This window comes from Nocardia pneumoniae NBRC 100136 (assembly GCF_000308755.1).
GTDB lineage: Bacteria > Actinomycetota > Actinomycetes > Mycobacteriales > Mycobacteriaceae > Nocardia > Nocardia pneumoniae.
This window is the reverse complement of the sequence record NZ_BAGF01000150.1, coordinates 1-110435: the sequence shown is the minus strand read 5'-3', so window position 1 is coordinate 110435 and position 110435 is coordinate 1. Positions and strand designations below refer to the sequence as shown.

Below are 110435 nucleotides of genomic sequence, written 5' to 3'. Positions count from 1 at the left end.
CTCGATGCCAGAGCCGCCGCCAGAACAGACAGTCAGCGCCACGTAGCCGACGCGCCAGGGTCTGAGGAACCCGCCACCCGGGCCAATTCCGCAGCACGGCCGCAGCCGAACAAGCCCGGGTTACACCGCGGCTGAAACCCGCCAAGATCCCGGATTCCCGCGACGACGAGCAAGCCTCCGGCCCCACTTGAACGGCCGAGCGGCTTGACGCCAGTCGCCGCGCCCGCGATCGGGCCGACCATCGGCGGCGTCATGCTGGCGAATCTGGGCTGGGAGTGGTTGTTCCTTATCAATATCCCCTTCGGTCTGGTCGCCTTCGTCCTGGGGCGCGCCCGGATCTGTTGCCGTTTCTCCTACGATCAAGGGCCGATCGACTCTCTCGCGCGGCTGGCTGAAGCCGGACACTGAAGCACGACTGGATGGAAGCCCTGTCCAGGCGCGTGACGGGAGGAAGCACAATGAAGGTCGAAGACGTTCTCGCGTCGGCCAAGGATGCCATGGCGGTGCAACGGGTGTATGCCGAGCCGGTCGAACGGGACGGCACCACGCTGATCGCGGCGGCCGCTGTATCAGGCGGTGGCGGCGGTGGTGGAGGCAGCGACAAAGACGGACAGGAAGGATCTGGCGTCGGATTCGGCTTGGGCGCCAAGCCCGTGGGGGTCTACGTGCTGCGGGACGGGCGAGTGAGCTGGCAGCCGGCGATCGACGTCAATCGACTGATCACTGTGGTCGGCGTTGTTGCCGTGACGGCACTCCTCGTCGGTGCGCGTATTGCGAAGCGGATCGTCAGGTAGTCCATTCGCGAGATCTGTTCGCCCGAAGTTCTCACAGTGCCGGTTGCTGGCTTGCCGCGTCTCGGGACTATCGGCCCTGTCAGCGGCGGACCGCACATGTTGAGCTGGATCCAGGAGAAAGACACCTGACGGGAGGCACGACATGGGATGGACCCTTCCCCTGTTGGCGACGGGCGTCGGGGCCTTGGCGCTGCGGCATCGGATGTTGCACTGGGGCGCCACCCCGGCAGAGGTGGCGGGAGAGTATCCCGGTGACATGCTGGTGCCTGCTCCTACGGGCTGCTCGACCATGGCCACGACGCTCGAGGCGCCCCCGGAGGAGGTCTGGCGCTGGCTGGTCCAGATGGGCGCCGACCGCGCCGGCTGGTACAGCTGGGACCGTCTGGACAACGGCGGTCGGCCGAGTTCGACGCGGATCGTACCGGAATGGCAGGAGTTGCGTGAAGGTGACCGGGTCAATGCGACCGTCGACGGGCGCATGTATTTCACGGTGGCGATCGCCGATCGCCCGACGACCTTGGTGCTGCGCAGCGATCTCGCACTGCCCAGTGGCCGCCCCTTCGACCCACGCGGACCCCTTCCGCGGATGTTCACCCAAGGCGTATGGGGTTTCCACCTGACCGAGTTGCCCGGCGGACGCACTCGCCTGGTCGTGCGCACCATCGGACGCGATGCGCCTCGCCCTTTGATGTCGGTCGCCGATTTTCTGTTAGGCCAGCCCGCTCACTTGATCATGCAGGCCCGGCAGTTCGCCAATCTACGCCGCCGCATCCGCGCCGACGAGAACGCTCGAATCGATACTTCTGTAGCCGATTCCACCCCGTGAGTCCGACCGCTGTCCGGAGCCCATCCGCTCATTTCGAGCGCGAAACATGTGCTGGCCGAACGGCAGGCACGCGGTGACTTCGACGAGAACAGCTATCTGGCCGGATGCGCTCCCCGCGTGCTCGGCATCGTCGACTTCGCCCTGCGCCGAGGACACACCACGGCACGTCCCTGATCGAGGTCCATACGCGGTGCCCGGGTCGACACGGTGACCGATCGCGCCGCCGAACCATGTCCAGCTGGCCGCGCAGCGCACGGACCGGCCACGTCGATTCGCCGCGGTCATGTGTCACCTACGCGGCCGCCAACTCGAGAAATGGATGACCGCCGTCGAAACCGACGACATCCGCTGCAGAAGAGAGCTTTTGCGACGGGTGGACATCCACCCAGAGCTTCGCTGCGCGGTGGCGATGGGTTCTCCGCCGAAGCCGCTCGGGTCATCTGGCCATCCGACTGTGTTCCGATCGATGCCAGTGAGGATTTCGTTGGGCAGTTGTTGCCACCATCCACCGCGAGCCGATCCGTGAACAGGGATGCTCGGTCTCGCAGCGCCCGAAGAGCGGTAGTGAGGCCGCGACAGCGGCCCCCGAGCGAACGTCAGTCGGTCGGCTGTGGCTCCTCGGACAGGGTAGGGGAGCAGCGTTGGGCGAGGTGACGCAGGCGGAGATGCTCGAGCCGGAGCAGTGTCACGCTGGCGACGAAGCACACCGTCGTGGCTGTGGCGCCGAGGGCGATCCAGTCGGTGAATCCGTATCCGGCCGCGGTGAGTGTGGATGCCAGGCCCACTACTCCGGCGAGGAACAGCACGATGCCGGGGATGTTGTACGGGTCGGCGAGGCTGTCGCCCGGCTTGGCGTGGTAGGGCTGGCCGGATGCCATGTCGCTCACGTGTTCCTCCGATGTCGGTTCGAGCGGCCGCGGCTGGACGGATGCCGCGGCCCGGTGACCACCGTGCCTGCTGGGCGAACCTGTGAGCAGAGTCCTTCGTCCCCTGCAAGTCGGACCAAGGTCGACGGAGCCGAGGGAGACGCCGTCGGCTGGCGGCTCGGCGCGGTCTTTCGGCCGGTACGTACCCGAAGGCAATCCAATCGTGGGACTTTCGGCCCTGGTTGCCGCGGGGATCGCGCTGTTGACATTGCTGGGTGAGAGTGGGCGAATCGCGTTTGGGAGAGAGGTTGTCGTCTTGTGAGTTCGTCGGAGTTCTTCCGGACTGGGCGCGATCCGCAGGTGCGGGTGAGTACTCGCGGTGGAGTTCGGCCCATGGAGGTGACTCGATCGGCTCGCGCGATCAGCCACGCACGTGGTCGCCAGCACATCGGTGCGCTGGTGCGCGATGCCGATGGGTCAGGGCTGGCGCAGATCACTATCGAGTTGCGGAATGTGGTTGCGGGGGTCGAGGTTTCCCGTCCCGCCGCATGCGGCGCGAATTGCTGTCCTGCGCTGTGGCGGAGGCGATTCGGGTGAGGGACGCGAAGGATTATGACGCGCAACTGCTCATTGATGCCGACATCGGTGAGGACGCGATTGTCTGTTGGACTGGCCTGTTCCAGGTGCGGGTGGCTCGCCACCACCGTATGCAGCCACCGGATTCGCCACCGCCGGTACCGCTGACGGTCAATCCACATCTCGTGGGCCGAGTCGAACTCAGACGTTGCGGGGGTGCTGCGGAGTGATCGAGCAGCCGTTGAACGGTGTTGGGGATCGCGATGTCGTCGAGCTCGATCGCGCCGAGGCGATGTGGCTGCTGGAAAGCGCGCCGCTGGGGCGGGTGGTGTTCACCCGTGATGCGTTGCCTGCGATCCGTCCGGTGAATCATCTGGTGGAGGACGGTGGGGTCATCATTGTGCGTACGCAGTTGATCTCTCGGCTTTCTTCGGCCGTGCGCGGCAATTCTCCGGTGGTGGTTGCCTATGAAGCCGACGACATCGACCCGATACGCCGTGTCGGTTGGTCGGTCGTGGTGACGGGCTTGGCGCACACGATCACCGATCCCGACCGCATCGCCCGATATGAGCAGCTGCTGCATCCCTGGGTCGACAAGGTCATGGACACCGTGATCGCGATCGAACCAACCATCGTCGCCGGTATCAGACTTATCGAGAAGAGAAGGTAGCCAACCATCGGCTCGCGCTTCGCCCCTGGGGGAAACTGCCGAACTGGCTCATAGATCAGCGAGCAGGGTCCTTCGACCCTGGCGCCGGGCCGAGAGGGTTGCGCATGCTGAGCCGGTGACCGACGCAGCCATCCTCACCACCCATCGCAGCGACGCCGCCGAACACCGTTGGATCGAGGTGACCGTCGACCGGCTCTGCCTCGAGTTCGGCGATGAGGTTGCCCGGCCCTGGGTCGGGCGGGTGGTGCGGCGGTGTGTACAGGACTTGGCCGGAAGCCCGGTTGGCGGTCTGCCCGAGCTCAGCGAACGGCTGGCGCGTCAACGTTTACTCGATGGCGGCGACCGTGTGCCGCTGCAGACGTGAGCGCGGTTGTCGGCGAGCGGCAGAGCGCGCCGCATGGGATTCGACCGGGGAACGCAGGTGACGATCGGCCCTCGAGAAGCGACACAATGCCCATCCTCAACAGGCGATAGACGGCGCGACACTGGAATCATGACCGACAGCAACGCGCATCCTGCACCATCCGCGCCGGATCAGTCCACTGTGGTGGCGGCGGTCGAGTTGGCCAGCCGCGCCCCTTCGGTGCACAACACCCAGCCGTGGCGCTGGGAGTTCGACGGCGCCGAGCTTCGCCTGTACCGCGACAACGATCGGCTGCTGGTCTCCGCCGACCCGCAAGGCCGGCAACTGGTCATCAGCTGCGGAGCGGTGCTGCATCACCTGCGCACCGTGCTGGCCGCCCGCGGCTGGCACACCGACACCCAGCGCGTCCCCGACTTGGTCGGCCGCCCCGAGCTGCTGGCCAGCATCAGGTTCCGGGCTTGGCCCGACCCGCCCGAGGGTGTGCTGACCCGCGCGGCGGCCATCGAGCGCCGCCGCACCGACCGGCTGCCGATGAACCCGCCACACCGGTTCGGTGAGCTCGTGCACTCTGCACGGATGTTGACCGGTCCGCACGATGTCGAACTCGACGTCCTCGACGACAGCGCCCGCCCTCTACTTGCCGCGGCCTCCGAACAAGCCGCCGCCACTCGCCACTACGACATGGACTACCAAACCGAATTACATTGGTGGACAGGGCATTCGTTCATCACCGAAGGAGTGCCGCGCACAGCGCTGGTATCCGACGCCGAGGCTGCCCGGGTACCCATCGCCCGCACCTTCCCATCCGCCCCGCACTCCCAGCGGCGCGGCGAGATCGACGACCAGGCGCGGCTGCTGGTGCTCAGCTCGACCGGCGATACCGTCGCGGACTGGCTGCACACCGGTGAAGCGCTCTCGGCGGTACTGCTGGAATGCACCGCTGATGGGTTGGCGACCTGCGCGCTGACCCACATCACCGAACTGCCCGCCGCCCGCAAGGCAATCGACAGCGTGCTGACCAGTGCCGGTGTGCCGCAGGTCATCATCCGCGTCGGCGTCGCACCCACCGAGCCCGAACCCGGCCCACCGACACCACGGCGCCCGGTCAGCGAGATCCTCGCCATCCGCCGCGATCCTGCCGCGCCCCGGAACGACTGATCTGATCCGATAACCGCATCCCAAGCCGCTGGCCACTCCTGCTGCGCGAGCGCAGGAACAGCGACAGCGCGCGCAGCGTGGCTGGTGCGCGGATTCGAGGTGGGCAGGCCCACCTAGGGGCCAGACCGCCTGCGCACCAGCGGGAATCGTTTCGGCGAGAAGCAAGTCGGGAGTAGCCGATGAGATCGACCCAGCATTGGTGGCCGGAGCGGTGGACCGCTATGCCGGTGTGCGGACGAATACCGATTGGGGCGTAGGGCAGGATTCCAAGACAACGCTGCCGTGGTGTCAGTTTGCCCAGCGCGTCGAGAGCCTCTCGGTCGCACAGGGCGCTCAGGAAAGCTGGGCGTGCGGCTGGGCGCGCAGCACCCACACCAGGTATGTGCCGGTGACAGCGGCCATGACGGAAGCCATGAGTAATCCGCCGCCGATGCCGATCGCCGCGGTGAGGGGCCGCGGCTGCTCGGGTTGCCACAACGGGGTGGTGAAGAGCGTGAAGACCCCCGACGCGGCGACCCAGTCCAGGGGTCGCCGCGACCCTGGCGGCGGTGCTGGGCCGGGGAGCGGCCGTCGTGCCCGGCGCCAGTTGCGTGTGGGTGACGGGAGGGTGAGGTCCGAAGGTCATTTCGGCTGGGTTTCCCTGCTCTGAGCCGAGGCAGGGTGAATGGGTCACGCCCGGGGCGGCCGGTCGCACCGTCCACTGTCCGGCGGAGCACTCAACGCCGGAGCCGGTGGCGTGCACCGGTATTCGCTTCTGCAGCAGGGGCTGTGATGGATGACGACGCGCTCGAGCTGGCGCACCTGCGCGGCGGTGACGGCGACCACGTTGAAGCCGGAGTGCCCAGCCTGACGGGGTGGCCTCAGGTCTTGCGGGAGGCGAGCACTTCGGCGAGTGATCGGCGGGGCGTCATCGGCGGCGGGTCAGCGCTGCTGGGGGGCTGCCCGACCCGCAGGATGACTTGGGGGTGGGCGGTGTCGTCGAGGATGTCGTGTCGCAGCCGAGTGCGTAGTTCGGCGTTCTCGAGCGGGCCGGAGACCGGGCAGGTGGCCAGTCCGACATTGGTGGCGGTCAGCAGGACCGCGCTCATCGCCTCCCCTGCGCGGAGCCGCGCAAGCCGGTCATCGGTGATGGTGGCCAGGAGCAGAAGGTCGGAATGGTCGGGTTCTGTTGTCGCATCGGTAAGGACCGCGGCGGCCATCGTGGCCTCGGAGATGTCGGCTGCCTGGATGTGGCATGCTGCCGCCTCCTCGATGCCGCTGCAGTCTCGGATGCCGATTGCCGGATCGCTGGCTGGGGCTCGGGCCGCGGGCTGCGTCGCGACGCACAGTCGGTCATCGGCGCGTTCGCGAATCGGGCGAATCAGTGCACCCAGGGCCGCGGCGCGCTCGGTGAGTAGCCCGAGGTAGCCGGGCGGGATGATCCAGCTGCGGTAGTGTCTACGGTCGCTGCGCCGCTGGGTGATCGCGGCGCTCATGGCGATGTCCTGGCTGGTTGGCCGATGTGCCACTGTCGTCACCGCGGCCAGATGGTCCGGATCATCCGGATTCGGCATCCGGCGTACGATCGTCGCCCATCCCAGTGCGGCGAAGGCCACCGACAAGTGGTGCAACGCGGCCCCACAGCTGAGGAGCAGATCTCGCTGATGGACCTCGGTCCTGGGCAGCGCTCGCGTCCGATCCAGATAGAGGTGCACGCTGCCTCGGTCGATCTGCCAGCGCCACGGTTGGATGTTGTGTCTCGATGGCGCGCGCAGGGCCAGTGCCAACGCGGTTTCGACGATGCTGTCGTCCGGCAGTGCGCGGTCCATGGGTGTCGTTGCCCTTCGTGGTCGAGTGATTCCCCTTCACGATCCCTCGCCGCCGGGTAGCTGGGCAGAGCATGAGGACCCCTGATGAGCGGACTTCCGTTGCCGTCGTGGCTGGGACCTCGGCGCGCACCCGGCGATCTGATGACCCGGTTCGGCGAGGACTTTCGACCATCACCGGCGATGCGTGCTCGCCCCGTCCCATCTGCACAGGATGGGCAGGGCGAGCATCGGCTGCTGATCGGTGGATGTCGCCGCTTCCGGCTGGGTCCAGGCTTCGGCGCGGTGGTGGGAACCAGGGGTTATCGGACTTGTTCCCAGCCGCGTCGTGGTGCTCGGGAACCGAGTTGAGGATCGCGGCTGCGGTAGACGATGTAGGGCCGGGTGAGGTAGCCCAGTGGCAGCGAGAAGACGTGGACGAGCCGGCTGAACGGCCAGAACGCGAACAATGCCCACGCGGCCAGCACGTGCAGTTGGAAGCCCAGCGGGGCCGCGGCCATCAGTTCCGGTTCAGGTCGCAGCGAGAAGATCGACCGGAACCACGGGGAGACCGTCTCGCGATAGTCGTGGGGGTGGTCGGTGAGGTTGCCGAGCACGGTTGTCCCCAGCCCGAGCACGATGGTGCCGATCAGCAACACGTACATGATCTTGTCGTTGCGGGTGGTTGCGGAGAACACCGGCCCGACAGTGCGACGCCGGTAGATCAGGATGGCCGCCCCGCTGAGTGTGGCGGCGCCGGCTATCACTCCTAGCCCGACCGCGACGAGGTGATAGGTGTGCTCGCTGATCCCGACGGCCTCCGTCCAGGATTTCGGGATCAGCAGTCCGCCGATGTGGCCGAGGACGACCAGCAGGATGCCGTAGTGGAACAGCGGGCTTCCCAAGCGGAGCAGCCGGTTCTCGTAGAGCTGGGTGGAGCGGGTGGTCCAGCCGAACTTGTCGTAGCGGTAGCGCCACACGTGGCCGACGCAGAAGCAGGCGATCGAGGCGTAGGGGATGGCGACCCACAGCAGGATGTCCAGGGTGCTGGGGGGTTGGGTGGTCATCGGACTCCTCCCTGCGGCATGTAGTCGGAGGGGGCGAAGGGCGAGAGACCCACTTCTTCCTCCGGCGGGCCTTGCGCGGCCAACCGTGCGACCGCATCGCGTTCGTTTCGTCCCAGCGCCGGCAGGGTCGCCGACACCGAGGCCAGCACCGGCGCCCACGCCGATCCGGCTTCCCGCAGACCCAGACGCAGCAACTCCACTCCCGCGCGGTGCTCGAGGAGCAGTCGCGCGCCTGCCTTGACGTCGGCGGTCGCCGCGAATTCCAGAACCACGGCCAGATGGTCGGGCAGTTCGTCGTCGTGCAGGACCAGCCCGGCGGCACGATAGGTGTGTTTGAACCGCAGCAGCGCCACGCCGCGTTTGCGTGTGTCGCCATAGCTGAAGTAAGTCAGATACGGGCTGAATCGCTTGTGGTGGTCGAAGGTGGCGACGTAGTCGGCGGCCAGATCCACCGGATCGGTGGTTTCGGCGTGGTCGAGGAAAGCCTGCAGTGGGGCGCCGAGCAGACTCGGCAACGCCGCGCTGACCCGCCGCAGCAGCGGCAGCTGCTCGGTGAGGTGCTGGCCGGGATAGCTCATCAGCAGTGACTGTGCCTGCCAGGCGAGGATGCGGTGGGCGTCGGTGATGGTCATGGCTTCGACTCCGGTTGCGGGCCGCGAGGGGTTTGCTCTGGTGTGAGTGGTGGCCCGAAAAGACCTGGCGGACGCCCTTTTCCGTCCCAGTTGAGCAGGTTGACGCGGTGGCCCTTGTCGACTGGTGCGGCGATGGTGTCGGTGGTTTGCCGGTCACGCAACATGCGAAAGTTCTCCACCGCGATGGGGGAGGGTTCGCCTGAGCTTTCCCCGAACGGGCCCGAGCCGCCCATACCGGGGCCGCCCTCGTAGTCGAGGCTGCATTCGGTGGCCAGTTCCTCGAGCCCGTGGGCCTGTTCGGTGTGGGCGGGTGGGATCACGTAGCGCTCGTCGTATTTGGCCAGCGCCAGCAGCCGGTACATGTCATAGATCTGCTCGCCGGTCATCCCGACCTTCGCCGCGATCGCTTCCCGGGGTTCGCGGCCGAGGTTGATATCGCGCATGTAGCTGCGCATCGCGGCCAAGCGCCGCAGCACCGCCTCGACCGGTCGGGCGTCTCCGGCGGTGAACAGGCGGGCGAGGTAATCGACCGGGATTCGCAGCGCGGCGATGGCTGCGAAGAGGTTGCCGTAGTCCTCGGCGTCGTGGCCGGTGTCGCGCACGATGTCCACGACCGGCGACAGCGGTGGGATGTACCAGACCATCGGCATGGTTCGGTATTCCGGGTGCAGCGGTAGCGCCACCTGGAAGGTGTTGATCAGCGTGTAGATCGGTGAGCGCTGTGCGGCTGTGATCCAGTCGGCGGGGATGCCTGCTTGCTCGGCGGCGGCGATCACGGTGGGGTCGTTCGGGTCGAGCAGGATCGAGCGTTGGGCGTCGTACAGATCGATGTCGGCGGGCGTGGACGCCGCCTCCAGAACCCGGTCGGCGTCGTAGAGGATCAGTCCGATGTAGCGCAGCCGCCCCACACAGGTCTCCGCGCATACCGTCGGCATACCGACTTCCACGCGGGGGAAGCAGAAGGTGCATTTCTCAGCTTTGCCGGTGCGGTGATTGAAGTACACCTTCTTGTACGGGCAGCCGGAGACGCACATGCGCCAGCCGCGGCAGCGGTCCTGGTCGACGAGCACGATGCCGTCCTCGCTGCGCTTGTAGATCGCCCCGGACGGGCAGGAGGCCGCGCACGACGGGTTGAGGCAATGCTCGCAGATGCGAGGCAGATAGAACATGAACGTCTGCTCGAATTCGAAGCGGACCTTGTCCTCGATGCCCTTGCGCACCGGGTCGCGATCACCGTGGTCGGGGGCGCCGCCCAGGTTGTCGTCCCAGTTGGCCGACCAGGTGATCTTGGTGGGTTCGCCGGTGATCAGCGAACGCGGCCGCGCGACGGGGGTATGGGTCTGCGGACCTGCGGTGAGCAGGTTGGCGTAGTCGTAGGTCCACGGCTCGTAGTAGTCGGCCAGGCGTGGAAGTTTGGGATTGGAGAAGATAGTGGCCAGCTTGCGCAGCTTGCCGCCGCCAGCCAGCCGCAGCCGCCCGCGCTTGCCGAGCCGCCAGCCGCCGCGCCAGCGCTGTTGGTCTTCGTAGGTGCGTGGATACCCTTGTCCGGGACGGGTTTCGACGTTGTTGAACCAGACGTATTCCACGCCGGAGCGGTTTGTCCATGCCTGTTTGCAGGTCACCGAGCAGGTGTGGCATCCGATGCATTTGTCGAGGTTCATCACCATCGCCATCTGCGCCATGACACGCATCAGTAGCTCACCTCCTGGCTGCGGCGGCGGATCACGGTGACCTCGTCGCGTTGGTTGCCGGTGGGGCCGAGGTAGTTGAACGCGAACGACAGCTGCGCGTAGCCGCCGATGAGGTGACTGGGTTTGATCAGCAGGCGGGTCAGCGAGTTGTGGATTCCGCCGCGTTTACCGGAGGCCTCTGCGCGGGGGACGTCGATCAGTCGGTCTTGGGCGTGATGCATGTAGACAGTGCCTTCTGGCATCCGATGCGACACGACCGCGCGTGCGACCACGACGCCGTTGCGATTGACCGCCTCGATCCAATCATTATCGGCTATACCGATTTTCGTCGCGTCCCGGTCCGACATCCAGATCGTCGGACCACCGCGGGACAAGCTGAGCATGAACAAGTTGTCCTGGTATTCCGAATGTATCGACCACTTGCTGTGCGGGGTCAGATAGCGGACGGTGATGCCGAGTTCGCCGTGGTCACCGATATGCGGCTCGTCGAAGAGGGCGGTCATGTTCAGCGGCGGCCGGAAGACCGGCAGCTGTTCGCCGAGTTCGATCATCCAGTCGTGGTCGAGGAAGAAGTGCTGGCGGCCGGTAAGGGTGTGCCATGGTTTGAGGCGCTCGACGTTGATGGTGAACGGGGAGTATCGGCGGCCGCCGGTCTCGCTGCCGGACCACTCCGGGGAAGTGATGACCGGAACCGGTGCGGCTTGGGTGTCGGCGAAGGTGATCTGTTTGCCCTCGTGCTCGGCGGCCAAGTCCGCCAGCACCGTGCCCGTGCGCAGCTCGAGGGTGCGGAATCCTTGGGTGGCGAGATGCCCGTTGGTGGTGCCGGACAACGCGAGAATCGCCTCGCAGGCATGCAGATCCTTCGCCAGCGACGGGCGACCGTCAGCGGGACCGCCGCGCACGGCGCTGTTCTTCTGACGCAGGTACTCCACTTCGCGGTCGAGGCGATAGGTGATGCCCTTGGTAGTGGCGCCCAACGTCTCGGCCAGCGGTCCCAACGCCGCCATCTTCGCCGCGATCGCGGTGTAATCGCGCTCCACCACGGTCAGCCGAGGCATGGTGACACCCGGCATGGGTTCGCACTCATCGGCTTTCCAGTCCCGCACCCGCCCATGGGGGGTCGCCAGCTCATCGGGAGTGTCGTGCAGCAGCGGTGTGGCGACCACATCCTGGCGCACTCCGAGGTGGTCCGCGGCCAGCGTGCTGAACGCTTCGGCGATGGTGTGGAATGCAGCCCAGTCGGTGCGGGTCTGCCAGGGTGGGGCGATGGCGGGGTTGAACGAGTGGATGAACGGGTGCATGTCGGTGGTGCTGAGATCATGCTTCTCATACCACGTGGCCGCGGGCAGCACGACATCGGAGAACATCGTCGTGCTGGTCATCCGGAAGTCCAGCGACAGTAGCAGATCCAGCTTCCCGACCGGCGCCTGCTCATGCCACACGACATCCTTCGGCCGGGCGTGCGGCGGCGCCGGTTCGGCCCGCAACGAGGAGTCGGTGCCGAGCAGATGCTTCAGGAAGTACTCATTCCCTTTGGCCGAGGAGCCGAGCAGGTTGGCCCGCCACACGCTGAGCACGCGGGGGAAGTTGGCCGGGGAATCCGGGTCCTCGCACGCGAAGCGCAGTCGCTCGGCTTTCAACTCGGCCACGACATGGTCGGCGGCCGGGATGCCCGCGGCGGCGGCTTCGTCGGCGAGGTCGAGGGGGTTGCGATCGAAGGTGGGGTAGGACGGCATCCAGCCCAGGCGTGCGGCGTGGGCGATGACATCGGCTGTGGTCTTGCCCGCCAACTGCCCGCCCGCGCCTGCCGCGGCGAGGGTGTCGGCACTGAAGTGGTCGTAGCGGAACTGGTCGGTGTGCAGATACCAGAAGGCGGTTTGGATCATCTGCCGCGGCGGACGCGACCAGTCCAGGCCGAAGGCCAGCTGCGACCAACCAGTGACCGGGCGGCATTTCTCCTGCCCGACGTAGTGCGCCCATCCGCCGCCGTTGACCCCCTGGCAGCCGGTGAGGGTGGTCAGAGTGAGGAATGCGCGGTAGATGGTGTCGGAGTGGAACCAATGATTGGTGCCCGCGCCCATGATGATCATCGACCGGCCGCGTGATTCCTCGGCATTGGCGGCGAATTCCCGGGCGATCCGCGCGACGGCGGGTGCGGGAACGCCGGTGATCGTCTCCTGCCAGGCGGGGGTGTAGGGCTCGGTCGCGTCGTCGTAGCCGGAGGGCCAATGCCCGGGCAGGCCGTCGCGGCGCACACCGTATTGCGCCAGCAGCAGGTCGAACACGGTGGTCACCAGATGCCCGCCGATCCGACGCACCGGCACCCCACGCCGGAGGCTGCTTCGCTCGGGCAGGTCGAACCTGGGCAAGTCGAGGTTCGCGACCTCGCTGCCATAGACCGACAAAACCGGTTCGACCGGCCCGAGATCGAGATTCCAGCGGCCCGCGCCCTGTTCGCCGTAGCGGAAACCCAGCGACCCGCCGGGCACGACGGGCTCGCCGGTGGCTGCGTCGAGCAGGACGGGTTTGAACTCGGCGTGCTCACTGTCGCGGTGAGCGTCGAGGTCGGCGGCGGTCAGGAACTTGCCCGGTACATAGGAATCGCCGTGCGGCTGCAGTCGGATCAGGAACGGCAGGTCGGTGTATCGCTTGACGTAGTCGAGGAAGTACGGTGCCTGCCGTCGCACGAAGAACTCACGCAACACCACATGCCCCATCGCCATAGCGAGCGCCCCGTCGGTTCCCGGCGCCGCGGCCAGCCATTCGTCGGCGAACTTGACGTTGTCGGCGTAGTCCGGGGAGACCGCCACCACCTTCTGGCCGCGGTAGCGGGCTTCGGCCATCCAATGCGCATCCGGGGTGCGGGTCACCGGCAGGTTCGAACCCCACATGATCAGATACCCGGCGTCCCACCAGTCCCCGGATTCCGGCACATCGGTTTGATCCCCGAACACCTGCGGCGAGGCCACCGGCAGGTCGGCATACCAGTCGTAGAACGACAGCATCGTCCCACCCAGCAACGACACGAACCGCGCGCCGGAGGCATGAGAGACCATCGACATCGCCGGGATCGGCGAGAAACCCGCCACCCGGTCGGGGCCGTAATTTTTGATCGTGTGCACGTGCGCGGCAGCGACCAACTCGGCGGCCTCTTCCCAGGACGCCCGCACCAGTCCACCTTTGCCGCGAGCCGCTTTGTAGGCGCGCGCCCGCAAGGGGTCTTCGACAATGCGCGCCCACGCGGTCACTGGATCGCCGGTGGTAGCTTTGGCTTCCCGGTACATCTGCAGCAGCACCGCCCGGACATACGGGTAGCGCACCCGCGTCGGGGAGTAGGTGTACCACGAGAACGCCGCACCACGCGGGCAGCCGCGCGGCTCGTACTCTGGGCGGTCCGGCCCCACCGAGGGGTAGTCGGTTTGCTGGGTTTCCCAGGTGATGATCCCGTCTTTGACGTAGATCTTCCAGGAGCACGACCCGGTGCAGTTCACTCCGTGCGTCGAGCGCACCACCTTGTCGTGGCTCCAGCGGTCCCGGTAGAACTCGTCCGCGCCTCTGCCGCCGATCTGATACAGCGCCCGGTTGTCGTCGGAGATCTCGGCGCGGGTGAAGAACCTGCGGGTCGCCACCAGCGCGTCGGTCAATTCGGTGTCCAACCCCGCACGGCGGCGGAAGTGTGCTTCGGCCTCGGTACTCACCGGGTCATTCCTCCTGAGAATCGTGCTCGATAGGACTGCGCGTAGCTCATGGCTGGGTGTGGGTGCGCACCGCACGGCGCACGCTGGTCAGGGTGAGCCCGAGGGTGGCCGCGGCCACGACCGCCAACGCGGCCAACCCGAGCGCGTAGGACCCCAGCGCGCCGTAGAGGGCGCCCATCACCAGCGGTGGCACGAATCCGCCGAGGCCTCCGGCGGCGCCGACCACACCGGTCACCGAACCGACCTTGTCCGCAGGGGCCAACAGCGCGACCACGGCGAACACCGCGCCGCTGCCAGCGCCCAGCGCGGCAGCCATGAACAAGAACGCCACCGTGCTCACCGGCATCAAAGCCGGAGTGAACGCCTGCACGACGGCGGCGACGGTCACCATCGAGAACCCCGCCGCGAGCACCCGCACCGGGCCGACATGGTCTGACAGCCAGCCGCCAACCGGGCGCATCAACACTGCCAGCAGCACGAATCCGGCCATCCGGTTGGCCGCGTCGGCCTGGGTCAGCCCGTAAACGGACTTCAGGTAGGCAGGCAGATACACCGAGAACGCCACGTACCCACCGAAGGCCACCGCATACAACGCCGAGGCCTGCCACGTAACCGGCAGCCGGGCAGTGTCGGCCAGCCGCCTCCCCACCGATTCCGCCGGCACCGACCGCTCGGGAGCGTCCCGCAACCACACGGCCGCTACCACGGCGTAGACCGCCAGCACCGCCGCGGTCACCAGAAACGGAGTCGCCGTGGACCCCGCATCGACCAGCCGCACCGTGGTCAGCGCACTGATCGCCGTGCCGCCCATCCCGGCACCGAATACCCCGATCGCCAAGCCACGCCTATCCGGCGGAAACCACGCGTTGACGAAGGGCACCCCCACCGCGAACGCGGTGCCGCCGATACCAAGGAAGAAGCCGCCGACCAGCAGCGCTACCAACGAGCCGTGCCCGATCAGGCCGATGAACAACACCGGCACGACCGTGATCACCGAGATCACCGGGAACATCACCCGGCCGCCGAACCGATCCGTCAACGCACCCACCGGAATCCGGCCCACCGCGCCGACCACCACCGGCACCGCGACCAGCAATGCCTGCTCGAAGGCGCTCAACGCCAGCGAATCCTGGAACAGCGGCCCCAAGGGGCTCAGCAGCGCCCACGCCCAGAAATTGACTGCGAACCCGATCGTCGCCAGCGCCACCATCACCCCCCGCTGCCAGCTCACCGATGCCACATCGATTGCAGTGCGACGCGGCGCGGTGCCCGCCGCGAATTCGGACTGTGCTGTGTAAGGGCTAGAAGTCATGGTGTTGCCGGACCCTGTCACTCGTATCATCCCAGGCCCGTCCGCGTGGCGGTCGAGCGTCCTGAGCGTGCGTCAGCCACCGGCCGACCGGCTAGGGCCCACCGGCTCGCAACAAGAGGCCGGATTGCCCTAACAAGGTCGACAGTGGATAACGTTCCTCACACGCACCGAGCTGCTGCCTTTGCCCGAGGTGGCTCTCGGTTCGGTGGCGATCTTGTGCACAGTGTGGGTCTCATGCTGTTGATTCGGTCCGCGGATGCCAGAATGTCGGGTATGCAAGGTCCATCGGCCGACTTCGGCCTAGACGGCAGGCCGCCGGTGATCGGGACGCTGGCCCCGTCCCGCCTGCGCGAGCTGCTGGCCGAGGTGCAAGATCGCATCGCGGAGATCGTCGGCGTGCGTGATCAGATGGATCGGCTCATCGAGGCGATGCTGGTGGTCACCGCCGGTCTCGATTTGGACAACACGCTGCGGACGATCGTCCATACCGCGATCGAGCTGGTCGATGCCGGCTACGGTGCGCTCGGCGTCCGGGAAACCGACAAGAGCTCCAAGCAGCTGGCCGAGTTCGTGTATGAGGGCATCGATGACCGCACCCGGGTACTGATCGGTGATCTGCCGCGCGGGCACGGCGTGCTCGGGCTTCTGTTCGAGCAACCGAAACCGATTCGCCTGGCTGATCTTTCCGCGCACCCGTCGTCGGTCGGTTTTCCCGCTAATCATCCACCGATGAAGACCTTTCTCGGGGTGCCTGTTCAGGTCCGCGACGAGATCTTCGGCAATCTGTACTTGACCGAGAAGGCCGGCGGTCAGGAGTTCACCGAGGACGACGAAGTTGTCGTGCAGGCGTTGGCGGCCGCGGCGGGTATCGCCATCGCCAATGCCCGACTCTACGAGGAATCCCGGATCCGCCAGCAGTGGCTGGAAGCCACACAGGATGTGGCGACGGTCGTGCTGGCCGGTGGGGAACCTTCCGAAGTGCTCGAACTGATCACCGAACGCGCGCTGGCGGCGACACAGTCGGTGTGCGCCTATCTCGCCTTGCCCGAGGACCCTGAGATGCCGTCGGAGGAGGTCAGCGAACTCGTCGTGGTCTCAGCGGCCGGAACCGACGCCCGAAAGATAGTCGGAGAACGGATTCCAGTGCACGGTTCGGATACCGGCGCGGCGTTCCGCGACGACGAAGGCACCTCGGCCGACGAACCGAGCGTCGCCCTGAGGCTGGATTCGCCCGCAGCGTTCGGTCCAGCACTGACTTTGCCGTTGCGGGCGGGCCAGTCGGTCATCGGCGTACTGAGCGTCATGCGCTCGGCCGAGATGCCGGCCTTGGACGCCGCGGGCCGAACGATGATGACGGCCTTCGCCAACCAAGCCGCGCTGGCCTTGCAGCTGGCGAACAGTCAGCGCAGAATGCGCGAACTCGATGTCGTCTCCGAACGTGACCGCATTGCCCGCGACCTCCACGACCACGTCATCCAGCGGCTGTTCGCCGTCGGGCTGTCGCTGCAAGGGACGGCGCAGCGCGCCCGCGCCCCCGAGATCAAGTCCCGGCTCGGCGAGACCATCAACGACGTGCAAACCATCGTGCAGGACATCCGGCACTCGATCTTCGATCTGCATTCCAGCACGTCCGCGGAAGCGCCGGTCCTGCGCAAACGCTTGCACGCCGTGGTGGCCGAGATGACCGCGGAAACCGAGCTGCGCACCTCGATCCGCCTGGCCGGGCCGGTGTCGGTGCTGAGTTCCACCATGTTCGATCACGTCGAAGCGGTGCTGCGAGAAGCGCTCAGCAACGTGGTCCGGCACGCGCATGCCAGCGCGGTCTCGATCAAACTCACCATCGGCGACGACGTCGTCCTCGAGATCGCCGATAACGGCGTCGGCCTACCCGAGGACCTCTCCCGTCGCAGCGGGCTGGCCAACATGGCCGCTCGCACCGAAGAGTCCGGAGGCAGCTTCAGCGCAGGAAAAGGCCCCACCGGCGGCACGGTTGTCCGCTGGTCGGTTCCCCTGCCACAGAGGTCGGCGGGCTGAGTCCAAGCCATCCTCGAGCGAAGCTGGACACGAGCGTCAATCGTTGCACGTGTGATGAAGTGCGGGTGCGGCGTGTTGCCATTCGATGCCGTCAGCGCCCGATCCGGCCCGAGACCAGCAGCGTTTCGCCGCGTCGCAGCAGATCCACTGCACTGCCGGTCTCGGTTCGACAGCTCATCAGCTGGGCGACTCGATGACGACCGGCACGAATCCGCGGGCGTGCGCGATGGCGTCCGGGGTGTGGGCGAAGATGTGCTCCTGACCGCCCGCGGGTAGTGCGCCGATCGCGGCCAGGTGTCGGTGATGGTCGTCGCGCAGTCCGGACATGAGCACCGTGATGCCCCTGTGTTCGAGTTTGCCGATGGCGTCTTTGAGCACGAGGGCGCCGGTGGTATCGAGGGCGGTGATGTGGGACATGCGCAGAATGACCACATGCACGTCGGACACCTCGGTCAGTTCTAGGAGGAAGCGGTGTGCGGCGGCGAAGAAGAGCGGGCCGTCGATGCGGTAGGCGACGATGTGATCGTGCAGTAGGTCGTGTTCCTCTGCGAGATGATCGGTGTCGTCGGCCTGGAGGCCGAGCGGGATCTGCTGCAGCCGCGCTTCTTTGGCGACCGACCGCAAGGCGAGCACGATCGCGATGCCGACGCCGACGGCGACGGCGGTGACCAGGTCCAGGGCGACCGTCACAAAGAAGGTGGCGACCATGGTCGCCGCGTCCGCTGTGGAGGCGCGGGCGATCGCGGCCAGTGACGCGGTTTCCACCATGCGCACGGTGGTTGCCAGCAGTACTCCGGCCAGTGCCGCCAGGGGGATGCCCGCGACCAGCGGCGCGGCGAGATAGATGAGGGCGGCCAGCACCACGGCGTGCGTGACAGCGGCGAGCCGGGTGCGCGCGCCAGAGCGAACATTGACCGCCGTCCGAGCGATCGCGCCGGTGGCCGGGACACCGCCGAACAGGGGTGCGGCGATGTTGGCCAGGCCCTGCCCGAGCAGTTCACGGTCGGGATTGTGGCGGGATCCGACGGCCATGGCGTCGGCGGCAGTGGCCGACAGCAGTGACTCCAAGGCCGCCAGGGCGGCGACAGCCAGTGCGGGAGCGATCAGGGCGGCCAACTGGTCTGGGTGTAGGAATCCCGCAGTGGGGACCTGCAATCCGGATGGGATCGTCCCGATGGGGGTGAGGGTCAGGTCGAATATCTGCGCCATCGCGGTGGCGGCGGCAACGGCGATCAGCGCGAATGGCAGTTTCGGCAGGTATCGGCCGCCGACCAGCACGACCGCGGCCACCGCCAGCGCGGTGGCGAGTGCCACATGGTGGGGGTGTGCAACGAATTCGCGTACCGCGTGGAAGGCGGTCTGCCATACCTTTTCGCCTTCGGTGTCGGCGATGCCGAGGGCGGCTGGAAACTGTTGCAGCGCGATGACGACCGCGATGCCGGCGGTGAATCCCTCGATCACCGGAGCCGGCATGTATCGCACAGCCCGCCCGACCCCGGCGACCGCGAGCACCACCAGCACGAGACCAGCCATCAGCCCCACGGCCAGCACCCCGCTGCCTCCGTGCTGATGGAAGATCGGTACCAGCACCACCGTCATGGCGCCGGTCGGGCCCGACACCTGGAACCGCGATCCACCGAACACTGCCGCCACCACGCCGGCCACGACCGCCGTCGCCAGGCCTGCCGCGGCGCCGAGTCCGGAACTGATCCCGAATCCGAGTGCCAGCGGCAACGCGACGAGCGCGACGATCAACCCCGACAGCAGGTCCGCACCGGGGGCGTGCACCGCGGGCTTCCAATCCGACCAGGTCGGGAGTAATGCGCGCACGCTCACCGCGTAGCTGCCAGACGAGTCTTCAACGCCGCCAGCTGCTCTCGCAGCTGTTCGGGCAGTCGATTGCCGCCGATGGTCGCGTACCACTCATCGATCGACGCAACCTCGGCCACCCACTCGTCGGCGTCAACGGCCAGGGCAGCCTCGGCCCGAGCACGCCCTGCCTCATCGAAGCCGGTGAGGTCCAGCGCGTCGGCGGTCGGCACATACCCGATCGGGGTCTCGACCGCTTCCGCGGCGGCGTCCAATCGCTCGAGAGCCCATTTCAGCACGCGGACGTTGTCACCGAAGCCGGGCCACAGGAACGTGCCGTCGGCACTGCGGCGGAACCAGTTGACCTGGAAGATCTTCGGTAACTTGGCGGGGTCCGCGGCAGCGCCCAGCTTCAGCCAGTGCGCGAAGTAGTCCCCGACGTGGTAGCCCAGGAACGGCAGCATCGCCATCGGATCGCGACGCACCACGCCCACCGCGCCGGTCGCGGCGGCAGTGGTCTCCGACGACAGCACCGACGCGGTGAACACGCCCTGCTCCCAGTCGAAGGACTCGGTGATCAGGGGGATGGTGGTGGCGCGACGGCCGCCGAAGAAGATCGCCGAGATCGGCACACCGGTCGGGTCGTTCCACTCCGGCGCCACCGACGGGCACTGCTCGATCGGCGTGCAATATCGCGAATTCGGATGCGCGGCAGGGTCTCCCGCCTCCGGGGTCCAATCGTTGCCGCGCCAGTCGATCAGATGGCCCGGCGGCTGATCGGTCAGCCCCTCCCACCAGATGTCGCCGTCGTCGGTGCGGGCGGTATTGGTGAAGACCGAGTTGCCCACGTTGATGGTCGCGATCGCGTTCGGGTTCGTCTTCGCACCGGTCCCCGGCGCGACGCCGAAGAACCCGGCTTCAGGGTTCACCGCATACAACCGGCCGTCGGCGCCGAACCGCATCCAGGCGATGTCGTCACCGATCGTTTCAGCCCTCCAGCCGGGCAGTGCGGGTTCGAGCATGGCAAGGTTGGTCTTGCCACACGAGGACGGGAACGCCGCCGCGATGTAATGCGTCTTGCCCTGCGGGGAGGTGAGTTTCAGGATCAGCATGTGCTCGGCGAGCCACCCCTCGTCGCGGCCGAGCACCGACGCGATGCGCAACGCGAAACATTTCTTGCCCAGCAGGGCATTGCCGCCGTACCCGGAGCCGTAGCTCCAGATCGTGCGTGCTTCGGGGAAGTGCGAGATGTACTTGGTGTGGTCACACGGCCACGGCACGTCCTGCTGCCCGTCGGCGAGCGGCGAGCCCACCGAATGCAGGCACCGCACGAACTCCGTTTCGCCGGTGAGCTTTTCCCACACCGGCGCCCCCGAGCGGGTCATGATCTGCATCGACACCGCCACATACGCCGAATCGGTGATCTGCACACCGAACTTCGGATCCGCGGCATCGAGCGGCCCCATGCAGAACGCGATGACATACATCGTGCGCCCGGCCATGGCACCGCGATAGTGCTCGGTCATCACCGTGCGCATGTCCAGCGGATCCACCCAGTTGTTGGTTGGGCCCGCGTCATCTGTGTTCTCTGAGCAGATGAACGTGCGATCTTCCACCCGCGCCACATCGTCCGGATCGGAGACGCACCAGAAGGAGTTCGGCTTCGCCGTCAGCGGCACGAAGGTGCCTTTATCGACCAGCAGACCGGTCAGCCGATCCCACTCGGCGCGGGAACCGTCACAGAAAACGATCCGATCCGGAGCGGTCAGCTCTGCGACCTCGGCCACCCAGGCCAGGATGGCCTCATTATCGGTCGGCGCCTGCACGGTTCCGGTGGCGGTAGTCGAGTGTTCGGTCACGACCAGTCTCTCCTTCACAAACAACTAGCTAGTTAGTTTAGAAACTCTGCAACTTATGTGCGGCTCTCGGCATACCTGGTGGAGCGTGAGGTCTATCCGGTTTGCTGCTCCAATGCTTCGGCCTGTCCGGCAACCACCCCGGTGAGGATGGCGCGCGCCGTGGCGAGGAGTTGGGCGACCTGCGGCGAGGTGAGCGCATAGGTCACCGACAGTCCCTCCCGCCGGGCGGTGACCAGACCGGCGCGGCGGAGGATGGCCAGTTGCTGCGACAGATTCGCCGCCTCGACCTCGATCTCGTTCAGCAACTCCGACACCGCGTGCTCGCGCTCGCTGAGCAGCTCGAGCACGCGGATCCGCACGGGATGACCGAGTGTCTTGAAGAAATCGGCCTTCATTTGATAGAGCGGCCTCCGCAGTCCAGGCATCAGTGCCCGCTCCTTCCGCTGACCGTCGACACCGGCAACACCTCGCTGATTGCAGAGTTTAGCAAACAGGAAATACATCCGCCGGACGGGCCGCGGTCATTGGCTTCCGGCCCTCCGGGTGACCGTCGAGGGCGCGGCATCGGTGCTGGGCTTGGTCCCGGGTCCGATCCACGCGCCGATGACCGCGGAGATGGACGAATCCGTCGCCGCGGCCACACCACCTGTCCGCTCTTCCACGGGGGCTTTCGTCACTTTCATGCGGGCGAGAGTCGGCAACCTGAAGTGCCCGATGCCCTACCCGGCCACCGGAGAAATCCGTGAAATCGAGTGTGCCAGGACTACACCGTTCTTCGAGGAGTGCATAATGCGGGCATACGACAACTACTTGCGCTGGTTGTATCGCAGCGGTCGACCGAATCCGTTCGCCCGGATTCAAAATCGGTTTTCGGCATGGCTTTTCGCGGCGGGCATCGCGCCGCGGTTGGTCGCCGCGCTGGGGATCCGCGGGCGGCGCAGCGGGCGTGTGATCTGGTTCCCGGTGGTGCTCACGGAGCTCGGCGGCGCACGCTACGTGGTGTCGATGCTGGGGAAGAACACGAACTGGGTGCGCAACGTGGCCGCCGCCGATGGCCACGCCCTGCTGCGCCACGGCGACAGTGAGAAGGTCTACCTGACAGAAGTCGCGCCAGGCCAGCGGGCGGCGATTCTGCGCCAGTACGTGCGCGTGGCACCCGGAGCCCGCCCGCACATCCCGGTCGGCCCGAACGCCCCGCTCGCCGACTATGAGCGGATCGCCTCGGATTACCCGGTATTCCGGATCGAACCCGAGCCGGTCGGCTGAACGGGGAACCTGCTTCCGGTTGCCGGGCAGCGCGCAGACGACAGCGCCACAGTCCAGTGATCGGTAGCAGACCGGCCACCGCGCGGGTCCTTGCGGCACCAGGCAGGCCGCCACGGTCGGATCGGCGACTGTGGCGTCGCACAGCCCCGAGGGACGGCAGCAGCGGAACTGCGACCCGTTGGACGCAATGTCACAAGGGGCGCACCACGTCCTCCAGCGCGCGACGCGGGGTCAGCGGAACTTGCGCGGCGCTGGTGGCCGCCCAGCCGATTCTGACTATGAGCTGCGGAAAACCAGTGCCGGAGAGCAGATCGTCTCGGATGAGATCGCGAGTGCTCGGCAACTCCAGCGGCTCGGTCAACGGGCAGGTCGCCAACCCGATCTCGGTGGCGGCCAACAGAACCGCACTGGTCGCCTCCCCGGCGCGCAGCCGCGATAGCGGGTCGTCGGAGGTGGTGTGTACCAGCAAGAGGCCGCCACGAACGTCGAGGTCGTGCAGCACCGCCTCGGTCAGGGAGGGATTGCGGAATTCGCGGGTCAACGGATCGGCGGCGGTGACCGTGCTGCGGGCGGGTACGCCTTCTTCGGCGGCATGGCGTCCGCTCCAAGCGGCCAGCTCGGCCTGATACGCAGGGTCGGCGTGATGCTGCCGCGCGGCGTCCTGGAAGGCCCGCACGAGCCGGATCCGGGTAGGGCCACCGGGGATTTCGCTGATCAGCGCCCCCTCGGCAGTGCCGGCAGCGATGACCTCGGCGAGCAGCGCCTCGGGAATCTCCCACGAGGTGACCCGCCGCCGATCGGTGCGGCGCTGGCTGATGGCGCGCGCCGCCGCGACGACGTCGGCGGTCGGGGTGGTCGCGGAGAACTCGATCGCCGCGAGATGCTGCGGCTCGGCCGGATTCGGGAACCTGTGCACCACGGTGTCCCACCCGAACGACCGCGCCGCCACCCGGAAGTGATGCAGCGCCGCGCCGCAACTGATCAGCAGATCGCGGCGATCCGGGTCCGCGTGCGCCAGCCGACGGCTGTCGTCGGCGTACAGGTGCACGGTGGTGTCACCGACGCGCCACTGCCACGGCTGGGTGTTGTGCACCGACGGCGCGCGCACGGCCAGCGCCAACGCGGCCCGCACGCTGTCGGCATCGGGGTGCCTTTTGGCCATTGCTCCTACCTCGTTCTCGACGACGGTGTCTTATCGCCAGCGTCGCATTCGCTGGCAGTGCCGACGAAGGGCCCAATGGCCCACAAGTCGGGGGTCCAGCGACCCCTTGGCGGACCCGGCGGATCAGGACGCCGATCGGTCTCCGGCCACCGGACTGCTCCCACCACGTGGACGTGGTGGCTCGGCGCGCGGGCGCGTCACATGCGGAGCGACGTCATGCCGGAGGACGTTCGTGGTCTCGCACGACGATCATCGGGCACTGCGCCGAATGCAGCAGCGTGTTGCTGGTCGAGCCGAGCAGCATGCTGGCGAACCCGCCGCGGCCGTGGCTGCCGACCACCAGCAGCTGCGCGTTCTCGGATTCGTCGAGCAGCGCGCGAGCCGGTCGGTCGACCTTGACGATCCGCCGGACCGGAACATCCGGGTAGCGCTCGCCATAGCCGGCCAGCTGTTCGGCGAGCAATGCCTCCTCCGACTCCAGCGCCGCATCCCAGCCCGGTACCGGGAAATCGAGTCCGGTGACATCGCTCCAGGTATGCACCGCGCTCAACCCGACCTTACGCAGCGCCGCCTCCTCGAAAGCCAGCTCGATGGCGGGGACGCTGTTGGCGCTGCCGTCGACACCGACCACAACCGGCTTGTCCGCCCATTCCGGGTCGATCCCGGTGACGTCGTGGATGACCGCGACCGGGCAATGCGCGTGCCGCGTCACCGCCGTGCTGACCGAGCCGAGCATCCCGCGCCGGAACGCACCGATGCCCCGGCTGCCGACCACCAGCATCGTCAACTGGCGCGAACGGTCGATCAGCGTGGGAATGAGGAAGTCGAAGGACACCTCGGTGGTGAGCACGAGTTCCTCACCGGGCACGGCCTCCCGCGCGATCCGGCTGGCTTCGGTGACGATCCGTTCGCCATCGCGACGCATCCACTCGATGTCCGCGTCGCTCAGGGTCATGCCGGGACCGAAACCGCCGGGCAGCGCCATCGAGGTGAGAATGTGCAGTTGCCTGCGGTGCAGGACAGCCTCGACCGCTGCCCAGGCCACCGCGTGATAGGAGATCGCCGACCCGTCGACAGCAGCGATCATCTGCGGGACGGACTGCGAGGCAGTCGAATCGGCCATGGCTTTGCCTTTCGTTGTCATCGGATTCTCCATCGAGCATCTCTGCCGCGTCTCATGCGTGGCAGAGACGAAAGTCCCTCGATGAGCAGGCGGCGGACCTCGATTACCCGCCGCACCAAACCCGCCGTCGGCTACCGCCCGCGGCGTCATGCGCCAAGTAGCGCACATCCGTCATGTCGGATTGCCCGAATCTTCTCGCCGAATCGGCGCCCGTCCGGGCCGGTTGCTACAGCGGTGCATGCGGCGGGCTGGTTGCTGCGTGTCAGCGGCCTTGTGCATCGGGGCGGGGGACGCACTCTTCGGCTCGGTGTCCGCTGTCGCCGCCGATCAGGACCAGCAACAGGAGCGGGCAGGCCAGGACGACCTGGAGCAGCAGGAGGGTGACAGCTGGCAGGCCGGTCAAGACCAGTGCGGTGACCAGGACGGCCAGCGCGAGCACATACAGCGGTGCGTGACGGATATTCATGATGGTTCCTTCGAGGATCGAACTGCTACCGCCGCGTCGGCGGTGTGATCAGGCCGTAGTCGCCGTCGTAGCGGTGGTAGAGCACGCTGCCCCGTTTCGACGCCTTGTCATGGAAGAAGACGAACGGCAGGCCGGTCAGCTCGAGCCGCGTGATGGCGTCCTGGACATCCAGTACCGGCGCCGGGGTCGGGCTCATGGTGAATGACACGGCGCCGCGGGTGACGGCTTCGGGGCGCGGACCCACTTGCGCGAGACGGTAACCGGTGTCGCCGACACGATAGAGCACACTGTCGACGTCGGTGCCGGATTCGGTGAACAGGTGGAAGTCGTAGTCCATGGTCTCCATGTCGAAGACCGCCTCGTCGCACGTTTCGCCTACGAGCCCATACGATTTGCGCCGGACGATCCGCCGCTGCTCGGCCGCTTCGAGAGCGTGAGGTAACGAGGCACGCGCGCCGTCGCCGTGGCGCCAGTGCTGTGGACGCAGACCGGGCCGTCCACCGCGCACCGCTTGCCAGTGCCGCGCCAACCGCTCCAGGCGCGTCTTCAACCGGGCGGCGAGCAGGTCGATCGCCTCCCTGGTGGTCGCGGCGGCGACTTGGACCCGCACCGCACGGCCGTTCACGTTCACGTTCGCCTGCGCGACGACAGGCCGAGCCACCGCCGGGTCGGCGTGCCCCGTGACCCGGACCCGCGCCCCGAGCAGCGGCTCTGACGCGTGATCCAAAGCGGGGCCGACCTTCTGCCGCACATAGTCGGCCGCCGCGGCGGAGACATGGTGCCCGATCGATATCTGTAGTGCCGAATCCGTCATCCGCAGTGTCGGATCCGTCGCGGTGCCTTTACTCATGCGATCGACTCTCGCACCGCCCGCGACGGTGCCGAGAGGGTCGAAAGTCCTGTCGCCCCCCGCAATGGACCACTGCGGCGCATCCGATAGCAGGCCCGTCTGCGTACGCCGACGCCGTTGTCGGCCTGCGGTTTTGGGAGACAGATCGCCGGGAGGTAGGAGCAGGACCATTGCCCGCGGCTCGATGCGGTAGCTGTGACCGGACACCGCATCGCTGAATGGGAAGCGTCTCGGGTGCGAGCGGCCCTCTCGATGGGGGCGAGGCTCCCGTCAGCGAGCCGCCGGTCGAGGGCATGCCGAGCGTGAGCTCCGAAATCGTCGACAGGCTCAGCTGTTCAGAGGCGGTTCGGCCGACCGAACGGGGGCCGGTCGGCTCGTCGGCAGGAGACCTTTGTCTCTGCTGCTCGACTCGCGCACACGGGATTCTCGACACAACGAATCGAACGCACTTCGAGCCGAAGAGTGGGCGCCGTCCGGAAGAGGGTGATCAAGGTGTCCGAATTTCCATTATTGCCCGTCCGATTGTGGCGTCTGTGTCCGTGGCACACCAACCCGCTGATCCGTGCGTCGGATCGGATCCAGGCGCTGGCCGGGATGTTCGCGATCGCGGTGGCGCTGCTCGCGGTGCCGCTCGCGGGAGCGGCGGGTACCGCGGCTTACACGGACGCCATCGCCCGCATCCGCGTCGAGAACGCGGCCAAGGCAGAGGCGATGGCGACGGTCACGGCGAAGCCGGAACGGACGGTGATCGCCACCCGCCAGCACGGGCTGACCACTGAGCGATACGAAGCGGCGGTCCGGTGGAATCACGACGGGAAATCCGGAGCCGCGGTCGTCGAGGTTCCGAGCGGATCGGCGCTCGGCGCGGAGGTGCCGATCTGGCTCGGACCGGACGGTCAGCCGACCACGGCGCCGAAGCGTTCCGATGCCGCGGTCGGCGAGGGGGTCAGCGCCGGTCTTGCCCTGCTCGCCGGAGCATGGGGAGGCGCACTGCTGCTGGCCTGGGGTGTCGGCAGGATGCTCGATGCCCGCCGCGCCGCGTCCTGGGATCGGGAATGGCGTCAAGTCGGTCGCCCGCTCGGGCAGGAGTGGTAACCGGGTGTGTTCGTCCAGTCGTTCGACGCAACCCGTTGCCTGATAACGCCGATGGTGTCGAGCAACGTGATGCCGCGCGGTATACCGACGTCACAGGATGTGATGACGCTGGAGGGCGCGGAAGGAGAAGAAGCCGACGGCGGCGGGAAGCCAGAACGTCGCCAGCCGGTAGGCGAGCACCCCTGCGACGGCGGGTGTGCTGGGTACGCCGCCGACCATGAGCCCCGCAACCAGGGATGCCTCGACGACGCCCAGACCCGCGGGGGTCGGGCTCGCCGCCCCGAGAGCTTGGCCGCCGAGGAATACCGCGGCGACCAGGGCCGCTGATGCAGTCGCTCCGAAGGCGTGTACCGAAAAGCCCAGCGCCGCGATGTAGGCGATGTTGGCGCCCACTTGGCCGCCGAGCAACAGCGCCGCGCGTTTCGGCGTGCGGAGGATATCTGTCATCGAGCGGGCGGTGTCGCGGACCTCGGTGAGCCAGTCCGGGCGGCGCAGCAGTACGGCGATGGCGATGCCGAGCGCGGTCATCACGGCGACGAATCCGATGAGCAGACTCCAGCGGCTGGGCAGTGCCGAGGACAGCAACAACCGAGAGCTGCCGAGCCACACTCCGACACCCGCCAGTTCGAGGACATGCAGCACCGCACCCGAGGTCACCGTCAGCGCGATGACGGCGATCGCGGTGGTCCGCGGCAGTCCGCAGCGCTCCAGGTAGCGTTCGTTGACGGCGGTTCCGCCGAGGCCATAGGGCGCCAACCGGTTTGCGAACGAGGTCGCCAGCTGAACATTCATGGTGCGGCCGAAGGCCAGGGCGCGGGGGCTGGCGCCCATCAGCGTCAGCGCCGCCGCCGCATAGGTCGCCGCCGACATCGCGAGTGCGCCCGCGAGCCACTGCCACCGGGCGTCGTCCAAGGTGGTGACCAGTTGGCCGAGCTGACCGATCTGTGGCAGCAGCACATAGGTCGCGAACACGGTGGCCGCGATCCAGCCCAGTGTGCGCCACCGAAACCTCAGTAGTACCTCCGGACGGGCGGGTTCGGCGTCGATGGCGTCGCCGACCATAGCGCGCAGCTCGGCGAGCAGGCCGCGGCGATGCCGGGCGGCGCTGCGGGTCGCCGATGCCAACGCGAGCGGTTGCAGCAGCGGCGCAGCACCTTTCAACGCCTCGGGGCCGAGAATCCGGTGCGCGGTCGCTACCGCACGCTGGGTGCCGACCTTCAGGCTCATCGACACCAGCATCTCGGCGACATCGGCGTCGAGCCGGTGGTCGGAAGCGGCGGATTCGCCGAAACCGAAGTCGACGATCCATGGCGTCGCGTGCTCGTCGAGCAGGATATTGGCCAGGCGCAGATCGCGATGCGCGATGCGAGCGACCCGCAGCCGCGCGATCTGGGTCCAGACTTCGCACAACACCTCGTCCGAGACGGGTTCCGGCCAGCGAGCGAGATCACGCCCCGGAATACGCGTTTCGGCGAGCCAGGCGTCACCGTTGTCGGCTACACCGACCGAGACCACGGTCGGTGTGCGCACACCAGCCCGCTGAGCCAGCAGGGCGATGAACGCCTCGTGCTCGGCCTCTTGTTTCGGCGTCCCGAACGGAGACTCGTCTTCTACTTCGCGAAAGACGAGGTGGCGAAAAAGCTTGAACAACAGATCGGAATTCCGTTCGTGGTACCCGATCACTTTCACGAACAGCTCGGTGCGCTGTCCGGAGATATCCGCAGTGACCAGGAACGGCCGCGAACCCCGTGCGTCCAGCACAGCGGGCTCCACTTGGATCGGGGTCCATCCGGCCGCCGCGAGCGCCGCGCGGAGCGCGGGAGCTTCGGCGCGATGTACCGGGGCACCCCAGATCAGGTGCAGCGCGGCGGCAATCGTCCAGCCCAGAGCCGCGCCGCCGACGACATCGAGCACCAGATGCGCCCCGACGAAGACCCGGGACGCGGCTACCAACCCCGCGGTCGTCCAGGCGATTCGCCGCCACGGACGCGGCAACCATGGAGCGGCGGCCGCCGCCATCGCCGCGGCGACTGCCGCGTGTCCGGAGACGAAGCCGAGCCCGCCTTGATGGGTCCGCAGAATCAGCTCGTTCAGCAGTACATCCGGGCGTGCCCGTCCCACCAGAGATTTCACCACGATGGCCAGCAGGTAGGCGAGTACGCCCGCCGCCGCGACGTCGCGGGCCAGCCCGAAGCGCCCGGTGACCAGCGCGAGACCGGCGACGACGCCGACAGCGCCGATGGTGCCGAGCTGCATCACCACCAGCACGACCGGCGCGACCCAGGACGGCAGGTCGTTGATCACCCGGAACAGGTCCACCTCCAACCGGGGAACCTCGGTACGGCGGGCCAATAGGGCCGAAACCCCAAGAGCCACAAGCCCCAGCACGAGCCGAACCACATCACCGGCATGTCGCGCGAGCACGAACGGATAGGTCTGTTCACCGGCAGTGCCGGTTGCGGGTGCCGAATCCCGGACTGCCTCGGTGGTCATCGCCCTCTTCTTTCGTGCTGCGGTCTCCTTGCCGGAGAATCCGTGCGCAAACCGTGTCAGGCAGCCTTGCCCGAAAGGGAGGGGACATCGGCCCCAGTTCGGGGACGAAGTGCCCGCGATGATCTGACAGCGCCTCGGTCACCGCGGACTACCCACACCCACAATCAGATTGAGCAGTGCACCGACGGCGATACCGGCGGCGGCACCGCCGACCACGTCCAGCGGGGTATGGGCACCGAGATAGATTCGTGCCACGGCGGCCAGGATCGCGATCGCCAGGGTCACAGCCCGCTGGCCGCGGCTCGAATACGGGAGCAACAGCGTCGCCATCCCGAATAGCAGCAGCGCGTGACCGGACGGGAACGCCAGGCCCGCGGTCGGCACATCGCGCAGGACCGCCTCCGGCATGATGGCGCCGGGCCGGCCATGCACGACGAGCGACTTCAGGATGTCGCGCTCGACCACCAGTTTCGCCGGAATCAACAACAGCAGCCCTGCCGCAAGACGAAATCTCCTCGCCAGCAGCGCGATCGCCGCGACGACGGCCGGAGCGCCGAGCACTCCGGTCAGCTGGATCAGCCACAGCGGCCGAAAGAGTCCGTCAGGCAGTGTGTTGATCATCCGGAACAGTCGGTGATCGGCACGCTCGACGAACCCGGAGCCGCACGCCCACGCGGTAGCCGCGGACACCACGACACCGGAGACCGCGAGCTGGAGGTCCGCAACGCGTCGCCGCACCGGGCTTGCCACGGTCGTAGCCGCGCGGGATTCCGGTCGGTCGAACTGGAACCGCGAACCGGTCGAACCACGCCGATGGCCGGTACGGAATGAATAGCGCATGATCGACTCCGGCTGTCATCTGACTGGTTGTCTCGAAGTGCCAACCGTCACCGTGGGGCGATATGGGCGATAGGGCCATTGGGTCCTGATGCCAAGGCCCTCGGTCGGGTGTACGCGCCAACGGCTTTCTACTCGGCGACGATCGGACCGTCCGCCGGTTGACGACCGGCCTGGTCACCGAGGTCGGGTACCGGCCAAAGGTCCTGGATGCGCGGCCCTTTCGGCCCTCCGCGCGGGCTTCGGGGTGATTCATCCTGAATTCCAGGACGTGACTGGATTTCGTCGCATCAGGCGGCGTTGCGAGGCACTGTGTCCAGGCGAGGAGCACCCATGAATCCCGAAAATACATCCGTCTATCCAGTGAGCTTGCGCGGTGACCTGGATGAACCGCTGTCGCGCTGGTTGTGGCTGGTGAAATGGATACTCGCGATACCGCACTACGTTGTCCTGTTCTTTCTGTGGATCGCGTTCGCCGTTCTCACCGTGGCCGCTGGATTCGCGATCCTGTTCACCGGCCGCTATCCGCGAGCGATCTTCGACTTCAACGTCGGTGTGATCAGGTGGTCGTGGCGGGTGCAGTTCTATTCGTTCGCGGCGCTGGGCACCGACCGGTATCCGCCGTTCACCCTGGGCCCCACGGACTATCCTGCCGATTTCCAGGTCGACTACCCGGACCGCCTATCCCGTGGGCTGGTGCTGGTGAAATGGTGGCTGCTGGCCATCCCGCACTACCTGGTGGTTTCCGCGATGTCCAGCGGCGCTGTCGTCCTCGGTGGCAACGACGACAGCGGTGGCGACGCCATCACCTCGGTGCCGCTGCTAGGTGTGCTCGTCCTCATCGCCGCGGTCGCGTTGCTGTTCACCGCTCGCTACCCGCGCCGTCTGTTCGACTTCATTCTCGGCATCAACCGCTGGATCTATCGCGTCCTTGCCTACGCGGCGCTGATGCGCGACGAGTACCCGCCATTTCGCCTCGACCAAGGCCCACGTGAGCCCGCCACGGAGCCGCGGCCATGACAACGAGATCGACCTCTTTCCAGCGGCATTCGGCAATTGCGCAGCACACCCCGATGCCGCCGCAGCCCTACCAGTTCGATTACCAGCCGCTGTGGCCGTACGCCACGGCGGAAGAGGCCGCTGCCGCCCAGCGGGCTCTGCGCGAGGGACATCAGCCGTGGCGGCTGGACGCAGGCGCGGTCGCGCAGATGTTCACCAGGGATTACCTCGGCTTCCGGGACGTCGACCAGGTCGTGGCCGTCGTCACGCAGGGCGAGCACGCCCGAGTGAGTGTGGGTTTCGGCCATCCCGCAGGCGCGCCGGCCACCGCCGCGGTGGTGCATCTGGTGCGTTTCGGCGTCGGTGACGATGCGCCGTGGGAGGTGGTCGGCACCGACGACAGCACCCTCACACTGACCGCCCCGAGCTACGGGTCGGCAGTGCGATCACCGCTGCTTGCGGGCGGTCGGATCTCGGGAGTCGACGAAAGCCTGCGCGTCCAAGTCCGGCAGATCGCTCGGACGCGGCCGGTGGGCGAGGCCTTGCCCATACCGGCGGGCGGCGCAGATACACCCTGGACGGCGACCGTACCCTTCACCGCCGATTGCCCCGGCACGCTCACCGTCGTGGTTTCCACCGGTGGGCACGTCGCGGACGTGGAGCGTTTCGCGATCACCGGGGTGCACTGCTAGATCATCTGCGTATCAGGCAGGCCCCGTGCCCGGGCGTATTCCATTGAATCCGTTGCAGTCGCCGGAAGCGGCAGGCCGATCGTCGGCCGGTCGGGTACAACGCCGTATTCGCCGGAAGGTCAAGGGACTTTGGTCACCAGTCAGGTGTCCAACTCCGGCCTGCACCGCCAAACGCGGCCGTACGCTGAGGGTATGTGTGACGGAGGTGCATCGACATGACCAAGGTGTTCCTGGTGGACGACCACCACATCGTGCGGCGCGGCGTGGCCGACCTGATCGACGCCGAGAACGACATGGAAGTCATCGGTGAAGCGGGCAGCGTATCCCAGGCGCTGGCGCGTATCCCCGCGCTGCGACCCGACGTCGCGGTGCTGGATGTGCGGCTGCCCGACGGCAACGGCATCGAACTGTGCCGGGAGCTGCTGAATCAGCAGCTCGGATTGCGGTGCCTGATCCTCACCTCGTTCACCGACGAGCAGGCCATGTTGGACGCGATTCTGGCCGGTGCCAGCGGCTATGTGGTCAAGGACATCGGAACGACCGACCTCGTCGACGCTATCCGTGACGTCGGCTCGGGCAAATCACTGCTGGACAATCGGGCCGCCGCGGCCTTGATGGCGAAGTTGCGCGACGAGGCCGAGGCCAAGACGGGACCGCTGGCCGCGCTCACCGACCAGGAACGCGTTCTGCTGGGGCTGCTCGGTGAGGGGCTGACGAACCGGCAAATCGCACAGCGGATGTTCTTGGCGGAGAAGACGGTGAAGAACTACGTGTCCCGGCTGCTGACGAAGCTCGGTGTGGAACGGCGTACCCAAGCCGCGGTGCTGGCGTCCAAACTCAACCCGTCCACGAACAGGGATTGAGCCCAGCGGGCCTAAGGGCCTGGCGGCGCCCAGTGGTGCGCCGAGGCAGGATTGTTCGCCCTGGTGCCCCGCTTCTGCGGCCACACCCGTGACTCGCGGGTGGCCGAGGCGGCCCGGCCACCGATGGGTACGGTCCCGGCGATGACCTGACAGGGTCCAGCCTGGACGGACCGCACGACTGCGCCTGTCCGCACCACGGTTGTGAGCGAAATACTATGAGACGAAGGTGCTTTGGGCCCGCTGGTTCGGGACCAACGACCGGCGCGGGCAGGAGGCCGGGATTCCTACCCTACGGATAGCCGAAAATCACCGGACCCGAAGGGACGCGCTCATGTCTGCCCAGCCCACCGTCAATTCCCATCAGCTGGCCTCGGCTCCCGTCGTGGTCGGTGTCGATGGATCCGAAAACTCCGACTTGGCCGTCTACTGGGCTGCCGAGACCGCTGCGCGCCGGGGCCGCACGTTGCGCATCGTGCACGGCCTTGATCTCGCTGCGGCACAGGCGATTTTCGGCATGTACGACCTGATGGTGCCCGCCGTCGCCCAGACGTTGCGGGAAGAAGGGGCCGACCGGCTGGCAACCGCCGCTCGGCTGGCCCGCCGGATCGCCCCTGAGCTGCGCGTGGAAACCGAGCTGTCGCCGTGCCATCCGGCGAGGCTGCTCATCGAGCGATCGCAGTCCGCGCATCTGATGGTGCTGGGTGCCGGCCGGGGCGGCGAAATCGCCCACATCGGGTCGACACTGCTCGCGGTGACCGCACACGGTCACGGCGACATCGTGGTCGTCCGCGACACGGGCAGCGAGCAGCGAACCCGGAGCACTGGCCCTGTCGTGGTCGGCGTCGATGGTAGCCGTGTCAGCGAGGTCGCGGTCGCCGCGGCATTCAACGAAGCAAGCGTCCGCGACACAACGCTTGTCGCGATACACGCCGCCACTGACATCCACCCGTATGCCGGGGTGACGAGCCTGCTTCCGGCCCGGGAGCTCGAAACGGCGGCACAGCAGCTGCTCGCCGAGCAATTGGCCGGGTGGCAGGAGAAGTTCCCTGACGTACAGGTGACCCGCACGGTGTGTGTGGCGTCGCCGCGCACGATGCTCACCGCGTGGTCGAGGTCCGCGCAGCTGCTCGTGGTCGGCAGCCGCGGCCGCGGCGGATTCCGTGGCCTGGTGCTCGGTTCCACCAGCAATTTCCTTGTCCAGTATGCCCATTGCCCGGTCATGGTCGCCCACGAGAACTAGCTGTCGCGGGTCATGAGGTCGAGTCCCTCGGTCGCGAGTCCGGTGCTGCTGTATCAGCGCGACGATGCCCGCCCACCTGGGCTGATCGTGGTCGGAGGGCCCCGCATTCGGTGACCTTCGGCCGTCATCTATGCCGCTGGATCGCGCCATGCTGAATCACGAAATGAACGGCCTGAGCCGGCTGAAAGGTGATCATCATGTCTGAACTCGAAGGCAGAAGCGCGGTTGTCACCGGCGGGGCGCGCGGTATCGGCGCCGCCGTAGTAGCCGCCTTGGCGAAGGAGCACATCTCCGTCGTCATCGGCGATCTGCTCGAACCCGAGGGCACCGCACTGGCCGATTCGCTCGGGGCAGGCGCGCTCTTCCGTCGGCTCGATGTGACCGACGAGGCCGGATGGCGCGCGGTGCTCGACGACGCCGAGGCGGGGTTCGGGCCGCTGGCGGTGTTGATCAACAATGCGGGCATCGTCGACTTCGGTGGCATCGAGTCCGAATCGCCGGCGATGTTCCGGCATGTCATCGACGTCAACCTCTACGGCGCCTGGCTCGGCATGCACCTGGCGGCGCCGCGGTTGCGGGCAGCGGGCGGCGGGGTGATCGTCAACATCTCCTCGACCGCGGGACTGATCGGCTACGCGGGTGTCGGTGGTTACGTGGCGAGCAAATGGGGTCTGCGCGGCCTGACGAAGGCCGCCGCCCTGGAACTCGGGCCCGCGAACGTGCGGGTGTGTTCGATTCACCCCGGCCCCATCCACACCCCGATGACCGAGCAGATGGACGAATCCGTCGCCGCGGCCCAACCGCTGGCCCGCTTCGGTGAACCCGAAGAGGTAGCGGCGATGGTGCGGTTTCTAGTGACCGAGGCCACCTACTCGACAGGCTCGGAATTCGTGCTCGACGGCGGCGCCACCGCCGGCCAGGTCCTCGGCCTGCCGAGTGAAACCCCATAACAAGCGACCGATGTCTCTGGGGCCGCCCACCGGCTGGCTGCGCACCGGCTGGCTGCTCGCGGCCCGGATTCATAGCGCTGCCTGGGAACCCGAGTACGGCGGATGAGCAGGCTGATCGGCAAGGGCACGGAGTGACAGATATGGAACCGAGGAGAACGCGATGACCGAGAACGCGACCGCATCGAGCGGGCAGGCCGATGGGCCCATCGTGGCCGCCGCCGACGGTTCGGCCACCTCATACCACGCGGTGGCGTGGGCGGCCGTGGACGCGGCTGTGCACCGTTGCCGACTGCACATCGTCACCTCCGTCGCCATTCGCACCGGCGTCGGCCCCGGTCCCACGCTGACCGAGCAGGATGTGGCGTGGATGCGCACGGGAGGGGAGCGGGTGCTCACCGAGGCCGCCCGAGTGGCCCGGACGGCGGCGGCGGGCGAGGCGTTGGCCATCAGCACCGAATTGATCGTCGAGCCGGTCATTCCGTATCTGATCGACCGCTCCCGGCAGGCCAGAATGCTGGTCGTCGGCAGTCGGGGGCTCGGAGCGTTTCGCCGCGAGCTGCTCGGCTCGGTGAGCACGGCAGTCACCCGGCACGCGCACTGCCCGGTCGCGGTCGTGCACTCCACTTCGGCGACCGACGCCTTTTCCTCGAGTAAGCCGGTCCTGGTCGGGGTCGACGGTACGGCAAACAGCGTGCCCGCCATCGAACTCGCCTACGAGGAGGCTTCGCGGCGCAAAGTCGGACTGACCGCGCTGCACGCGTGGAGCGATACCAGCAGCGTCGACCTTCAGCTCGACTGGGATACCGTGCGGGAGCAGGAAGACGAGTTGCTCGCGGAACGGCTGGCCGGATTCGGAGAACGCTATCCCGACGTGCCGGTACGGCGTGTCCTGATGCGCGACAGACCCGTTCGCTCTCTGCTCGATGAATCCGAGGACGCCCAGCTGCTCGTGGTGGGCAGCCATGGGCGCGGCGGGTTCACCGGCATGCTGCTCGGTTCCACCAGCTCCGCGCTGTTGCATGCGGTGGAGTGCCCGATGATCGTCGTGCGGGAGCGTTGAGCGCTCTCGGCGCCACGTGACCCGGCCGGAGTGGCCTCGCGCGGGAGCCGGTGTCGCCGACGGTCAGCGTCGTTACGGCTCCCGCACCCGTCCGACTCCGGGCGCCACGTCTCAGCGTGGCCGCTTCCGGCTTCAGGGGGCGCGGTTTCCGGAGTTCAGCGCCTGCTCGAGCAGCACTCGCCGCTCGGCCGCCGCTATCGCACGGCGCGCGGCGGGCACGGCGTCGGGTGTCACGGAGATCGAAGTGATTCCCATCCGTACCAGGTGTTCGGCGAATTCGGGCCGTGTGGAGGGCGCCTGTCCGCAGAGTGACGATGTGATCCGGAGCCGACGCGCTGTCGCGACGATCTGTCCAATGGCATCCAGTACGGCGGCGTCGGATTCGTCGAACAGCTCCGCGCAGGTCTCGGAGTCGCGGTCGACGCCGAGCATCAGCTGGGTCAGGTCATTGCTGCCGATGGAGACACCATCGATGCCCAACCCCACATATTCGGGTAGCCAGTGCACCACCGAGGGCACCTCGGCCATTACCCAGCGGTGCAGTCCGCGCTGGGAGCCCAGTGGGCTCATGTCGACGTACTCCAGGCAGGCCTCCAGCTCCCACCGGGTGCGGACGAACGGAATCATCAAGTGCAGGTTCGGGGTTCGCTCCCGCACGAGCGCCAGCGCGGTCAGTTCCAAGTCGAACACCTCGGGCTCGCGGATGTAGCGGTAGCAGCCGCGGTAACCGATCATCGGGTTGCGTTCGTCCGGTTCGTAGCGCGCCCCTCCGACCAGGTCGCGGAATTCGTTGCTGCGCAGGTCGGTTGCCCGATAGACGACCGGCCGCGGCGCGAACGCGGCGGTGATGCGGTGCAGCGACTTGGTCATCCGCTCGACGAAGAGGTCTTGTTCCCCACGGGCGATCAGGTCCCGTGGGTGGCGGCCGTCGAGCGCCTGCGTGATCAGTGTCTCCGCCCGCAGCAGTCCGACTCCGTCGACATCGGTGGCCGCGACACGTTCCGCCACCTCCGGCAGCGCCAGATTGACGTATATGCGTGTCGCGGTCGTTTCCGGGGCGGTGACCGGGGCTGCGGGCCGCGGCGCGGTGTGCACCGACTCCGATCGGCCGGCGCGGACTTGGCCTGCGGAGCCGTCGACGGTGACCACCGCGCCTTCGGTGAGGGTGGTGGTCGCGGTACGCGTGCCGACCACACAGGGGATGCCGAGTTCGCGGGCGACGATCGCGGCATGGCAGGTCATGCCGCCGCTGTCGGTGACCACGGCCGACGCGCGCGAGAGGGTAGGCAGCCAGTCGGGATTGGTCATCGCGGCGACCAGCACCTCACCGACGCGCAACGCGGAGCCCTCCGCTGGTGCGTGCAGGATGCGTGCCGGGCCGCTGGCCTGGCCGGGGGCGGCCGCCAGCCCGCGCAGCAGCACCTGTGCTGGTGCTGGCTCCGGCGCAGGGTGTTTTGCGTCGGCATGACCGGCGAGCGTGGTGATCGGCCGGGCCTGCACCAGCCACAAGCGCTCGTCGTCGAACGCCCACTCGATATCCTGCGGCCGACCGCCATGCAACTGCTGGACCCGCAGCGCCGTCTGTGCCACCGCGATGGCCTCGTCCTCGCTGAGCACCTCCGTGGCGGCCTCGTCAGCGGTGAGCTCCACCCGCTGATCGCCGTCGGGCCCGGCCACGATGGCGAAGCTCTGCTGTCCGGGCCGAACGGCGATAAGCGCGGGGCCCTTGGCGTCGAGCATGTAGGTGTCGGGCTCGGTCGCGCCGGACACCACGACCTCTCCTTGGCCGCGGGCCGCCTCGATCACCACCCGATCCCGGCGGCCGCTGGCTGGATCGGCGGTGAACGCCACCCCCGACCTCCGGGCCGCCACCATGCGCTGCACGACCACCGCGATGTCGGGCCGGTCGTGCATTCCGCGGCGGGCGCGGTAGGTGAGTACCCGGGGCGTGAACAGGGACGCCCAGCAGTCCACCACGGCATCCATCAGCCGCTCGTCGCCGCGGATATTGGTGCGCGTCAGGTTCATTCCCGCAAAGGACGCGGTCGCGCTGTCTTCCCCGACCGCGGAGGAGCGGACCGCGACCGGAACCGTATCGCCCAGCCGGTGATAGGCGGCCACCACGGCGTCGCGTACCCCGGCAGCGATCGGGGATTGGTGCACGAGTTTGCGCATAAGGGCGCACAGTTCGTCCAGTCGCTGCTCGTCCGAGCGGGCGCCGCCGGAGGCTACCCTCAGCGCCTCGCTGTGCAGCGCGTCGAGTTCCGCGCCGTGCGGACCATGGATGACCACGTCCTCATAGGAGGATTTGAGGATCACGTACCCGGGCGGCACCGGCAGGCGTGCCGCCACCAACTCACCGAGATTCGCCCCCTTGCCCCCGGCCCGGTCGGCATCGGCCAGGCGGAGCTCACCGAGGTCGGCCACGTAGTCACCCATAACGGCTCCGATCCGTCGCACATCGAACATCGCGTGCTGTCAGCCTCGCCCCGCGGGAAGGCCGGCCACCACGGCCGAAGGTCCCAACGTTGGCCGCGTAGGACCCCTGGCAGCGCTCGCGGTCGAGCTCGCCGGCTCGACCGCGCCAAGCCAGCGCCATGTCGGCGACTTCGCGCGGAATCCGCTCGACATGTCGCCGAGCACCGCGGCAGTCTCGGCGACCGCTGTGTGACGACAGTCATGCGAAGCGGTTACCTTCGCATCTCACGGTGCCGGGCCGCGATGGGCACGATGGGATCCGTGGCAGTGTCAGCTCCCCAGCCGACAGCGGAACTACGGCCCCTTGATTCGGGCTTCATCGAACTGGAGGACGCCGATCGGCATATCAGTCTCGGCATCGCCGCGGTGGCGCTCCTTTCCGGTGTGCCTCCGAGCCGAGATGAGATCGCCCACGCGCTGACCAGGGGACTGCTGCGCAACGCAAGGCTCCGCCAGAAGGTGCGGCGGGCACCGCTCGACCTGACCACACCGGTCTGGGAGAACGACCCGCATTTCGACCTCGCCCACCACATACGGTGGACCGCGCTGCCGGAGCCGTGCGATGAGCGGGCGCTGTGCGAGCTGGTCGCGACCGAGCTGGGGGAGCGGCTCGACCGCGACCACCCGCTGTGGCAGTGCATCGTCGTCGAACATCTCGCGGGCGACCGCTGGGCGCTGATCGTCAAAGCGCATCACAGCCTGGTCGACGGCGTATCGGGGATTTCGCTGTTCGAGCATCTCTGCGATCCGGTTTCAGAGGAGGAGGAGCCCCGTGCCACGCCCGAGCCAAGAGGCTGGACCCCGGCACGGTTGATCGGGTTGGCTCGCGCGGGAGTGCGAATGCCCTTCGTTGTGCCGCGGTTCGTGATCGGCGCGGTGCGCGGTCTGGCTCCGGTGGCCGTTGCCGCGATCATGCCGACCGCGGGCTCCTCGCTCAACGGCCCGATCGGACGGCAGCGCCGCTACGTCGTCGCTCGGGTCCCGCTGTCGGATGTCCGCGATATCTGTGCGGCATTCGGGGTCACCGTCAACGATGTCGTACTGAGCGCTGTCGCCGCCGCCTACCGCGACCTGCTGGTCGGTCGGCAGGAGCGGCTCACCGCCGACAAGCTGCGGATTCTCGTTCCGGTATCGATGCGGACCACGGAGGCGAAATACACTCTCGACAATCGTGTTTCGGCGATGCTGCCGTTCCTGCCGATCGACGTGGCCGATCCTGTCGAGCGGCTGAGCACAATCCACGAGCGTATGGCGAAACACAAGTCCAGAGGCGAAGCGCGAGCAGAGAGTTCGGTACTCGCGCTGGCGGGACGGCTGCCTTTCGCACCCGTGGCGTGGACCCTTCGGCTCGCGGCGCGATTTCCCCAGCGCAGCGTCAGCGCGCTCGCCACGAACGTGCCCGGGCCACGCCATGAATTAAGGGTGTGCGGCCGCAAGGTCGTCGAGCTTCTGCCTGCCGTCCCGATCGCCATGCGGTTGCGCACCGCGATCGCGATCCTCAGCTACACCGACCACCTGGCGTTCGGTATCACCGGCGACTACGACACCGCACCGGATGTCGGCGTGATCGCCGACGGAATACAGCAGGAGATCCAACGCCTGCACGAGCACGCGAGAATTCGGTACTTGCCGCGACCGGATGTCGCCGGACAGTAAGCCCTACAGCCGTGTGGGGGTACGTCACCGGTGTGGCTCCAGAGATCCAGCGACGCCCGGGCCGCTGTGGCCATTTCCCAGACTCACGCTCGCCATCGCCGGCCGCGGGAACGTTGTGCTGGCGCGTCGGCGCGGGTGGTGTCGTGTCCGGGGCACCATTGGTGTGGCGCGGTAGCGGCGCGGACGGCGTCGATGTGGGCGCCACAGCCGGCCCAGGTAATTTTGCCGCAGCCGCGGCACGGTACGGGATAGCACATCAGCGATCGTCCTCGGGAGCCGTGAAGACGGGTGGGCCCTGGTAGGGGCGGTGCAGGCCGGCGAATCCGGGGGTGGCCGCGGCGGTGACCAGCGCGTGCAGCAGGTCGGCCGCGCGGCTCGGGTGCGGTGGTGCGGTGAGCACGGGACCGGAGAAGCCGCGGCCGTCGACGGCGATGATCGGGCTGCCTCCGCGCCCGCCGAGCGCGGTCTGACTGGCGCGGTGGGCGATAGCGACCGCAGCGTCGTAGTCTGCGTCGTCGAGCGCGGCAGTGAGAGCTGGGTCTAGGCCGGTCGCGGAGACCGCGGCCGCGACGGCCGCGTCGTCGTCGGTGTGCGGCCCGCGTGGGTGCAGTCGGGTGCCCAGTGCCAGGTAGAGCGGCGTGAACGCGTCGCGCCCGTGGCGCTTGCCAGTGGCGGCGAACACACGCCCGATGCGTCGTGAGCGCGTGATCATCGGTTCATGGTCGGCGTCGACGGTCTGACCGTCGTTGAGTACTGCCAGGCTCATCTGCCTGAGAGTGATGGTGTGCTGTTCGCCCGCGCTGTCGAGCAGCCATCGCGCGCTCACCCACGCGAACGGACATATCGGATCCACGTACAGATCAATCTCGGCCACCGGTGTTCCTCCTTCATAGCGTTCGTCCGCAGCGCCAATCCGCCGGGCTCGGGGAGGGGTACGTGTGGCGGACCACCGTGCGCCGGCCACATACCCCCGGGGGTATAGTCATAAATGATACCCCCTGGGGTATGGAAGGAGGTGGTGTGGAGTCGACCACAACCCTGGCCAACTTCGTCCACCACTAACCTCAGCACTAATACCCCCAGGGGTATATTGGGAAGGGATTCACGACACGAGGAGACACACCATGGTCGGCGACGACACCGCGATCACCGAAGTACTCAACAGACTGCGCCGCGCTCACGGTCAGCTCGCCGGCGTCATCGCCATGATCGAACAAGGACGCGACTGCAAAGACGTCGTCACCCAACTGGCGGCGGTCTCGCGCGCACTCGACCGCGCCGGATTCAAGATCGTCGCTACCGGACTGCGCGAATGCCTCACCGGCGACACCGCCGACGGCGCCAACCCGATGACCGTGGATGAACTGGAAAGACTATTCCTCGCCCTGGCCTGAACGACCGAACGGCCAGCGGGACAATCCCACGAACGGAGCCTCCTATGACCCAGCCCGTGCGAGACCGCGAATGGACCATCGCCCGACTGGTCCCACTGCTGGCCGGGACGCTGGTGTTGCTGAGCACCGCACTCACGCTGACGGTGTCGCCATGGTGGTCGACCGTCACCGCGCTGGTCGGCGCCAACCTGCTGCTCTACAGCGCAGTCGGCTGGTGCCCGGCCAGCCTGCTGATGGCCCGACTGGGTATACCGGCGGGCGCCATCGCCTGCGCCCCTGCGCAGTCCTGACCGACAACCACCCCGCGCACAGAAAGGCATGACCACACCATGAACCTGGGCCTGTCCACCACACTGCACACCAGCTTCGACGAAGCAGTCACCCGCACCCGAAACGCGCTGTCTCAGCAAGGATTCGGAGTTCTCACCGAAATCGACATGCGCGCCACCCTCAAAGCCAAACTCGGCGAGGACATGGAGGACTACCTCATCCTCGGCGCCTGCAACCCACCCCTGGCCCACCAAGCCGTCGGCGTCGACCGCCAGATCGGGCTGCTGCTGCCCTGCAACGTCATCGTGCGCCGCGATCCCACCTCCGACACCACCATCATCGTCGAGGCGATGAACCCGCAACTGATCGTCCAGGTCACCGACAACCCGGCACTGCAACCCATCGCCGCCCAAGCCGGTGCCAAACTCCATGCCGCCATCGACTCGCTCGACCACATCCCGGCTCCGCAGTGATCCGGCGCCGCTCCACACCGAACGTCAGCGCCGGGCCGGTCGGGCTCTTGGAGTCGCGAACACCGACCATGCGGCCATCGAGGAACACAAACTCCACGCATTCCGCATTCGCCCCGCTGCGGCTCAACTTCCCGCGAAGTTTCATTCAGGCACTCTGGGTGGTCGTGCTTCCCCTTTGCGATCAGCTGGGACCCGGGCACTCCGAAAACTTGCGCCGACCTAGGGAATTTCGGCACGCCCTCGGATAACTTGTCGGCGCGCACCGTTAGTCTGCCGACATGGTCAGACCCGAGTCGGCACTGCGCCGCCTGCTACGCGAGACAGGGAAGCTGCTGGAGGCGTACGGGTTTCACGGCTCCGATCCGACCTGGGTGCGAGTCGAGCCGGGCGGTGTGGCATCCGTCGGCCGCACCCGGACATTCCGCACCTGGACGCGCGGACAGCAGGTGCTCACGCTCGGCCTCAGTCTGAGCGCCACTCCGACCGCTTGGTGGGAGTTCCTCAACTGGCGCAACGCGCAGTTGGGTCTCCCGCTCACGCCGCTCGAGCGAGCCACCGGGCCCGGTCTGATCGCCGACCACGGCATGCCGGACGACCTGACCGCCTTGTGGTCGCTACGGCTCGACCCGGCGCAACCGGGACAGCACGCGCTGCGGACGGACGTCGACGCCATCCGCGCGGAGCTGCCCCGACGTGTGCACGCGTACGCGCGCCGGGCGCTACGGCTGCTGGAACCGGGCCGTTATCTCGATGAGCTGCGGGCAGATCCGGACCCGCGGATCGAGACATGGGAGGCGATCGTCGTCCTGCTCGCCGACCGCGGGCCGGGACCGGAACTGGACGACGCCGTCGACCACCTGCGGACCTGCTTCGCGAAACGACATGCGTCTGCTTACGCGGAGGACGTCATCGCATACGCGCAAGCCCGAGCCGCCCTGGTGTGACACGTCTACGACGACCTGGCGCCCGGCGATGGACATGCCCGCCAGTGGTTGAGCCGGATGGTGGAACGATCCGGAAGCGTTCGGCACCGCCGCTCGCCATGGCAATGGCACTCGCGGCAGCCGAAGGGCATCTTCGACGGGTCCCTACAGCCCCGTGGGGTAGGTCTCCGGCGTGGCTGTGGAGGTCCAGTGGCTACCCGGGTTCAGCGGTGCGAGGGTGGTGTTGTCGATGTGGATGACGGCGTCGTACCGGTCGGCGAGGCGGGTATGGAATTAGTGGCTCTGGCGTTCGGTGCGAGGCTGGTAGATGACGCCGATGGCGCGCTCGAGGCGCGGATGACGAAGGATCTCCACGTCGTCGCCGGGCAAGTCGGTGCACTCGAAGATGTCGCAAAGTGCGGCCAACACGGGCAGCGAAAGCCGTTCCGGGGTCTGGGTGTCGGCATCCCGGAACGCGGGGAGCCAGCCCTTGCGACTGGCGGCGCGGATGCGCACCACCTGCTCATCAGCGTGGTCGAACAGGGCGACCAACTCCTTCCGAGTGAATGCTCGCTTGCCGAATCGGATTCGGCGTCGTCGATGTGCTCGGCGGTGTTCCACTCGTGGACCATCTGGATCGGGTGAATGCCGAACCGCTGCTCACAGATCGTCGACCACGGGTAAGCGGGGTCGATCAGGTAGGCGCAGAACCTCTGAACCGCTTCCTGATGATTGCGCAGCGTCGAGCGCTTCGCGTTGCGCACCGCCCGCAGGTCACCGAGCCAAGGGGCCGCAGGAGTTGCCTGCTGTCGCGGTGGCATTCGCGGGGTCATAGCGGTCTCCAGGCGCGGGAAGGCGTTAAAACTGAGTTCACAACGAGATTCGCGACAGATAGGGATCCAGAACGTGACCTCGACAAGCAAGCTGGCGGTGATTCTTGTGGCTGCTGCTGTCTCAGTGGCGGCGTTCGCCGGCTCCGCGCAAGGCGGGCAGGAAACTGCGGTGGACAGGCATGAAGGCGTGGCAGAGTGCATCCAGTGGTGGTGGACCGACAGTGGCACGTCGACGACGACCATCCATTGGCGCAATCTTTGTCCGAGCAGGCAGAATCTGATGGTCTCGTGGCAGAACAATCGGACGAATCAGAATCCAGATGACGTGATGTATGGGATTCCGGGCGGTGACGAGGGCTCCGACACGTGGGAGGGCATTCCGATCGCCTTCAGACAATTATGAGGACGCATCCAACCGCCCGCCCATCGTCCATCGGGACATCAGCGGTATGGCTGGTCGTAGGGGCCCAGTTGTCCGGGCCCTCGCGGCCGAGGCGGTGATCATGGTTTCGCTGTAGCATTTCGGCGGGGCAGGTGCTCGGGCAGTTGGCGCAGGTCCCCGATGTCATTTCATATCACCGGGAGCCACTTGTGCCCCGCTGGATGGGCGGTTGTGTCGACCTCGCTGGTCGTTTATAGGATCCGGTTATCGGTCTGGCGAGCTGAGTTGTCCTGTGCAGCAGCTGGTTCGGTCTCAGCATGAGGGATCTCGCGTGGCGAACCGGCCGCCTCCGGCAGGCCGGACTCGATGATCTGGGAAGCATCGCCATCAGTGGCCGTGGCAACGGCTTTTTCGTTCACCGGCAGTGTGCGCAGCTGAGCTTGGACACGTCGTTGATGGTTCGGATCGACCATGATGTGGCGGCGTATGAGCCAGTGGTAGAGCCCGTCGTAGGGTTCGGTGGAATGGCTGTAGCCGATGCTGAGTGCGGTGTTGACGGTGCGAGTGAATTCGTTCATGGCGGCGATAGTGGTGCCGGGGCGGGTAGCGCCAGCGGAAATCTGCGAGAATGTGGGCCGGTTCAACGGTTTCGGGGTAGGTGACGACCGCGGTGCTCGAATGAGGATCGAACCGCTGTCGGTGCCGCGCATCGGCGAGGTCATCGACCTCATGGGCACCGGCGCCCCCTACATCACGCCGCGCACCAGCTCGGACTACTGGCTGTATGCCACCCTGTTCTCTAGCACCTGCCCCCTCGCCGTCGTCGACGACGCAATCGTCGGCGCGGTGATCGCTTTCCGCAGCCAGGACGACCCCGATGACATCTACTTCCAGGACGTCATCACTCACCCTGGTCACCGGCGGCAAGGGACCACCCGGGCGCTGATCGACACCGTCGCCGACCGCGGCCGCGAGTGGGGATGCCGGCGGCTGTATCTGACCTCTGAACCCGACAACCGCGCAGCGCACGCCGCGTGGATCACGCTGGGGTTCACCAGCATTCCCGGCGACCACACCATCGACGGGGTATCGGTGATCACCGACTACAAGGGGCCCGGCAAGACCCGCGCCGTCTACGAAAAGCTGCTGAGCTGAACGGCGGCCCCGGAACCACAGACCAGGGCCGTCCTCGACCGCTGCCCCCGAAGGAAGTGACGGGACCGCGGCCTCCCGCTGATCTTCTCAGGAATCTCCGCGATTCGTTGCCGGACAACGAATCTGGCGAATCCGGACACAGCGGCGTAGGAAATTCCCGGGTCACTCGGCAGCGGATCGCCAGGCTCCGGACTCGGCGGCTCCCCGGAGCGCCGAGCTTACGCACGATGAGTGTGTCCAGTGGCGCGCCGAGTGCGGCGGCGATTTCCCAGGCGACGGGCACACCGCCGCGGGCGAGGCCGACTACGATCACATCCGGATCGCCTCGATAGTGTTCGAGCAGCCCGGCCAGCACGTGACCGGCCTCGCGACGGTCGTGGAAGACCGGCTGCGGTTCGTCCCGGATGACCGGTGCGGATGTCATGGCGTTCTCCCCTCGTCGATGGCCGACGGAAGACGCGGGCGCTCACCGATTCGCAGCGGCAGGCCGAGGGCGGAGCGATCACAGGCGAGGACCAGATCGGTCGAGGTGATCAGCCCCGTCAGTCTGCCGTCAGCGTCGACGACGGCGACCGCGTCCAAGTTGGGACGCAGCACCACCCGGGACGCGACATCGCCGAGCGGCTCGTCCGCGCGGGCGATCGCGCCCGCGGGCAGCGCGCGTGCGACGCGGCCCACCGTGGTGCCCGCGCGCGCGGGCTCGGCGACCGCGGCGAGATCCGACCAGGCCACGACAGCGGTCGGACGACCGGCGTCGTCGACGACCGGGAAGACCCGATGCCCACTGGCCACCGCGTTCGAGTGCAGCAGGTCGGTGATCGACCAGGCCGCCGGAATCGCCATCGGACGGGCAGTCATCACATCGCTGACCTTGCTGTCGCCCAGCCGATGTCGCAGGCCGGCGACGGTGAGTTCGGCGAATGCCGCGGACTGCAGGAACCAGCCCAGCAACATCAGCCACAGCCCGCCGAGATGTCTGAACAGGATCAGTTCGGCGATGCCGAGCATTATCAGGAAGGTGGCGAGAAATTGTCCGCTTCGCGCGGCCGAAGTCGCCGCCCGCAACCGGTCACCGGTACGCCACCAGATCACCGCGCGCAACACCCGACCTCCGTCCAGGGGCGCGCCGGGCAGCAAGTTGAACAATCCCAGTACCGCGTTCATGACGGCCAGCCACACCAGGACAGCGGTGATCGGCCCGTCGGGGTCAACCACCGCGGTGGCGGCGGCGGCCAGGAAGGCGACGACGGCGATCGCCAGGCTGGTAACGGGCCCGACGATGGCGATGCGCAGATCGGTCCGCGCGTCCCGCGGTTCTTCGGTCAATTCCGAAACACCGCCGAGCAGCCACAGCACCACCCGTTCGACCCGGATCCCGTTGCGCCGGGCGACGATCGAATGCGCGAGCTCATGCGCTAGTAGCGCGGCACACAGCAGGACGGCACCGACGACCGCGGTCGCCCATACTACGGCCGTGGCGGCCGTGCCGGTCAGGTAAGAGCCCAGGATCCAGGTGAACAGTCCGACCGTGACCAGCGCCGACCAGTGTGCGCCGAGGCGGATCCCGGAGATCCGGCCGAGCGGAAATGTTTGACGCATCATCCCATGCCGTCCCGCGTGCTCAGGTCCTCCGGTCTGGTCACGAAACACCCTCCCGGTGAGCGGGCCGGTCAGCGGTTGGCGTCCCAGAACCGGTCAGTTCTTCGGCGAGCGGAATCCGATGCGCCTGCTGGGCGGCGGATACCGGTGCCGCGTCATGCGATCGGCCGCCGGGCTGCTTCTCCAACGTCCACGCGAGCACTGCCACAGCGTCGGACAGTGCGCGCAGCCGGTTGTCGAATTCGTCGAGGCGAGACGGTTCCTGCTGGGTGACAACGTCCGCCTGCAACGTGCCGGCGAGTTCGCTGCCGAGCAGAATCCGCCGCAGATCCTCCGGCAACAGTGTGAAGACGTGGTCGAGCTGTCCGGCGGAGAACAAGCCGGCGAGCGCGTCGGTGACCGCGCCGGCGAGGGCGGCCGCCTCGTCCTGCGAAACGCCCGCCTCCTGGGCGAACTGTGTGAGGAACGAGGGCACATCGTGCGGGCCAGGGACACGGGCGGGAACCCAGCCCTCGAAGAAGATGCCGCGCAGCAGTTCGGGAAGCTGGGCGCTCAGGTGGGCGGTCGCGTTGATATTGATGCGGTCACGTACCGTGTGCAGCCACGCGCGTAGCGCGCGGTGTGCGAATGCCCGGTCGTCGGTGGCGAGCCCTTCGGCAATGGCGCGCAGCCACTCGTGTGCGGTGTGGATCGCTGGTGCGAGGGGGTCGCGGTGATAGCTCATCCGATGCGCCGATCACGGGTGGATCGTTGTGGAGCGGGCCTTCGGCAGCCGCAGACTCTGGGCGATGGTGTCCGTCCATGCGCGGATCGCCGCCCAGTCGCGCAGGTCCCCGTAGCGGCCGCCACCCAAAATTCGGTAGAGGAGACGGGTGCGCAGAGAGATGCCCGCACGTTCGTAACGTCCCGCGAACGCCCGGTAGTCATGTGCCGCGATGGAATCCCGCAGTGCGGCGATCTTCTTCGGCACGATCCGAGCGGCAAGGCGGCCGATCGGCCCGCGCAGGGCCGGGCCGAGCCCCACGCTGAACAGCCAGACGTCACGACTGGAGAGCTCGTCGCGGTGGGCCTGCACGTACTCGGTCGCGGCGGGCAGTAAATCCATGTTGTGCACGGCACTACCCAGTACGAGTGTGTCGAAACGGGACAGGTCGGGAGCATGGTCGATATCCGCGAGCTGGACAGTCGCGTCGCGGCCCGCGAGTTCGTCGCTGATGAACTCAGCGATATCGCGAGTCGATCCCTGTTCGGTCGCGTAGACAACCGCGATGCGGGGCTTTTCCTGGTTCATATCGAGAAGCCTCCTCGCGGGCGTCCGGCTCGGTGAGAGGCCTCGTGCCCGCGCTGACGGGACCATGGTCACCGTCGGCTCCGTTGCTCGTTTCCGCCGTAGGGCGTGCCGCGGAGGGCGAGATCAGCGGTCATCGGGAGTTCCGGTGGTTCTCGATCTGCTCGCCAAGCGTCTCGCGCAGTGTGGTCTGCACAGGGGGAATGGTCCCGCCACGATGAGCACTGCCGACCGTCACAGCCCGGGAAACGACGGAGGTCACTATCAGGGATGGTCTTTGCGCCCTCCCGGCTCTCGGATCTGCGTCGTTGACTGGACGACGGAGGCAGAAATGAGAACTGTGAGCCATGACGCGCCGACGCGCTGGGAACCGATCGAGAAGTCCGCGTCCGAGCGTGCCGGTGCGAATCTGACCGACTATCGGCTGTCCTGCCAGACATTCGAATGGACAGCCGCGCGATCGGACTTGTCGGGGCTGCCCGGCGGGGGAGTGAACATCGCCCACGAGGCGGTCGATCGTCACCTCGGCACCCCGCTGGCCGACGCCACCGCCCTGCGGGCGCTGCGCGCTTCGGGCGAGCGATCGACCCTGACCTACGCCGATCTCGCCACCCTCAGTAACCGATTCGCCGGGGTACTGCACGGACTGGGTGTGCACCCGGGCGAACGAGTGTGCATTCTGCTGGGCCGGACGCCTGAGCTGTATATCGCCGCGCTCGGCACATGGAAGGCCGGATGCGTGGTGTTGCCCCTGTTCTCGGCCTTCGGGCCGGAGCCGGTGCGGCAGCGACTCGCCATCGCCGAGGCCACGACCCTGATCACCACGACGGACCTCTATCGACGTAAGGTCGCCCCGATCCGCGACGGGTTGCCGTCGCTGCGGCATGTGCTCGTCACCGACGCGGCCCCCGACGCCGAACCGGTGGATGACACCATCGATTTGTCTCTTGCCATGGTGGCCGCCGATGCCGAATTCCCGATCGTGCGCACCGAGCCAGAAGACCCGGCGCTGCTGCATTTCACCAGCGGGACCACCGGAAAGCCGAAAGGCGCGATCCATGTGCACCGCGCGGTCCTCGCGCACCGGATCACCGCTCGCTACGCGCTTGATCTGCGGCCCGGCGACGTCTTCTGGTGTACCGCGGATCCGGGCTGGGTGACCGGGATGTCCTACGGGGTGATCGCGCCGCTGAGCCTGGGTGCCACCGTGATCAGCGACGAGGCGGACTTCGACGCTCCACGGTGGTACGAGATCCTCACCGCGGAACAAGTCTCGGTGTGGTACACCGCGCCGACCGCATTGCGCATGCTGATGCGCCGTGGCGACGCACTCCCCGACGGCACCGACCTGTCGCGGCTGCGATTCGCCGCCAGCGTGGGGGAGCCGTTGAATCCCGAAGTGGTCGTGTGGGGACAGCGGGTGCTGGGTAGGCCGGTGCACGACAACTGGTGGCAGACCGAGACCGGCGCGATCATGATCGCCAACCTCGCCGCCGAACAGGTCCGGCCGGGCTCGATGGGACGCCCGCTGCCCGGCATCGAGGCCACGATCCTGCGCCGCGGACCCGACGGCCGAGCGGCGGTGGTCGACGGCGGCGTCCGGTTCGCTGACACGGAGGAAATCGGTGAGCTCGCACTACGGGCGGACTGGCCGTCGATGTTCCGCGGCTACTGGGGCGATGCCACCAGATATGCGCGGGCATTCGCCGCCGGGTGGTATCTGTCCGGCGACCTGGCCCGACGCGATGCCGACGGCTACTACTGGTTCGTCGGCCGCGCCGACGACGTGATCAAGTCGGCCGGTCACCTGGTCGGGCCGTTCGAGGTGGAGAGCGCGCTGATGGCGCATCCGGCGGTGGCGGAGGTAGGCGTGATCGGCACACCGGATCCGGTGGCCGGGGAGCTGGTGAAGGCCTTCGTCCTACTGCGGCCGGAATACGTTGCCTCGGAACGTCTTCGGACCGAGATTTTGGCGTTCGGCCGCCGGGCGCTGGGCGCGGTTGCGCCGAAGGAGATCGCGTTCGCCGAGAGCCTGCCACACACCCGCAGCGGCAAAGTGATGCGCCGACTGCTGAAGGCCCGCGAACTCGGCTTGCCCGAAGGTGATGTGTCGACCTTGGAGGGCGCACAGTGACCGCCACCGAACTGCCCGGCCATGTCGGTGATCGGCTGCCGCTGGCTACCGCGGAGCGAATCGAACTGCTGCGGCAGATGATTCGTATCCGGCGATTCGAGGAACGCTGTGTGCGTCTCTACAGCGCCGAGAAGATCCGCGGCTTCCTGCACCTGTACGTCGGCGAGGAGGCTGTCGCGGCCGGGCTGCTGCGCGAGATCCGCCCCGAGGACGCGGTTGTGTCGACCTATCGGGAACACGGACACGCGCTGGCGCGTGGCATTCCGATGGCCGCGTTGATGGCCGAAATGTTCGGGCGTGCGTCCGGTTGCAGCGGAGGCCGGGGCGGGTCCATGCATCTGTTCGATGCCGGACGCCGCTTCTACGGCGGCAACGCGATCGTCGCTGGCGGGCTGCCGCTGGCGGTCGGTCTCGCTCTGGCCGACGCCTTGCGGGACCGCTCTGTGGTGACGGTGTGCCTGTTCGGTGACGGCGCCGCCGCCGAGGGCGAGTTCCACGAGTGCCTGAACCTCGCCGCATTGTGGCGGCTTCCCATCTTGTTCGCGTGTGAGAACAACCGATACGCGATGGGGACCGCGCTGCACCGCGAGCACGCGGTCACCGATCTGGCATTGCGCGCGGCGACCTACGGATTGATGTCCTGGCCCGTAGACGGCATGGACGCCGAAGCGGTGGCGGCGGCTACCCGGCGGGCGGTGGAATCCATTCGCGGCGGTGGCGGACCCTGCTTCCTGGAATTGCGGACCTACCGGTTCCGCGCGCACTCGCTCTACGACGCCGACCGCTACCGGGACAAAGCCGAGATCGAGCGGTGGAAGACGCGTGATCCGATTCCCCGGCTGTCGGCCGAACTGCGGGCGTCGGGAGACCTGGCTGAGCAGGACTTGTCCACCCTCGAGGACGCCGTTGACGCCGAACTCGACGACGCGATCGCCGCGGCCGACGCAGGACCGCTGGAACCGGTGGCCGATCTGACCCGTCACGTCTACGCGGAGCGACCATGATCACCTACCGGGAGGCAATGCGCGAAGCGCTGCGAGAAGCGCTGAATCGCGATGACCGCGTGTTCCTGATGGGTGAGGATGTCGGCGCCTATGGCGGCTGCTTCGGCGTGAGCCGCGGCTTGCTCGAGGAATACGGCCCGCGCCGGATCCGGGACACCCCATTGAGCGAATCGGCGTTCGTCGGCGCGGGAATCGGTGCGGCGCTGGGTGGTATGCGGCCGATTGTGGAAGTCATGACCGGCAACTTCAGCCTGCTCGCGCTGGACCAGATCCTCAACAACGCCGCGACCTTGCGGCACATGTCGGGCGGTCAGCTCGGGGTGCCCTTGGTGATCCGGATGGCGACCGGCGCGGGCCGCCAGCTGGCGGCCCAGCATTCGCACAGCCTCGAGGCGTTCTACGCGCACATTCCCGGGCTGCGGGTGGTTTCACCGGCCACAGTGGCCGACGCCCGAGGCATGCTGTGGACCGCGCTGCAAGATCCGGACCCGGTTGTGATCTTCGAGCCGATCGCGCTGTACAACAGCGAGGCCGAACTGCCCGCGGACGCGGGCGCGGTCGACATCGACCGAGCGGTGCTGCGGCGGGCGGGAACGGATGTCACCGTCGTCGCCTATGGCGGCACGCTGCCGATCGCCGAGGCGGCCGCCGGGCTGCTCGCCGACGAGGGAATCGCCGCGGAAGTCATCGATCTGCGCAGCCTGCGACCGCTGGACGAGAAAACGGTGCTCGAGTCGGTGGCGCGCACGCACCGTCTGGTAATCGTCGACGAGGGTTGGCGCAGCGTCGGTGTCGCGGCCGAAATCGCCGCACGCGCGGCCGAGCACGCCTACTACGACCTCGACGCCCCGATCATCCGGGTCTGTACCGCCGAGGTACCGATTCCGTACGCGCGCCAGTTGGAGGAAGCGGCTCTGCCGCGGTCGGATGCCGTCGTCGACGCCGTCCGTAAGGCGGTGAGCTGACGTGGCCGAGTTCCGGATGCCGTCCCTCGGCGCCGACATGGTCGAGGGCACACTGCTGCACTGGCTTGTGCATCCCGGCGATGTCGTGCACAAGGGGGACGTGGTCGCGGAGGTGGACACCACCAAGGCGGCGATCGAAGTCGAATGCTTCGATGACGGCGTCATCGGGTCCATCCTGGTCTCGGAGGGCAGCAAGGTACCGGTCGGCACCACGCTGGCGACGATCGAAACCGCCACGGAGGCGGCGAGCGCTGCGTCGCCCGCTCGTCCTCGCACCGAAGGCGGTGCCGCATCAGCCGAGGTACCGGCCCACACAGCAGGCATGGCTTCACCTGCCGAACGTGTGCGCCCCGAGTTGATTTCGAGCGGGGGAGTCTCCAAGGACAACGGTGCTCGTGCGACGCCGCTGATTCGGCGGCTGGCGGACGAAGCCGGTATCGACCTGACGACCATCCGCGGGTCCGGTCCCGGTGGCCGAATCGTGCGCGCGGATATCGAGGGTGCGATCTCCACCGGCGAGCGCGCGGCACCGCGTGTTGATCGCGCGGCCACTGGCCGGGGTGACGGAGCGCCTGCCGTGGGACCGCCGGCGCCGCCCCGCGAACGCGTTGCGCCACGAGAGGATACGGAACATCTTTCGCCACGAAGGGATGTGGCGCGCGCCTCCGGGTACGCGCGTCGGTTGGCCGCCGAATCCGGAATCGGTCTGGCGAACGTATCGGGTACCGGTCCGGCTGGTGCGGTGCGTGCGCGGGATGTGCACGTCGCTGATGCCGACCATATCTCCACCCGGGACTCGGTGCCGAGCCAACCCCGCCGTGCAGCGCCCGACGTCGCTGCGGAAGTGCCGCAACATGATCCGATCGCGGTCCGGAAGCTGATCGCGGCGGCCATGACCAGGTCGAAACAGACCGTGCCGCATTACTACCTGTCCGGCACCATCGATATGGATGCCGCATCGCGCTGGCTGGGGGAGACGAACCGGCAGACCCCCGTTCCCGCCCGGATCCTGTCGCCTGCCCTGCTGCTGTGCGCGACGGCGCGGGCGGCGAAGAAGGTGCCCCAACTGAACGGACACTGGCTCGACGACGAGTTCCGACCGGCGTCCGCCGTCCATCTCGGCGTCGTGGTGTCGCTGCGCGGCGGCGGCATCATGGTGCCCACCATCCCCGACGCGGACACACTCGCTCCCTCAACGATGATGGAGGCACTGCGCGGCGTGGTCGGCAGAGCTCGTACGACCCGGCTGCGTTCCGCTGACGCCGTTCCGGCGACCATCACAGTGACGAATCTCGGTGATCTCGGTGTGGATTCGGTCTTCGGTGTGATCGCCGCGCCACAGGTCGCGATCGTCGGATTCGGTGCGGTCACCGAACGACCCTGTGCGGTGGACGGACTGCTGGGCGTGCGCCCCCAGGTGATCGCGACCCTCTCCGCGGATCATCGCGCCAGCGACGGCGCGGTCGGCGCCCGCTTCCTCAACACCATCTCCGACCTTCTTCAGCATCCAGAGGAGCTGTGATACCCGATGCCCCGAACCCTGACCCGTGAGACCGCCGAGGACCTCGTCCGCGAATCGCTGCGCGGGTTCGCCACCGAGGCGGAGATCGCCGCTCTCGGTCCAGACGAGCCGCTGCGCAGCACCCTGGAGCTCGACTCGATCGATTTCCAGACCTTCGTCGAACGCCTCTCCACCGCCAGCCACCGGATCGAGGAGAGCGACTACCCTCGGCTTGCCACCATCCACTCCTGCGTCGACTTCCTCACCGAGTCCTGTTGAGTCCCTGAGGGAAGCAGCTGGACGAAGTCTGTCGGCAGCCTTGTGTGAGCCGAGCGAAGGGGGCTGTCGCCCACCCGAAGATCCCGGTGACAGAGCGGCTGTTCAGCGGTCGGGCACGATCCTGGCGTCGTCTATCACCTCGACGTGGTGTACACCGTCGACGGTGTTGGCGAGGGCGGCGATGACCTGTTGTTCGCTGGGGTCGGCGAAGATGCCGCGAATGGTGACCGCTCCGTCGGCCACCTCGATGGACCACTGCCGACGACTGCCAGCGTATTCATCCAACAGCACCCGGATTTTCGCCTCGAGGGTGGCGTCGTCACTGATCAGAGCGCGCAGCAGGTCGCGACGGGACACGATCCCGACGAGCAGTCCCGCCTCGACGACCGGCATCGAACGCAAATGTCCCGCGAGTAGGCGGGAGGCGATCGTCGAGGTATCGGTGCCGGGCGTGATCACCTCGACCGGGACCGACATCACCGTCTCGACGGTGGCGTTCGCCAGGCTGGGGCCGACTCCCAGCGCGTCGGATTCGGAGAGCATGCCGACGACCCGGCCCTGCTCGTCGACCACGGGCAGGGCGGCGAAACCATGTGCGGTCAGCAGCGCCGTCGCCTCGCGCAGCGGTGTCTCTGGCCGCACCGTCACCACGGGCCTGCTGAGGACGTCACGTGCGTACATCGGTCTCACCTCACGGATGCGGGGGCGCGGGACTGTTCCGAGGACATATGCCCAGCGTGACGGGGTGCGCGAGAATCCGGGAGAGGCCTCCTGCCTTCGGCACGCGGGACCAACGTCCTCTTCCAGGGTCTTGCCGGGATCACGAACGGCCGCCGGATGGTGACTTTCGCTCCTGTGGGAGCGCGCGTAGGGCGCGAAGAATCGCAATAGGGAACAAGGAATCTGCTGCGGCGGGGAGGTATTCGTGACGACCATCAGGTACGAGAGACCAGGACTGGGCGCATCCGCGGTGCTGATGGCATTGCGGCTGCCGGTCGGGTTACAGCAGACGATCGGCGAGTTGCGGTACCAAGGGCGGTCATCCGGGCGGCATATCGCCCTGCCGGTGTCGTATGTGCGGGTGGGCGACAGCGTCGTGGTCCGAGTGGCGAACGCCGCCACGAAGACATGGTGGCGGAATTTCCGGTCACCGCATCCGGTGTCGATCAGGACAGACGGGTTGTGGTTGACAGGTATAGGGCATGTCGCGGCGCCCGGATCACTGGAACACGAAGAGGTGGAGGCGGTGTACCAGAAGGCGCATCCACGGCAGCGGATCGACGTGGATGATCCGTACGTGGTGATCGTTGTAGGCGCGGAGAAGACGACGCCGGCGCGCCGGGAGTTGAGCCGCCGCTGGTTCGTCGCGGTCACCGCTGGGGAAACTCTCGGCTTCGCCGCACCTGCCGCGGCGGGTGCTCTGACCGCCGACTCGGCGCCCGGCGTGATCGCGGCCGCACTGCTGATCGCGGCCGCGATCGAAGGCGGCGTGCTCGCCTTTTTCCAAAGTCGCGTATTGCGCTGGTGGTTGCGCGAATTCCCGACCCGCGACTGGATCATGGCCACGGTGGCCGGTGCGCTCGTCGCGTGGACCGTCGGACTGGTGCCGGTACTCTACGGTGACCAATTCGGCAATTGGCCGGTCGCGGTCCAGGTCCCGGTGGTCGCCGCGGGGGCGCTTGTGATGGTGTTCGCTATCGGCGTCGCGCAGTGGTCTGTGTTGCGGCGCTGGTCGGATCGTGCGGTGCTGTGGATCTGGGGCAACGCGGTCGGCTGGATCGCGGGGCTGGCCACCTTCACCACGCTCACGACCCCCTTGTGGCGGGCAGGGCAGTCGACGATGGTCACGGCCGTGATCGGGGCGCTGGGGGGCCTTGCGATGGCTGCGGTGGTGGCGGCGACGACCGGGCTGTTCCTTATCCGCATCCTGGCGCCCGGGCATCTTCGGGCTTCCGCGTGACCGCGCCCGAGACACCCACCTCGGCGGATACGGCGGGGAGTTCGGCGCCGGCCTCTGATTCGCCCTCGGCGCCGAGGCGGAACACGGTGGCGAAACCGGCGGCGAGGCAGTCGGTCAAGATCGCGATGTCGGGAATCGCGGCGGTATCGGCGTTGATCGCGATGTAGCACGTTCCGGCATGCGAGGTCAGGGTCACGTTGACGGCCGTACCGATGGTGGGACCGAAAGCGTACATCCGGTCGATCCGCGCCCCGGCGATATAGAGAGGTACCGGGGAACCCGGGACGTTGGACGCGAGGAAGTCGATATGTTTGAGCATCTCGGTGAGCAGTCCGGCCGGCAAACGGTTGAACGCCGCGGCGACGGCACCGGACAGCGGTATCGCTGGCTCGCGGCGCCAGGCGCCGACCGCGGCGTCCACTGCGCGCATCAAGTCCGCGGTGTCTGGGATGTCGGCCGGCAACGCGAAACGAGCGAGAGTGATCCGGTTGCCGCCGAGTGGATCGTCGGCTGTGCGAAGGCTGATCGGCATGGTCACCCGCAGCTGGTCGACTCTCGCCCCGTGCCGATCGTGATACATACGGAGTCCGATGACCACAGCGGTGAGAAACGCATCGTTCACGGTGCAGCCAACCGCCCGCGCGGCACGGCGTAGCTGCTCGACGGGAGCGTCCAATACCGCCAGCCGACGACGGAGACTGCGCTCGGTCATCACCGGCGACAGCGTCGCCGTGACGGGCTGGGCCAGCCGGACCAGCGAGGTCGCCAGCGCGGCACCATCGCGCGCCGCCCGCGCGGGATGAGTGACAGCCCGCCATGCGGTCCGCGGCGTGGCCCGCATACCGCCGAGAAGAAGATCCGAGCCGACCGACCAGTTCCACGCCACGATGTCGCGGAGCGCGCCGTCCCGGTCCTGCGACGGCTCGGGCGGATGGGCGCGCTCGGTTCCCGCCCGATCGAAGTCGAGCAGCGCTGTGGCGATCTGAATGCCGCCGATGCCATCGGTGAGACTGTGGTGCACCGTCATCACCAGCGCGCATCCCGCGCCGTTCAAGCCGCTGAGCAAAGTCGAGCGCCATAGTGGGCGGGCCGGATCGAACGCGGTCATCGCTTCGGTGCGGGCGAACTCGAGTACCGCGGAGAGGTCCGCCGGTGCCGGGAGCGCGGAACGGCGTAGGTGCCAGGACAGGTCGAAATCCGAATCGAGCACCCACCGCGGCGGGGCGAGACCGAACGGCGCGGCGACCAACCGATGCCGCAACCTCGGCACGATGCGAGTGCCGCGATCGATCGTCTCCGCCAAACGATCCCAGTCCGGATCGGTATCGAGAATCAGAACCGAGACGATCGTCGAGCGCAGCGCTGGATCGCGCTCCATGTTCCACGAGAACAGATCCGATTGGGACATGTGGGATTCGCGGGTGGTCATCGCCTGCTGCCTTCGAACCATGCCGATCCACTCATGTGGAAATGGCGCTGTCGAGTGTTGTCAATCGACGGATGTATTCCTCCTCGTCGATCTCGCCACGGGCGTAACGGTCGGCCAGCACCTGCTGCGGAGTGGGCCCATGCTGCGGTGGCGCCGTGGACTGCCGCTGGGATGGGGCCGCGGTGTAGCGGATCAGTGCCACGATGCCACCGATGACCAGCGCCCAGAAGATCACCATGCTGACGGTCATCAGACCGTATCCCCATCCGGTCATGCCGTTGCTGTACCAGAACATCACCGCAGTCTCTCCTTTACTTCGGAGTGTCCGGTTCTCTCACTGTGCGCGCCGTACACCGATCGGGATACGGCCGAACAGCACTATTCGGGCGGGCCGAGAGTCATCTGTCACCAGTCGTGGCCCGAGAGCGCGACCCGGTCGAGCCGACATGCCGTGCAGGGCCCTGACACATCGAGGGGCACGGAAGGTGAGCGGAATGTCGTCCACCTCGCTGAAGGGCAGCCCGTCACCGCATCCGGCTCCGAAAGACCCGAGTTCCGCACCCGTATTCCCTACCCCCATGCCGTACTCGGGAGCAGGATCGAACATAGTCCCGTGAGCTGATGAAGGGAGCCCGCCGTGAAGGCCGACGACATAGTGGTGCTGGCGGCCGCGGTCGCTCTCGTCGCTGGACTTGCCTGGTACTTCTTCGGTACCCGCCGCGCCCGAACGGCGCAGGTGGCCGACGGTGTGCAGCGGGTCGAGGTCACTGTGCACGGCGGCTATCAGCCCGAGGTCATCCGGGTGCGCCAGAACGTTCCCCTCGAGCTGGTCTTCAACCGCCGGGAAACCGGTGACTGCACCTCCCGCGTCGTCTTCCCCGATATCGGTGTCAGCGCGGCGCTTCCTGCCTTCTCCCGCACAACGGTCCGGATTCAGCCGTCACGATCCGGCAGGTTCGGGTTCGCCTGCGGCATGAACATGATCCACGGCACCCTGGTCGTCGAACCCGCCGACGACACGGACACCGCGCCAGCCACCACCACCGCGGCCGCACCCATCGGATTCGCGGGGCACACCGCCGCGGACGAGGAAGCCGCGCAGGCGCAGGAGCGGCGCGGCGAGATCAGCGACCTGACGCGCCGAGTGAGCGTCGGCGCGATTCTCACCGCACCCGTGTTGGTCGCCGTCATGGCGCATGAGGTTTTTCGTGCCGAATGGGTGCCAGCTGTGCTGCTGAGTCACTGGTTCCAGTTCGCACTGATAACCCCGGTGATGTTCTATACCGGCTGGCCGATCCACCGCACGGGTTGGCTGACCTTGGTTCATCGCGGTGCCGATATGAACAGCCTCATCACCCTCGGGACCCTGGCCGCCTACGGCTACAGCCTGGTCGTGACTCTCGCCCCTGGGCTTCTCCCCGAGGACGTCCGCGAGGTGTACTACGAAGCTGTCGGTGTGATCCTCACCTTGATCATGCTCGGTCGGTTGCTCGAAGCACGCGCGAAGGCGGGCACCGGCGAGGCCATCCGCGCCTTGCTCGGCCTCCGAGCCCGCACCGCCCGCGTAATCCGGGACGGTACCGAAGCCGAGATCCCGGTCGATGAGGTCGTCGTCGGTGACGAGCTGGTGATCCGGCCGGGTGAGAAGATCCCGGTCGATGCCACTGTCCTGACCGGATCCTCCGCCGTCGACGAGTCGATGGTCACCGGCGAGTCCATTCCGGTCACCAAGCACACCGGCGATGCGGTCATCGGCGCCACCATCAATGGCACCGGCTCTCTGCGTGTGCGTGCCGCCAAGGTCGGCGCCGATACGATGCTCGCCCAGATCATTCGCATGGTGCAGCAGGCCCAAGCGTCCAAGGCCCCCATCCAGCGGTTGGCCGACGGCATCTCCGGATACTTCGTCCCCGCGGTCATCGCGATCGCCATCACCGCGTTCGCGGTCTGGTACATCACGGGGCCGCCACCGGCATTCACGCTCGGTCTGGTTTCCGCCGTCGCTGTGCTGATCATCGCCTGCCCGTGCGCCCTCGGCCTGGCCACCCCGCTGTCGATCATGGTCGGCACCGGAAAAGGCGCCCAGGCCGGCATCCTCATCCGCTCGGCCGAAGCCCTGGAGACCGCGCACAAACTCGACACCATCGTGCTCGACAAGACGGGCACCATCACCGCGGGAAAACCGGCCCTCACCGACATCCACACCGCCACACAGCTGTCCGATCGGGATCTGCTCGCTCTCGTGGCCGCCGCCGAAGCCGACAGCGAACACCCTCTTGCCGCCGCGATCGTCGATGCGGTCCGCTCCCAGGGTCTCGCCCCGCCGACCGCGTCCAGTTTCGACTCGATCACCGGCAAAGGCGTGCAAGCCACCGTCGACGACCACGCCGTGCTGGTCGGCACCCGCCGACTACTGAGCGACGCCGGAATCGACACCGGCGCACTCGACCCCGTCGCCGCCGAGTTCTCCAGCCAAGGAAAGACACCGATCCTGGCCGCTGTGGACAACACACCTGTCGGCGTGCTCGCCGTCGCCGACACGGTCAAAGACGATTCCGCCGACGCTATCGCCGCCCTGCGGCAGATCGGCCTCGACGTCGTCATGATCACCGGTGACAACACACGAACCGCCGCCGCCATCGCGCGCCAGGTGGGCATCCAGCGCGTGCTCGCCGAAGTACTTCCTGAACACAAGGCCGACGAAGTCAACCGGCTGCAAACAGAAGGACGCCGAGTCGGCATGGTCGGCGACGGCATCAACGACGCCCCCGCCCTCGCCCGGGCGGATACCGGACTCGCTATCGGGACCGGGACCGACATCGCCATCGAAGCCGCCGACATCACCCTCATCTCCGGCTCGCTGAGCGGCGTCGTCACCGCGATCCGGCTCTCCCGCGCGACGATGCGGAATATTCGCCAAAACCTGTTCTTCGCCCTCCTCTACAACGCCATCGGCGTCCCCGTCGCCGCCGGAGCGCTCTACCCGTTATTCGGCATTCACCTCAGCCCCATCCTCGCCGCCGCCGCGATGGCGCTGAGCTCGCTCTCCGTCGTCGGCAACGCCAATCGCCTTCGGCGCTACAGCCCCGCGCCGCTGCCCAGCGCACCGGCGACCGACATCGAACCACTCGTCGAAACCGGCGGACATGCCCGATACACCCGCGAAGAACCCACCGTCACCACACGAAATAGAGCAGCTGGGCACTGAACCGCATTCAGACGACCAGCGCACGGCCGTGAGTGGGGAGCGTCGGGCAGCTGACTCGTCCGCCGCAACGGGCTGCGACAGCGTGACAGGGCATCCGGGACCAAGGGCTCTCGACTCAGCGACGATCGGACCTGCCGGCACGCCGTATCACAGCCCACGCTGAAGAAATCCGTGAGGAGGTTTCGTGATGCTGTTCGATGATCGTCGTGACGCCGGACGTCGGTTGGCGGAGCGGCTGCAGTATCTCCGGGACGAGGATGTCGTCGTGGTCGGCCTGCCGCGCGGCGGTGTTCCCGTCGCCTACGAGGTCGCGCAGGCACTGGATGCGCCACTGGACGTGATCGTGGTACGCAAACTCGGTGTGCCGTATCAGCCGGAGCTCGCTTTCGGCGCTATCGGCGAGGAAGACGTGAAGGTGACCAACGACGTCGTCGTCGCCTACACGCAGCTTTCGAGCGACGACATGGCGGGTGTGGAACGCCGCGAACGCGACGAGCTCACGCGCAGGGCCGAGCGGCTGCGGCGTACGCATCCGCGTGTCCCGATGGCTGGCCGCACCGTTGTCGTCGTCGACGACGGCATCGCCACCGGCGCAACCGCCCGCGCCGCCTGTCAGGTGGCGTGGGCGCACGGCGCGCAGCGCGTCGTGCTGGCGGTTCCGGTGGCTCCCCGGGACACGCTTGCGATGCTGAAGGACCAAGCCGACGAAGTCGTCTGCCTGGAGGTGCCGACCTGGTTCGGCGCTGTCGGCTCTTGGTATCACCGTTTCGGCCAGGTCTCCGACGCTGAGGTCACCGCACTGCTGCGCCGGGCCGCCGGTCGGGCGCGGGAGCCACGGTCGGACTCCGCCGTCGATCCGCCGCTGCGCGACGATGAAGTGTGGGTCCAGGCCGCGGAGGCGGAGTTGCCCGGACACCTCACCATTCCGGAGAACCCGCTGGGGATGGTGGTGTTCGCACACGGCAGCGGCAGCAGTCGCCACAGCCCGCGCAATCGGTATGTGGCCGACGTGCTCAATCGGGCCGGGTTGGGGACGCTACTTTTCGACCTGCTCACTCCGGACGAGGAGGTCCATCGGGCAAGGGTCTTCGATATCGAGCTGTTGTCGCGGCGACTGGTCGACGTCACCGACTGGCTGTCCCGGCAAAGCGGCATCACCGGCCTGCGGATCGGCTATTTCGGGGCGAGCACGGGTGCCGCCGCCGCGCTCCGGGCGGCCGCCGACCCGAGCGTGGACATCGCCGCGGTTGTGTCGCGCGGTGGGCGCCCCGACCTGGCCGGGACGGCGGCTCTCGCGGCGGTGCGCGCGCCGACTCTGCTGATCGCGGGCGGAGACGACCATGTCGTGCTGGAGCTGAACCGTCTCGCGGCACAGGAGATGTCGTGTGCGGCCGCTGTAGCGGTAGTGCCCGGTGCAACGCACCTGTTCGCCGAACCGGGCGCACTGGAGAAGGCCGCCGAACTCGCCCGCGACTGGTTGGTCGATCAGCTCGCACCCGCATCCGCGATCCGCGACCGGAGCGGCTCGACGATGGACACACCATCATGACATCGATGCGCGTTCTGTCCGGCAGCGCGAATCCGCTGCTCGCCTCCGCTGTCGCGGAGCTGCTCGACACCGGGCCCGCCGACTGCGTGATAGACCGTTTTCCCGATGGCGAAGTGCGGCCGATCGTCGATCATGTCTGCGGAAACGACGTGTATGTGGTGCAGCCGACCGCACCACCGGTCGGCGACCATCTCGTCGAGCTGTTGCTGTTGCTCGATGCGTGCCGACGAGCTCGGGCCAGCCGGGTGACCGCAATCGTGCCGTATTTCGGGTATGCGCGCCAGGATCGCCGCACACGCTCCGGACAGGCTCTGGGTGTACGGGTCGCCGCCGACGCGCTCGCGAACGCGGGCGCCGAGCGCCTTGTGGTCGTCGATCCACACACACCCACTATGGAATCGGTCTGTTCGATACCCGTGGAGACGCTGACCGCGGTTCCGCTGTTGTCGAGCAGAATCTCACCAGCGCGGTCAGAGCTCACCGTTGTCGTCGCCCCCGACCTCGGTGCGGCGAAACTCGCCGAGCAGTACGCGGCCGCCATACCGGATTCTGTTGCGCTGGTACGCAAGTTCCGCGAGAGCGGCACGGCCGTCACGGCCGTGGAAATCCTCGGTGACATCGACGGTCGTCAGGCGGTGGTCGTCGACGACATGATCGCCACCGGCGCCACCATCGAGGCCGCTGTGCGACTGCTGCGCCACCATGCCAGCGACGTCGTCGTGGCCGCCACGCACGGGCCGCTGACGCTCGACGCGACGACGCGCCTGCGCGACCTCGGCGTGCGTCGCGTCGTGGTGACCGATACCGTCGCACATCACGACCTGGCCGCGCCGATCGAGGTCTGCTCGATCGCCCCGGTGCTGGCGGACGCCATCGCCCGCCTGCACAGTGATCAGCCGCTGCCCGAGCCGCTCACGCACGCCTGACGGCGGCAGGAGGCTGGGCGACGCGATCGTGCCAGGCGCGCAGCGCCGTGGCGACCGAGTCGTCGATCGAACGTTCGGTGTCGAGCACGGTGGCCTCGGGCCATGGTGATGCCGTGGCTGCCAAGGCGTCCGCGATCGCAGGCGTCGCTTCCGAATCACCCTGGACCCTCGCCGCTATCCGCTCCGCCGCGAGCGGCCGGGAACAGACACACCGCAACGGCACGAGATCAGCGCTTGCCCGATCCGCCAGGGCGGCGGCCAAGGCGCGTTCGTCGGCGTCGGTCCAGCTGGCGTCGAGTATCACCGAAACCCCGTGCTCGAGCCGGTCCCGGGCTCTGTCCAGCAGATGCGTATACACCAGGGCCTTCGCAGCGGGCCGATAGGCTCCTGCGCCGAAGGTGCCCGCGGCTCCGGCAATCGCTCCGGTGACACGCAGCGCGGCGCGCACGCTGTCGCTGGAAATCACCTCGGCTCCGGCCGCGGCGGCCAACCGGGCAGCGACCGTCGATTTTCCGGTGCCGGGAAGACCACCGACGAGCACGAGACGGACGGCGCCATGTTCCAGATGACGTATCGCGAGCTCGAGATGCTGCTCGGCATGCCTTGGCGCATCCGGATCGCCCTGTCCCGCGCGCACATGATCGGTCTTCGCGCGGACCATCGCCCGATAGGCGATGTAGTGGTGGCGTAGCGATGACGGGGGGGAATCGCCTGCCGCGCGCAGGTAATCGTTCAGGAACGAATCGGATTCCTCTGGGTGACCGAGGAATTCGAGGTCCATCGCCAGGAATGCGGCGTCATCGAGGCCGTCGACATAGCGCAATTCGTCGTCGAAGTCGAGGCAGTCCAAGATCCGGAAGCCGTCGGGGAGCACGAAGATGTCCTCCGCGAGCAGATCCCCGTGTCCGTCGACGACGCGGCCATCGGCGATCCGCTCCGTCAGCAGCGGTGCGCGACCGTCGATGTAGCGCATGGCGAGGTCTTCGGCGTGAGCTAGGCCGCGCGAATCGATCGATGCGTGCGGGTGTTCACGCAATGGCCGCAGCAGAGTGTGCCAGCGCCGCCGCAGCTGCTCCGGTGCTCCGGCGCTGTCGATATCGGCGCCTCGCCGGGCTGTGGCGTGAAATCGCGCGAGAGTTGTCGCCAGCGCGGACAGTTCCGCCACTTCTGGGGACGCGTCCGCGAGCATGGTGGACAGGCGCAGCGAGTCCGGCATCCGGCGCATCACGATGATCGGTTCATCGGCGCCGCCTTCGGGATCTGTCAGATGAGCCAGACCGAGGTAGATGTCGGGCGCCAGGCGCTGATTCAACTCGAGCTCCCGGGCGCACGCCAGCTCGCGGTTCTCCGGCGTGCCGAAGTCGAGGAAGTCGGTGACAACTGGTTTCTTCGCCTTGTAGGCGCGGTCCCCGCAGAGCAGCACCAGGCCGGTATGGGTCTCGCGCAGTTGCGCGAACGGTTCGCGCGCGGCGGTTATCCGGCGGTTGGTTCGCGTAGCCGAGGCATGGAGCATGATGACACCCTCTCGGGGCTAGGTAGCGAGGTTCCGGGCTGCGGGTGCCGATACCGTGGGACTACTGCGGCTGCTCGGAGGATGTCGTGGTGAGGTGCTCGGCCATGAGGATGCGGTGGGCTTGCTGCGCGGCCGTGGTCCGGCGTTCGTCGCCGGTGTCACCGATCGGCAGTTGTTCGAGGCCGCGAGTGAGCACGGCGATGGCGTCGCCGAGCAACAGCAGTCGATGCTCCAGCTCGTCGATCCGGTCGGTGACGGACTCAGCGGCGGCGATCCGGTCAGCGGTCTCGCCGCCGGTCTCTCCGTGCAACACCGCTCGCAGGCGCTCCGGCAGCACGGCGAAGACACGGTCGAGCTGCCCAGGGGAGAACCGGTCGATCAGCGTGTCGGTGACCGCGCCGGCGAGGCGAGGTACTTCGTCGCGGGTGACGCCCGCTTCGTTGGCGAACTGGTCCAGGAACGGTCCGACACGATGCCCTACGGGTGTGTGGCTCGGCACCCAGCCCTCGTAGTAGATGCCGCGCAGAATCTCGGGCAGCTGGGCGGTCAGATGGGCTGAGCCGACGACACCGATGCGGTCTCGTACGGCATGCAGCCAGGCACGCATCACCCGGTGCGCGAAGTCGGAGTCTTCGGTGCCGATTCTTCCGGCCACCGCGTTCAGCCATTCATGGGCGTTGTACACCGACGCTGCCAGAGGATCGCTCTTCGGAGACATGCCATCAGCGTCGTCCTGGTGGCCACCCCGCGCCTAGAGCCCGATGTCCTCGGACCGGGTCGGCCGATCGACCCTTTTCGGTGGGGATCTTCGGCCCTGGTCATCCGCAGCCTGCCCGCCTCGGCCCGGATGAGGGCCTTCGAAGTCATCGATCGCATGACCTGCGCTATCCGGTCGCTCCGATCGCCGCGATCACCCCGCGACTGCGGCAACTCACCGCCGAGGTCCGAGATGCCGCCCGCCGCCTGGCCGGGACGGTCGATCACAGCTCCGTGCCCGAGTGAGTGGTCGTCTGGCCCCGAGGGACCGAGCTGGCATCTGGAGCGCTATCCGACAGCTGGAGCAGAATGCCGCAGAAAGGGGCAAAAGTCCTGGCCTTCTCGTGCTTTTTGCCCGCGTGGCGGCACGCGGGGCGGCGCAGACTCGGATCGGAGGATCACCGCACGCGCCGGTGGTCGATGCTGTTCGCGGCACGAAGGATGTAAAGGATGTAACAGGTATGGCTACCGGTGAAGTGATCGCGGTCGTAGCCGTGGGCATCGTGGTCGCGGCGGTGTTGTGTATGGTCGCGCTGCTGATCGCGGTCTGGTGGACGCGCCGTCATCCGGATCACCGTCACCGCAAGACCCATCGCAGGATCGGTGCGTAGATGTCCGCCCGGTGGGGGTGCTCATGAGTGAGCGACCGACAGGCATGGCCGCGATCGCGGTCCGATCGCAGCGGCGCGTCAGCGAGGGACAGTCATCGAGCGAGCCCGGCGAGTGCGCCGACGAAACGGCAGCGATCGCGGTCATGCCGGAGTCGAGCGGAAGCGAGGCGCAGGCGTGAGTGCGGTCGACCTGGTTACCGGACGGCAGGGCCTGACCGCCGCGGAAGTGGCCCGGCGGCAGGAGCTGGAGGGCCTCAACGCGCTGCCGGTGCGGCGCGCGACTCCGGCTTGGCGGCGGTTCGCGGGGGAGATGGTGCATTTCTTCGCGCTGCTGTTCTGGGTGGCCGGCGCGCTGGCGTTCGTGGCCGGGATGCCACAGCTGGGCATCGCGGTGTTCGTCGTGGTGGTGCTGAACGGGCTTTTCGCATTCGTACAGGAGCAGCGGGCCGAGCATGCCGCCGAGCGGTTGCGTAACCTGCTGCCTCGCAAAGTCACCGTGGTGCGCGACGCGACCGTCGTCCAGGTGCCCGCCGATCAACTCGTCACCGACGACGTGGTCCTACTCGCCGAGGGCGACCGCGTCTCCGCGGACCTGCGCCTGGATCGGGTGCATGCGCTGGCCGTGGACACCTCGGCGCTCACCGGGGAAAGCGTGCCGGAACATCCCGGTACGGGAGACCGGGTACATGCGGGTTGTTTCATCGTCGAAGGCGAGGCCCAGGCAACAGTGGTGGCGACCGGGGAGCGGACCCGGCTTGCCGGTATCGCGAAACTCACCCAGGCGCAGCGACCGGCACTCACCCCGCTGCGGCGCGAACTGGATCGAATCTCGCGGATCATCGCCGCTGTCGCGATCGTCGTGGGTGTCGTCTTCTTCTCGCTGGCGCTGCTGGTCGGCACCCCAGCCTCCGACGGGTTCCTGTTCGCCGTCGGCGTCACCGTGGCCGTCGTGCCCTGCGGGTTGCTGCCGACCGTCACGCTGTCGCTGGCCATGGGCGCGCAGCGGATGGCCGAACGGCATGCGCTGATCCGCAATCTCGAGGCTGTGGAGACGCTTGGCTCGACCACGCTCATCTGCACCGACAAGACCGGAACCCTTACCCAGAACGAGATGTCGGTGGTCGAGGTCTGGATGCCGGGTGGAGCGGCGACGATCTCCGGAGACGGCTACCAACCGACCGGTGAGGTGGCCTGCACGCCGCCGAATGGCCTGGATTCGCTGCGGGAGCTGGCTCGGGCGGCCCGCCGCTGCTCGTCGGGGCGAGTGGCGCACCGAAACGGCGAGTGGGTAGCGCAGGGCGATCCGATGGAGGCGGCGTTGGACGTTCTCGCCCGCCGCGCCGGTGTCGAGGAATACGCCGGTGCGCATCCCGAACGCGCCCGATTCCCGTTCGATGCGCGGCGGCGGCGCATGTCGGTCGTCGTCGACGATCGCGTACTGGTCAAAGGCGCACCCGATGCGATCTTCTCTCGCTGCCTGCCGCAACCGGAGGCGACCGACGCGCTGCACCGGCTGGCTGGACGTGGGTTGCGGGTGATCGCGGTGGCTGCCCGACAGCTCACCGGGCCCCTGCCCGCGACGGCGGACGAGGCGGAAGCCGAACTGACTCTGCTGGGGTTGGTCGCACTGGAGGATCCGCCGCGCCGGGGAGCGGCCGCCGCGTTGGCCGCATGCCGCCGCGCCGGTATCCGGGTCGTCATGATCACCGGCGACCATCCGGAGACGGCCAAGGCGATCGCCCGTGAGGTAGGTCTGGGCGGTCCTGGCACCCCGGTATTCATTGGTCACGAATTGCCCATTGGACCAGAAGAATTGGGTGAGTTGCTGGACCGGGACGCCGCCGTCGTCGCACGGGTGACGCCGGAGGACAAACTCCGCATCGCTCGAGCTTTGCAAGCGCGCGGGCACGTCGTCGCGATGACCGGTGACGGCGTCAACGACGCACCCGCGCTGCGCGAGGCCGCCATCGGCGTCGCCATGGGCAAGTCCGGAACCGATGTGGCGCGCGAGGCGTCGGATCTGGTGTTGCTCGACGATGATTTCGGCACCATCGTGGCCGCCGTGGAACAGGGAAGAGCCACGTTCGCCAACATCCGCCGGTTCCTCACCTACCATCTCACCGACAACGTCGCCGAACTGGCGCCTTTCGTGGTCTGGGCGTTGTCCGGTGGCGCATTTCCGCTCGCCATCGGCGTGCTGCAGGTGCTTGCGCTCGACATCGGCACCGATGTGCTGCCCGCACTGGCGCTCGGCGCCGAACCGCCGGCACCGCACGTGCTCGACCGGCCGCCGACGCGGGGTCATCTGCTCGACCGGAAGGTGTTCGCCCGCGCGTTCGGCGTCCTCGGCCCGGTGGAGGCGGTGATCAGCCTGGCCGTGTTCGTCGTCTCCTTCCTGGCCGCCGGCTGGCGACCGGGCGAGTCCTTCCCTACCGGGCCCGTGCTAGCGGCGAGTTCCGGCGCGGCGTTCACGGCGATCGTCTTCGGCCAGGTGGCGAACGCGTTCGCCTGCCGCAGCACGGTCCGCCCGGCCTGGCGGATGCCGCTGGGCACCAACCGGCTGCTGCTGTGGGCCGTCCTCGCCGAGCTCGGCATGCTCGCCGCATTCCTGTACATTCCGCCGCTCGCCTACCTGCTCGACCAGACCGGCCCGAGCGGAACCGGCGCGCTCGCGGCGCTGACCGCGATACCCGCCGTTCTGGCTGCCGACGCTGTGCAAAAGCGCTTCTCGCGGGCGGGCATTGCCCGGATCGGCGCTCCGGCGCCGCGATTCGAGATCGAGGAGAAACCATGAACATGGTCGAGACCACATCGAAGGCACCCGCGCGGACGGTGTTTCGTGAGGCGGTCCTCGTCGCCGTGATCGGCGTGCTGGGTGCGGCCGGGCTGGTCACGCGTCCGTTCAGTGACGCGGTCGCCGATATGCTCTGGCTCGCGGCCACGGCGGTCGCGCTCGTGCCCGCCGCACTGTGGGTCTTCCAGGATCTCCGGCGCGGACGCTACGGCGCTGATCTGCTCGCGCTGGTGGCACTGGTGGGTGCCGCCGCGGTCGGCGAGTACTTCGCGGGCGCGCTGATCGCGTTGATGGTGGGCACCGGCCGCGTACTGGAGGCGTACGCGAGCCGCCGCGCCGGACGCGACCTCTCCGCGTTATTGGGGCGGGCGCCGGTGCAGGCGCATCGGCGGCACGCCGGTGGCATCGAAACCGTCGCGGCCACAGCGATTTCTCCGGGCGACGTCGTGGTCGTACTGCCCGGCGAGACGGTGCCCGTCGACGGAGTGCTCATCACGGCAGGGGTTTTCGACGAGTCGGCACTGACCGGAGAGTCGGTCCCGGTCGTGCGCCGCGCGAGCACCGAGGTTCGCAGCGGCGTGGTCAGTGCCGGTGCCGCCGTGGATATCCGGGCCGCCGCGACGGTGGAGGAGAGTACCTATGCCGGAATCGTCACGCTGGCGCGGCAGGCCGCTGCCACCGCCGCGCCGACGGCGCGGCTCGCCGATCGAGTTGCGGTATGGTTCCTGCCGCTCGCGCTCGTAACCGCTGGTGTCGCCTGGATACTCACGCGGGATCCGGTGCGGGCTGTTGCTGTGGTGGTCACCGCCACCCCCTGTCCACTGCTATTGGCGGTGCCGGTGGCGATCACGGCCGGTATGTCGCGGACCGCACGAGCGGGTGTCGTGGTGAAGGACGGCGCAGCGCTCGAAACGCTGGGGCGCGCACGGTGTCTGGCGATGGACAAGACCGGTACCGTCACCGTCGGCCGGCCGACGGTGCTCGACATCGTCACCGCTCCCGGTGCCGACACCGACCAGGTATTGCGACAGGCCGCCGCGGTCGAACGGTTCTCACCGCATGTGCTCGCCAACGCCATCACCGCCGCGGCCACGGCGCGGGGGCTCGAACATATCGCGGCGCGAGATGTCTCGGAACAACCCGGGCAGGGTGCGACGGGGACCGTGGACGGTCATCGGGTGCGGGTCGGGCGGCTGCCGTCGCGGACCGAGCCCGCGCCCTGGGCTCGAGCCGCCCAGCGGCGGGCCAGGCTGGACCTGGCCGTCCTCGTGTGGGTGTGCGTCGATGACGTGCCCGCCGCGGCACTGCTGGTGCGTGACCGCATCCGCCCAGACGCCGCACGCACTATGCGCCGCCTGCGATCGGCGGGCCTGCGGCGGCTGCTCCTGCTCACCGGCGACCGGGTCGACAACGCCGCCGAGGTGGCGCAGTTACTGGGACTCACCGAAGTCGTCGCAGACGCCGACCCCGCCGACAAGATCGCGGCCATCCGCGCCGCACGCGACGACGGGGTGACCGTCATGGTCGGTGACGGCGTCAACGACGCCCCGGCACTCGCGGCGGCGGATGTGGGCGTCGCCCTCGGTTCCCGCGGGTCCACGGCCGCGGTGCAGGCCGCCGACGCGGTGATCGTGGACGACCGGATAGATCGGCTCGCCGACGCGATCGATGTCGCCCAGCAGTCGCACCGGCTCGCCGTGCAGAGCGCGGTCGCGGGTATGACACTGTCGCTGGCGGCGATGATCGCCGCCGCCTTCGGGCTGCTCGTACCCGCTGCCGGCGCGCTGGTGCAGGAGGGGATCGACATCGTGGTGATCCTCAATGCATTGCGAGCCTTAGGGATTCATCGTGGACGCCGCACAGCCGCGATCGACCCCCTGATCGCCCGTTTCACGCAAGAGCACGACCGGCTGCAGACCGCACGCGCCTCGGTTCGGCAAGCGGCCGACGCGCTGTCCCGTGGCCCCAGCCAGAGCGCCGATGCGGCTGTTCGCCGCGCATTCGATCTTCTTGTCGAGGAGATACTGCCGCACGAACATGCCGAGGACTCGCAGCTGTATCCGGCTCTGGCCGATTACCTGCGCGACCCGGAGGCGATGGTGACGATGAGCCGCGAGCATACCGAGATCGACCGGCTCGCCGACCGGATCCGCCGCCACCTCGACGACTCCCCTCACGGCATCCGTGCCGACCAGATCGACGATCTACGCGCGACCCTCTACGGGCTCGACGCGATCCTCGCCCTGCACTTCGCCCAAGAGGACGAAGCGCTGTTCACGTTGGCGCACAACCAGGTCGACACAACGGCGATGAGCTCCCCATGAGGGCGGGAGTCACGCTATGAGCGTTTCCCTTCGCCAGGCGCTGCAACCGACCGTGCCTGCCGTCCTCCACCTGCGTGCAGTGTGGCGTCGGATCAGGTCGCAGCGAGGTGAAAGTCGACCGTGTCCGGGCCAGGGAACATTTCCGCGGTCACATGAACCTCGACGGTCCCAGCGAAGTAGGGCGTGACCGGGATCGTGGCCGCGAGACCGGCGGAACTGGTGACGGCGTGCCAACGAATGCCGTCGGGGCTGGGCGGTGAGGGGAAGACCGGCGCCGCCGAACCGCGAAGGGTGAAACACACTTCTACACCCTCGACTCCGGCGCCGGACGAATCGGTGACCTGGACGACGCACGATTCGGGGAACGGTGTTCCAGCCGCGGTCTTCTGTTTGTTGCCCGCATGGATGTGCAGCCTGTTCTCGGCCATGGCATACCTCTAGAAACCCTTCGAGAATTCGAGTCAATCGCGACCCGCGGCCGCCGATGAAGAGTCTTTGGTCACCTGTCCTGCCAGCGGAGGCTCAAATCGGGCCGGTCCACGCGGAACAATGTGGTTGACGCGTCGGGCTGGTTGGCGCTCTCATCGGCCGGGCCGGTCGCGGTGCTACCCACCGCGTACTACTGGCCGCACAAGCCTGACGGGCCGAGCGTCTGGGACATCCGAGCCGAGTTGCCGCATCGTCCGCCGCTGGCACCGTTCACCCTTGATGAGGCACGCCGGGCCGCCCAAGACCATCGCGGGTGTCTTGCGAAGACTGCCCACGCAAACGCGCCGCGCTGCGAACTCATCTCCTCTAAGCGGGATTCCTGTTCAGGGACCGGAGTCCTCAGAGGGAGGACTGTAGGCCCTACTGCTCGGTGCGGGTGACGCGTGGAATCGAAGAGTCATCAACCACTCTCTCCGCTGGAGTCACGCTATGAGCATCCTTTCCTCGCGCCAGGCATTGCTACCGACCTGGCCTGCCATGCCCGATTGGTCTGATCTGATGGCCAGGCTGGAGTCGCGGCCGCTCTGGACGTCGCTCGAGGGCCACATGATTCGCGTCGAGGAGCATCTCGAGAAGGGCCGGTACACGTTGCGGGCCGAGTTGCCCGGGGTCGACCCGGCCAAAGACGTCGACATCAGCGTCCGGGAAGGACAGTTGACGATCAAAGCCGAACGCACGGAACGCAAGGAAGAAGGCACCCGCTCGGAATTCCACTACGGCAGCTTCTACCGGTCGGTTCCCCTGCCGGTCGGCGCGAAGGAAGACGACATCGACGCCACGTACACCGACGGGATCTTGACTGTGACCGTGCCGGTCACCGAATCGGAGACCCCGGAGAAGCACATCGAAATCAAGAAGACCGGAAACGGACACAGCTGACCGATCGGAATCCAGGGGGGCCCGGATACGCGGGCCAGCCGACACACCGTCATACCGACCGCCGCTGCGGGTCAGCGTCATTCGGGCCCGCGGAGCGTCTGCTGGCCGTACCCGGGACACCCTGAACACCGCCGCCGCCATCGCCGCCTTGGCCGCCGCTGGGCTGGACACCTACCGACCCCGCGCCCGTCGGCAGGGCGGCGATGCATCGCCGCCCGACCGCACACAGCCACGATGACGACCGGGAACTCGCTCAGCGCCGCCTTGTCACGCTGATGCGATCCGCGTCCGGACGGCCTTACTCGGCCATCGACCTATCGGCGGCCCGTCGGCGGATCGCGCGGAAGTCGGCCAGCTCTCATGACGGGAGGAACCGCATGACCACACACGGGCATCCCCCGATCGTGGTGACCGTCGACCAACCGCCGATCGGGCACGACGCTGCCCTGTGGTCCGCCCGCCTCGCCGAACGGCTGCACTGCCCTCTGCGGATCGTCTACATCGCCACCGCCGCTCATGACGTGTCGGTGGACACCCTACCGGCCGGACCCGAAGCGGCGGCTCGGACGGAAGCCAGCGCGACAGCCGTCGTCGACGACACCGTCGCGGTCGTGCGCCGCGATTACCCCGACCTCGAGATCACTGGTGAGTTGATCGACGGACCGGCCGCGCACGCGTTGGCTACGGTGGGAGAGGACGCCCGGATGGTCGTCCTCGGTCATCCCGACGTGGGGACGCTCGACATGTCGACGGCCACAACGACGGTTACCGAGCACGCCAGTTGCCCGGTAACCGTCTGGCGGGGACAGTCCGGCCAGCTCCCAGATCAGCGCCCCGTGCTTCTCGCCGTGGACGACGACATCGACGGCGCCGACGCCGCCCTCGCCGCGTTCGCCTACGCCCACCTGTTCGGTGCATCGGTCATCACCGTGAACCCCCCACCGGAACAGCCCGAGACGACCGCTGCGGCGAAACATGCAGAACCCGCTTCGGTCACTTCGACAGACCGCCACTCCCTTGACGCTCACCTGGCCGCGGCACGGGAAGCCTTCCCCGACGTCACCGTGTCCGCCCTTGCCGACATCCCGCACCGGGCCTCGAGCGAACGCGCGACGGGTGCGCAACTGGTGGTCACCGGGACCGATGGCCGCGCGTCTGCCTCTGAAGTACCCGGTTTCGGTCCGTACTCGTTTCGCCGCATCCGGTGCCCCGTCATGATCTGTCCGTCGCGGACGCCTCCTGTGGGTTTCGGCGCGGATACGCTCGCATCCACCGCTGGTACCACGGCGCTACCGTCTGCCACGCCGATCTCCGGCATGACCGTCCGTGTGCTCACGCTCGACGACCGGGACGCGGCCGCGTCTCTGCATGAGCAGATGTCGGCGCACGATGCCTATCTCCGGTTCTTCAGCGCCCCTCCGAAGCACATCGGCGAGTTCGCGGAACAACTGTGCCGACACGACTCGACCCACCTCGCGCTCGGCGCTTTCGATGGTGACGACCTGGTCGGGGTCGCCAATTACGTCGTCACCGACACCACCCGGGGACACATCACCGCGGAGATGGCACTGGCGGTCAACGCGCATGACCAGCGACACGGCATCGGCACATTGCTCGTCCGGCGACTGGGCACGGCCGCCTACCTCCACGGGGTGGCACATTTGACAGCCGAAATACTCGCGGAGAACAGCCTCATGCTCGCGATCATCACCGAGCAGGGGTGGAGCGACGCGCTCCGATACGAGGGCGCCACCGTGCACTTCGATCTCGAACTCGACGCCCACCAACAGGAACACCCGGACGCGGCCGTACTTCCGCAGGAGGGAAAACCCGGACGACCGACCCGAAAAGTTCGAGGGGGAACGCAACGCTAGCTCTCCGTGTCGGAATGGTTCCAGGGACCGAGCCGGGGCTGCCCTCGTACATCTCGTCTTCCTTTCTCACCCGAGCGCCGCATCGATCAGCCTGGAATTCCCTTAGAATCGAGTAATGACGTTCCTCCGGAATTCTGAGGAACTTCCCGATCTCATCAAGATCGAGCACCGGGCAGCTTCGGTCGCCCAGATTCTGGTCGACCGCATCACCGCGACTCCGGACGCGGAGGCATTCCGATTCCCTGACGGTGAGCGCTGGACCAGTGTGTCCTGGAAGCAGTTCGGTGACCGCGTCGACATCCTCGCCGCCGGACTGATCGCACTGGGAATCCAGGCCGAGGACCGGGTCGCGCTCGTGTCGTCCACGCGGTACGAATGGGTGCTCGCCGACTTCGCCGTGATGTGCGCTGGTGCGGCCACCACCACCGTGTACCCCACCACCAATGCCCCCGGCGTCGCGTTCATCGTGGCCAACTCGGGCAGCCGTGTCGTCGTCGCCGAGGATCAGGCCCAGGTCGACAAACTGATCGAGCACCGCTCCGAGTTGCCCGGCGTGCGACAGGTGGTGATCTTCGACGGCGAGGGCGACGGAGACTGGGTGATCACTCTCGACAACCTCGAAGAGCGCGGACGCGGACTGCTCGCGGGATCCCCCGACGCGGTGGCCGATCGCATCCGCGGAATCCGCCCCGAGCACCTGGGCAGCATCATGTACACCTCCGGGACGACCGGCACCCCGAAGGGGGTCAGGCTGCCGCATTCGGCATGGACGTACAGCGCCGCGGCAATCGACGCCTTGCATGTTCTCGGCCCCGACGACCTGAACTTCTTATGGCTGCCACTGTCCCACGCGTTCGGCAAGGTGATGCTCGCGCTGTCACCGCTGATCGGCTATCCCACGGCGATCGACGGCCGGGTGGAGAAGATAGTGGACAACCTCACGATCCTGCACCCCACCATCGTGGCGGCCGCCCCCCGCATCTTCGAGAAGGCGCATGCCCGTATCGAGGGCATAGTGGCCGAAGAAGGCGGGATCAAGAAGAAGCTCTTCGACTGGGCAGTCGGGGTCGGCCTGAAGGTCTCGCGTGCCCGGCAGGCCGGCAAGGATCCGTCGCCGCTCGTTTCCTTGCAGCACAAAGTCGCCGACAGGCTGGTGCTTTCCAAGATCCGTGAACGCTTCGGTGGTCGGCTGCGGTACTTCGTTTCGGCAGCGGCCCCCTTGGATCGCGATGTCGCGCAGTGGTTCGACGCGATCGGCATCATCGTGCTCGAAGGTTACGGCCTGACCGAGACCGCAGCCGCCTCGTTCATCAACCGCCCCGAGGAATACCGGTTCGGAACCGTGGGCAAGCCGTTCCCCGGCACCGAGGTCAAGATCGCCGAGGACGGCGAGATCCTGCTCCGAAGCCCGGGTGTGATGAGCGGCTATCACGACCGCCCCGACGCCACTGCCGAGGCTTTCGACGCGGATGGCTGGTTCCGCACCGGCGACATCGGTGAGATCGACGCAGACGGATTCCTGCACATCACCGACCGCAAGAAGGACTTGTTCAAAACCTCGCAGGGCAAGTACGTCGCGCCTTCGGCGATTGCCGCCACATTCAAGGGAATATGTCCGTACGCGGCGGAATTCATCGTCTACGGAGAGACACGACCCTATTGCGTCGCATTGGTCGGCCTCGACGCACAGAGCATCACCGAATGGGCAGGCAAGCACGGCCTGGCGGACAAACCGCTCGCCGAAATCGCGCGGGACGCGAAGACCCACGACGTGATCGCCGGCTACGTCGACAACCTGAACGCCCAACTCAATCGCTGGGAACAGATCAAGAAATTCGACATCATCGACCACGAACTGTCCGTCGAGGCGGGCGATCTCACACCGAGTATGAAACTGCGCCGCAAGATAGTGGTCGACAACCTCGCCAACAGCATCGACGCCCTCTATCACTGAAGTCGATCGATGGCTGTCGCTTCGCATACGTCCGGTTGGGGGCACGCCAACACCACCAGTGTGACCGGATGTCCGTGGAACGGCGGTCCAATCCATGGATGACCTATGACGACCTCAGAGCAGGACGAGGACCAACTGCTCGCAGTTGTCCGGGATCTCGTGGCCGAGCGGCACACCCTGGACCGCGCCGCCCGTGCGGGACTCGACAGCGAGTTGGAGCGCGATCTCGGGCTGGACAGCCTCGGCATCACCGAGTTGCTCGACCGTACCGAGAACGCGTTCGGAGTGAGGCTGGAACACGACGTTCTCGGCACCGTGACAACGCCGCGTGATCTGCTGACCGCCGTGCGGGGCGCGCCTGCGCGGACCCATCCGCAGTCGACGCCCACGCGGCATGCCGTACCACCGCGGATCGACCGGGCCCCGGACGCAACCGCCACCATCCCCGAGGTCTTGTCCTGGCATGCCCGCACCCACGCGCATCGCACGCACCTGCGGATACTTTCCGGAGGAACAAGGGGCGGGGGACAGGAGGAGCTCAGCTACGGCGAGGTGCGGTCCGCCGCCGCGACGGTGTCCGCCGCCCTACTCGCCCGCGAACTGCGGCCTGGTGACAGGGTAGCCATCATGCTGCCCACGGGCCGGGCCTATTTCACCACCTTTCTCGGTGTGCTGCTGGGCGGTGGCGTCCCGGTGCCGGTCTATCCGCCATCACGTCCGTCGCAGCTCGCCGAGCATCTGCGACGTCAGGTGCGCATCCTCGGCAACGCGCAGGCCCGCCTGCTGGTCACCGATCCGCAGGCCGCGAGCCTCGGGCGGCTGGTACGCGGCCAGGTGGAGTCGGTACGCCACGTCCTGACCCCGGAAGAATTGGCCGGGTACGGCGAAGCGGAAGGCTCGGTCCGTGGTGCGGGCGACATCGCTCTGGTGCAGTACACCTCCGGCAGCACCGGCGACCCCAAAGGCGTGACTCTGACCCACGCGAACCTGCTTTCCAATATCCGGGCGATGGGGGAGGCAGCGGAGGTCGCCACCACCTCCGACGTGTTCGTGAGCTGGCTTCCTCTTTACCACGACATGGGTCTGATCGGCGCATGGTTGTCCTGCCTGTACTTCGGGGTGCCGCTGGCCGTGATGTCGCCACTGGACTTCCTTGCGCGACCGGCGGAATGGTTGTGGGCCATCCATGCTCACCACGGCACGCTGTCCGCGGCCCCGAACTTCGCCTACGAACTGTGTCTGCGGAAGATCGCCGATGCGGAGATCGATGGGCTCGACCTCGGGTCGCTACGAATTCTCTTCAACGGCGCAGAACCGGTGAGCGCGGACACCGTGACCAGATTCGCCGATCGATTCGCCGCCTATGGGCTGCGCCGCGAGGCCCAGGCCCCGGTCTATGGGCTGGCCGAGGCGTGCGTCGGCCTCACACTCCCTCCTGTCGGCCGGGGGCCGATCGTGGACCGAGTCGACCGCAACCGTTTCCTGCGCACAGGCACGGCGACCCCGGCCGCTGAGGAGAACCCGGATCCGCTTCGCTTCGTCGGCTGTGGCCGTACGATCCCCGGTCACCAGATCCGCTTGCTCGACTCCGCGGGAAACGTGCTCGGCGACCGGCGTGAGGGCCGGATCGAGTTCTGCGGCCCGTCGGCCACCGCGGGATACTTCCGCAATCCACGGGGCACCGAAGCGCTGTTGCGGCACGGCTGGCTCGACACTGGTGATCTCGGCTATTTCGTCGACGGAGAGCTCTACGTGACCGGCCGGGTAAAGGACCTCATTATCCGGGCAGGCCGTAATCTGCACCCCGAAGAGCTCGAACGGGCAGTGGGCGATATCCCTGAAATCCGGAAGGGATGTGTGGCCGTCTTCGCAACGTCAGAGCCCGCTGGCGGCACCGAGCGGCTGGTCGTGTTCGCCGAGACCCGCCAGACTGCGGCTGCCGTGCTCACCCGACTGCGGGAACAGATCGTCGGGGTCAGCGTCGACCTGCTCGGAACGCCCCCGGACGACGTGGTGCTCGCGCCACCTGGGACGGTGCCGAAAACCTCCAGCGGCAAGCTCCGGCGCGCAGCCACCCGGGAGCGCTACGAGCGGGGCCATATGCGCGCTCGTCCCCGGCCTGTGTGGTGGCAGCTGGCCCGGTTCGCAGCGAGGGGCGCGATCCCCAGCCTGCGACGTGCGCGGAAGCTCACCGCGACCGGGGCATTCGCCTTGTGGTGCTGGGCGGTTCTCGTGGTGGTGGGTCTGCCGACACTGATCGCCGTGGCGTTGGTGCCCGGTCTCGCCGCACGGCGAGCTGTCGTGCACGCGGCGGCCCGCAGCCTCGCCCGGCTCACCGGCACGCCCGTCACCGTGGACGGAGCCGAGCAGCTCGCGCGGCTGAGCACCTGCGTCGTGGTCGCCAACCATGCCAGCCTCCTCGACGGCATCGCGTTGTCCACGATCCTTCCCGGCGGCTTCACCTTCGTGGCCGGTGAAGTATTTGAACGCAAGCCGCTGGTCGGCTTCCTGCTGCGGCGGGCCGGTTCGCGATTCGTCGAGCGGACCGAACGCGAACACAGCGTGGCCGACACCCATCACTTGATGGAAGCGGCACGGCACGGCGAGCGCCTGGTGGTGTTCCCGGAGGGCGGCATCTCGCCGGTACCGGGCTTGCGGCCGTTCCACATGGGCGCGTTCCTGATCGCCGCGAAGGCTGGCCTTCCCATCGTGCCGGTCGCCGTCTCGGGCACCCGCGCGATGATGTGGCCCGACCACGGCATGATCATCCGCCGCGGAGCCATCCACTTCGTCGTCGGCGAAGCGATCCTCGCTGCCGGAGACGGGTGGGATGCCGCCGTCGGTCTGGAACGCGCCGCACGCGCGGCGATCGCCGAGCACTGTCGGGAACCCGACAACGCCTGGTGATACGAGTCGCCTATCCCGGTCGGTGAAGCCGGTGCATCGTCATTGGGTCCAATGTCACTGGTGTCGATTACCTTGGCATCTCACCCACAATGTCCGGTTTGCGCGAGAGTTGTTTCCGAAGCACCGGCAGTTTCAGCGATAGGCAGCAGCCGCGCGGCCGCTGCCGGATGGGTGCGCGATGACGGAATTAGGTCCGTTGGACACCGGTTTCATGGAGATGGAAGACACCGACCGCCGAGTCAGCCTCGGGATCGGGACGGTGGCGATCGTCGACGGACCACCCCCGGCACGGCAGGAACTGCGCGCCTGGCTGGATCGCGGGTTGGAGCGGCACGGGCGGCTACGGCAGCGGGTTCGTCGCAGGCTGTTGGACCTCAAAGCGCCGGCCTGGGAGGAGGACCCGAACTTCGATCTGGCGCACCACATCCGGTGGACCGCGTTACCCGACCCGGGTGGCGAGGCAGAGCTGCAAGAGCTGGTCGCGACGGAGTTGACCGAGCGGCTGGATCGTGAGCACCCCTTGTGGGAGGTGGTCGTGGTCGAGCACCTGGTGGAAAACAGCTGGGCGCTGATCGTCAAAGCCCACCACACCATGGTGGACGGAATCTCGGAAATCACTCTCCTGGAGAGTTTTTGCGATCCGGCCGCGGGCGACTGGAGCGGACACCGCGCCGCAGTCGAAAAGCACTCGCGCACGAACATTCTGAAACGCTTGACGGAAACGGTCCGCGCACCCGTGACCATATCGCGCTTTGCCGTCGCAACCGCCCGTACCCTGGCGCCGGTGCTGTACGCGGCGATCGCGCCGGCCGACGAGTCCTCGCTGAACGGCCCCATCGGGCGGCAGCGCCGCTACACCGTCGCGCGAACGACGCTGGCGCAGGTGCGGGAGATATCGCAGGCATTCGGCGTGACGGTGAACGATGTCGCCATCGCCGCCATCGCCGCCGCCTATCGCCGGTTGCTGCTCAGCCGCGACGAAGATCCCATCCCCACCACGCTTCGCATCGTAATTCCGGTGTCGACCCGAGCGACCGAGGCGAAACGGGTTCTGGACAACCGTGTTTCAGCGGTGATCTCACATTTGCCGATCGAGATCGATCGTCCGGTCGAGCGCCTGATCGCCGTGCACGAGCAGATCCAACGGCATCGATCCCGAGGCGAACCCGACGCCGAGAAATCGTTGCTCGCACTGTCACAACGGCTGCCGTTCGCAATCGTGGCAGAGGTATTCCGGCTCGCGTCGTCATTTCCCCAGCGCGGAGTGAGTGCCCTGGCGACCAACATCCCCGGGCCCGGACACCGGCTTACACTCGGCGGCAGGAATGTAGTCCAGTTGTGGCCGTGCATCCCGATCGCGATGCGGGTACGCACGACTATCGCAATCCTCAGCTACCTCGACCAGCTGACTTTCGGCATTACCGGCGACTACGACACCACCCCCGACATCGACACCATCTCCTCGGGCATCACAACCGAGCTCGCGGTGCTACTTGCCCACGCCCGCGGCTGAAAGACCAGAAGGTCGCCTGCGGCGCCGCGCGTGCGGGCAGCCTGAGCCGGGAATCCCACGCCCGACCGCGGCAGAGGAAATCGAAATGGCCGATCGTCACGGGAATGGGTGATTTCGGCCCTGTCGATGGGCGCCGATGAGGGCGATGCTGATCTCATGACCGATAACTCGAAGCTTTCGGCGCCCGAACAGCGGCGCATCGCCGAACAGGCCTTGGACGCGCTGGCGCAACCTACCGAGCAGGTGCTCCTGCAGGTGCGGTGTGGGCGCGGTCATCATGTGGCGACCGTCTTCGATACGTCCGCGGGTGCGGTGTACCGGTCGGTGGTAGGTCCGCACGCTCACGGTGATCGTGACTTCGTCGACACCGGGCACGGTGCCCACCACCGTGGCACACGATACGTCGACCTGCTGACGGCCGCCGCGATCGTCGACGACGGCCTACCCGCCTCCTGCGAATGCGGCCCGCACACACTGTCACGCGAACGGCTGAGGCAGGCTATTGCCGACGACGAGCACACCCTCCAGTTGCCCTGAAGGGCAGCGCCGGATCTGTCCTTGTGCGGAATCACCCCGTGCGACCTTGCCCGTCGTCGCACCTGAATCCGGCCGCCGCTTCCCGGCCGATCAGTCGGCCTCAACCGGCGACCACACAACGGAGGCCGTGATGTTGGGCGGATATTTCGAGAAAGTGCTGCGTGTCCCGCAGTTCGCGGTGGATGCCTTGCGTGCCCCGGCAGCGGCGGCGGACGTGCTGCACACCGTGCTGTCGGACGCAGTCGGCCACGCCCGCGCCGTATGGTCGGGTGGCGACCGCCTGCACGTCGCCGTGCGCGGACCGGCGCCGGACCGGATGGAGGCATTCGCCGTGGACCTGACCGCGCGAGTCGGCCGTCTGCCCGGGGTGGCATGGGCGGGCCTCGACGCCGGATGCGGTCGTCTCGTGGTCGCCGCGGAATCTCCGGACGCGTTGGACGCGGCCGCCATCATCGCCGCGGTGGAGGAGGCGGAGACCGCCGCCGCTGGTCCTTTCACCGCAGCTGTCGCCACACATCCCACCGACCGGACCGCAGCGGCTTGGTACACCGTCGCGGCGGTCGCCGACCTCGCGGCGGTCGGCGTCGCCACCGTCGGCACTCTGCGGCGTCTGCCCGGCCGCTTGACGCCGATCGAACTCGCACCCGTCATCGCGTTCGTGCAGAACCAGGAGCGGCTGCGCGCCCCGCTCGAGCGGCGATTCGGGGTGACCGAGGTGGAGTTGGCCCTGGGCATCGCCGCCGCCACGGCCGGTGCCCTGGAGCGACAGCTGCTCAGTCCGGTTGTCGACCTCGTCCACCGGGTGCTGCTGCTGCGGCAGGAGCGGTCCCGCGCGCAGACCTTCGCGCAGGTGGAGCCGGTACTGTACGCGACCGCGCCGCTGACACGGCCGCTACCGGAGCGCCCCGCGCCGAGGCCTATTCCACTGCCCCCTGGCCCGATCGAACGCTATGACGAGCAAGACTTGATGGCGACGGTAGCCGCTGCACTGACCACCATCCCGCGTTCGCATCAGACGCAGGGTGCTATCGACGTGCTGAGCGCGGGGGTTGCCAAGGCCGCCCGGCTCGGACGCGAGGCATTCGCCGCCGGAGTGGCGGAGTACCTGGGTCGCTGTGGCGTGCTCGTGGTGCGTCCGGAACCGCTCCGAATACTCGACCATATCGACCGTCTGGTGATCGACGTGGACCTGCTCGGTGACACGCAACCGCCGAAGCCGGCGACCGGCCATGACATCGAGATCGTCCGGTACGAGACCAAGTCCGGACCCGAGCAAGGTCGGGAGGATCTCACCGAACTCGTCGCGCGGCTGCAACGTGAAGGCCACGTCGTCGCGGTCGTCGCCGGCGGTGAGGAGGCCGCGCTCGCCGCCGCGGACTGCGGCGTCGCCGTCGCGCCGCACCCGGAGCATCCGGTGCCGTGGCATGCCGACCTCATCGCCGTAGACGGCCCGGTCGGCGGCGCGGCTGTGCTCGACGCCTGCCGGCTGGCCCAGGACATCAGCCGACACAGTGTGCTGCTAGCGCTGGCGGGGTCGGCGGCGAGCGCGCTCATCCTGCTCGGCGTCCCGAGGCCGTGGCGGCGTCGGCAGGCACTGCCGGTTTCGCTGAGTGTCGACGTGGCGGCTCTCGTCGCTCTGGCGCACGGGCGCCTCAGCGCGTTGCGGCTCCTGCCGCCGGCCCCGAGGGCGCAGGCGGGTGACGACTGGCACCGCGTCCCGGCCGCCGAAGTGCTCACCCGGTTGGGTAGCCGCCCCGAAGGGTTGACCGCCCCCGAGGCGGACTCCCGCCGCCCACCCCCCGTCGCCGCGCCCAGCGCACCGCGGCAGTTGTTGGCTCATGTCGTCAACGAGCTGCGCAACCCCCTCACACCGGTGCTTGCGGCGGGCGCGGCGCTGTCGGTCGCCGTGGGCTCAGTGCTGGACGCGGCAATGGTGGCCGCGGTCGTGTTCGCCGACGCCGGAATCGGTGCGCTGCAACAGATCGGGGCCGACCGGGCCGTTGCCGCGCTCGACCGGGTGGCCGCCCAGCGGGTGCGGGTCCGCCGCGACGGGACCGAGCAGGGCGTCCTCGCCGACGAGCTCGTCGTTGGCGACGTTATCCGGCTCGGTCCTGGCGAAGGTGTGCCCGCCGACTGCCGCCTGCTCGAGGCCGAGGGCCTGGAAATCGATGAATCCGCGCTGACCGGCGAGTCGCTGCCGGTGACCAAGGTCCCCGCGCCGATCGACGCGGAGGCCCTCGCCGACCAGACGTGCATGTTGTTCGCCGGCACCGCCGTCGCGACAGGACGAGCCAGCGCGGTCGTGGTAGCGGTCGGGGCGGACACCGCCGCCGGACGGGCCGCCCAGGGCGTCACATCTCCGCGCACGGGGGTGGAGATCCGCCTCGAGGCGTTGGCGGCGCGCGCCACCCCGGTCGCACTCGGGGCCGGGGTCGTCACCATGGCCGCCAACTTCGCCCGCGGCGCCCCGCTGGCCGAGACGCTGGCCACCGGGGTGAGCCTCACGGTCGCGGCGGTCCCCGAGAGCCTGCCGATTCTCGCCACCGCCGCTCAGCTGGCCGGGGCCAGACGACTGGCCGAACGGGGTGTCCTGGTGCGACACAAGCGAGCCGTGGAGGCGCTCGGCCGGGTCGATGTGCTGTGTGTGGACAAGACCGGCACCCTCACCCGCGGAATTCTGCGCGTCACCGCCGTGCACGACGGACGGCAAGCCGCCGCTCCCGATCAGCTCCCCAGCAGGCACCGGCGGATCCTCGCCATCGCCCATGCCGTGGCGGCGGCCACGCTGCCACGGCGACGTCGCCCGGGCAGCACCGACGACGCCATCGTCACCTCCGCGACCGCCGCCCGGCTCACGGAGCCCCACGCCGCACTGGCCGAGCTGACCTACGAGTCCGGCCGGGCCTACCACGCGGTCGTCGTCCCAGACGAGGACGGCGTCCAACTGAACGTCGTCGGCGCTCCCGAGACGATTCTGAGCCGCTGCGCCCACCAGGAACACCCCACCTCCGGCCACGTCGAGGTGGACCGTCATCGCCGCGGCCAGCTCGATGGACTGGTCGAGGAACTGGCCGGAGACGGCGGCCGGGTGCTCGCCGTCGCCACCCGCCGGCTCGCCGCGCCACCGGAAGGCGAGCTCACCGAAGACGACGTCATAGGGCTCACCCTGGCCGGGTTCCTGGTCCTCTCCGACCCGCCACGCGGCCATGCCGCCGACGCCTTGAATCGGATCACGCGAGCAGGTGTGCGGCCCGTGCTGATCAGCGGCGACCATCCTGCGACGGCCCGCTGGCTGGCCACCGAAGTCGGGATGCTGCCGGCGTCCGACGGCAGCGCCGGTGTCGTCACCGGCCCAGAGCTGGACGGCCTCGATGACGACGCCCTCGACGCGATGCTGCCCGGAGTGTCCGTCTGTGCCCGTGTCACGCCGGCCCACAAAGTCCGGCTGGTGGCCGCCTACCGCAGAGCCGGGCACTGCGTCGCCATGACCGGCGATGGTGTGAACGACGCGGCCGCGATCCGGCTCGCCGACGTCGGTATCGCCCTCGGCAGCGGCCGCGGCACCGAAGCGGCTCGCCACGCCGCCGATGTGGTGCTCGTCGAGGACCACATCGGCAGCATCGTCGACGCGCTCATCGAGGGCCGTGCCCTGTGGGTCGCGGTCCGCGACGCGGTCGCCAACCTGCTCGGCCACAACTACGGCGAGATCGCTGTGATCAGCGGCGTGAGTCTGCTGACCGGCATGACCCCGCTCACCGCCCGCCAGCTGCTGCTGTGCAACTTGTTCACCGACACGATCCCGGCGCTGGCCATCGCCATGCGCCCGGTGCCCGATCTCGATCCCGAGCATCTGCTCGCGGAGGGCCCGGACCGCTCTATCGGCCCGCTGCTCACCGAACGGATCACCGTGAACGGCGTCGCTACCGGTCTGGCAGGCGCGGGCGGCTACCTTGCCGCTCGCCTCACCGGTACCGTCGGGCGGGCTCGCACTGTCACCCTGCTGAGCATCGTCGGCGCCCAGTTGGGTGAGACCGCGGTGCTGCGACCCACCGATCCGGTCGTCGTCGGCGCGGCCGCCGTATCCGCGGCAGCGCTGCTCGGGATCGTCGAGACTCCAGGATTGAGTCAGTTGTTCGGATGCCGGCCGGTTGGCCCCGGCGGCCTGCTCATCGCCGGAACCTCCGCCATGGCGGGTGCCGTCGGCACACTGCTGTTCGCGCCTGCGGCAGCGCGCCACCGCGACGAGAACACCGATCCGCCAGTCACCACCCGGCACCCGGGAACCGCTTATCTCCTACCCGGCGACCTCTTCCCCCTGCACCACAGCTGACCGTATCGATCCCACAACCCGGGCTGATCGATAGCGGACCGGTCGCCGCGCCGTCACGTGTCCCTGACCGGCTGCTGCCGAGCCCAACGCTCACCCCAGGGGCTGTCGCGACCGGGGCCAGACAGCGCTGGGGTCCGTCAACGGCTCCGGCGCGGCAGTCGAACGCCGTGCCACCCGGGAAGGCTGACCGCTGGCCGCCCGGCGACTGCTCACGCCCGCCGCGCGGACACTCGGCGGCGAGGCTTCGTGAGGAAGCTCCGCAGACGGCGCAGTGGCCAAGTGTTGATGACCTGGGCGGACTCGATCCAGCCGCGCTGTGCGGTGGCGACGCCGAAGCGCATGTGGTCCAGGTGGGGGACGGCATGGGCGTCGGTGTCGATGGCGAACACGACGCCGAATTCGCGTGCTCGTCCGACCAGTTCGTCGTCGAGGTCGAGCCGGTCGGGAAATGCGTTGATCTCCAGAGCGGTGCCGGTCCGGGCCGCGGCGGTGAACACCGCGTCGGCGTCGAATTCGATCGGTGGCCTGCGGCCGAGGATACGGGCGGTGGGGTGGCCGACGATGTCGACGTATGGGTGTTCGATGGCGGTGATGAGCCTGCGAGTCATCGCCTCGCGCGACTGGTCGAAATGGGAATGCACCGAGGCGATGAGGATGTCGAAGCCGGCGAGGAAGTCGTCATCCCAGTCCAGCGTGCCGTCGGCGGCGATGTTCAGCTCGGAGCCGTGCAGGACCGCGATGTGGTGGCTGGAGGCGAGCTCATGCAGCTCGCACCGCTGGGCAAGGGCCTTCTCGCGAGTCATCCGCTGCATCGCCAGCAGCGGAGCGTGATCGGTGATGGCGCAGTACCGGTAGCCGTGGCGTGCGGCGGCGGCGATCATGTCCGCGGCGGGCGCGAGGCCGTCGGTCAGGTCGGTGTGCAGATGGAGATCGCCCTTCAGATCCGTGGTCTGGACCAGCCGTGGCAGCTGGCCGGCCACCGCGGCCTCGACCTCGCCGCGATCCTCGCGCAGGGTCGGCGGAATCCACGGCAGTCCGAGGGCGTCGTAGATTTCCGGCTCGGTCGCCGCCGCCACGAGCCGGTCGGTGTCCGCGTCGAATAGCCCGTATTCGCTCAACTTCAGCCCGGCCCGGACCGCCAGCTTCCGAATGTGGATGTTGTGGGCCTTGGACCCGGTGAAATACATCAGCGCGGCACCCCAGGACGAGGCCGGTACGACACGCAGATCCACCTGGATGCCCTGGGTCGTCACGATCGATGACTTGGTTGGTCCGTGCGCGAGTATCCGATCCACCAGCGACAGCGCGCAGAAGTGTTCCATGACCGTTTCCCGATCGTCGTCGGACGCGACGAGCAGGTCGATATCCCCGACGGTGTCCCGCATGCGGCGCAGCGACCCGGCATAGTCGACCCGGCTCACCTGGGGTAGCGTCTCGAGATCGGCGACGAGACTCTCGGCGATGTCCAGCGCCACCGCCAGCGGGATACGGCCCCCGGACTCCTGCATGCCGCGGATCGCTTGTGCGAGATTGCGCTCGCTGGTCTCACCCCAGCCCTTCAGCGTGCGCAGCCGTTCGTCGTGCAGCGCGGTCATCAGTTCCGGCATCGAGGAGATGCCCAGCTCCTCGTACACCTGGTGGGCCCGGCGCGGTCCGAGCCCAGGAATCCCCAGCAGAGCGCGCAGCCCCGCGGGCAACTGGGCGTGCAGTTCTTCCAGGTCCGCGATCCGGCCGGTGCGGCGCAGCTCCAGCAGGCGGTCGGCGGTGTGCGCACCGACCGCCGGAATGGCCATCAGACCCTTGCGATCGAGGCTATCGATGTCGAGGTGATACCCGGCGACCGAACGGGCCGCCTTTTCATAGGATCGGACCCGGTACGGATCCCCGCCGGAGATGGCGATCAGATCCGCCATCTCCCATAGGGCTTGGGCCGCAATGTCGTTCGAGCGCATCGCGGTCGGCTATCGGTCGCCGGTCGCCGGGCCGGCCGGTTCGCACCGGCGGGCCAGCCGGACCATGCGGGCGCGGTATTCTGCCGGATCGATCCGCCGGGCGAGCAACGCGGCCAGCAGAGCGTTCTCCGCGTCCAGGGCGGACCACACCCACGCCGGATCGGCGCACCCTGGTTCAGCCTTCAGCGCCGACGCATCGGACTTGTCGGACATGGCCCGAGGCGCAGGGCTCGGAGTCGTGTCGTCGCCATCGCGCCGATACCCTCGGGCCCGACCGTCACGAACGGTCCTGTCGGTGGCCGCTACGATCGCCCGCCGCAGCAGCGCCAGCGACACGATCACGCACGCGACCAGTAGGACGATACCTATGGTCATGGATCCGCCTCCTCCTACCAGGATGGCCGGGCCATGCTCGGTCCGATGAGCCGATCATGCATCGCGACGACGGCTTCCGGTAGCGCCATCCGTACCACGCCGATAGACCAACGGCCCTGGCAGGAGAAAGAAATTCGACCCTGGCCATGCTGGAATACGGCGATGAGGGGCACGCCCTTCCACAAGGCCGTGTGGGTCCTGGCCGCGCGGCATGCCGACGCGGGTGGCCCTGTGGCCGGTGTCACCAGCTAGGACGATCCGCGCGCAGCGGATACGGCCAGGCACGACCGACGCCCGGGTATGGCGACGGCTGGGCGACCGCGGGTGTGCCCGGCCTGGACCGTCCAGGCCGCCGTGGGGACGAATGTCACGACAGATGGTGACACGTTGCACTCGTGCCGGGTGTTCGGGCAGCGGAGGGTATTTCTTGACCGCAGGTTTCCACCGGGAAACCAGTGAGCGTCCGATGCAAAGAGGAGATGAACGGTTATGGGGTCCGAACTGGCCCAGATGATCCACATGTTCATGATGCGCCTGCACGAGTGGGGGATCCTGCCGCCGATGACGATGGGGATGTGACCCACCCTCTGCACTCGAACCGGTGCTGCGGCTGATTGCGCCGGGCAGACCTATGATCCCCGGAATCGCGGGAGACGGTTACCGGCGCGTGCACACCCTGCGCGGCGCCTCTGGGTAAGGCGGATGTGTACCTGGCGACAGGGACCTATGTCCTCACGACGGAGAGTCGCTTGACCCTGCCCCGCCGTGCCGGGCGCGGAGCAGAGTGGTCGGTGCCGACCGTCGACGAGCCTGGATGGAAGCGAGGAGGCGATGAACGGCCGACCCCGAGACTGGATGGCGGTGCGTGCGAATCGGTTCGCTACCCCCGCTGACGACGTGACCGAGGGATTGCGGGATGCCATCGCCGACCATCACGAGATAACGCGATCGGATATCGACGCCGTCGCGACGGACGCGCGCCGTCCCGTCGCGGCGGTGGCAGGGACCGCGTCGTTCTATGCCGACCTCGCCTCCAGACACCAGGTGCGGGTATGCGACGGCACCGGGTGCTTCGTGGCCCGCGGCGGCGCGATCTACGACGCGGGCACTGCTGCCCAGCACGTGTACTGCCTCGGATTCTGTTATGCGGCACCGGCGATGCTCGTCGGCGATACCGCGCTGACCGGTCCGGATCGTACACTCGCGCCACGGATTCCATATGCCTGCGCGGCACGGGAACCGGTGATACTCGCCGGGCTCGGCGGGCGTGAACAACCGTGGGAAACATGGTCGACGGTGCTGTCGCGGCGGTCCGGGAGCAGTATCGCGGAGGAGGTCGCGCGGTCGGGTCTGCGCGGACGGGGCGGTGCCGAATACCCGGTGGCCGCCAAGTGGCGCGCCGCCCGCGACTGCCCGCCACCGCGCTATGTCGTCGCCAACGGCGACGAGGGAGACCCCGGATCCTATTGCGACCGCCTGCTCATGGAATACGACCCGTGCCGAGTGCTCGAAGGACTCGCGCTGTGCGGATACGCGGTCGGCGCCCGGCACGGTCTGGTGTTGGTGCGGTCGGAGTATCCGGCCGCGGCGGCGGCGCTGCGGAAGGCGATCGAACAAGCCAAGGCCGCAGGGCATCTCGGAGACGACATCCACGGCTCCGGCATCCAGTTCGACATCGCGGTGCACGACGGCGCCGGTTCGTACGTCGCGGGGGAGGAGACGGCGCTGCTGCGTTCGTTGCAGGGGCTGCGCGGCTCGGCGCAGGCGCGACCTCCGTATCCGACCGAATACGGCTACGCGGGACGTCCCACCGTGGTGCAGAACGTCGAAACCCTCTCGGCAATCCCGTGGATCGTGCGACACGGCGGCGCCGCGTACGCCCGATTCGGCCGGGAAGCCGAGACCGGGACCAAGCTCGTGTGCCTCAACGAGCAGTTCACCACGCCCGGGGTGTACGAGGTGGAATTCGGAACGCCGTTACGCCGCATCGTGGAAGAGCTCGGCGGTGGCCTGCGCGACGGGCAACGTCTGCGTGCGATCCAGATCGGTGGCCCGCTCGGCGGCTTCCTCGGCTCACACGATCTCGACGTCGGCCTTGCCTCGGCCGACCTCGCCGCATATGGCGTAAGCCTCGGGCACGGCAGCGTGGTCGCCATCCCCGAGCAGGTGCGGGCGGTGGATCTGCTGCGGCACTTGTGGACGTTCGCGGCCCGCGAGAGCTGCGGCGCCTGCGCGCCATGCCGGGTGGGCACGCGGCGCGGCCTCGAACTGGTCGGCAACATGGATCCTGCGCTGGCTGCGGCCGACGAGACGTATGGGCGCCTGCTCGACATCATGAAGAGCGGCAGCATGTGCGCGTTCGGGTCGGGCGTGGCCGCCGCGGTGCGGAGCCTGCTGCGCGTGTACGCCGAACCGTCCTCGAGCAGGTCGTGATGGCGCGGGTGCAGGTGTCCGGTCGGCAGATCGACATCGCTGACACCGCCACGATTCTGGACGCGGTCCTGGCCGCGGGCGGCGATGTGCCGACACTGTGCCATGACGAGCGGCTGACCCCCCGTGGATCCTGCCGGGTGTGCTTGGTCCGCGCCGACCACTCCGTAGTGGCCGCGTGCACGACACCCGTTCGCGACGGCATGACCATCGACCCGGACGATTCCGCGGCACGGTCTGCCGCGCGCGGCGCGCTCGAACTGATCATCTCGGAACTCCCGCCGCGAGCACTCGATATTCCGTCCCAGCACAGCGAATTGGTGCGGGTGTGCGAGCGGCTGGATGTGCGCGGCGGCGCATTCTCCGGTGCCGTGCACGAGCGTGGCATCGACGACTCACATCCGTACCTCACCTTGGATCGCGATCTGTGTATCGCCTGCGGGCGGTGCGTCGGCATGTGCGCCGAGGTACAGGGCACTTTCGCGCTCGAACTGTCCGGTCGAGGCTTCGACACCGTCGTCGTAGCGGGCAACGGCGGCCCGTGGGTGGAGTCGCCGTGCGTGTCGTGCGGTGGCTGCGTCGACTCGTGCCCTACCGGCGCGTTGTTCGAAAGCCGTTGCATGGACCGTGAATACACTGCCACGACGACTACCACATGTGGGTACTGCGGAGTCGGTTGCGCGCTGGACGTGCACACCGATCCGGCGGGGATCGTCTCGGTCACCCCCACCCACGGCGCACCGGTCAACCGCGGACATGCCTGCGTGAAGGGTCGATTCGCGCACGGCTTCGTCAGCTCCGGTGAGCGGCTCACCCAGCCGTTGATCCGCTCGGCGGGCCGCGGCTCACCGTTGCGCGAGGCGACCTGGGCAGAGGCGCTGACACTGACCGCCCGTGAACTGACCCGCATCCGCGACGGTCACGGCGGTACGGCCATCGGGATGATCTGCTCCGCCCGCGCCACCAACGAGGAGAATTACCTCGCGCAGAAGTTCGCTCGGACGGTATTGGGCACCAACAACATCGACAACTGCTCACGGCTGTGCCACGCGCCGACCGCCGCCGGGCTCACCGCCTCGTTCGGGTACGCCGGCGGCACCAACTCCCTCGACGATCTCGACCGCGCCGACTGCATCGTGGTAGTCGGGGCCAATCCGACCGAGGCCCACCCGGTGGTCGGCTCGCGCATCGTGCACCGGGTGACCGCCGGGGCGGCCTTGATCGTGATCGATCCGCGCCGCACCGAGCTCGCGGAGATGGCCGACATCCACCTGCGCGGCAGACCGGGATCGAATGTCGCGGTGTTCAATGGTCTGGCGCGGGTGCTGCTCGATGACGGCTCCGTTGATCGCGCCTACCTCGAGACCCGCACCAGCGGGCTCACCGAACTCGTCGAACTGCTGCGCGACTATGCGCCTGACCAGGTCGCCGCGATCGCAGGTATCTCAGCGGAATCCTTGATCGCGGCGGCGCGGCTGTTCGGCCGCGCCGAACGGCCGGTGATCGTGTACGGGCTGGGCGTCACCGAACACATCCATGGCACCGACGGGGTGCGCACACTGGCGAACCTCGCGCTGCTGCGCGGCGCGGTCGGCACTCCTGGCTGCTGTGGGGTGCTGCCGCTACGCGGACAGAACAACGTACAGGGCGCCTCGGACATGGGTGCACTGCCTGATGTCTTGCCGGGCTACCAGAAGATCACCGACCACGCTGCGCGGCAACGCTTCTCAGCGGCATGGGGCGCGGAGGTGCCGCCGCGTCCAGGATTGCGCATCCCCGCGATGTTCGGGGCCGCACTCGACGGGGACCTGCGGGCACTATATGTGATCGGCGAGGACATCGTCACGTCCGATCCGGACGCCAACCACGTCCGTGCCGCGCTGGCCGCCTGTGATTTCGTCGTCAGCCAGGACGTCTTCCTCTCCCGCACCGCGGAATTGGCCGATGTGGTGCTGCCCGCCGCCGCATTCTTCGAAAAGGACGGCACCTTCGTCAATTTCGAGCGCCGATTCCAGCGCGTCCGCCCGGCGCTCGCACCGCCGGGCGAGGTCCGCACCGACTTCGCGATCCTGCACGCACTCGCCGCCGCGATGGGCGCCGATCTCGGCTGCCCGGCACCCGCTGATGCCATGGCCGAATGCGCCGACCTCACACCGGCTTTCGGTGGAATCAGCCATCGGCGGCTGGATGCCATGGGACCGCTCCAGTGGCCGTGCCCGTCCAGCGAACACCCGGGAACACCGGTGCTGTATCTGGACGGCTTCGCGACCCCGGATGGCCGGGCACAGCTGGCCGCGCGTCCCTACTTGCCACCGGGGGAGCAGCCGGACACCGAGTACCCGTTCGTCCTGGTGACCGGCCGCAGGCTGATGCACTACAACACCGGATCGATGACCCGGCGCACCGCCAACGCGGACCTGCTCGCCGCCGAAACTCTCGACCTGGCGCCGAGCGACGCCGCCGCTCTGGGTGTCGCCGGGGGCGCCGAGGTGGAGATCCGCAGCCGCCACGGCCGGATGACGCTGGTGGCGCGACTCACCGACGAGGTGGCACCCGGCCAGGTGTTCACCGCGTTCCATTTCCCGCAGGCACCGACCAACGAACTCACCTCGAGCCGCACCGACGAGGTCACCGACTGCCCCGAGTACAAGGTGACCGCGGTGGCACTGCGCCCGGTCCCGTAGTGACCGACGCGATGGGCCGCCATCATGTCACGACGAGCGCGGTCACTCCGAGGTATATGAGGATCGACAGAAGGTCCTGAACGACGGTTGCCAATGGTCCGGAGCCGAACGCCGGATCGATCTTCACTTTCGACATCGTCCACGGCAGACCCATCGCCACGACCGCGGCGACCGAGCATGCGGCCAGCAGGGAGATCGCCACCGCCAGCGACACGTCCTGTTCACCCCACAACATCAAGGTGAGCGGATATGACACGACGGCGATCAACACCCCGATGAGCAGACCGGTGACGGATTCCCGGTAGACGATGCGACGGATGCCGACACCCACCGCGAGCCCGCGAATCACCAGCGCCTCCGTCTGGGTGCCGACCGCGTCGGCCAGATAGACCACGCCGGGGATGAAGAAGGCGACAAGGACTTCCCGTTCCAGTTCGGCGTGGAAGATGTCCACGACACCCGCGGCGAGCATCGCGCCGACCAGCCCTACCAGCAGCCACGGCAAGCGGTGCCACAGTCGGCGGCCGATCGGTTCGACGGTTGCCGTCCGGGCGCCGGTCGCGGATTTCAGATATCCGGAGACCCGGGCGACATCCTCGTCGTGCTCTTGCAGGAGCACCGTCAGCAGCCGCCGCGGTGGAATGAGCCCGAGCCATCGGCCCTCGGCATCGATGACAGCGAGCCCCGGTTCCTCATGCCGCAATGCCTCCCACACCGCCGCCTCCTGGTCTTTGTGTCCGGCGATCGTCGGTGGATCGGGATCCATCACCGCACCGACGGCCGTCGCCGGGGGTGCCGCGAGCAGATTCTCGATCGTGATGAGCCCCGCGAGTCGAGTGCCGTCACACACCGCGATCACGGCCGCGCTGGCAAATCGGTCACCGCGCATGCGGGCCAGGACAGCGTCGGCCGTTTCCCCAGGATCGGCGATCGGCACGTCACGGGTGGCATGGGCAGCCGCCGTTTCGAATAGCTCCGCGCTGTTCACAGTCGGTTCCACAGGCGCAAGTTTGCCCGATGAGCCGGGAAACGCCAGTGTTTCAGGCCCTCCAGTAGGAGATTGCGCGACACCACGTCGTCGCGATCCATGTCGTCGGTCGCCCCTCGCAGCGACCAACGGCCCTATCGCCGGTTTCCGGCCCGTCGCGACGATGAGATTCAGACTGCACAGGAGGTTGGTGTCGATGTACGCAAAAGCAGGCGACTGGCTGATCGTGGAGGGGCGCAGTGTCGGCGGCACGGTGCGGCACGGTCTCATCGAGGAAGTCCACGGCAAGGACGGGGCGCCGCCCTACCTGGTGCACTGGACCGATTCCGGGCACCGGGCACTCACTTTCCCCGGGCCGGACGCCCATGTGGTCACCAGCGATGAACTGCGTGCGCGGGAAGAAGTCGCGGCGGCCTACTTCTCGTCCAGGCACTATCGGTCGCACGAAGGCACCTCCCAGTCCGCCGAAAGCTGAGAAGCGCTCGTTTCGACCGGCACTTGGCCCGGTGACCATTGGCCCCTGCACGGCGGCGACCCCGGCCGACCGGCGTGGGAGGACTTTGGTCCCCATCCCACGGACAACGATCGGGGATACCGGAGTACTGCGTGCTCTACCCGCCGGACCGGAATGCCCGTGAAATCGACAGTGTCGGAGATCCCGCCCCAAGAGGTCGCCGGGCGGCCGACGTTCAGCCCTGAACGCTTGTTCGAGGAGGTTTCCGGTGGGTCCGATCGTGACCTTGACGATGAACCCCGCTGTCGATCTCGCGACTCGGGTGGCGAAAGTTGTGCCGGTCGACAAGATGCGCTGTGCGGCACCTCGATTCGATCCGGGTGGTGGTGGGATCAACGTGGCGCGCACGGTGGCCGCGCTCGGCGTCGAGGTGATGGCGGTGTTCCCCTCCGGTGGGTACAGCGGCAAGCTGCTCGAGCAGTTGGTGCGCGATGCCGGAGTGCCGGTGCGGCCGGTGCCTGTGGCCGAAGCCACCCGGGAGAGCCTCGCGATCACCGAAGAGTCGACTGGCGAGCAGTATCGGTTCGTCTTTCCCGGATCGCGGCTGACCAATCCGGAACAGCACCGTTGCCTGGCCGAGGTGGAGCGAGCGGTGAGCGGCGCGCATTACCTCGTCGCGAGTGGAAGCCTGCCGCCGGGTGCGTCGCCGGACTTCTATCAGATCCTCATCGATCTCGTCGTCGACCTGGGTGTTCGCGTGGTACTGGACACGTCGGGCGCCGCGCTGCGCGGCGTGCGCGGCGGCGCGTATCTGATCAAGCCCAGCGTGCGGGAACTCAGCGACTATGTCGGCCGTCCGCTGCGCGACAGTGCCGAACAGTTGTCGGCGGCCCGCGGGCTGATCACCTCCGGATTGGCCGAGATCGTGCTTCTGTCGCTCGGTGCATCCGGAGCGATGGTGGTGACCAGGGAATCGCATGAGTGGTTCGCGCCGATCCCAGCCCGTGTGCGCAGCGGGATCGGTGCCGGGGACGCGATGGTCGGCGGCACCACCGCCGGGCTGGCCAGGGGATACGCACTGGATGCCGCGGTGCGCCTTGGCATCGCCGCGGCGACCGCGGCGCTCACCACCGCGGGCACCCGCCCGGGACTGCCAGGCCGTATCGCGGAACTGTACGAAGAACTCGTCCGGACCGACGCATCCAGCGGCGACGCAGGCGCATGGCCTACTGCCCCGGGACCGCTGTGACGGATTACGGCCGGACCGTCTTCGAACGGGCGGGGACGTTCGTCCCCACGGTTCGAGCCGATATCCTCCTCCGCTCAGGTGCCGGGCAGTCACAGGCTGGTATCACGCCGCCGGATGGGCGGGCTGCTGAATGGAGGAGCCGTGCTGGAAATCGACGAAGCCCGGTTGGCAAGGCGGATCGAAGCGGTGTTCAATCGTCGGCCGGTTGTCGGCGCCGCGGTCGGGGTCGTGCGTGACGGGCGGATGGAGTTCGCCGGGCACGGATTGGCCGACATCGCCGCTAACCGGCCGGTTACCGAGGACACGATCTTCCGGATCGCCTCGATCACCAAGACGTTCACGGCGATCGCGGTGATGCAACTGTGGGAGCGCGGGTTGATCGATCTGGACGCTCCGGCGAGCAAGTATCTGCGCGCCTACCGTCTCGTCCCGGCCGATCCGCACTTCGGGCCGGTGACAGTGCGTCACCTGCTGACACACACTTCGGGCATCGGTGAGACGGCCCACCCGCTGCGGGTGCTCGGCCCCGATTTCGGCGAAAGCGTCCCGCCGGGCACTCAGGTTCCGCCGCTGAGCGAATACTACCGGCGCGGGTTGCGGGTTCAGGCCGAACCGGGCACCCGGTGGACATACACCAACCATGGCTTCGCCACCCTCGGTCAGATCGTCGCGGACGTCACCGGCGTGCCTTTCGCCATTTATCTGCGTGAGCACTTGTTCAGGCCGCTGGGAATGAACGACACGAGTCTCGCCGCGCCCGATCTCACACCGATGCGCCGGGCCACCGGGTACACGCTGCGCGCGCACGGCCCGAAAGAGATCACACATCGCGAGATGATCACCGCCGGTGCCGCTTCGATCTACTCGACGCCGCGCGATATGGGCCGGTACCTCACCGCGCTGCTCGGCGGGGGCCGCAACGAACACGGGTCGGTCCTCGAATCCGACACGCTCGCAATGATGTACGCGCCGCAATACCAACCCGATCCCCGGGTGCCGGGTATGGGCCTGGGATTCTTCCGCGGTACTGTCGGGGACCATCGGGTGGTCGAGCATCAGGGCATCCTGCCTGGATTCAACGCCCAGATCTGGCTGGCGCCCGACGATGCCCTGGGCGTCATGGTCTTTGTCACGGGCGGCCATCAGGCCATGCTCTGGCTTCCCGCCGAGACCTCCGGTCTGCTGCACGAGCTGCTCGGCATCGCCGAACCGGCGATTCGCGGCGACATCCCGCACCGTCCGGAGACTTGGCCGGAGATCTGCGGCTACTACCGGCTGCCCGGATCGCTCACCGACGTCCGCGCCCGATCTATGGTGGGCGCGGGTGTCGACGTCCGCATCAGCGGTGGCCAGCCGGTGCTGCGGGTGCTCACCCCGATTCCCGCCCTGCTGCGCGGGCTCCCGCTGTACCCGGACGATCCGGACGATCCATTGGCCTTCCGCATCGATCTGGCGCGGTGGGGCCTCGGTACCGGCAGGATTCTCCTCTCCCGCGAGTCCCGCACCGGCACGATGCGAATGCACTTCGACCTGCACCCGCTGTCCATGTGGAAATCCGAATACCCGTGGACACCACGGACAGGAAGGATGTCCCGATGACCGAGTCCGCGATCTCCATCGCCGGTCTGACGAAATCGTTCGGCACCGCTCGGGCGCTCGACGGCCTGAATCTGACCGTGCGCACCGGGGAGATCCACGGATTCCTCGGGCCGAACGGTTCGGGCAAGACGACGACGATCCGAGTTCTGCTGGGCCTGCTGCGCGCGGACTCCGGGACGGTGCGCATGCTCGGCGGCGACCCGTGGTCGGACGCGGTCGCGTTACACGCCCGATTGGCGTATGTGCCCGGTGAGGTCATCCTCTGGCCCGGGATCACCGGCGGCGAGGTCATCGACTTGATGGGGCGGTTGCGCGGCGACATCAACCGGCGACGCCGCGACGAACTGCTGGAGAGATTCGATCTCGACCCGCGCCAGAAAGCACGCGCCTATTCGAAGGGCAACCGGCAGAAGGTCGCGCTCGTCGCGGCATTGGCCTCGGATGCGGAGTTGCTGCTGCTCGACGAGCCGACCGTTGGCCTCGATCCGCTGAAGGAGGCAGAATTCCAGCGCTGTATCGAGGAATCGAAGCACGAGGGCCGGACCGTGCTGTTGTCCAGCCACATCCTCGCCGAGGTGGAGGCCCTGTGCGACCGGGTGAGCATCATCCGACACGGACGCACCGTGGAAAGCGGCACGCTGTCCGAGCTGCGGCATCTGACGCGCACCACGATCACCGTCGAAACGATCCGTCCACCGACGGATCTGGACGCGATGCCGGGCGTGCACGATCTCGTCCGCGACGGCACGCGGGCCAGGTTCGATACCGACACCGCCCAACTCGACACCGTCCTGCGCATACTGGCCGATCTCGGCGTGCGCAGCCTCACCAGCACACCGCCCACGCTGGAGGACATCTTCCTGCGCCACTACGGCCCCGAGCCGATCCCCGCGGTCGAGGAGGGATCATGACTACTACGTCGGCGCTGCGGGAGATCACTCCGGGAGCAGGCACACTGCTGCGGTTCGCGTTGCGGCGCGAGCGATTCACGCTGCCGTGCTGGTTGCTGGGCACCGCCGCGTTGCTGACGTTCCAGTCCCTCGGAAGTCAGCGCTTCTACGACACACCACAGAAGCTCGCGCAGATCCGCGAGACGATGGGCGCGAGTGCGGCAGCCATCGCCATGGGCGGGCCGACCCGGCTGCTGGACACCATCGGCGGCGAGATCGTGTTCGAGATCTTCGCCTATCTGGCGGTCGTGGTCGCGTTGATGAACATGTTCCTGGTCGGTCGGCATACTCGCTCGGACGAGGAAACGGGGCGGGCCGAACTGCTGCGTTCGGCGCGAGTGGGACGCCGGGCTCCCGCGGTCGCGGCGCTGGGATTGGCCGGGCTCGCCGATGTCGCCGTCGTGCTGGTGATCTTCGCCGCCGCGGTCGGCACCGGACTGCCGGTCAGCGGATCGCTGCTGCTCGGAGTGGTCACCGGCGGGGTAGGTGTCACCTTCGCCGCTGTCACCGCGGTCGCCGCCCAGGTCTTCGAGAATCCACGCAGCGTCTATGGGGCCGTGGGCTTGGCGCTCGCGGCGGCGTACGTGGCCAGGGCCATCGGCGACGTCGGCAGCGGCGTTGCTTCCTGGACATCGCCCATCGGATGGGGTCAGCGCAGCTATCCGTACGTAGGCGACCGCTGGTGGACGGTGCTGCTGTTCGCCGCCGCGACGCTCGCGCTCACCGCTGTCGCGTTCGCGCTGCTCGACCGGCGGGACTTCGGCGCGGGACTGTTTCCGTACGCGACCGGACGCGCGACCGCTTCTCGGGCTCTGAGTTCACCACTCGGTCTGGCCTGGCGGTTGCAGCGCGGCTCGCTATGCGGTTGGGCCATCGGTGTTTTCGCGCTCGGCGCGGCGTACGGCTCGTTCGCCGACAGTATCGAGGACTTTCTCGCCGACAATCCGGAGATCGCCGCCTATCTGCCGGGCGGCGTAGCCGACGCGGTGGATTCGTATCTGGCGCTCACGGTCTCCATCGTCGCGCTGCTGGCCTCGGCATACGCTGTGACCAGCGTGCTGCGCGCACGCGGGGAGGAGACCGCGGGCCGGGCCGAACCTGTCCTGGCCGCACCTGTCAGCCGGTACGCCTGGCTGGCGAGTCATCTCGCGGTCGCCGTGTTCGGCGGCGCGTTCGTGCTGGCTGTCGGCGGTTTCGGCATCGGATTGGCATATGGGTTGACGATTACCGATGCCGTCCAGCCACTACGCATGACCGGGGTGTCGCTCGGCTATCTGCCAGCTGTCTGGCTGCTCGCCGCGGTCGCGGCGATCGGATTGGGCTGGTTGCCGAGGGCGGCCGTCCCCTTGGCGTGGGCGGCCTTCGCCTACTGTGCCGTCGCGGTGCTGTTCGCGACGGCCTTCGATCTGCCCGCCTGGTTCGACGATGCATCCCCGTATACGCACACTCCGAAGGCACCTCTCGAACCCTCGAGCGCCGCGCCGATCGTCGTGATCAGTGCGATAGCAGGAGCCGGTATGGCGTTCGGTTTCGCCGGATTTCGTCGCCGTGACACCGGCTACTGAGAAAAATCCAGCCGCTGACGAAACCGTCGCGTACGGCGACGGTCCCGTCAGTCTTACGCACGGCCGATACCGATGGCATCAACGGGAAGCGCCGACGACGGTGAAGATGTCCGTGAGCGGGCGGCGGGGAGTGGGCGGGATCATCTCGCTGTCCTCGGGCGCGGTCCCGACGCGGATCACCACCTGCGGCGTGCCCGGACGGGCAATCAGGTTCGTGAGCAGGTTCCGGCCGGTCGGGAGTTCGGTGATATGGGTCAACGCGCAGGTCGCCAGCCCGGCCGCGGTGCATTCCAGCAGCACCGCCGACAGTGCCTCGCCGGTGCGCAGCCACTGCATGACCGAGTCGCCGTCGGTGCTGAGCACCACCAGTCGCGCATGGTCTTCGATGTGGTCGCGCCGCATCGAATGTGGGGCGGAGGGGAAGGCGCGTCCGATACCGACCCGCGCGAACTCCGCGTCCGACACCAGCGCGGACGGCGGCACGCCTTCGGGCGCATCTGGATGTCCCGCCCACCAATCCATCTCGGTCTGATACAGCAGATCGTCGCGGCGCAGGGCTTCGGTCCGCTGCGATGCGGCGGCCAGGCGCGGACGGGCGCTCTCGTCGAGAACACCGAGTTCGACCTCGTGCGGAGAGCTGAGCATGCGCATCCGGGGCACGATGTCGTCGAACCCCTCCGGGGCCATCATGGGCAGCCGATCGGTGCGCCGACGGTCGATGGCGAGCGCACGAGTGTGGACGCCAGCGGGCGGGTCCGGCCACGGCCGGAACTCGATCGTCGCCAAATGACCGGATTGTTGCGGGTCTGGTAAGCGCACGGTGTCGGTGTGCCACCCCTGGTGGGCGAAGGCGGTCCGCGCGTGGTGCAGCATGCTGCCGCAGCTGATCACCAACTGGCGGCCGCGGGGATCGGTCGAGCTCAGCAGTCGATCGGCGTCGGTGTGCAGGTGCAGGCGGGTGCCATCGAACACCCAGCGCCACGGCTGCGTGTTATGCACCGAGGGTGCGCGTGTAGCCAGCCGTAGCGCCGTGAGCATCGCCGGGCGATCGGGGACCGGTCCGGCAGGAGCGTCGTCATCGGCGGTCATATCTGAAGTCTTCTCGGCTCCAGGTCAGCCGGATACGGGCCTTCCGCCCGCGGGCCAGGGCCCTTGGTCATCCACATGTCCCGTGTTCCCATACCCTCGGCACGCCGCTTGATACCCTGCAGCATCTTCCGTTCCATCAACAGACTCCCCGGTTCCATCATGAGCAGGGTGACCAGCCGGGTGAGCGTCGACGCTCCGGCCAGTGCGATGCGGTTGCGGCTCACCAGCCGGGTTGCCGTACCCATCGGGTAGAGACCGAACGCCCACACCCAGCGGCCGTCGTCGGAGGCGAAAACCAAGGCGCGCTGGGGTTCGAGGACCGCCACTCGCATGCGCGGGCCGGACTTGCCCAGCGGGAAGCTCTCGCCGACCGCGAGGTTCTGGAACTGCGGCAGGATCTCCTCGGCGCTGTGCATATCGAGGCCGAGTAGGTTCTCGATCCAGTCGTAGGTGTAGGCGCCGCCTCGGCCGGGACCCAGCTGAACCAGCCACGGCCAGATCGCGTCCGCGCCCGTCCCGATCGTGATCGCACGAGTCGCGACAATGTCCGCGTCGACGAGCAACTCGTCACCGGGCATGACCCTCGCGATCTCCTCCGCCGCGGCACCCCAGGTCAAACATTTGGTGCGCCAGAACCTTCGATAGCCCACGGCTAGGCCGACAAGGGCCGATGCTGTAGCCGCGGCAAGCGTCGTCGTTCTCATGATGTCCCTGTTTCCCTGCTGGTGAGGTCGATTCGTCTATCCGGTGGATTGCGGCATGTCGAGGATTTCGGCGAGCGGCCGGCGTGGCGTCACGGGACCGTTCCGCTCGGATTCCGCCGCGATGCCGACTCGGATCAGAACCTGTGGCAGGCCGGGGTGCGCGGTCAGCTCGCGGACGACGGCGCGGCTGCGCGGTACCTCGGTCAGATGAGTCAGCGGGCACGTGGCGAACCCGGCGAGTGTGCATTCCAGCAGCACGGTGGAGGTCACCTCACCGCAGGGCACCAGGTCTTCGGCGGCGTCGCTGTCGCAGGAGAGCACGAGGATCACCGAGTGGTCGGCGGTGAGTTCGCCGCGTCGAGACGCGCCGGGGGTTGTGGGAAACTGACGGCCCACGGAGACCCGCTGCCGTTCTTCGGGGGAAATAAGCGCTTCCTCCGGGACACCGGCGTCGGCGACTGTGTGGCCGGTCCACCACTGCAATTCGGCGTGGTATCCGGAGTCGTAGCGACGCAGGGACGCGGTCATCTCCGAAGCGCGGGCCAGCGCGGGACGGCTGTCGTCGTGCAGCACGTCGAGGGTGGCGTCGGCCGGATCGAAAGTGGTCCGCAGCACGGATTCGAAATCGGACCAGTTGATGGGCGCCGCGAACGGCAGTCGGTCGGTGCGCCTGCGCAGTATGGCGTCGGCTCGGGCACGGTCGCCATCTGTCACGATCTCGGCTGGTTGGAACGTGATGGTGGCGAGGTGATGTCGCTGGTGCGGGTTGGGGAAGCGGGCCACGAAGATGCGCCAACCGGCGGCGGCCATGGCTGCCCGCAGATGACCCAGCGCGATGCCACAGCTGATCAGCATCTGCCGGCCGGCGGTGTCCGTCGCCGGCAACATACGTTCGGGTACGGCGAACAGACGCAGCGCATGGCCGTCGAACATCCAGTGCCAGGGCTGGCTGTTGTGCAGCGATGGCGCCCGGCCTGCGAGGAGGACGGCCTTCTCGATGGTTTCACCGCTCGGGGGCTCGGTCATATCGTCGACGGTAGGCGCTGGAGGCCGGTGACGGAGGGGTCGTTGGTCCCGGGTCCAGTGGCTGGTGGGCCCGCATGTCGGGCGGCTGTTGCGGACCTTTTCCCCTGGACGGGACTGATCGGCCCATTCACTCTGGAGGTGTGGGAAACGGTGCACCCGCGGCGCCGCGGATCGATGCGCGCCGCCACGACGCGGTGATCTTCGATATGGACGGTGTGGTCACCGACAGCGCGTCGATTCACGCCGCGGCCTGGGCGGAGCTGTTCGACGATTTCCTGACTCGGCGTCCGGCCGGCGCCGGGCAAGACCGGTCGCCGTTCACCGAAACCGACTACCTGCGGTACGTGGATGGCAAACCACGCTATCGAGGCGTCGCGGACTTCCTCGCCGCGCGAGGCATCGCGCTGCCCTGGGGCACTTCCTCCGATCCGGAGACGGCGGAGACCGTGTGTGGGCTGGGCAACCGCAAGGATCGCCTGTTCCGGGACCGGATCGCGCGCGACGGCGTGCGGGTGTTCGAATCGACCGTCACGCTCGTTCGGCGACTGCACGCCGCGGGGATCGCCACTGGAGTGTTCTCCGCCAGCCGCAACTGCGCGCACGTGCTCGCGGCCGCCGGTATCGCCGACCTGTTCGCGGTTCGGGTGGATGGCATCGCGGCCGAGGAACTGGATTTGCCGGGCAAACCCGATCCGGCGATGCTGCTCGAGGCCACGCGCCGACTAGGGGCCGACCCCGGCCGCACGGTTGTGGTCGAGGACGCCGAGGCAGGGGTCGCGGCGGGGCGGAGCGGTGGCTTCGCGCTGGTCATCGGTGTCGATCGGGGCGGGCACGCGAGCCGGTTGCTGGCGCGGGGCGCCGACGCTGTTGTCGATGATCTCCGACGGGTGCGACTACGCGGAGGATTCCGGCGAATGTCCGAGATATCGGACGCGGTCGAATGCTGGCCACGCGTGGCGGATCTCCTCGGCAGCGAGAAGGCCGCCGTACTGCTGGATTTCGATGGCACCTTGGCCGAGATCGTCGCCGATCCGGACGCCGCGAGACCGGTCGACGGAGTGGCCACGGTGCTGGAGAAGCTGGCCGAGGAATGCCCCGTCGCGGTGATCAGTGGACGCGATTTACGCGATCTGCGTGAGCGCGTGGGTGTAAGTGGGATCTGGTATGCGGGCAGCCACGGCTTCGAGCTGATGGGCCCGGACGGCACCTGCCATGTCCACGACGCCGCGCCGGGCGCCGAACAAGCGCTCGCCGAAGTCGCCGCCGAGCTTCGGCGACAGTTGCATGAAATCGCGGGAGTCCTGGTCGAACACAAACGATTCGCGGTCGCGGTCCATCACCGCAACGTCGCGGCCGAGAATGTCGCAGGTGTGGTCGCCGCGGCGCACGAGGCCGGGCATGCGGCCGGACTACGCGTAACGCATGGGCGGCGGGTCATCGAATTGCGCCCCGATGTGGACTGGGACAAGGGCACTGCCCTGCGCTGGATCCTCGAGCACGTCACCATGCCCGTGCTGCCGATCTACCTGGGTGACGATCTGACCGACGAGGACGCCTTCGACGCCGTCGCATCCGATGGCCTCGCGGTCGTGGTGCGTCACGACGAGACCGGCGACAGATACACGGCCGCGCGATTCGCGGTCGCCGGACCGCGCCAGGTGCGCCACTTCCTCGAGCGGCTGGCAGACCTGTTGCACACTGAAACGGTTGCGAACCCTCCGGAATCGTGGACGCTCACCTTTGACGGCTACGACCCGCCGCAGGAGAAGCTCCGCGAGGCGCTTTGCACGGTCGGTAATGGCTACTTCGCCACCCGCGGCGCGGCGCCGGAATGCGGGGCCGGTGCGGTCCACTATCCGGGCACCTACATCGCCGGGGTGTACAACCGGCTCCACGACCAGATCGCGGGTCGGCGCATCGATAACGAGAGCCTGGTGAATTTGCCGAATTGGCTGCCGGTGACCTTCCGGATCGATGGTGGCGACTGGTTCGACCTCGATACCGCCGATCTGCTGTGGTACAGGCAGCAATTCGATCTGCGCCGCGCCGAACTGGTGCGGCAGTTCCGATTTCGCGACACCGCAGGACGGATCACCACGGTGGCACAGCGCCGGTTCGTGGCGATGCACCGGCCGCATTTCGGCGCCCTGGCGATGACCATCACCGCCGAGAATTGGTCGGGGAATCTACGGATCCGTTCGGTCGTCGACGGCTCCATCCGAAACCGACTGGTGGAGCGCTATCGGGACCTGTCTGAAAAGCACCTGATGACAGTGCGGGCCGAGCAATTGTCCGAAGATTCGGTTCTGCTCGTGGTGCGCACCAGCGAATCGGGAATTCCGGTCGCGATGGCGACTCGGAGCACCCTTCGCCGAGGCCGGGAATCCATCAGCGGGACAAGGGAACTGTTCCATCGAGACGGAGTCATCGGGCACGATCTCGCCGTCCATGTCGCCGAGGGGGACGCGGTGACCGTGGAGAAGATCGTCACCGTCTTCACCGGACGCGACCAGGCGTCAGCAGGTCCCGATGAGGAAGCGGCTCGATGGCTCGACGCAAGCGGGAATTACGCCGATCTGTTCAAAGGTCATGCCGTGGCCTGGGAGCATTTGTGGGCACGCCTGCGGATCGACTGGGACGGTAGAGAACACGCGGTGCGCATCATGCGTCTGCATCTACTCCACCTGACCCAGACGTTGTCGCCGAACACCACAGAACTGGATGTGGGTGTACCGGCACGCGGACTGCACGGTGAGGCATACCGCGGCCATGTCTTCTGGGACGAATTATTCGTCTTCCCGGTGCTGAATCCGCGCTTCCCCGCCCTGACCCGATCGCTGTTGCGGTACCGTTACCGCCGCCTTCCCGAGGCCCGCCAAGCAGCAGCTGAAGCTGGGCTGGCCGGGGCGATGTTCCCGTGGCAGTCCGGCAGCGACGGCCGCGAGGAGAGCCAGCGTCTCCATCTCAATCCACTGTCGGGGCATTGGAATCCCGATCCCAGCGGGCGCGCGCATCACATCGGACTGGCTATCGCCTACAACGTGTGGCAGTACTATCAGGCGACGGGCGACATGGAGTTCCTCGTCGAGAGCGGCGCCGAGTTGCTGGTGGAGATCGCGCGATTCTGGTCCAGCCTGGCCGGATACGACGTTGAGCGCGACCGCTACACCATCAATGGCGTGATCGGCCCTGACGAGTTCCACACCGGCTATCCGCAGGCACCCGAGACGGGAATCGACAACAACGCCTACACGAATATCATGGCGGTCTGGGTGATTTGGCGGGCACTCGACGCCCTCGCACTCCTCGCGCCGCGCGCACGGTCGGAATTGCTGCGAGTCCTGTCCGTGCACCCCTCGGAGCTCGACCGCTGGCAGGACATCGTTCGCCGCATGTACGTTCCGTTCCACGACGGCGTCATCAGCCAGTTCGACGGCTACGACCAATTGTCCGAACTGGACTGGGACCGCTATCGGCAACGTTACGGCAATATCCAGCGGCTGGACCGAATACTCGAGGCCGAGGGCGACAACGTCAACCACTACCGTGCGGCCAAACAAGCCGACGTGCTGATGCTGTTCTATCTGCTGTCGGCAGACGAACTCCGACAATTACTCGACCATCTCGGATATGAGCTGACCGGCGAGATGATCCCACGCACCATCGACTACTACCTAGCGCGCACCTCCCACGGTTCGACGCTCAGCGCGCTGGTGCACGCCTGGGTGCTCGCCCGCGCGAACCGGGACCGCGCCGTGGAATTCTTCGACTCGGTGCTCGAGTCCGATATCGCGGACATCCAGGGCGGCACCACCGCGGAGGGGATTCACCTCGGTGCGATGGCCGGCAGCATCGACCTGCTACAGCGGTGCTTCACCGGCATGGAGATCCGCCACGACCGCCTGATCTTCTGCCCGTACTGGCCGAAATCGCTGGGCGAGCTGACATTCCCGATCATCTATCGCGGCCATCGGCTCACCGTGCACATCAGCGGGGATGCCGTCGAGATCGGCTCGGAGACCGGACCCGCACCGCCGATCGAGATCACCTGCCGGGAGCAGAGCGCACAGCTGGCGGCGGGGGAGACGATTCGGCTGGCGAACTCGGCGCGCTCGGACTGAGCGGCGCAAGAGAGAGGTCAGCTTGCCGCCCTCGCGATGATCACCGGCACGTTCGCCCCATGCAGTACGGCCTGACCGACCGAACCGAGGGTCATCCCGGCGAACCCGCCACGCCCGTGGCTGCCGACCACGATCATCTCTGCGTTCTGGCCGACCTCGAGCAGAACCTCCGCGGCGCGATCTTCGACGACGATGCGACGGACCGGCACCTCTGGATACTTCTCGCCGTACCCGGCCAGACTCTGGGAGAGCAATTCCTCGGCTTCTTCCTGCATTTCGGCGCGCGATACATAGCGGAAGAACTCCGACCAGGTGTGCACCGCGACCAACTCGGCGCCGCGATGCGCGGCCTCGTCGAAAGCGATCTCGACGGCGTGGACGCTACGCGGCGAGCCGTCGACACCCACCACGACCGCCCCGTCGGAGTGGTCTGTGGTCTCCGGGATCACCGCCACCGGGCATCCGGCGTGCCGGGCCAGCGCCGAACTGACCGAGCCGAGGATCATGCGGCTGAAGGTGCCGAGCCCGTGGGTGCCGACGACCAGCAGGCGCGCGGATTCGGATCGGTCGCGCAGGACCGGGATCGGCGGCGCCTCGACCAGGTCGGTCCTGATGTCGAGCTCCCCGATGGAAGAGGTTGCCTCGACGGCCGTCTCGCACGCTGCCTGAAGTGCTGTCCGTCCCGCCTGCCGGTAGCTGTCGTAGTCGATATACGCGACGCTGATACCAGGGCCGAAGTCCATTGGTGCCCCGATCGCGTAGACGATGTGCAGCGGTGCGTGACGATGGGCTGCGTCGGTGGCGGCCCACCGTACGGCGGCGAGCGCGGACGACGAGCCGTCGACACCGACGAGGATCGGGGGATTGCTGCTGGCAGACATCTTATTCCGCTTTCTTCTGGTCTTGGTGGGCGATTCGCCGTAGACCGTCGGTCACGTTCGGTGCGTGATGCGGTCGAGCTCGGTATGAGCGATTCGGGCGGCCCAGACGCGGGCGCGTTCCAGTTCACCCGCGCTGAGGGGGCCGGTCGTGTCTTCGACCAGGAAGTCCACTGGCTCGTCGGCGAGGGAATAGCCCAAGCGTCGCAGCCGTTTTCCGATGCCGCGTGCGGCTGAACCCGGTAGCCATGGGGGTTTGGCTATCTTGGTGCCGAATGCGGCGGCGCGGTGGCCTGGCGGCACCGGCAGCGCCGCGTCCAGCCATTCGCGGACGCCGATGTCGGTCGCGATGGGGGCGTCGGTTTGCTTGGCGGCGTCGCGGCGAGTCTGCGGGCGGCTGAGCCCGAACGCGTGGGTGGGTCCGCCGACCAGGAGCAAGTTCATCGTCGGCACAGGACACTCGGCGGCGGCCGCCACGTTCAGCACTTCTACCTCGGCGTGCTCGCGTAATCCTTGTGCGATGGCTTGCGCGATAGCGGCGGTGTTGCCGAACATCGACTCGTAGACAACTCGTGCGCGCATGACCTTCTCCTCTGCGCGGTTTGCTGCGAACCTGGGGAGAATTGCAACGCTACGGCGGCGCGAAACGAGCGCACAGAGCCGAACCGACGCTTACCGGGGGACCTTCGCCCCGTCACTGTGGTGCCCATTGCCGGACAGAATCTCGCCGAACCAAGTATTCGCGCCGCAGGTCGGCGCAATCGCCCCAGCCACAGTCTGTCGTGCCTGAATTCACTGCCGACGGGTGGCGATGATGACCGGGATACGGGTTCCCTGCAGCACTGCCTGACTGACCGAGCCGAGGGCCGCGCCCGCGACTCCGCCGCGCCCTCGGCTGCCGAGCACGAGCAGCTGTGCGTTCCGGGCCTCTTGCAGCAGTCGCCGCGCGGGTTGCCCCTCGGCAACGACGCGATCGACGGGAACATCGGGATACTTCTCGGCGACGCCTGCCAGCCGTTCCGCAAGCAACGCACCGGTTCGCACCTGTGTTTCGGCAGGTGGGTCACGCCGAGACCAGATTGTCATCGCGACGACCCCTACTCGCCGCGCCGACGCCTCGTCGAAGGCGATCTCGACCGCGTGCGCGCTGCACAGCGATCCGTCCACGCCCACCAGGACCGGAGACTGCGGCAAGGGTGGTGGGGCCTCGTCGATACCGGGGATGATGGCCACCGGACATCTGGCATGCCTCGTCAGCTCCACAGCGACGGATCCGAGTAGTACTCGTTCGAACGTGCCGAGTCCACGGGTACCGACCGTGAGGAGTTCGGCGTGCGCGGATCGACGGACGAGCGCGGTCACCGGGGATGGCGACTCGAGGAAGGTTTCGACCTCGAGGTCGCCGATCGATTCGGTCAACTCCCGCACGATGCTTCGTCCGGAGCTGAGTGCGGACTCACCTGCCTTGCGGTGTGCGCTCGTATCGAACAGCAGGGTGCCGAGCACGGGCAAGGCTTCGCCAGGAACGCCGAGCGCGTTGACCAGATGCAACGGTGTGTGACGTCGCGCAGCCGCTATCGCGGCCCAGCGAACGGCGGCGAGCGAGGCTGCCGAGCCGTCGACGCCGACAACAATTGGACGTGCGGTACGCACAGTCAATGATGTCGCCCTTTCCCGTGGCAGGCGGTTCTTCCTACCACGCGCTCATTCTGCTGTTCCACTCACACACGGCGGCGTAGTCCTGGATATCCGCCTCGGCCACGGCGTGAGGTCCGCCCTCTCCATCACGTGCCCTTTCGCGACCGCGCCGTCCACCGTCCACGCAGGTGTGTAAGGCCGTTCGCCAATGTCCGTGCAGATTGGGTCCGGTTTCGCCAAGTGGTCCCGCTGGGATGGTCAGCGTGTCGGTCTGTGAGGGTGGGCGTCGCCGGGGTGGTCATGGGTATCGGCAGTGTGCGAGCGCTCTCCGTGGCCGCCCATCATCAGCATCATCATGATCGGGCAGGCCAGGACGATCAAAAGCAGGAGCAGTGTGGTGACCGGTACTCCCATCACGATCAGCACCGTGGCCGCGATGGCGAGGGCGATCAGGTACAGGGGTGCGTGGCGGATGTTCATGATGGACCTCTTCGGGCAACAGTTCGATGCCCTTCAGCCTTGCTGGTCGTGACCGGATGCGGCAGGGCCTGAAGACAGTTCCTGTGATGCCCTAGTTCCTCCGCGGTTTCAGTGTGAATCCGCACATCAT

General features: G+C 67.7%; 94 protein-coding genes and 1 pseudogene. 52 read left to right on the top strand and 43 right to left on the bottom strand.

Annotated elements, in window-relative coordinates; all coding sequences use genetic code 11:
* The first annotated feature begins 204 nt into the window (after positions 1 to 204).
* The 4 genes from ON34_RS31245 to ON34_RS38245 all read left to right on the top strand — a co-directional run bounded on the left by ON34_RS31245 (position 205) and on the right by ON34_RS38245 (position 1794).
* Positions 205 to 408 (top strand): MFS transporter, encoded by a 204-nt coding sequence (locus ON34_RS31245; RefSeq protein WP_040786536.1) that lies wholly within the window; start codon positions 205 to 207, stop codon positions 406 to 408.
* A 50-nt stretch (positions 409 to 458) separates the two neighbouring features.
* Complete coding sequence (locus ON34_RS31240) at positions 459 to 794, top strand: spore germination protein GerW family protein (RefSeq protein ID WP_040786533.1); 336 nt, start codon at positions 459 to 461, stop codon at positions 792 to 794.
* Positions 795 to 936: 142 nt separating this feature from the next.
* The gene (locus tag ON34_RS31235) at positions 937 to 1620 is read left to right on the top strand and encodes a hypothetical protein (protein ID WP_040786530.1); all 684 of its coding nucleotides are present in this window, start codon (positions 937 to 939) and stop codon (positions 1618 to 1620) included.
* 48 nt (positions 1621 to 1668) lie between these two features.
* Positions 1669 to 1794 (top strand): hypothetical protein, encoded by a 126-nt coding sequence (locus ON34_RS38245; protein ID WP_281032473.1) that lies wholly within the window; start codon positions 1669 to 1671, stop codon positions 1792 to 1794.
* Positions 1795 to 2216: 422 nt separating this feature from the next.
* Here ON34_RS38245 and ON34_RS31230 read toward each other — a convergent pair whose 3' ends face one another.
* Positions 2217 to 2507: a hypothetical protein gene (locus ON34_RS31230; protein ID WP_157172537.1), complete on the bottom strand. Its 291-nt coding sequence runs from the start codon at positions 2505 to 2507 to the stop codon at positions 2217 to 2219.
* Positions 2508 to 3288: 781 nt separating this feature from the next.
* Here ON34_RS31230 and ON34_RS31220 point away from each other — a divergent pair.
* The 3 genes from ON34_RS31220 (at position 3289) to ON34_RS31210 (ending at position 5254) form a co-directional block, all read left to right on the top strand.
* Complete coding sequence (locus ON34_RS31220; protein WP_040786524.1) at positions 3289 to 3732, top strand: pyridoxamine 5'-phosphate oxidase family protein; 444 nt, start codon at positions 3289 to 3291, stop codon at positions 3730 to 3732.
* Positions 3733 to 3847: 115 nt separating this feature from the next.
* A complete protein-coding gene (locus ON34_RS31215) occupies positions 3848 to 4096 on the top strand; it encodes a hypothetical protein (protein ID WP_040786521.1) in 249 nt (82 codons plus the stop codon).
* Positions 4097 to 4225: 129 nt separating this feature from the next.
* Positions 4226 to 5254, top strand: coding sequence for an Acg family FMN-binding oxidoreductase (locus ON34_RS31210; RefSeq protein ID WP_040786519.1), 1029 nt, complete (start codon positions 4226 to 4228; stop codon positions 5252 to 5254).
* Between the two features lie 333 nt (positions 5255 to 5587).
* Here the strand turns inward: ON34_RS31210 and ON34_RS36560 are convergent, their stop codons facing one another.
* From ON34_RS36560 to ON34_RS31180, 7 genes are all read right to left on the bottom strand, one after another.
* A complete protein-coding gene (locus ON34_RS36560) occupies positions 5588 to 5731 on the bottom strand; it encodes a hypothetical protein (RefSeq protein WP_157172536.1) in 144 nt (47 codons plus the stop codon).
* Between the two features lie 383 nt (positions 5732 to 6114).
* Positions 6115 to 7062 (bottom strand): Acg family FMN-binding oxidoreductase, encoded by a 948-nt coding sequence (locus ON34_RS31205; RefSeq protein WP_040786516.1) that lies wholly within the window; start codon positions 7060 to 7062, stop codon positions 6115 to 6117.
* A 299-nt stretch (positions 7063 to 7361) separates the two neighbouring features.
* Positions 7362 to 8105: a respiratory nitrate reductase subunit gamma gene (gene narI, locus ON34_RS31200; protein WP_040786513.1), complete on the bottom strand. Its 744-nt coding sequence runs from the start codon at positions 8103 to 8105 to the stop codon at positions 7362 to 7364.
* Positions 8102 to 8737 carry a nitrate reductase molybdenum cofactor assembly chaperone gene (narJ, locus tag ON34_RS31195; protein WP_040786510.1) on the bottom strand — a complete coding sequence of 212 codons (636 nt, stop codon included), beginning with the start codon at positions 8735 to 8737 and terminating at the stop codon, positions 8102 to 8104. The genes narI and narJ overlap by 4 nt, the downstream gene beginning before the upstream one ends.
* Complete coding sequence (gene narH / locus ON34_RS31190) at positions 8734 to 10428, bottom strand: nitrate reductase subunit beta (RefSeq protein ID WP_040786508.1); 1695 nt, start codon at positions 10426 to 10428, stop codon at positions 8734 to 8736. Before narH ends, narJ begins: the two co-directional genes overlap by 4 nt.
* Positions 10428 to 14057 (bottom strand): nitrate reductase subunit alpha, encoded by a 3630-nt coding sequence (locus tag ON34_RS31185; RefSeq protein ID WP_218003959.1) that lies wholly within the window; start codon positions 14055 to 14057, stop codon positions 10428 to 10430. The genes narH and ON34_RS31185 overlap by 1 nt, the downstream gene beginning before the upstream one ends.
* Before the next feature lie 115 nt (positions 14058 to 14172).
* Positions 14173 to 15357 carry an MFS transporter gene (locus tag ON34_RS31180; protein ID WP_245548287.1) on the bottom strand — a complete coding sequence of 395 codons (1185 nt, stop codon included), beginning with the start codon at positions 15355 to 15357 and terminating at the stop codon, positions 14173 to 14175.
* Between the two features lie 345 nt (positions 15358 to 15702).
* Here ON34_RS31180 and ON34_RS31175 point away from each other — a divergent pair, with 345 nt between their 5' ends.
* Positions 15703 to 17472 carry a GAF domain-containing sensor histidine kinase gene (locus tag ON34_RS31175; RefSeq protein WP_085997175.1) on the top strand — a complete coding sequence of 590 codons (1770 nt, stop codon included), beginning with the start codon at positions 15703 to 15705 and terminating at the stop codon, positions 17470 to 17472.
* Between the two features lie 177 nt (positions 17473 to 17649).
* Here the strand turns inward: ON34_RS31175 and ON34_RS31170 are convergent, their stop codons facing one another.
* The 4 genes from ON34_RS31170 to ON34_RS36555 form a co-directional block, all read right to left on the bottom strand.
* Positions 17650 to 19308: a SulP family inorganic anion transporter gene (locus tag ON34_RS31170; protein ID WP_373291993.1), complete on the bottom strand. Its 1659-nt coding sequence runs from the start codon at positions 19306 to 19308 to the stop codon at positions 17650 to 17652.
* A complete protein-coding gene (locus tag ON34_RS31165) occupies positions 19305 to 21107 on the bottom strand; it encodes a phosphoenolpyruvate carboxykinase (GTP) (protein ID WP_040786596.1) in 1803 nt (600 codons plus the stop codon). The genes ON34_RS31170 and ON34_RS31165 overlap by 4 nt, the downstream gene beginning before the upstream one ends.
* 125 nt (positions 21108 to 21232) lie before the next feature.
* Positions 21233 to 21565, bottom strand: a complete 333-nt coding sequence (locus ON34_RS31160; protein ID WP_083889926.1) for an ArsR/SmtB family transcription factor — start codon at positions 21563 to 21565, stop codon at positions 21233 to 21235.
* Positions 21566 to 21661: 96 nt separating this feature from the next.
* Entirely contained in the window at positions 21662 to 21823 is a 162-nt protein-coding gene (locus tag ON34_RS36555) for a hypothetical protein (RefSeq protein WP_157172535.1), read from the bottom strand.
* 106 nt (positions 21824 to 21929) lie between these two features.
* Here ON34_RS36555 and ON34_RS31155 point away from each other — a divergent pair, with 106 nt between their 5' ends.
* Positions 21930 to 22406, top strand: a complete 477-nt coding sequence (locus ON34_RS31155) for a nitroreductase/quinone reductase family protein (protein ID WP_040786590.1) — start codon at positions 21930 to 21932, stop codon at positions 22404 to 22406.
* 190 nt (positions 22407 to 22596) lie between these two features.
* Here the strand turns inward: ON34_RS31155 and ON34_RS31150 are convergent, their stop codons facing one another.
* The 4 genes from ON34_RS31150 to ON34_RS31135 form a co-directional block, all read right to left on the bottom strand.
* A complete protein-coding gene (locus ON34_RS31150; RefSeq protein WP_040786504.1) occupies positions 22597 to 23568 on the bottom strand; it encodes an Acg family FMN-binding oxidoreductase in 972 nt (323 codons plus the stop codon).
* Between the two features lie 214 nt (positions 23569 to 23782).
* Complete coding sequence (locus ON34_RS31145; protein WP_083889928.1) at positions 23783 to 24712, bottom strand: universal stress protein; 930 nt, start codon at positions 24710 to 24712, stop codon at positions 23783 to 23785.
* 241 nt (positions 24713 to 24953) lie between these two features.
* Positions 24954 to 25157: a hypothetical protein gene (locus ON34_RS31140; RefSeq protein WP_040786501.1), complete on the bottom strand. Its 204-nt coding sequence runs from the start codon at positions 25155 to 25157 to the stop codon at positions 24954 to 24956.
* A gap of 25 nt (positions 25158 to 25182) precedes the next feature.
* Positions 25183 to 26007 carry a ribosome hibernation promotion factor gene (locus ON34_RS31135; protein WP_083889925.1) on the bottom strand — a complete coding sequence of 275 codons (825 nt, stop codon included), beginning with the start codon at positions 26005 to 26007 and terminating at the stop codon, positions 25183 to 25185.
* A 492-nt stretch (positions 26008 to 26499) separates the two neighbouring features.
* Here ON34_RS31135 and ON34_RS31130 point away from each other — a divergent pair, with 492 nt between their 5' ends.
* Positions 26500 to 27102: an Rv1733c family protein gene (locus ON34_RS31130; protein WP_157172534.1), complete on the top strand. Its 603-nt coding sequence runs from the start codon at positions 26500 to 26502 to the stop codon at positions 27100 to 27102.
* A 90-nt stretch (positions 27103 to 27192) separates the two neighbouring features.
* Here the strand turns inward: ON34_RS31130 and ON34_RS31125 are convergent, their stop codons facing one another.
* Both ON34_RS31125 and ON34_RS31120 read right to left on the bottom strand, forming a co-directional pair.
* Positions 27193 to 29595: a lysylphosphatidylglycerol synthase domain-containing protein gene (locus ON34_RS31125; protein WP_040786497.1), complete on the bottom strand. Its 2403-nt coding sequence runs from the start codon at positions 29593 to 29595 to the stop codon at positions 27193 to 27195.
* A gap of 138 nt (positions 29596 to 29733) precedes the next feature.
* Entirely contained in the window at positions 29734 to 30435 is a 702-nt protein-coding gene (locus tag ON34_RS31120; protein ID WP_083889924.1) for a phosphatase PAP2 family protein, read from the bottom strand.
* Positions 30436 to 30786: 351 nt separating this feature from the next.
* Here ON34_RS31120 and ON34_RS31115 point away from each other — a divergent pair.
* The 6 genes and pseudogenes from ON34_RS31115 to ON34_RS31090 all read left to right on the top strand — a co-directional run.
* Positions 30787 to 31452 (top strand): annotated as a pseudogene (locus tag ON34_RS31115) (DUF4389 domain-containing protein); the annotation flags it as partial.
* The gene (locus tag ON34_RS31110) at positions 31449 to 32123 is read left to right on the top strand and encodes a hypothetical protein (protein WP_245548286.1); all 675 of its coding nucleotides are present in this window, start codon (positions 31449 to 31451) and stop codon (positions 32121 to 32123) included. The pseudogene ON34_RS31115 and the gene ON34_RS31110, both read left to right, overlap by 4 nt.
* Before the next feature lie 215 nt (positions 32124 to 32338).
* Entirely contained in the window at positions 32339 to 32986 is a 648-nt protein-coding gene (locus ON34_RS31105) for a response regulator transcription factor (RefSeq protein ID WP_040786492.1), read from the top strand.
* Positions 32987 to 33317: 331 nt separating this feature from the next.
* A complete protein-coding gene (locus ON34_RS31100) occupies positions 33318 to 34226 on the top strand; it encodes a universal stress protein (protein WP_040786488.1) in 909 nt (302 codons plus the stop codon).
* A 197-nt stretch (positions 34227 to 34423) separates the two neighbouring features.
* Positions 34424 to 35176: an SDR family NAD(P)-dependent oxidoreductase gene (locus tag ON34_RS31095; RefSeq protein WP_040786584.1), complete on the top strand. Its 753-nt coding sequence runs from the start codon at positions 34424 to 34426 to the stop codon at positions 35174 to 35176.
* A 160-nt stretch (positions 35177 to 35336) separates the two neighbouring features.
* Positions 35337 to 36236, top strand: a complete 900-nt coding sequence (locus tag ON34_RS31090; RefSeq protein ID WP_040786487.1) for a universal stress protein — start codon at positions 35337 to 35339, stop codon at positions 36234 to 36236.
* A 132-nt stretch (positions 36237 to 36368) separates the two neighbouring features.
* Here ON34_RS31090 and ppsA read toward each other — a convergent pair whose 3' ends face one another.
* Complete coding sequence (gene ppsA / locus ON34_RS31085) at positions 36369 to 38675, bottom strand: phosphoenolpyruvate synthase (protein WP_040786484.1); 2307 nt, start codon at positions 38673 to 38675, stop codon at positions 36369 to 36371.
* Positions 38676 to 38975: 300 nt separating this feature from the next.
* On the opposite strand from ppsA, the gene ON34_RS31080 reads away from it, so the two are divergent.
* Positions 38976 to 40370 carry a wax ester/triacylglycerol synthase family O-acyltransferase gene (locus tag ON34_RS31080; protein ID WP_245548285.1) on the top strand — a complete coding sequence of 465 codons (1395 nt, stop codon included), beginning with the start codon at positions 38976 to 38978 and terminating at the stop codon, positions 40368 to 40370.
* 83 nt (positions 40371 to 40453) lie between these two features.
* Here the strand turns inward: ON34_RS31080 and ON34_RS38825 are convergent, their stop codons facing one another.
* Positions 40454 to 40627 (bottom strand): DUF8730 family Cys-rich protein, encoded by a 174-nt coding sequence (locus tag ON34_RS38825; protein WP_505848823.1) that lies wholly within the window; start codon positions 40625 to 40627, stop codon positions 40454 to 40456.
* A complete protein-coding gene (locus ON34_RS31075; RefSeq protein WP_040786481.1) occupies positions 40627 to 41244 on the bottom strand; it encodes a mycothiol-dependent nitroreductase Rv2466c family protein in 618 nt (205 codons plus the stop codon). Before ON34_RS31075 ends, ON34_RS38825 begins: the two co-directional genes overlap by 1 nt.
* A 250-nt stretch (positions 41245 to 41494) precedes the next feature.
* Here ON34_RS31075 and ON34_RS31070 point away from each other — a divergent pair, with 250 nt between their 5' ends.
* From ON34_RS31070 to ON34_RS31060, 3 genes are read left to right on the top strand one after another with little or no spacing between them, the layout of a single operon-like run.
* Positions 41495 to 41764 (top strand): metal-sensitive transcriptional regulator, encoded by a 270-nt coding sequence (locus ON34_RS31070; RefSeq protein WP_040786479.1) that lies wholly within the window; start codon positions 41495 to 41497, stop codon positions 41762 to 41764.
* 44 nt (positions 41765 to 41808) lie between these two features.
* Positions 41809 to 42054, top strand: a complete 246-nt coding sequence (locus ON34_RS31065) for a YgaP family membrane protein (RefSeq protein ID WP_040786478.1) — start codon at positions 41809 to 41811, stop codon at positions 42052 to 42054.
* Positions 42055 to 42093: 39 nt separating this feature from the next.
* Positions 42094 to 42507, top strand: a complete 414-nt coding sequence (locus tag ON34_RS31060) for a DUF302 domain-containing protein (protein ID WP_040786476.1) — start codon at positions 42094 to 42096, stop codon at positions 42505 to 42507.
* On the opposite strand, the gene ON34_RS35170 is transcribed toward ON34_RS31060, so the two are convergent.
* On the bottom strand, positions 42410 to 42652 hold the full coding sequence (locus tag ON34_RS35170; protein WP_083889923.1) for a DUF397 domain-containing protein: 243 nt from the start codon (positions 42650 to 42652) through the stop codon (positions 42410 to 42412). The two genes, ON34_RS31060 and ON34_RS35170, sit on opposite strands and share 98 nt — an antisense overlap.
* Before the next feature lie 133 nt (positions 42653 to 42785).
* On the opposite strand from ON34_RS35170, the gene ON34_RS31055 reads away from it, so the two are divergent.
* The gene (locus tag ON34_RS31055) at positions 42786 to 43451 is read left to right on the top strand and encodes a hypothetical protein (protein WP_040786474.1); all 666 of its coding nucleotides are present in this window, start codon (positions 42786 to 42788) and stop codon (positions 43449 to 43451) included.
* Between the two features lie 273 nt (positions 43452 to 43724).
* On the opposite strand, the gene ON34_RS38695 is transcribed toward ON34_RS31055, so the two are convergent.
* Complete coding sequence (locus ON34_RS38695; RefSeq protein WP_040786473.1) at positions 43725 to 43982, bottom strand: helix-turn-helix domain-containing protein; 258 nt, start codon at positions 43980 to 43982, stop codon at positions 43725 to 43727.
* 354 nt (positions 43983 to 44336) lie between these two features.
* Between ON34_RS38695 and ON34_RS31045 the strand changes: the two genes are divergently transcribed.
* Complete coding sequence (locus ON34_RS31045) at positions 44337 to 44666, top strand: hypothetical protein (protein WP_040786471.1); 330 nt, start codon at positions 44337 to 44339, stop codon at positions 44664 to 44666.
* Between the two features lie 230 nt (positions 44667 to 44896).
* On the opposite strand, the gene ON34_RS31040 is transcribed toward ON34_RS31045, so the two are convergent.
* Complete coding sequence (locus tag ON34_RS31040; protein ID WP_040786468.1) at positions 44897 to 45223, bottom strand: hypothetical protein; 327 nt, start codon at positions 45221 to 45223, stop codon at positions 44897 to 44899.
* 100 nt (positions 45224 to 45323) lie between these two features.
* On the opposite strand from ON34_RS31040, the gene ON34_RS31035 reads away from it, so the two are divergent.
* Positions 45324 to 45800, top strand: coding sequence for a GNAT family N-acetyltransferase (locus ON34_RS31035; protein WP_040786465.1), 477 nt, complete (start codon positions 45324 to 45326; stop codon positions 45798 to 45800).
* 420 nt (positions 45801 to 46220) lie between these two features.
* Here the strand turns inward: ON34_RS31035 and ON34_RS31030 are convergent, their stop codons facing one another.
* The 3 genes from ON34_RS31030 to ON34_RS31020 are packed head-to-tail and all read right to left on the bottom strand — an operon-like array spanning position 46221 to position 48690.
* A complete protein-coding gene (locus tag ON34_RS31030) occupies positions 46221 to 47402 on the bottom strand; it encodes a site-2 protease family protein (protein WP_040786462.1) in 1182 nt (393 codons plus the stop codon).
* Between the two features lie 37 nt (positions 47403 to 47439).
* Entirely contained in the window at positions 47440 to 48123 is a 684-nt protein-coding gene (locus tag ON34_RS34010; protein ID WP_051023387.1) for a DUF2267 domain-containing protein, read from the bottom strand.
* A 12-nt stretch (positions 48124 to 48135) separates the two neighbouring features.
* Complete coding sequence (locus tag ON34_RS31020) at positions 48136 to 48690, bottom strand: flavodoxin domain-containing protein (RefSeq protein WP_040786459.1); 555 nt, start codon at positions 48688 to 48690, stop codon at positions 48136 to 48138.
* 328 nt (positions 48691 to 49018) lie between these two features.
* On the opposite strand from ON34_RS31020, the gene acsA reads away from it, so the two are divergent.
* Genes acsA through ON34_RS30995 form a run of 5 tightly spaced genes read left to right on the top strand, consistent with a single transcriptional unit; the run spans position 49019 to position 54570 of the window.
* Positions 49019 to 50821 (top strand): acetate--CoA ligase, encoded by a 1803-nt coding sequence (acsA, locus tag ON34_RS31015; protein WP_040786456.1) that lies wholly within the window; start codon positions 49019 to 49021, stop codon positions 50819 to 50821.
* Positions 50822 to 50862: 41 nt separating this feature from the next.
* On the top strand, positions 50863 to 51825 hold the full coding sequence (gene pdhA, locus ON34_RS31010) for a pyruvate dehydrogenase (acetyl-transferring) E1 component subunit alpha (protein ID WP_373291994.1): 963 nt from the start codon (positions 50863 to 50865) through the stop codon (positions 51823 to 51825).
* Entirely contained in the window at positions 51822 to 52790 is a 969-nt protein-coding gene (locus ON34_RS31005; RefSeq protein ID WP_040786453.1) for an alpha-ketoacid dehydrogenase subunit beta, read from the top strand. Before pdhA ends, ON34_RS31005 begins: the two co-directional genes overlap by 4 nt.
* 1 nt (position 52791) lies before the next feature.
* The gene (locus ON34_RS31000; RefSeq protein ID WP_040786450.1) at positions 52792 to 54312 is read left to right on the top strand and encodes a dihydrolipoamide acetyltransferase family protein; all 1521 of its coding nucleotides are present in this window, start codon (positions 52792 to 52794) and stop codon (positions 54310 to 54312) included.
* A gap of 6 nt (positions 54313 to 54318) precedes the next feature.
* On the top strand, positions 54319 to 54570 hold the full coding sequence (locus ON34_RS30995) for a hypothetical protein (protein WP_040786447.1): 252 nt from the start codon (positions 54319 to 54321) through the stop codon (positions 54568 to 54570).
* 102 nt (positions 54571 to 54672) lie between these two features.
* On the opposite strand, the gene ON34_RS30990 is transcribed toward ON34_RS30995, so the two are convergent.
* Positions 54673 to 55251, bottom strand: a complete 579-nt coding sequence (locus ON34_RS30990) for a CBS domain-containing protein (RefSeq protein ID WP_040786444.1) — start codon at positions 55249 to 55251, stop codon at positions 54673 to 54675.
* A 244-nt stretch (positions 55252 to 55495) separates the two neighbouring features.
* On the opposite strand from ON34_RS30990, the gene ON34_RS35155 reads away from it, so the two are divergent.
* Positions 55496 to 56530 carry a hypothetical protein gene (locus ON34_RS35155; protein ID WP_157172533.1) on the top strand — a complete coding sequence of 345 codons (1035 nt, stop codon included), beginning with the start codon at positions 55496 to 55498 and terminating at the stop codon, positions 56528 to 56530.
* On the opposite strand, the gene ON34_RS30980 is transcribed toward ON34_RS35155, so the two are convergent.
* Together ON34_RS30980 and ON34_RS30975 are read right to left on the bottom strand one after the other, a co-directional pair.
* The gene (locus tag ON34_RS30980) at positions 56487 to 57959 is read right to left on the bottom strand and encodes a wax ester/triacylglycerol synthase domain-containing protein (protein ID WP_063821782.1); all 1473 of its coding nucleotides are present in this window, start codon (positions 57957 to 57959) and stop codon (positions 56487 to 56489) included. The two genes, ON34_RS35155 and ON34_RS30980, sit on opposite strands and share 44 nt — an antisense overlap.
* 31 nt (positions 57960 to 57990) lie before the next feature.
* On the bottom strand, positions 57991 to 58254 hold the full coding sequence (locus ON34_RS30975) for an SHOCT domain-containing protein (protein WP_373291992.1): 264 nt from the start codon (positions 58252 to 58254) through the stop codon (positions 57991 to 57993).
* A 342-nt stretch (positions 58255 to 58596) separates the two neighbouring features.
* Here ON34_RS30975 and ON34_RS30970 point away from each other — a divergent pair, with 342 nt between their 5' ends.
* The 3 genes from ON34_RS30970 (at position 58597) to ON34_RS30960 (ending at position 63642) form a co-directional block, all read left to right on the top strand.
* Complete coding sequence (locus tag ON34_RS30970) at positions 58597 to 61167, top strand: heavy metal translocating P-type ATPase (RefSeq protein ID WP_040786438.1); 2571 nt, start codon at positions 58597 to 58599, stop codon at positions 61165 to 61167.
* Positions 61168 to 61351: 184 nt separating this feature from the next.
* Positions 61352 to 62716 carry a phosphoribosyltransferase family protein gene (locus ON34_RS30965; protein WP_245548284.1) on the top strand — a complete coding sequence of 455 codons (1365 nt, stop codon included), beginning with the start codon at positions 61352 to 61354 and terminating at the stop codon, positions 62714 to 62716.
* 5 nt (positions 62717 to 62721) lie between these two features.
* Entirely contained in the window at positions 62722 to 63642 is a 921-nt protein-coding gene (locus tag ON34_RS30960; RefSeq protein WP_040786569.1) for a ribose-phosphate diphosphokinase, read from the top strand.
* Here the strand turns inward: ON34_RS30960 and ON34_RS30955 are convergent.
* Together ON34_RS30955 and ON34_RS34005 are read right to left on the bottom strand one after the other, a co-directional pair.
* Entirely contained in the window at positions 63629 to 65155 is a 1527-nt protein-coding gene (locus tag ON34_RS30955; RefSeq protein WP_174372095.1) for a bifunctional aminoglycoside phosphotransferase/ATP-binding protein, read from the bottom strand. The genes ON34_RS30960 and ON34_RS30955 overlap by 14 nt on opposite strands.
* Before the next feature lie 61 nt (positions 65156 to 65216).
* On the bottom strand, positions 65217 to 65873 hold the full coding sequence (locus ON34_RS34005) for a DUF2267 domain-containing protein (protein WP_063821781.1): 657 nt from the start codon (positions 65871 to 65873) through the stop codon (positions 65217 to 65219).
* Positions 65874 to 65953: 80 nt separating this feature from the next.
* Here ON34_RS34005 and ON34_RS30945 point away from each other — a divergent pair, with 80 nt between their 5' ends.
* The 5 genes from ON34_RS30945 to ON34_RS30935 all read left to right on the top strand — a co-directional run bounded on the left by ON34_RS30945 (position 65954) and on the right by ON34_RS30935 (position 71640).
* Positions 65954 to 66157, top strand: a complete 204-nt coding sequence (locus ON34_RS30945) for a hypothetical protein (RefSeq protein WP_040786435.1) — start codon at positions 65954 to 65956, stop codon at positions 66155 to 66157.
* A 215-nt stretch (positions 66158 to 66372) separates the two neighbouring features.
* Complete coding sequence (locus tag ON34_RS36540; protein ID WP_157172532.1) at positions 66373 to 66522, top strand: hypothetical protein; 150 nt, start codon at positions 66373 to 66375, stop codon at positions 66520 to 66522.
* 23 nt (positions 66523 to 66545) lie between these two features.
* The gene (locus tag ON34_RS36535; protein ID WP_157172531.1) at positions 66546 to 66701 is read left to right on the top strand and encodes a hypothetical protein; all 156 of its coding nucleotides are present in this window, start codon (positions 66546 to 66548) and stop codon (positions 66699 to 66701) included.
* Positions 66698 to 69316: a cation-translocating P-type ATPase gene (locus tag ON34_RS30940; RefSeq protein ID WP_051023383.1), complete on the top strand. Its 2619-nt coding sequence runs from the start codon at positions 66698 to 66700 to the stop codon at positions 69314 to 69316. The genes ON34_RS36535 and ON34_RS30940 overlap by 4 nt, the downstream gene beginning before the upstream one ends.
* Positions 69313 to 71640: a heavy metal translocating P-type ATPase gene (locus ON34_RS30935; protein ID WP_245548283.1), complete on the top strand. Its 2328-nt coding sequence runs from the start codon at positions 69313 to 69315 to the stop codon at positions 71638 to 71640. Before ON34_RS30940 ends, ON34_RS30935 begins: the two co-directional genes overlap by 4 nt.
* 92 nt (positions 71641 to 71732) lie before the next feature.
* On the opposite strand, the gene ON34_RS30930 is transcribed toward ON34_RS30935, so the two are convergent.
* Positions 71733 to 72068, bottom strand: a complete 336-nt coding sequence (locus ON34_RS30930) for a hypothetical protein (RefSeq protein WP_040786432.1) — start codon at positions 72066 to 72068, stop codon at positions 71733 to 71735.
* 490 nt (positions 72069 to 72558) lie between these two features.
* Here ON34_RS30930 and ON34_RS30925 point away from each other — a divergent pair, with 490 nt between their 5' ends.
* The 7 genes from ON34_RS30925 to ON34_RS30895 all read left to right on the top strand — a co-directional run bounded on the left by ON34_RS30925 (position 72559) and on the right by ON34_RS30895 (position 86123).
* Positions 72559 to 73008 carry an Hsp20/alpha crystallin family protein gene (locus tag ON34_RS30925; RefSeq protein ID WP_040786429.1) on the top strand — a complete coding sequence of 150 codons (450 nt, stop codon included), beginning with the start codon at positions 72559 to 72561 and terminating at the stop codon, positions 73006 to 73008.
* Positions 73009 to 73385: 377 nt separating this feature from the next.
* Positions 73386 to 74882 (top strand): GNAT family N-acetyltransferase, encoded by a 1497-nt coding sequence (locus tag ON34_RS30920; RefSeq protein ID WP_040786426.1) that lies wholly within the window; start codon positions 73386 to 73388, stop codon positions 74880 to 74882.
* A 115-nt stretch (positions 74883 to 74997) separates the two neighbouring features.
* Positions 74998 to 76836: an AMP-dependent synthetase/ligase gene (locus tag ON34_RS30915; RefSeq protein ID WP_040786424.1), complete on the top strand. Its 1839-nt coding sequence runs from the start codon at positions 74998 to 75000 to the stop codon at positions 76834 to 76836.
* Positions 76837 to 76941: 105 nt separating this feature from the next.
* On the top strand, positions 76942 to 79743 hold the full coding sequence (locus ON34_RS30910; RefSeq protein WP_040786422.1) for an AMP-binding protein: 2802 nt from the start codon (positions 76942 to 76944) through the stop codon (positions 79741 to 79743).
* A 178-nt stretch (positions 79744 to 79921) separates the two neighbouring features.
* Positions 79922 to 81256, top strand: a complete 1335-nt coding sequence (locus ON34_RS30905) for a wax ester/triacylglycerol synthase family O-acyltransferase (protein WP_040786417.1) — start codon at positions 79922 to 79924, stop codon at positions 81254 to 81256.
* Between the two features lie 156 nt (positions 81257 to 81412).
* Positions 81413 to 81793, top strand: a complete 381-nt coding sequence (locus ON34_RS30900) for a hypothetical protein (RefSeq protein ID WP_218003957.1) — start codon at positions 81413 to 81415, stop codon at positions 81791 to 81793.
* A 130-nt stretch (positions 81794 to 81923) separates the two neighbouring features.
* Positions 81924 to 86123: a cation-translocating P-type ATPase gene (locus ON34_RS30895; RefSeq protein ID WP_157172530.1), complete on the top strand. Its 4200-nt coding sequence runs from the start codon at positions 81924 to 81926 to the stop codon at positions 86121 to 86123.
* Between the two features lie 209 nt (positions 86124 to 86332).
* On the opposite strand, the gene polX is transcribed toward ON34_RS30895, so the two are convergent.
* Together polX and ON34_RS30885 are read right to left on the bottom strand one after the other, a co-directional pair.
* Positions 86333 to 88075 (bottom strand): DNA polymerase/3'-5' exonuclease PolX, encoded by a 1743-nt coding sequence (gene polX, locus ON34_RS30890; RefSeq protein ID WP_040786415.1) that lies wholly within the window; start codon positions 88073 to 88075, stop codon positions 86333 to 86335.
* 9 nt (positions 88076 to 88084) lie between these two features.
* Positions 88085 to 88450, bottom strand: a complete 366-nt coding sequence (locus ON34_RS30885) for a hypothetical protein (RefSeq protein WP_040786413.1) — start codon at positions 88448 to 88450, stop codon at positions 88085 to 88087.
* Between the two features lie 831 nt (positions 88451 to 89281).
* Between ON34_RS30885 and ON34_RS30880 the strand changes: the two genes are divergently transcribed.
* The gene (locus ON34_RS30880; RefSeq protein ID WP_218003956.1) at positions 89282 to 90883 is read left to right on the top strand and encodes an NADH-ubiquinone oxidoreductase-F iron-sulfur binding region domain-containing protein; all 1602 of its coding nucleotides are present in this window, start codon (positions 89282 to 89284) and stop codon (positions 90881 to 90883) included.
* The gene (fdhF, locus tag ON34_RS30875; RefSeq protein WP_040786411.1) at positions 90883 to 93564 is read left to right on the top strand and encodes a formate dehydrogenase subunit alpha; all 2682 of its coding nucleotides are present in this window, start codon (positions 90883 to 90885) and stop codon (positions 93562 to 93564) included. Before ON34_RS30880 ends, fdhF begins: the two co-directional genes overlap by 1 nt.
* Positions 93565 to 93586: 22 nt before the next feature.
* On the opposite strand, the gene ON34_RS30870 is transcribed toward fdhF, so the two are convergent.
* Positions 93587 to 94564 carry a magnesium transporter gene (locus ON34_RS30870; RefSeq protein WP_040786407.1) on the bottom strand — a complete coding sequence of 326 codons (978 nt, stop codon included), beginning with the start codon at positions 94562 to 94564 and terminating at the stop codon, positions 93587 to 93589.
* Between the two features lie 184 nt (positions 94565 to 94748).
* On the opposite strand from ON34_RS30870, the gene ON34_RS30865 reads away from it, so the two are divergent.
* The 5 genes from ON34_RS30865 to ON34_RS30845 all read left to right on the top strand — a co-directional run bounded on the left by ON34_RS30865 (position 94749) and on the right by ON34_RS30845 (position 100369).
* The gene (locus ON34_RS30865) at positions 94749 to 95027 is read left to right on the top strand and encodes a DUF1918 domain-containing protein (protein WP_051023379.1); all 279 of its coding nucleotides are present in this window, start codon (positions 94749 to 94751) and stop codon (positions 95025 to 95027) included.
* A gap of 247 nt (positions 95028 to 95274) precedes the next feature.
* A complete protein-coding gene (locus tag ON34_RS30860) occupies positions 95275 to 96255 on the top strand; it encodes a 1-phosphofructokinase family hexose kinase (RefSeq protein ID WP_218003955.1) in 981 nt (326 codons plus the stop codon).
* Between the two features lie 141 nt (positions 96256 to 96396).
* Positions 96397 to 97854 carry a serine hydrolase domain-containing protein gene (locus ON34_RS30855; protein ID WP_245548282.1) on the top strand — a complete coding sequence of 486 codons (1458 nt, stop codon included), beginning with the start codon at positions 96397 to 96399 and terminating at the stop codon, positions 97852 to 97854.
* On the top strand, positions 97851 to 98765 hold the full coding sequence (locus ON34_RS30850) for an ABC transporter ATP-binding protein (protein WP_040786543.1): 915 nt from the start codon (positions 97851 to 97853) through the stop codon (positions 98763 to 98765). Before ON34_RS30855 ends, ON34_RS30850 begins: the two co-directional genes overlap by 4 nt.
* A complete protein-coding gene (locus ON34_RS30845; protein ID WP_040786406.1) occupies positions 98762 to 100369 on the top strand; it encodes an ABC transporter permease in 1608 nt (535 codons plus the stop codon). The genes ON34_RS30850 and ON34_RS30845 overlap by 4 nt, the downstream gene beginning before the upstream one ends.
* Before the next feature lie 78 nt (positions 100370 to 100447).
* On the opposite strand, the gene ON34_RS30840 is transcribed toward ON34_RS30845, so the two are convergent.
* The 3 genes from ON34_RS30840 to ON34_RS30830 all read right to left on the bottom strand — a co-directional run bounded on the left by ON34_RS30840 (position 100448) and on the right by ON34_RS30830 (position 103188).
* Complete coding sequence (locus ON34_RS30840) at positions 100448 to 101458, bottom strand: Acg family FMN-binding oxidoreductase (protein WP_051023378.1); 1011 nt, start codon at positions 101456 to 101458, stop codon at positions 100448 to 100450.
* On the bottom strand, positions 101455 to 102036 hold the full coding sequence (locus ON34_RS30835; RefSeq protein WP_174372094.1) for an SRPBCC family protein: 582 nt from the start codon (positions 102034 to 102036) through the stop codon (positions 101455 to 101457). Before ON34_RS30835 ends, ON34_RS30840 begins: the two co-directional genes overlap by 4 nt.
* Before the next feature lie 162 nt (positions 102037 to 102198).
* Positions 102199 to 103188 carry an Acg family FMN-binding oxidoreductase gene (locus ON34_RS30830; protein ID WP_040786404.1) on the bottom strand — a complete coding sequence of 330 codons (990 nt, stop codon included), beginning with the start codon at positions 103186 to 103188 and terminating at the stop codon, positions 102199 to 102201.
* Between the two features lie 74 nt (positions 103189 to 103262).
* Between ON34_RS30830 and otsB the strand changes: the two genes are divergently transcribed.
* Positions 103263 to 107309 (top strand): trehalose-phosphatase, encoded by a 4047-nt coding sequence (otsB, locus tag ON34_RS30825; RefSeq protein WP_083889918.1) that lies wholly within the window; start codon positions 103263 to 103265, stop codon positions 107307 to 107309.
* A 17-nt stretch (positions 107310 to 107326) separates the two neighbouring features.
* Here otsB and ON34_RS30820 read toward each other — a convergent pair whose 3' ends face one another.
* From ON34_RS30820 to ON34_RS30805, 4 genes are all read right to left on the bottom strand, one after another.
* Positions 107327 to 108190, bottom strand: coding sequence for a universal stress protein (locus ON34_RS30820; RefSeq protein ID WP_040786401.1), 864 nt, complete (start codon positions 108188 to 108190; stop codon positions 107327 to 107329).
* 51 nt (positions 108191 to 108241) lie between these two features.
* Positions 108242 to 108769 carry a flavodoxin domain-containing protein gene (locus tag ON34_RS30815; protein ID WP_040786400.1) on the bottom strand — a complete coding sequence of 176 codons (528 nt, stop codon included), beginning with the start codon at positions 108767 to 108769 and terminating at the stop codon, positions 108242 to 108244.
* A gap of 210 nt (positions 108770 to 108979) precedes the next feature.
* Positions 108980 to 109840, bottom strand: coding sequence for a universal stress protein (locus ON34_RS30810; RefSeq protein WP_245548288.1), 861 nt, complete (start codon positions 109838 to 109840; stop codon positions 108980 to 108982).
* Between the two features lie 243 nt (positions 109841 to 110083).
* Positions 110084 to 110305 (bottom strand): DUF2933 domain-containing protein, encoded by a 222-nt coding sequence (locus ON34_RS30805; RefSeq protein WP_040786397.1) that lies wholly within the window; start codon positions 110303 to 110305, stop codon positions 110084 to 110086.
* Positions 110306 to 110435: the final 130 nt, after the last annotated feature.

Coding starts and splice junctions, on each gene's coding strand:
- ON34_RS31240 (WP_040786533.1), top strand. CDS start 459: ATGAAGGTCGAAGACGTTCTCGCGTCGGCCAAGGATGCCATGGCGGTG.
- ON34_RS31235 (WP_040786530.1), top strand. CDS start 937: ATGGGATGGACCCTTCCCCTGTTGGCGACGGGCGTCGGGGCCTTGGCG.
- ON34_RS31210 (WP_040786519.1), top strand. CDS start 4,226: ATGACCGACAGCAACGCGCATCCTGCACCATCCGCGCCGGATCAGTCC.
- ON34_RS31205 (WP_040786516.1), bottom strand. CDS start 7,062: ATGGACCGCGCACTGCCGGACGACAGCATCGTCGAAACCGCGTTGGCA.
- narI (WP_040786513.1), bottom strand. CDS start 8,105: ATGACCACCCAACCCCCCAGCACCCTGGACATCCTGCTGTGGGTCGCC.
- narJ (WP_040786510.1), bottom strand. CDS start 8,737: ATGACCATCACCGACGCCCACCGCATCCTCGCCTGGCAGGCACAGTCA.
- narH (WP_040786508.1), bottom strand. CDS start 10,428: ATGCGTGTCATGGCGCAGATGGCGATGGTGATGAACCTCGACAAATGC.
- ON34_RS31175 (WP_085997175.1), top strand. CDS start 15,703: ATGTCGGGTATGCAAGGTCCATCGGCCGACTTCGGCCTAGACGGCAGG.
- ON34_RS31160 (WP_083889926.1), bottom strand. CDS start 21,565: ATGCCTGGACTGCGGAGGCCGCTCTATCAAATGAAGGCCGATTTCTTC.
- ON34_RS36555 (WP_157172535.1), bottom strand. CDS start 21,823: ATGAAAGTGACGAAAGCCCCCGTGGAAGAGCGGACAGGTGGTGTGGCC.
- ON34_RS31155 (WP_040786590.1), top strand. CDS start 21,930: ATGCGGGCATACGACAACTACTTGCGCTGGTTGTATCGCAGCGGTCGA.
- ON34_RS31150 (WP_040786504.1), bottom strand. CDS start 23,568: ATGGCCAAAAGGCACCCCGATGCCGACAGCGTGCGGGCCGCGTTGGCG.
- ON34_RS31145 (WP_083889928.1), bottom strand. CDS start 24,712: ATGACAACGAAAGGCAAAGCCATGGCCGATTCGACTGCCTCGCAGTCC.
- ON34_RS31140 (WP_040786501.1), bottom strand. CDS start 25,157: ATGAATATCCGTCACGCACCGCTGTATGTGCTCGCGCTGGCCGTCCTG.
- ON34_RS31135 (WP_083889925.1), bottom strand. CDS start 26,007: ATGAGTAAAGGCACCGCGACGGATCCGACACTGCGGATGACGGATTCG.
- ON34_RS31125 (WP_040786497.1), bottom strand. CDS start 29,595: ATGACCACCGAGGCAGTCCGGGATTCGGCACCCGCAACCGGCACTGCC.
- ON34_RS31120 (WP_083889924.1), bottom strand. CDS start 30,435: ATGCGCTATTCATTCCGTACCGGCCATCGGCGTGGTTCGACCGGTTCG.
- ON34_RS31110 (WP_245548286.1), top strand. CDS start 31,449: ATGACAACGAGATCGACCTCTTTCCAGCGGCATTCGGCAATTGCGCAG.
- ON34_RS31105 (WP_040786492.1), top strand. CDS start 32,339: ATGACCAAGGTGTTCCTGGTGGACGACCACCACATCGTGCGGCGCGGC.
- ON34_RS31100 (WP_040786488.1), top strand. CDS start 33,318: ATGTCTGCCCAGCCCACCGTCAATTCCCATCAGCTGGCCTCGGCTCCC.
- ON34_RS31095 (WP_040786584.1), top strand. CDS start 34,424: ATGTCTGAACTCGAAGGCAGAAGCGCGGTTGTCACCGGCGGGGCGCGC.
- ON34_RS31090 (WP_040786487.1), top strand. CDS start 35,337: ATGACCGAGAACGCGACCGCATCGAGCGGGCAGGCCGATGGGCCCATC.
- ppsA (WP_040786484.1), bottom strand. CDS start 38,675: ATGGGTGACTACGTGGCCGACCTCGGTGAGCTCCGCCTGGCCGATGCC.
- ON34_RS38825 (WP_505848823.1), bottom strand. CDS start 40,627: ATGTGCTATCCCGTACCGTGCCGCGGCTGCGGCAAAATTACCTGGGCC.
- ON34_RS31070 (WP_040786479.1), top strand. CDS start 41,495: ATGGTCGGCGACGACACCGCGATCACCGAAGTACTCAACAGACTGCGC.
- ON34_RS31065 (WP_040786478.1), top strand. CDS start 41,809: ATGACCCAGCCCGTGCGAGACCGCGAATGGACCATCGCCCGACTGGTC.
- ON34_RS31060 (WP_040786476.1), top strand. CDS start 42,094: ATGAACCTGGGCCTGTCCACCACACTGCACACCAGCTTCGACGAAGCA.
- ON34_RS35170 (WP_083889923.1), bottom strand. CDS start 42,652: ATGAAACTTCGCGGGAAGTTGAGCCGCAGCGGGGCGAATGCGGAATGC.
- ON34_RS31055 (WP_040786474.1), top strand. CDS start 42,786: ATGGTCAGACCCGAGTCGGCACTGCGCCGCCTGCTACGCGAGACAGGG.
- ON34_RS31040 (WP_040786468.1), bottom strand. CDS start 45,223: ATGAACGAATTCACTCGCACCGTCAACACCGCACTCAGCATCGGCTAC.
- ON34_RS31035 (WP_040786465.1), top strand. CDS start 45,324: ATGAGGATCGAACCGCTGTCGGTGCCGCGCATCGGCGAGGTCATCGAC.
- ON34_RS31030 (WP_040786462.1), bottom strand. CDS start 47,402: ATGATGCGTCAAACATTTCCGCTCGGCCGGATCTCCGGGATCCGCCTC.
- ON34_RS34010 (WP_051023387.1), bottom strand. CDS start 48,123: ATGAGCTATCACCGCGACCCCCTCGCACCAGCGATCCACACCGCACAC.
- ON34_RS31020 (WP_040786459.1), bottom strand. CDS start 48,690: ATGAACCAGGAAAAGCCCCGCATCGCGGTTGTCTACGCGACCGAACAG.
- acsA (WP_040786456.1), top strand. CDS start 49,019: ATGAGAACTGTGAGCCATGACGCGCCGACGCGCTGGGAACCGATCGAG.
- ON34_RS31005 (WP_040786453.1), top strand. CDS start 51,822: ATGATCACCTACCGGGAGGCAATGCGCGAAGCGCTGCGAGAAGCGCTG.
- ON34_RS30995 (WP_040786447.1), top strand. CDS start 54,319: ATGCCCCGAACCCTGACCCGTGAGACCGCCGAGGACCTCGTCCGCGAA.
- ON34_RS30990 (WP_040786444.1), bottom strand. CDS start 55,251: ATGTACGCACGTGACGTCCTCAGCAGGCCCGTGGTGACGGTGCGGCCA.
- ON34_RS30980 (WP_063821782.1), bottom strand. CDS start 57,959: ATGACCACCCGCGAATCCCACATGTCCCAATCGGATCTGTTCTCGTGG.
- ON34_RS30975 (WP_373291992.1), bottom strand. CDS start 58,254: ATGTTCTGGTACAGCAACGGCATGACCGGATGGGGATACGGTCTGATG.
- ON34_RS30960 (WP_040786569.1), top strand. CDS start 62,722: ATGCGCGTTCTGTCCGGCAGCGCGAATCCGCTGCTCGCCTCCGCTGTC.
- ON34_RS30955 (WP_174372095.1), bottom strand. CDS start 65,155: ATGCTCCATGCCTCGGCTACGCGAACCAACCGCCGGATAACCGCCGCG.
- ON34_RS34005 (WP_063821781.1), bottom strand. CDS start 65,873: ATGTCTCCGAAGAGCGATCCTCTGGCAGCGTCGGTGTACAACGCCCAT.
- ON34_RS36540 (WP_157172532.1), top strand. CDS start 66,373: ATGGCTACCGGTGAAGTGATCGCGGTCGTAGCCGTGGGCATCGTGGTC.
- ON34_RS36535 (WP_157172531.1), top strand. CDS start 66,546: ATGAGTGAGCGACCGACAGGCATGGCCGCGATCGCGGTCCGATCGCAG.
- ON34_RS30935 (WP_245548283.1), top strand. CDS start 69,313: ATGAACATGGTCGAGACCACATCGAAGGCACCCGCGCGGACGGTGTTT.
- ON34_RS30930 (WP_040786432.1), bottom strand. CDS start 72,068: ATGGCCGAGAACAGGCTGCACATCCATGCGGGCAACAAACAGAAGACC.
- ON34_RS30925 (WP_040786429.1), top strand. CDS start 72,559: ATGAGCATCCTTTCCTCGCGCCAGGCATTGCTACCGACCTGGCCTGCC.
- ON34_RS30920 (WP_040786426.1), top strand. CDS start 73,386: ATGACCACACACGGGCATCCCCCGATCGTGGTGACCGTCGACCAACCG.
- ON34_RS30915 (WP_040786424.1), top strand. CDS start 74,998: ATGACGTTCCTCCGGAATTCTGAGGAACTTCCCGATCTCATCAAGATC.
- ON34_RS30910 (WP_040786422.1), top strand. CDS start 76,942: ATGACGACCTCAGAGCAGGACGAGGACCAACTGCTCGCAGTTGTCCGG.
- ON34_RS30905 (WP_040786417.1), top strand. CDS start 79,922: ATGACGGAATTAGGTCCGTTGGACACCGGTTTCATGGAGATGGAAGAC.
- ON34_RS30900 (WP_218003957.1), top strand. CDS start 81,413: ATGACCGATAACTCGAAGCTTTCGGCGCCCGAACAGCGGCGCATCGCC.
- ON34_RS30895 (WP_157172530.1), top strand. CDS start 81,924: ATGTTGGGCGGATATTTCGAGAAAGTGCTGCGTGTCCCGCAGTTCGCG.
- polX (WP_040786415.1), bottom strand. CDS start 88,075: ATGCGCTCGAACGACATTGCGGCCCAAGCCCTATGGGAGATGGCGGAT.
- ON34_RS30885 (WP_040786413.1), bottom strand. CDS start 88,450: ATGACCATAGGTATCGTCCTACTGGTCGCGTGCGTGATCGTGTCGCTG.
- ON34_RS30880 (WP_218003956.1), top strand. CDS start 89,282: ATGAACGGCCGACCCCGAGACTGGATGGCGGTGCGTGCGAATCGGTTC.
- fdhF (WP_040786411.1), top strand. CDS start 90,883: ATGGCGCGGGTGCAGGTGTCCGGTCGGCAGATCGACATCGCTGACACC.
- ON34_RS30865 (WP_051023379.1), top strand. CDS start 94,749: ATGTACGCAAAAGCAGGCGACTGGCTGATCGTGGAGGGGCGCAGTGTC.
- ON34_RS30850 (WP_040786543.1), top strand. CDS start 97,851: ATGACCGAGTCCGCGATCTCCATCGCCGGTCTGACGAAATCGTTCGGC.
- ON34_RS30845 (WP_040786406.1), top strand. CDS start 98,762: ATGACTACTACGTCGGCGCTGCGGGAGATCACTCCGGGAGCAGGCACA.
- ON34_RS30840 (WP_051023378.1), bottom strand. CDS start 101,458: ATGACCGCCGATGACGACGCTCCTGCCGGACCGGTCCCCGATCGCCCG.
- ON34_RS30835 (WP_174372094.1), bottom strand. CDS start 102,036: ATGCCCGGTGACGAGTTGCTCGTCGACGCGGACATTGTCGCGACTCGT.
- ON34_RS30830 (WP_040786404.1), bottom strand. CDS start 103,188: ATGACCGAGCCCCCGAGCGGTGAAACCATCGAGAAGGCCGTCCTCCTC.
- otsB (WP_083889918.1), top strand. CDS start 103,263: ATGTCGGGCGGCTGTTGCGGACCTTTTCCCCTGGACGGGACTGATCGG.
- ON34_RS30820 (WP_040786401.1), bottom strand. CDS start 108,190: ATGTCTGCCAGCAGCAATCCCCCGATCCTCGTCGGTGTCGACGGCTCG.
- ON34_RS30815 (WP_040786400.1), bottom strand. CDS start 108,769: ATGCGCGCACGAGTTGTCTACGAGTCGATGTTCGGCAACACCGCCGCT.
- ON34_RS30805 (WP_040786397.1), bottom strand. CDS start 110,305: ATGAACATCCGCCACGCACCCCTGTACCTGATCGCCCTCGCCATCGCG.